The sequence below is a fragment of the Bradyrhizobium sp. CCGUVB14 genome (genome assembly GCF_024199935.1).
Taxonomy (GTDB): Bacteria; Pseudomonadota; Alphaproteobacteria; order Rhizobiales; family Xanthobacteraceae; genus Bradyrhizobium.
Map to the genome: position 1 here is coordinate 6,618,454 of NZ_JANADS010000001.1, position 115,343 is coordinate 6,733,796.

The 115,343-nt window shown below is 64.9% G+C and carries 98 protein-coding genes (2 of these 98 only partly in view); 39 read left to right on the forward strand and 59 right to left on the reverse strand.

What is annotated here, in order from left to right:
* The 7 genes from cckA to flgB all read right to left on the reverse strand — a co-directional run.
* Nucleotides 1-79, reverse strand: the 5' portion of a protein-coding gene (gene cckA / locus NLM32_RS31165; RefSeq protein ID WP_254132564.1) for a cell cycle histidine kinase CckA. It extends 2,504 nt beyond the left edge of the window; only the first 79 of its 2,583 coding nucleotides appear in the window; the start codon lies at nt 77-79; the stop codon falls past the left edge of the window.
* Nucleotides 80-233: 154 nt separating this feature from the next.
* Nucleotides 234-1,313 (reverse strand): flagellar biosynthesis protein FlhB, encoded by a 1,080-nt coding sequence (flhB, locus tag NLM32_RS31170; RefSeq protein WP_254132565.1) that lies wholly within the window; start codon nt 1,311-1,313, stop codon nt 234-236.
* Between the two features lie 9 nt (nt 1,314-1,322).
* The gene (gene fliR / locus NLM32_RS31175; protein WP_254132566.1) at nt 1,323-2,093 is read right to left on the reverse strand and encodes a flagellar biosynthetic protein FliR; all 771 of its coding nucleotides are present in this window, start codon (nt 2,091-2,093) and stop codon (nt 1,323-1,325) included.
* Nucleotides 2,094-2,110: 17 nt separating this feature from the next.
* Nucleotides 2,111-2,374 carry a flagellar biosynthesis protein FliQ gene (gene fliQ / locus NLM32_RS31180; protein WP_254132567.1) on the reverse strand — a complete coding sequence of 88 codons (264 nt, stop codon included), beginning with the start codon at nt 2,372-2,374 and terminating at the stop codon, nt 2,111-2,113.
* A 102-nt stretch (nt 2,375-2,476) separates the two neighbouring features.
* Nucleotides 2,477-2,785: a flagellar hook-basal body complex protein FliE gene (gene fliE / locus NLM32_RS31185; RefSeq protein ID WP_200473261.1), complete on the reverse strand. Its 309-nt coding sequence runs from the start codon at nt 2,783-2,785 to the stop codon at nt 2,477-2,479.
* 17 nt (nt 2,786-2,802) lie between these two features.
* Nucleotides 2,803-3,228 (reverse strand): flagellar basal body rod protein FlgC, encoded by a 426-nt coding sequence (gene flgC / locus NLM32_RS31190; RefSeq protein ID WP_254132568.1) that lies wholly within the window; start codon nt 3,226-3,228, stop codon nt 2,803-2,805.
* 18 nt (nt 3,229-3,246) lie between these two features.
* Entirely contained in the window at nt 3,247-3,651 is a 405-nt protein-coding gene (gene flgB / locus NLM32_RS31195) for a flagellar basal body rod protein FlgB (protein WP_254132569.1), read from the reverse strand.
* A 361-nt stretch (nt 3,652-4,012) separates the two neighbouring features.
* Here flgB and NLM32_RS31200 point away from each other — a divergent pair, with 361 nt between their 5' ends.
* Nucleotides 4,013-5,005 (forward strand): flagellar biosynthetic protein FliO, encoded by a 993-nt coding sequence (locus tag NLM32_RS31200; RefSeq protein ID WP_254132570.1) that lies wholly within the window; start codon nt 4,013-4,015, stop codon nt 5,003-5,005.
* Complete coding sequence (fliP, locus tag NLM32_RS31205) at nt 5,002-5,778, forward strand: flagellar type III secretion system pore protein FliP (RefSeq protein ID WP_148778219.1); 777 nt, start codon at nt 5,002-5,004, stop codon at nt 5,776-5,778. Before NLM32_RS31200 ends, fliP begins: the two co-directional genes overlap by 4 nt.
* Before the next feature lie 23 nt (nt 5,779-5,801).
* Here the strand turns inward: fliP and NLM32_RS31210 are convergent, their stop codons facing one another.
* The 4 genes from NLM32_RS31210 to NLM32_RS31225 all read right to left on the reverse strand — a co-directional run bounded on the left by NLM32_RS31210 (nt 5,802) and on the right by NLM32_RS31225 (nt 12,048).
* Entirely contained in the window at nt 5,802-6,035 is a 234-nt protein-coding gene (locus tag NLM32_RS31210; RefSeq protein ID WP_254132571.1) for a hypothetical protein, read from the reverse strand.
* A 188-nt stretch (nt 6,036-6,223) separates the two neighbouring features.
* Nucleotides 6,224-10,003 (reverse strand): tetratricopeptide repeat protein, encoded by a 3,780-nt coding sequence (locus tag NLM32_RS31215; RefSeq protein ID WP_254132572.1) that lies wholly within the window; start codon nt 10,001-10,003, stop codon nt 6,224-6,226.
* Nucleotides 10,004-10,485: 482 nt separating this feature from the next.
* Nucleotides 10,486-11,259, reverse strand: coding sequence for a tetratricopeptide repeat protein (locus NLM32_RS31220; RefSeq protein WP_254132573.1), 774 nt, complete (start codon nt 11,257-11,259; stop codon nt 10,486-10,488).
* Nucleotides 11,260-11,400: 141 nt separating this feature from the next.
* Complete coding sequence (locus NLM32_RS31225; protein WP_254132574.1) at nt 11,401-12,048, reverse strand: FecR domain-containing protein; 648 nt, start codon at nt 12,046-12,048, stop codon at nt 11,401-11,403.
* A 389-nt stretch (nt 12,049-12,437) separates the two neighbouring features.
* On the opposite strand from NLM32_RS31225, the gene NLM32_RS31230 reads away from it, so the two are divergent.
* Nucleotides 12,438-15,179, forward strand: a complete 2,742-nt coding sequence (locus NLM32_RS31230; RefSeq protein WP_254132575.1) for a VCBS domain-containing protein — start codon at nt 12,438-12,440, stop codon at nt 15,177-15,179.
* A 174-nt stretch (nt 15,180-15,353) separates the two neighbouring features.
* Here the strand turns inward: NLM32_RS31230 and NLM32_RS31235 are convergent, their stop codons facing one another.
* Genes NLM32_RS31235 through fliL form a run of 4 tightly spaced genes read right to left on the reverse strand, consistent with a single transcriptional unit; the run spans nt 15,354 to nt 18,297 of the window.
* Nucleotides 15,354-16,112, reverse strand: coding sequence for a MotE family protein (locus tag NLM32_RS31235; protein WP_254132576.1), 759 nt, complete (start codon nt 16,110-16,112; stop codon nt 15,354-15,356).
* A gap of 9 nt (nt 16,113-16,121) precedes the next feature.
* A complete protein-coding gene (locus tag NLM32_RS31240) occupies nt 16,122-16,568 on the reverse strand; it encodes a DUF6468 domain-containing protein (RefSeq protein WP_254132577.1) in 447 nt (148 codons plus the stop codon).
* A complete protein-coding gene (fliM, locus tag NLM32_RS31245) occupies nt 16,565-17,767 on the reverse strand; it encodes a flagellar motor switch protein FliM (RefSeq protein WP_027534776.1) in 1,203 nt (400 codons plus the stop codon). The genes NLM32_RS31240 and fliM overlap by 4 nt, the downstream gene beginning before the upstream one ends.
* Before the next feature lie 29 nt (nt 17,768-17,796).
* Nucleotides 17,797-18,297 carry a flagellar basal body-associated protein FliL gene (gene fliL, locus NLM32_RS31250; RefSeq protein WP_254132578.1) on the reverse strand — a complete coding sequence of 167 codons (501 nt, stop codon included), beginning with the start codon at nt 18,295-18,297 and terminating at the stop codon, nt 17,797-17,799.
* 384 nt (nt 18,298-18,681) lie between these two features.
* Between fliL and flgF the strand changes: the two genes are divergently transcribed.
* Genes flgF through flgH form a run of 4 tightly spaced genes read left to right on the forward strand, consistent with a single transcriptional unit; the run spans nt 18,682 to nt 22,172 of the window.
* Nucleotides 18,682-19,446: a flagellar basal-body rod protein FlgF gene (gene flgF, locus NLM32_RS31255; protein WP_254132579.1), complete on the forward strand. Its 765-nt coding sequence runs from the start codon at nt 18,682-18,684 to the stop codon at nt 19,444-19,446.
* Nucleotides 19,447-19,462: 16 nt separating this feature from the next.
* Nucleotides 19,463-20,251, forward strand: a complete 789-nt coding sequence (flgG, locus tag NLM32_RS31260; RefSeq protein WP_027534779.1) for a flagellar basal-body rod protein FlgG — start codon at nt 19,463-19,465, stop codon at nt 20,249-20,251.
* Nucleotides 20,252-20,261: 10 nt separating this feature from the next.
* Nucleotides 20,262-21,395 (forward strand): flagellar basal body P-ring formation chaperone FlgA, encoded by a 1,134-nt coding sequence (gene flgA, locus NLM32_RS31265; RefSeq protein ID WP_254132580.1) that lies wholly within the window; start codon nt 20,262-20,264, stop codon nt 21,393-21,395.
* Between the two features lie 9 nt (nt 21,396-21,404).
* The gene (flgH, locus tag NLM32_RS31270) at nt 21,405-22,172 is read left to right on the forward strand and encodes a flagellar basal body L-ring protein FlgH (RefSeq protein WP_254132581.1); all 768 of its coding nucleotides are present in this window, start codon (nt 21,405-21,407) and stop codon (nt 22,170-22,172) included.
* 148 nt (nt 22,173-22,320) lie between these two features.
* On the opposite strand, the gene NLM32_RS31275 is transcribed toward flgH, so the two are convergent.
* Together NLM32_RS31275 and NLM32_RS31280 are read right to left on the reverse strand one after the other, a co-directional pair.
* Entirely contained in the window at nt 22,321-23,100 is a 780-nt protein-coding gene (locus NLM32_RS31275; protein WP_254132582.1) for a 2-keto-4-pentenoate hydratase, read from the reverse strand.
* Between the two features lie 84 nt (nt 23,101-23,184).
* Complete coding sequence (locus tag NLM32_RS31280) at nt 23,185-24,213, reverse strand: aldehyde reductase (RefSeq protein WP_254132583.1); 1,029 nt, start codon at nt 24,211-24,213, stop codon at nt 23,185-23,187.
* Nucleotides 24,214-24,308: 95 nt separating this feature from the next.
* Between NLM32_RS31280 and NLM32_RS31285 the strand changes: the two genes are divergently transcribed.
* Nucleotides 24,309-24,707: a helix-turn-helix domain-containing protein gene (locus NLM32_RS31285; RefSeq protein WP_254132584.1), complete on the forward strand. Its 399-nt coding sequence runs from the start codon at nt 24,309-24,311 to the stop codon at nt 24,705-24,707.
* 240 nt (nt 24,708-24,947) lie between these two features.
* Here the strand turns inward: NLM32_RS31285 and NLM32_RS31290 are convergent, their stop codons facing one another.
* The 3 genes from NLM32_RS31290 to NLM32_RS31300 form a co-directional block, all read right to left on the reverse strand.
* A complete protein-coding gene (locus NLM32_RS31290) occupies nt 24,948-25,748 on the reverse strand; it encodes a phytanoyl-CoA dioxygenase (protein WP_254132585.1) in 801 nt (266 codons plus the stop codon).
* Between the two features lie 261 nt (nt 25,749-26,009).
* A complete protein-coding gene (dksA, locus tag NLM32_RS31295) occupies nt 26,010-26,375 on the reverse strand; it encodes an RNA polymerase-binding protein DksA (RefSeq protein WP_008142458.1) in 366 nt (121 codons plus the stop codon).
* 215 nt (nt 26,376-26,590) lie between these two features.
* Nucleotides 26,591-27,202: an NAD(P)-dependent oxidoreductase gene (locus NLM32_RS31300; RefSeq protein ID WP_254132586.1), complete on the reverse strand. Its 612-nt coding sequence runs from the start codon at nt 27,200-27,202 to the stop codon at nt 26,591-26,593.
* Nucleotides 27,203-27,335: 133 nt separating this feature from the next.
* Between NLM32_RS31300 and NLM32_RS31305 the strand changes: the two genes are divergently transcribed.
* Nucleotides 27,336-27,707, forward strand: a complete 372-nt coding sequence (locus tag NLM32_RS31305) for a helix-turn-helix domain-containing protein (RefSeq protein WP_254132587.1) — start codon at nt 27,336-27,338, stop codon at nt 27,705-27,707.
* 25 nt (nt 27,708-27,732) lie between these two features.
* On the opposite strand, the gene NLM32_RS31310 is transcribed toward NLM32_RS31305, so the two are convergent.
* Nucleotides 27,733-28,146: a flagellar assembly protein FliX gene (locus NLM32_RS31310; protein ID WP_254132588.1), complete on the reverse strand. Its 414-nt coding sequence runs from the start codon at nt 28,144-28,146 to the stop codon at nt 27,733-27,735.
* A 269-nt stretch (nt 28,147-28,415) separates the two neighbouring features.
* Here NLM32_RS31310 and NLM32_RS31315 point away from each other — a divergent pair, with 269 nt between their 5' ends.
* The 4 genes from NLM32_RS31315 to NLM32_RS31330 all read left to right on the forward strand — a co-directional run bounded on the left by NLM32_RS31315 (nt 28,416) and on the right by NLM32_RS31330 (nt 30,964).
* A complete protein-coding gene (locus tag NLM32_RS31315; protein ID WP_254132589.1) occupies nt 28,416-29,552 on the forward strand; it encodes a flagellar basal body P-ring protein FlgI in 1,137 nt (378 codons plus the stop codon).
* The gene (flgJ, locus tag NLM32_RS31320) at nt 29,552-29,935 is read left to right on the forward strand and encodes a flagellar assembly peptidoglycan hydrolase FlgJ (RefSeq protein ID WP_254132590.1); all 384 of its coding nucleotides are present in this window, start codon (nt 29,552-29,554) and stop codon (nt 29,933-29,935) included. Before NLM32_RS31315 ends, flgJ begins: the two co-directional genes overlap by 1 nt.
* Before the next feature lie 11 nt (nt 29,936-29,946).
* Nucleotides 29,947-30,444 carry a hypothetical protein gene (locus tag NLM32_RS31325; RefSeq protein WP_254132591.1) on the forward strand — a complete coding sequence of 166 codons (498 nt, stop codon included), beginning with the start codon at nt 29,947-29,949 and terminating at the stop codon, nt 30,442-30,444.
* 160 nt (nt 30,445-30,604) lie between these two features.
* Nucleotides 30,605-30,964, forward strand: a complete 360-nt coding sequence (locus NLM32_RS31330) for a flagellar protein FlaG (protein ID WP_148778243.1) — start codon at nt 30,605-30,607, stop codon at nt 30,962-30,964.
* A 14-nt stretch (nt 30,965-30,978) separates the two neighbouring features.
* On the opposite strand, the gene NLM32_RS31335 is transcribed toward NLM32_RS31330, so the two are convergent.
* The 6 genes from NLM32_RS31335 to NLM32_RS31360 all read right to left on the reverse strand — a co-directional run bounded on the left by NLM32_RS31335 (nt 30,979) and on the right by NLM32_RS31360 (nt 42,174).
* A complete protein-coding gene (locus tag NLM32_RS31335) occupies nt 30,979-31,347 on the reverse strand; it encodes a hypothetical protein (protein ID WP_254132592.1) in 369 nt (122 codons plus the stop codon).
* 12 nt (nt 31,348-31,359) lie between these two features.
* Entirely contained in the window at nt 31,360-31,728 is a 369-nt protein-coding gene (flaF, locus tag NLM32_RS31340; protein WP_027534793.1) for a flagellar biosynthesis regulator FlaF, read from the reverse strand.
* A gap of 292 nt (nt 31,729-32,020) precedes the next feature.
* Complete coding sequence (locus NLM32_RS31345) at nt 32,021-34,306, reverse strand: DUF1522 domain-containing protein (protein ID WP_254132593.1); 2,286 nt, start codon at nt 34,304-34,306, stop codon at nt 32,021-32,023.
* Between the two features lie 218 nt (nt 34,307-34,524).
* Nucleotides 34,525-36,816: a DUF1522 domain-containing protein gene (locus tag NLM32_RS31350; protein WP_254132594.1), complete on the reverse strand. Its 2,292-nt coding sequence runs from the start codon at nt 36,814-36,816 to the stop codon at nt 34,525-34,527.
* Nucleotides 36,817-37,140: 324 nt separating this feature from the next.
* Nucleotides 37,141-39,432 (reverse strand): DUF1522 domain-containing protein, encoded by a 2,292-nt coding sequence (locus NLM32_RS31355; protein ID WP_254132595.1) that lies wholly within the window; start codon nt 39,430-39,432, stop codon nt 37,141-37,143.
* A 450-nt stretch (nt 39,433-39,882) separates the two neighbouring features.
* Nucleotides 39,883-42,174 carry a DUF1522 domain-containing protein gene (locus NLM32_RS31360; RefSeq protein ID WP_254132596.1) on the reverse strand — a complete coding sequence of 764 codons (2,292 nt, stop codon included), beginning with the start codon at nt 42,172-42,174 and terminating at the stop codon, nt 39,883-39,885.
* A 323-nt stretch (nt 42,175-42,497) separates the two neighbouring features.
* Here NLM32_RS31360 and flbT point away from each other — a divergent pair, with 323 nt between their 5' ends.
* On the forward strand, nt 42,498-42,935 hold the full coding sequence (flbT, locus tag NLM32_RS31365) for a flagellar biosynthesis repressor FlbT (protein ID WP_254132597.1): 438 nt from the start codon (nt 42,498-42,500) through the stop codon (nt 42,933-42,935).
* 72 nt (nt 42,936-43,007) lie between these two features.
* On the opposite strand, the gene NLM32_RS31370 is transcribed toward flbT, so the two are convergent.
* From NLM32_RS31370 to NLM32_RS31410, 9 genes are all read right to left on the reverse strand, one after another.
* Entirely contained in the window at nt 43,008-44,504 is a 1,497-nt protein-coding gene (locus NLM32_RS31370) for an aspartate aminotransferase family protein (RefSeq protein WP_254132598.1), read from the reverse strand.
* Nucleotides 44,501-45,736 (reverse strand): RimK family alpha-L-glutamate ligase, encoded by a 1,236-nt coding sequence (locus NLM32_RS31375; protein ID WP_254132599.1) that lies wholly within the window; start codon nt 45,734-45,736, stop codon nt 44,501-44,503. The genes NLM32_RS31370 and NLM32_RS31375 overlap by 4 nt, the downstream gene beginning before the upstream one ends.
* A gap of 16 nt (nt 45,737-45,752) precedes the next feature.
* Complete coding sequence (locus tag NLM32_RS31380) at nt 45,753-47,357, reverse strand: hypothetical protein (protein ID WP_254132600.1); 1,605 nt, start codon at nt 47,355-47,357, stop codon at nt 45,753-45,755.
* A gap of 10 nt (nt 47,358-47,367) precedes the next feature.
* The gene (locus tag NLM32_RS31385; protein WP_254132601.1) at nt 47,368-48,150 is read right to left on the reverse strand and encodes a hypothetical protein; all 783 of its coding nucleotides are present in this window, start codon (nt 48,148-48,150) and stop codon (nt 47,368-47,370) included.
* A gap of 72 nt (nt 48,151-48,222) precedes the next feature.
* Nucleotides 48,223-50,616 (reverse strand): flagellar hook associated protein, encoded by a 2,394-nt coding sequence (locus NLM32_RS31390; protein WP_254132602.1) that lies wholly within the window; start codon nt 50,614-50,616, stop codon nt 48,223-48,225.
* An 18-nt stretch (nt 50,617-50,634) separates the two neighbouring features.
* A complete protein-coding gene (flgK, locus tag NLM32_RS31395) occupies nt 50,635-52,518 on the reverse strand; it encodes a flagellar hook-associated protein FlgK (RefSeq protein WP_254132603.1) in 1,884 nt (627 codons plus the stop codon).
* A gap of 34 nt (nt 52,519-52,552) precedes the next feature.
* Entirely contained in the window at nt 52,553-54,385 is a 1,833-nt protein-coding gene (locus tag NLM32_RS31400) for a flagellar hook protein FlgE (RefSeq protein WP_254132604.1), read from the reverse strand.
* A gap of 191 nt (nt 54,386-54,576) precedes the next feature.
* On the reverse strand, nt 54,577-55,089 hold the full coding sequence (gene msrB, locus NLM32_RS31405) for a peptide-methionine (R)-S-oxide reductase MsrB (RefSeq protein WP_254132605.1): 513 nt from the start codon (nt 55,087-55,089) through the stop codon (nt 54,577-54,579).
* An 86-nt stretch (nt 55,090-55,175) separates the two neighbouring features.
* Nucleotides 55,176-56,642, reverse strand: coding sequence for an FAD-binding oxidoreductase (locus NLM32_RS31410; RefSeq protein WP_254132606.1), 1,467 nt, complete (start codon nt 56,640-56,642; stop codon nt 55,176-55,178).
* Nucleotides 56,643-56,752: 110 nt separating this feature from the next.
* On the opposite strand from NLM32_RS31410, the gene NLM32_RS31415 reads away from it, so the two are divergent.
* The 3 genes from NLM32_RS31415 to NLM32_RS31425 all read left to right on the forward strand — a co-directional run bounded on the left by NLM32_RS31415 (nt 56,753) and on the right by NLM32_RS31425 (nt 58,232).
* Nucleotides 56,753-57,289, forward strand: coding sequence for a histidine phosphatase family protein (locus NLM32_RS31415; protein WP_254132607.1), 537 nt, complete (start codon nt 56,753-56,755; stop codon nt 57,287-57,289).
* Between the two features lie 56 nt (nt 57,290-57,345).
* Entirely contained in the window at nt 57,346-57,771 is a 426-nt protein-coding gene (locus tag NLM32_RS31420; RefSeq protein ID WP_234679478.1) for a universal stress protein, read from the forward strand.
* Between the two features lie 74 nt (nt 57,772-57,845).
* Entirely contained in the window at nt 57,846-58,232 is a 387-nt protein-coding gene (locus NLM32_RS31425) for a hypothetical protein (RefSeq protein ID WP_254132608.1), read from the forward strand.
* Nucleotides 58,233-58,367: 135 nt separating this feature from the next.
* Here NLM32_RS31425 and NLM32_RS31430 read toward each other — a convergent pair whose 3' ends face one another.
* Nucleotides 58,368-58,604, reverse strand: coding sequence for a DUF1127 domain-containing protein (locus NLM32_RS31430; protein WP_128958298.1), 237 nt, complete (start codon nt 58,602-58,604; stop codon nt 58,368-58,370).
* 186 nt (nt 58,605-58,790) lie between these two features.
* Between NLM32_RS31430 and NLM32_RS31435 the strand changes: the two genes are divergently transcribed.
* The gene (locus tag NLM32_RS31435) at nt 58,791-60,134 is read left to right on the forward strand and encodes a PLP-dependent aminotransferase family protein (protein WP_254132609.1); all 1,344 of its coding nucleotides are present in this window, start codon (nt 58,791-58,793) and stop codon (nt 60,132-60,134) included.
* 11 nt (nt 60,135-60,145) lie between these two features.
* On the opposite strand, the gene NLM32_RS31440 is transcribed toward NLM32_RS31435, so the two are convergent.
* Nucleotides 60,146-60,724 (reverse strand): YdcF family protein, encoded by a 579-nt coding sequence (locus NLM32_RS31440; RefSeq protein ID WP_254132610.1) that lies wholly within the window; start codon nt 60,722-60,724, stop codon nt 60,146-60,148.
* 86 nt (nt 60,725-60,810) lie between these two features.
* Nucleotides 60,811-61,398 carry a hypothetical protein gene (locus NLM32_RS31445; RefSeq protein WP_254132611.1) on the reverse strand — a complete coding sequence of 196 codons (588 nt, stop codon included), beginning with the start codon at nt 61,396-61,398 and terminating at the stop codon, nt 60,811-60,813.
* A gap of 60 nt (nt 61,399-61,458) precedes the next feature.
* Between NLM32_RS31445 and NLM32_RS31450 the strand changes: the two genes are divergently transcribed.
* Complete coding sequence (locus tag NLM32_RS31450; RefSeq protein ID WP_254132612.1) at nt 61,459-61,893, forward strand: hypothetical protein; 435 nt, start codon at nt 61,459-61,461, stop codon at nt 61,891-61,893.
* 6 nt (nt 61,894-61,899) lie between these two features.
* On the opposite strand, the gene NLM32_RS31455 is transcribed toward NLM32_RS31450, so the two are convergent.
* From NLM32_RS31455 to NLM32_RS31465, 3 genes are all read right to left on the reverse strand, one after another.
* On the reverse strand, nt 61,900-64,299 hold the full coding sequence (locus NLM32_RS31455; RefSeq protein WP_254132613.1) for an EAL domain-containing protein: 2,400 nt from the start codon (nt 64,297-64,299) through the stop codon (nt 61,900-61,902).
* A gap of 105 nt (nt 64,300-64,404) precedes the next feature.
* Entirely contained in the window at nt 64,405-65,820 is a 1,416-nt protein-coding gene (locus NLM32_RS31460; protein WP_254132614.1) for an MFS transporter, read from the reverse strand.
* Between the two features lie 132 nt (nt 65,821-65,952).
* On the reverse strand, nt 65,953-66,459 hold the full coding sequence (locus tag NLM32_RS31465) for a ferritin-like domain-containing protein (RefSeq protein WP_254132615.1): 507 nt from the start codon (nt 66,457-66,459) through the stop codon (nt 65,953-65,955).
* Between the two features lie 428 nt (nt 66,460-66,887).
* Here NLM32_RS31465 and NLM32_RS31470 point away from each other — a divergent pair, with 428 nt between their 5' ends.
* From NLM32_RS31470 to NLM32_RS31530, 13 genes are all read left to right on the forward strand, one after another.
* A complete protein-coding gene (locus tag NLM32_RS31470) occupies nt 66,888-67,970 on the forward strand; it encodes a YbhN family protein (RefSeq protein WP_254132616.1) in 1,083 nt (360 codons plus the stop codon).
* A gap of 97 nt (nt 67,971-68,067) precedes the next feature.
* A complete protein-coding gene (locus NLM32_RS31475; RefSeq protein ID WP_254132617.1) occupies nt 68,068-70,020 on the forward strand; it encodes a hypothetical protein in 1,953 nt (650 codons plus the stop codon).
* Nucleotides 70,021-70,186: 166 nt separating this feature from the next.
* Nucleotides 70,187-71,734, forward strand: a complete 1,548-nt coding sequence (locus NLM32_RS31480; protein WP_375143583.1) for a DUF1800 domain-containing protein — start codon at nt 70,187-70,189, stop codon at nt 71,732-71,734.
* Nucleotides 71,735-71,749: 15 nt separating this feature from the next.
* Nucleotides 71,750-72,943 (forward strand): DUF1501 domain-containing protein, encoded by a 1,194-nt coding sequence (locus NLM32_RS31485; protein WP_254132618.1) that lies wholly within the window; start codon nt 71,750-71,752, stop codon nt 72,941-72,943.
* Between the two features lie 201 nt (nt 72,944-73,144).
* Nucleotides 73,145-74,743 carry an alkaline phosphatase family protein gene (locus NLM32_RS31490; protein ID WP_254132619.1) on the forward strand — a complete coding sequence of 533 codons (1,599 nt, stop codon included), beginning with the start codon at nt 73,145-73,147 and terminating at the stop codon, nt 74,741-74,743.
* A gap of 247 nt (nt 74,744-74,990) precedes the next feature.
* A complete protein-coding gene (locus NLM32_RS31495) occupies nt 74,991-76,331 on the forward strand; it encodes an MFS transporter (RefSeq protein ID WP_254132620.1) in 1,341 nt (446 codons plus the stop codon).
* Nucleotides 76,332-76,458: 127 nt separating this feature from the next.
* Complete coding sequence (locus NLM32_RS31500; RefSeq protein WP_254132621.1) at nt 76,459-77,364, forward strand: LysR substrate-binding domain-containing protein; 906 nt, start codon at nt 76,459-76,461, stop codon at nt 77,362-77,364.
* Nucleotides 77,365-77,492: 128 nt separating this feature from the next.
* On the forward strand, nt 77,493-78,437 hold the full coding sequence (kdgD, locus tag NLM32_RS31505) for a 5-dehydro-4-deoxyglucarate dehydratase (RefSeq protein ID WP_254132622.1): 945 nt from the start codon (nt 77,493-77,495) through the stop codon (nt 78,435-78,437).
* Between the two features lie 26 nt (nt 78,438-78,463).
* Complete coding sequence (gene gudD, locus NLM32_RS31510; RefSeq protein WP_254132623.1) at nt 78,464-79,807, forward strand: glucarate dehydratase; 1,344 nt, start codon at nt 78,464-78,466, stop codon at nt 79,805-79,807.
* Between the two features lie 23 nt (nt 79,808-79,830).
* Nucleotides 79,831-81,279, forward strand: coding sequence for an aldehyde dehydrogenase family protein (locus NLM32_RS31515; protein ID WP_254132624.1), 1,449 nt, complete (start codon nt 79,831-79,833; stop codon nt 81,277-81,279).
* 117 nt (nt 81,280-81,396) lie between these two features.
* Nucleotides 81,397-82,938 carry a galactarate dehydratase gene (garD, locus tag NLM32_RS31520; RefSeq protein ID WP_254132625.1) on the forward strand — a complete coding sequence of 514 codons (1,542 nt, stop codon included), beginning with the start codon at nt 81,397-81,399 and terminating at the stop codon, nt 82,936-82,938.
* 40 nt (nt 82,939-82,978) lie between these two features.
* Nucleotides 82,979-84,184 (forward strand): mandelate racemase/muconate lactonizing enzyme family protein, encoded by a 1,206-nt coding sequence (locus NLM32_RS31525; RefSeq protein WP_254132626.1) that lies wholly within the window; start codon nt 82,979-82,981, stop codon nt 84,182-84,184.
* A 191-nt stretch (nt 84,185-84,375) separates the two neighbouring features.
* A complete protein-coding gene (locus NLM32_RS31530; protein WP_254132627.1) occupies nt 84,376-84,645 on the forward strand; it encodes a hypothetical protein in 270 nt (89 codons plus the stop codon).
* Nucleotides 84,646-84,716: 71 nt separating this feature from the next.
* Here NLM32_RS31530 and NLM32_RS31535 read toward each other — a convergent pair whose 3' ends face one another.
* The gene (locus NLM32_RS31535) at nt 84,717-85,424 is read right to left on the reverse strand and encodes an outer membrane protein (protein WP_254132628.1); all 708 of its coding nucleotides are present in this window, start codon (nt 85,422-85,424) and stop codon (nt 84,717-84,719) included.
* A gap of 22 nt (nt 85,425-85,446) precedes the next feature.
* A complete protein-coding gene (locus NLM32_RS31540) occupies nt 85,447-87,135 on the reverse strand; it encodes a hypothetical protein (protein WP_254132629.1) in 1,689 nt (562 codons plus the stop codon).
* Nucleotides 87,136-87,457: 322 nt separating this feature from the next.
* Between NLM32_RS31540 and NLM32_RS31545 the strand changes: the two genes are divergently transcribed.
* Nucleotides 87,458-88,366: an AraC family transcriptional regulator gene (locus tag NLM32_RS31545; protein WP_254132630.1), complete on the forward strand. Its 909-nt coding sequence runs from the start codon at nt 87,458-87,460 to the stop codon at nt 88,364-88,366.
* A gap of 20 nt (nt 88,367-88,386) precedes the next feature.
* Here NLM32_RS31545 and NLM32_RS31550 read toward each other — a convergent pair whose 3' ends face one another.
* Complete coding sequence (locus tag NLM32_RS31550; RefSeq protein WP_254132631.1) at nt 88,387-88,743, reverse strand: hypothetical protein; 357 nt, start codon at nt 88,741-88,743, stop codon at nt 88,387-88,389.
* Nucleotides 88,744-89,086: 343 nt separating this feature from the next.
* Between NLM32_RS31550 and NLM32_RS31555 the strand changes: the two genes are divergently transcribed.
* Nucleotides 89,087-90,229 (forward strand): hypothetical protein, encoded by a 1,143-nt coding sequence (locus NLM32_RS31555; protein ID WP_254132632.1) that lies wholly within the window; start codon nt 89,087-89,089, stop codon nt 90,227-90,229.
* Nucleotides 90,230-90,259: 30 nt separating this feature from the next.
* Here NLM32_RS31555 and NLM32_RS31560 read toward each other — a convergent pair whose 3' ends face one another.
* Both NLM32_RS31560 and NLM32_RS31565 read right to left on the reverse strand, forming a co-directional pair.
* Nucleotides 90,260-90,856, reverse strand: coding sequence for a DUF2147 domain-containing protein (locus tag NLM32_RS31560; protein ID WP_254132633.1), 597 nt, complete (start codon nt 90,854-90,856; stop codon nt 90,260-90,262).
* Between the two features lie 108 nt (nt 90,857-90,964).
* Nucleotides 90,965-91,993 carry an NAD(P)/FAD-dependent oxidoreductase gene (locus NLM32_RS31565; RefSeq protein ID WP_254132634.1) on the reverse strand — a complete coding sequence of 343 codons (1,029 nt, stop codon included), beginning with the start codon at nt 91,991-91,993 and terminating at the stop codon, nt 90,965-90,967.
* 182 nt (nt 91,994-92,175) lie between these two features.
* Between NLM32_RS31565 and NLM32_RS31570 the strand changes: the two genes are divergently transcribed.
* Nucleotides 92,176-92,643 carry a thioesterase family protein gene (locus NLM32_RS31570; protein WP_254132635.1) on the forward strand — a complete coding sequence of 156 codons (468 nt, stop codon included), beginning with the start codon at nt 92,176-92,178 and terminating at the stop codon, nt 92,641-92,643.
* A 64-nt stretch (nt 92,644-92,707) separates the two neighbouring features.
* On the opposite strand, the gene NLM32_RS31575 is transcribed toward NLM32_RS31570, so the two are convergent.
* On the reverse strand, nt 92,708-93,028 hold the full coding sequence (locus NLM32_RS31575) for a 2Fe-2S iron-sulfur cluster-binding protein (protein WP_148775221.1): 321 nt from the start codon (nt 93,026-93,028) through the stop codon (nt 92,708-92,710).
* Between the two features lie 175 nt (nt 93,029-93,203).
* Nucleotides 93,204-93,578, reverse strand: a complete 375-nt coding sequence (locus NLM32_RS31580) for an Hpt domain-containing protein (RefSeq protein ID WP_254132636.1) — start codon at nt 93,576-93,578, stop codon at nt 93,204-93,206.
* Between the two features lie 393 nt (nt 93,579-93,971).
* Between NLM32_RS31580 and NLM32_RS31585 the strand changes: the two genes are divergently transcribed.
* Nucleotides 93,972-99,695, forward strand: coding sequence for a negative regulator of septation ring formation (locus NLM32_RS31585; protein ID WP_254132637.1), 5,724 nt, complete (start codon nt 93,972-93,974; stop codon nt 99,693-99,695).
* Nucleotides 99,696-99,768: 73 nt separating this feature from the next.
* Here NLM32_RS31585 and NLM32_RS31590 read toward each other — a convergent pair whose 3' ends face one another.
* From NLM32_RS31590 to NLM32_RS31620, 7 genes are all read right to left on the reverse strand, one after another.
* The gene (locus NLM32_RS31590; RefSeq protein WP_254132638.1) at nt 99,769-100,422 is read right to left on the reverse strand and encodes a response regulator; all 654 of its coding nucleotides are present in this window, start codon (nt 100,420-100,422) and stop codon (nt 99,769-99,771) included.
* Nucleotides 100,419-103,982: a PAS domain-containing hybrid sensor histidine kinase/response regulator gene (locus NLM32_RS31595; RefSeq protein WP_254132639.1), complete on the reverse strand. Its 3,564-nt coding sequence runs from the start codon at nt 103,980-103,982 to the stop codon at nt 100,419-100,421. The genes NLM32_RS31590 and NLM32_RS31595 overlap by 4 nt, the downstream gene beginning before the upstream one ends.
* Nucleotides 103,983-104,178: 196 nt before the next feature.
* On the reverse strand, nt 104,179-105,669 hold the full coding sequence (gene mctP, locus NLM32_RS31600; RefSeq protein WP_254132640.1) for a monocarboxylate uptake permease MctP: 1,491 nt from the start codon (nt 105,667-105,669) through the stop codon (nt 104,179-104,181).
* The gene (locus tag NLM32_RS31605) at nt 105,659-105,835 is read right to left on the reverse strand and encodes a DUF3311 domain-containing protein (RefSeq protein WP_254132641.1); all 177 of its coding nucleotides are present in this window, start codon (nt 105,833-105,835) and stop codon (nt 105,659-105,661) included. Before NLM32_RS31605 ends, mctP begins: the two co-directional genes overlap by 11 nt.
* Before the next feature lie 470 nt (nt 105,836-106,305).
* Entirely contained in the window at nt 106,306-107,187 is an 882-nt protein-coding gene (locus NLM32_RS31610; protein ID WP_254132642.1) for an MlaD family protein, read from the reverse strand.
* A 16-nt stretch (nt 107,188-107,203) separates the two neighbouring features.
* Nucleotides 107,204-107,986 carry an ABC transporter ATP-binding protein gene (locus tag NLM32_RS31615; RefSeq protein ID WP_254132643.1) on the reverse strand — a complete coding sequence of 261 codons (783 nt, stop codon included), beginning with the start codon at nt 107,984-107,986 and terminating at the stop codon, nt 107,204-107,206.
* 2 nt (nt 107,987-107,988) lie between these two features.
* Complete coding sequence (locus tag NLM32_RS31620) at nt 107,989-109,122, reverse strand: ABC transporter permease (protein ID WP_254132644.1); 1,134 nt, start codon at nt 109,120-109,122, stop codon at nt 107,989-107,991.
* Nucleotides 109,123-109,256: 134 nt separating this feature from the next.
* Here NLM32_RS31620 and dgcA point away from each other — a divergent pair, with 134 nt between their 5' ends.
* Nucleotides 109,257-110,252, forward strand: coding sequence for an N-acetyl-D-Glu racemase DgcA (gene dgcA / locus NLM32_RS31625; RefSeq protein ID WP_254132645.1), 996 nt, complete (start codon nt 109,257-109,259; stop codon nt 110,250-110,252).
* Here the strand turns inward: dgcA and NLM32_RS31630 are convergent.
* Nucleotides 110,222-111,418: an MFS transporter gene (locus NLM32_RS31630; protein WP_254132646.1), complete on the reverse strand. Its 1,197-nt coding sequence runs from the start codon at nt 111,416-111,418 to the stop codon at nt 110,222-110,224. The two genes, dgcA and NLM32_RS31630, sit on opposite strands and share 31 nt — an antisense overlap.
* A 75-nt stretch (nt 111,419-111,493) precedes the next feature.
* On the opposite strand from NLM32_RS31630, the gene NLM32_RS31635 reads away from it, so the two are divergent.
* Nucleotides 111,494-112,825, forward strand: coding sequence for a hypothetical protein (locus tag NLM32_RS31635; protein ID WP_254132647.1), 1,332 nt, complete (start codon nt 111,494-111,496; stop codon nt 112,823-112,825).
* Between the two features lie 84 nt (nt 112,826-112,909).
* Here NLM32_RS31635 and NLM32_RS31640 read toward each other — a convergent pair whose 3' ends face one another.
* Nucleotides 112,910-114,115, reverse strand: coding sequence for an acyltransferase family protein (locus tag NLM32_RS31640; RefSeq protein WP_254132648.1), 1,206 nt, complete (start codon nt 114,113-114,115; stop codon nt 112,910-112,912).
* A 219-nt stretch (nt 114,116-114,334) separates the two neighbouring features.
* Nucleotides 114,335-114,529 (reverse strand): hypothetical protein, encoded by a 195-nt coding sequence (locus tag NLM32_RS31645; RefSeq protein WP_254132649.1) that lies wholly within the window; start codon nt 114,527-114,529, stop codon nt 114,335-114,337.
* Nucleotides 114,530-114,753: 224 nt separating this feature from the next.
* Here NLM32_RS31645 and NLM32_RS31650 point away from each other — a divergent pair, with 224 nt between their 5' ends.
* Nucleotides 114,754-115,343: the beginning of a caspase family protein gene (locus tag NLM32_RS31650; protein WP_254132650.1), read on the forward strand. Its footprint extends 1,219 nt past the window's final position; 590 of the gene's 1,809 nt are visible here — the first part of the coding sequence; the start codon lies at nt 114,754-114,756; its stop codon lies beyond the right edge, outside the window.

Consider the following 115,343-nt stretch of genomic DNA (forward strand, 5'->3'; position numbering starts at 1 on the left):
CAATGCTGCCCGAGCGCGGCGACGGCTCATGCGCCGCAACGGGCTCGCGTGACAGGTCGTGGTCGGTCTCGGCGGTCATTTCACGCTTGTGCAGCCTGTCGGCAGAGAATCAGCGCGCTACGCGGCGCGTGGGGTCCTCCCTGCCTGAATTGGACCCGCGGACGCAAGGGCGGCAGGGGCGAAACGTACGCTGATTCCCAGTTTACAGCCATTTCCGGTACTTTTCGGGGGTTTTATTGCCGCGCGGCGCTGAAACCGCGCTTCAGCCGGATGACGTAGCCGATGACTTCGGCGACCGCATGGTAGTGCTCGACAGGGATTTCCTTGTCGATTTCGGCGGTGGCGTACAGCGCGCGGGCCAGCGGCACGTTCTCGACGATCGGAATGTCGTGCTCGCGCGCGATCTCCCGGATCTTGAAAGCGAGATTGTCGACACCCTTGGCGACGCAGATCGGCGCCGACATGCCGCGCTCGTAGGACAGCGCCACCGAATAGTGGGTCGGGTTGGTGATGATCACGGAGGCCTTGGGAACCGCAGCCATCATGCGCTTCTTGGAGCGCTGCTGGCGCAACTGCCTGAGCTTGCCCTTGATGTGCGGGTCGCCTTCGGACTGCTTGAACTCTTCCTTGATCTCCTGGAGCGACATCTTCTGCCGCTGGAACCAGCTGCGATACTGGAAGAAATAGTCGCCGATGGCGATGATCGCGAGCGCTGCGACCACCGCGCCGAGCAGATGGACCGTCAGGCTGGTAATGGCGCCCATCATCGCGGCCGGATCAAGCTTGACCATCGCCTCCATGCGATGCCGCTCCGGCCACAGGATCGTGGTCATGACCACGCCGAGCACGATGAGCTTGCCGATGCCCTTGAGAAAATTGGCGCCCGCCTGCTTGCCGAAGATGCGCTTGAAGCCGGCGGCGGGCGAGAGCTTGCTGAATTTGGGCGTGAGGGATTCCGCCGACCATACCAGCCGGTGCTGCAGCATGTTGCCGGCAATGGCCGCGATCACCAGCATCAGGAGCGGCACGCCGACCGCCGCCAACACCGCGACCTCGATCTGCTGCATCAGCGCGAGCAGGTTCCCGCCGTCGGTCTTGATCATCCAGGAATTGGCGAGCAGGTTGCGCAACGGCATCAAGAGGCCGCTGCCGACCGAGCCGGAGAAGGTCGAAACCACGAGCGTGCCGCCCGCGATCATGAACCAGGTGTTGATCTCCTGGCTCTTGGCGACGTCGCCGCGTTCGAGCGCCTGTTCGAGGCGCTTTTGCGTCGGGTCTTCTGTTTGACTCTCTGGATCGTTGTCTTCCGCCATCGATCTCTCTTATTTCAACGGAAGCATCTGGTGCATGACACCGATGAAGTAGTCGAGATAGGTGCCCATCATCGCCGCAAGCACCAGGGCCAGCACCATGAAACCCACGAAGATCGACAGCGGCACGCCGACGAAATAGACCTGCATCTGCGGCATCAGCCGCGCCAGCACGCCGAGCCCGATATTGAAGACGAGGCCGAACACCAGGAACGGCCCCGACAACTGCAAGCCGAGCAGAAACGCGGCCGAGAAAGCCCGCGTGGCAAGCGAGGCGATGTCGCCGCTCGACACCGTCTCGCCCGGCGCGAAGATCGCGTAGCTGTCGTTCAACGCAGCGATCACCAGATGATGGCTGTCGGTGGCGAACAGCAACGTCACACCCAGCATGGTGAGGAAATTGCCGACTAGGACGCCCTGCTGCCCTTGCGTCGGATCGACCGAGGTCACGAAGCCCAACCCCATCTGCTGCGCGATCACGGCGCCTGCGACCTGGAGCGCCGACAGCGTCACGCGCGCGGTCGCGCCCAGCACGATGCCGATCACGATCTCATGCAGCATCAGCACCAGCATCGGCGCGAGCGAACCCATGTCGACCTGATAGGCGTTGCGATGCAGCGGCAGGATGATCAGCGTCAGCAGCAGCGCGATCGACAGCTTCACCCGCGTCGGGATGTTGGTCTCGCCGAGCCCCGGCAGCAGCATCACCATCGCGCCGACCCGGGCGAAGGCGAGCATGAAGGCCGCGGCAAGCGCCGGCAGCAGCGAGACGTCGATGCGCATGGTGGGCGCATTGTGCCTTACCCGCCGATGATTCGCGACGAGATCCGCATCATGTGGGAATGGAGCGCGTCGGCCATGAACGGCAGCGCCAGCAGCATTGTGGCGAAGATCGCCAGGATCTTCGGCACGTAGACCAGCGTCTGCTCCTGGATCTGGGTCAACGCCTGGAACAGCGACACGATGACGCCGACCACGAGGCCGACCACCATGGGCGGCGACGACACGATCACGATGGTCCAGAGCGCATCGCGCGCGACGTCGAGGGTCTCGGGTCCGGTCATTGCAGAATTCCGTTGTTGGTTGTCTTGATGGCTGCGAATGGTGAGTAGCGAATGGCGAATGGGAGCAACTCCCCACTCGCCATTCGCTACTCACCGCTCTCGTCAGATCGGCATCTTCATGATGTCTTCGTATGCCGCGATCACGCGATCGCGGACCGAGACCAGCGTGGACACCGCGACGTCGGTGTCGGCGACCGCCGTCACCACATCCATCACGTTGGCCTTGCCGGAGGCCATTGCGACGGTCTGCGCGTCCGATTTGCGGCCGGATTCCATGACGCTGCCAACCGCGTCTTTCAGCAGCGAAGCAAAGGACTGCCCGCTCGCCTCGCTGCCCTTGCCGGCGCCGGTGTTTTCCAGCACGCGGGCAAGGTTGGCATAAGCATTGGCCGCGATTGTCGGTGTTGCCATGGCCTAGGGTTTCCTGTTCAGCTCTTGAGGATGTCGAGCGTGCGCTGGATCATCCGGCGCGTTGCACTGATGATGTTGACATTGGCCTCGTAGGACCGCTGCGCGTCGCGCATGTCGGTCATCTCGACCACTGAATTCACGTTGGGATACTTGACGTTGCCGGTGGCATCCGCCGCCGGATTGCTTGGCTCGTATTTGACGCGGAAGTTGGACTGGTCGGGCTTGATCTTGCCGAGCGTCACGACCTGCGCGTCGAGCGCACGGTCGAGCGCCGAGGAGAACGTCGGCACCTTGCGCCGATAGGGATCGCCGCCTGCGATCGGCGCGGTCGAGTCGGCATTCGCGATGTTTTCCGAGATCACCCGCATGCGCCCGGCCTGCGCCCGCAACCCGGAGGTCGCGATCGCCATCGAGCGGGCAAAATCACTGCTGTCATTCGCCATGGTCTGCGTCCTCTAGCTCTAGCCCTTGCCGATCGCGGTCTTCAGAAGATGCAGGCTCTTCGAGTAGAGCGAGGTGACGGCCGCATAATCCATCTGGTTGTTGGCGGACTTCATCATCTCCTCCTCCAGATTGACGGCGTTGCCCGCCGGACGGGTCTCGAAGCCCGCGTTCTTGTTCTGGTCGAAGCTCGAGGCCGCGCCTGACGGCGTCATGTGCGAAGCGCTGGTGACGGCCATGGCGAGAGGCCCCATCGAGCCCGCCGGAGCGCCGGTCTTGTCGAATTTCGGCTCGACCAGCTCGCGCGGGCGGAAATTGGGGGTGTCGGAATTGGAGACGTTCTCGGACAGGACGCGCTGGCGTTCCTGGTGCCACTGCATCTTGGTGCGAAGCGCCGACAGCACCGGAAGATCGTTGATGGACATCGTTGCGGCTCCTTCCGCCTCTTGCGGGCCCCAAGTGCGGAGTGTGGCCCGAAGCTAGGCAGAATTTGCCGCGTGTATGGTTAACAGGTGGTTAAGGCGAGGCAGATGCGTGTTTCTGATTGAGACACGCATTGTGTCCCCCCGTGATTCTACGCATTCCAAAAGCCGTATTAACCCAACCGCTTGGCGGCCCACGCACAGGCCAAGAAGTCGTTTTGGATCGGGCGATTCATAGGTTATTAAGGGTTGGGGACGGCAAAACTTGCCGCGGAACGTTAAGAGATCGCAGTTTTTGGGGCATCGCACGCCGGTGGTTGGCTGACCATAGGCACGAGAGAAGCGCCATTTGCCGGGGACAGGTATGAACGGTAGCCCTATCACTTTCATCGTCGCGTTCATCGTCGTGCTGGCGTTGATCGGCGTCGCGGCGTGGCTGGTCCGCCGATTCGCGACCACCCGGCTCGGCGCCAACACCCAGCGCGGCAGGATGCCCCGGCTTGCGGTGATCGACGCGGCCGCCGTCGATGGCCGCCGGCGCCTGGTGCTGGTGCGCCGTGACAATGTCGAACATCTCCTGATGATCGGCGGTCCGACCGACATCGTCGTCGAACCGAATATCGTGCGCGCCGCAGCCGGCCGCGACCAGATTCCGCAGCGTTCCAGCGCCGCCGAGCCGCCGCGCCTCGCCCCGATGCCCGATGCCGGCAGCTGGGCCGACGAAGCGCCGCGCCCCGAAGTGCTCGACCATCCCGAGCCGCAAATGCCCGAGCCGCCGCCGCGGCCCGCACGTCCGTCCTTCGCCGACGAAGTCCGCCGGCCGGCGCCCGCTCTGGCCGAACGCCGCAGCGAACCGGCAATCGGCGGTTTCTCGCCGGAACCGATGCCGCCGCGTCCCGAGCGTGAGCCCCGCCCCGAGCCGATGCCGCCGCGCGTTGCGCGCAGCGAGCCGCCGTTGATGCCGCGCCCGCCGCGCGCGAGCGAGCCGGCCAAGGTGCCGCCGGTGCGTGCCGAGCGCGCGGCCGCGCCACCGCCTCCGCCGCCCGTGCCGCAGGCTCCGCCGGGACTACAGGCTCCGCCCGTTCCGCCGCCGGCCCCTGCCGCCGCGCCATCGAGTGCCGAGCAGAATCTCGCCGAGATGGCCCAGCGCCTCGAGGCGGCGCTCCGTCGTCCGGCCGGCGAGACCATCGCCCCGCCGGTTGCGCCGGAGCCGCCCGCCGCTCCGCCGCGCGCCGCCCGCGCCGAGCCGCCGGCCCCTCCCGCGCCGCCGGCCAGACCGGCTCCGGAAAAGACCAGCTTTGAGAATCTCGAAGACGAGATGGCCTCGCTGCTCGGCCGTCCGAAGCCGTCTTCGTGAGGCTGCCGTCCTTCCCGCGTAGAGTTCTTGTCCCTTCTGTTCTGATCGCCGCGGCCTTGCTCGCCACGGGTTTGCTTGCCTCGCCTGCGCATGCGCAGGACATCAGCATCAATCTCGGTGGCGGCGGTGCTGGTGGTGGCGGCGTCACCGAGCGCGCGATCCAGCTGATCGCGCTGCTCACGGTGCTGTCGATCGCGCCGTCGATCCTGATCATGATGACGTCGTTCACGCGCATCGTGGTCGTGCTGTCGCTGCTGCGGACCGCGATGGGCACGGCGACAGCGCCGCCCAACTCGGTGATCCTGGCGCTGGCGATGTTCCTCACCTTCTTCGTGATGGGGCCGGTGCTGCAGAAATCCTACGACGACGGCATCCGCCCGCTCGTCGCCAACCAGATCGGCGTCGAGGACGCGCTCCAGCGCGCCTCCGTGCCCTTGCGCGGCTTCATGCAGAAGAACGTGCGCGAGAAGGATCTGAAGCTGTTTCTCGATCTCTCCGGCGAGCCGCCGCCGGCAACGCCCGATGAGCTTGCGCTGCGCATCCTCGTCCCTGCCTTCATGATCTCCGAGCTGAAGCGCGCCTTCGAGATCGGTTTCCTGCTGTTCCTCCCCTTCCTGATCATCGACCTCGTCGTCGCCTCGGTGCTGATGTCGATGGGCATGATGATGCTGCCGCCAGCGACGATCTCGCTGCCGTTCAAGCTGATCTTCTTCGTGCTGGTCGACGGCTGGTCGCTGGTGGCGGGAAGCCTGGTGCAGAGTTACGGGGGGTAGTCGCCGCGATTTCCGCAGGCGCCTTACTTCACGTCATACTGCTTGCTGAGGTGATCGCCGATCTGCACCAGCATGGCGACGCTTTCGGGAAAGCCGGGCTTGTCGCGTGTCGCCTGGTCGGCATCGGCACGGAACTCCCAGCTGTCGCCGTCGCGGACGATCGAGATGGACATGCCCTCGGGGCCGTCGGTATGGACCTTCAACTCGGCGCGCGCCATGGCGATGAGTTCGGCTTCGGTCTTGGCAGGCTTGCTCATATCGTCGTTCTCCCGGCATGAAGGTGCACAGGTTGCCGTCTCGCCCGGCACCTGTCGAGAGGCCAGAAGTAGCAGGGTTCCTAAAGCGCGATACGCGCTTTAGGTTATTGTTTGAGCATGATCTCCGCGCAAACGCGTTCCGCGTTTGTCGCGAGGGAAAACCGCGGCGCACTTTTCCGGATCATGCTCTATCGCGTCATCTTGATCTGCCGCACGACCGGGATCGTCGGCAGCGAGCCGGTATGATCGGTCTCGTCCTTGGCCTGCGGGGCGGCCGGTGCGCGGGCGGTGGCGTCGGGGAAGCGCTGCTTCATCTCGCGGAGGAAGCCATCGAGCGTGTCGACGCTTGCGGCGAGTTTTGCAATGTCGGCGAATTCGGCGCTGGACGCCGCGGCCGGCTTGCTGGCGATGTCGAAGGCGAGCCGGTCCGCACTCTCGCTCATCAGGGGTGCGTATTTCTCGCGGAAGCGTGACAACCCGATCGAGTCGTCGGCAAGCGCATAGCCGACGGCGGCGCGGATGATGTCGCTCTTCTCCACCGCATTGAGCGGCTTGAAGTCGCGGAAACGGTCGCCGTAATAAAGCTCGATCTGCTCGGCGGATTCGCGCCAGCGACGACCTGCCCAGAAGATGTCAGACCGCAGCCGCAGCACCTCGCGGCCACTGACGTTGGAGACGATGTCGAGCGCGAGATCATGGCGGCCGACGTCGCTCTGCGCCCGCGCTTCCAGCAGCAGGCGCTGCTGCCGCAACTCGCCGGAGAGATCGCTGATGCGGCTCGCGCGCAGCGCCGTGATCGCCATGTCGGGCTTGCGGTTGGCGAGGTAGATCATGGCAAGGCGCGCGGCGACCTGCGCGCGCGCGGCACCTTCGAGGCGGTGGTCAACCTGGTATTGCAGCAGCTCGGCGGCCTGGTCGAGCAGATCGATCGAGGCGAGACGATCGGCCAGGCGGCGGATCAGCTCGTCACCGCGGCGGCCGATCGGCGTCAGCTCGCGGAACTCATAGAACATCCCCAGCGCCTCGACCGGCGGCAGCTCGTCGCCCTTCGGCCCCAGGAAGATCTGCGTAAACAGATCCGACGCCAGATCCTGCGCCTGGCGCGAGGCTTCCGCATTCGGCTGCAGCTTGGTCGCGGTCCGCGCCGCGGTGAGCGCGTCGCGATAGCGCCCATTCTCGGAATAGAGCTGCGACAGCATCTGCAGCGTCTTGACCTCGATCGCGTCGCCGCGCCACGTCATCGACAGCGTCTCGAGCTCCTTCAGCGCATCTTCCTTGCTGATCTCGTCACGTTTCTGCCGCAGCGCGACCTCGAGCTGCTTGGCTTCCGCCGCTGCTTGCCGATCATTCGAGGCGACCGCGAATTTGTAGTCGTCGAGCGCGTCCTTGTCGTGACCAAGCGCCTCGGCGAGCCGGCCGCGCAACACGGCAAAGCCGGGCGCAGCTTCCGGCGACACGCCGACCACCTCGATCTCGCCGCGGCGCTTGGAGGCGCCGGCATAGTCCTTCACCTCGAGCGAGGCGCGCATCGCATCCATCGTCACGATGCGCTGGATGTCGAGCGGCAGCGAGGCGATGGCGAATTCGACATTCTTGAACTTCTCGCGGGCATCCGCCCATTTGCCCTGGCGCGCATAGGCGAGCGCCTTCCAGAGCTGCGAGTCGTGGCTGTTGCCGATCACGGGATTGGCGAGATCCTTCAGGCCTAATGCAGGCCGTCCGATCAGGATGCTCGAGATCGCATGCACGATCAACGCGCCGCTCTCCTCCTTGTTGAGGGGATCGCTCAGCATCAATTCGGTCACGGACTTGGCTTCGTGATACATCGCGCGCGACATGTAGAACTGCGCGAGGTCGAGCCGCGGCAGCGAACGCTGTGCCGGCTCGACGGCGGAGATCGCCGCAATCAGTTCGCTCTGGCGCGTCCAGAACTCTTCCGACTGGCCCTTGCGCCAGCCCTCGGGATTGAAGACCGGCCGCACCGCAGTCGGTGCGCGCTCGGCCGAAACGTCGACCGGCGACAGCGTCAGGCCGCCCTTCTTGCCGAGGATGACCTTGTCCGATCCGACCTCGACGCCGACCTCGTCGGAGTTCGGCCGGATCGCGATGCCGTGGGCGGATTCCAGCAGCGAGAGATCGACGAGATCCTGCCGCTTGATGAAGCCGCGGACCGGCCGCTGCGCGGTGACGACATAGAGCATGTCGCCGGCGTCGGGATCGGTGAGCTTGTGCATCAGGCCCGGATTGGCGAAGGGGATCGCGATGTTGGCGAGCGCGGGATCGGTGATGTTGCGCGACATCATCAGCGGCAGCGGCGTTGCCTGGATCTTGTCGGCGAGCGTGAGCAGCCAGTTGGTCTCCTTGCCGACCTCCTCGCTGGTCAGCGAATAGACCAGCGGACGGGTGAGACGGATGCGCACCGCCTGCCCCTTCTCGAGCGGCATGCGGCTGACCTCGCCGATCATGGCACCGCCTTTGGTGCGGATCGCTTCGACGTCGACCGGCTTTGGCGAGTCGAACACCAGCCACACCGTGTCGCCGCGGCGGAACGCGGCGGCGGGCGTTGAGACCTGAAGCGGGAACGTCACGCGCAGGCCGTCGCTGTCGCGCCGCGCATCGACACTCGCCGCCGCGGGCGGTGGCGAAGCTTGGGCTTCGACGGGCGCAGCCTTGGCCGTTTCTTTGGGTGCTTCTTTCGGCGTCTCCTTGGCAGCTTCCTTGGGCTCTTCCTTGATCGGTTCCTTCGCGGCTTCCTTCACGACCTCTTTGGGCGCTTCGGTCATCACGGGCTTGGCAGGAGCGGCAGGCACGGCGGCTTCCGTCGCGGGTGGCGCGGGCTTGGGCGCTTCGGTGACGCGCGGAGCTTCGGTCGAATTTATTGCCGCTGCCGGCTTCGGCGCCTCGGCGGGCGGCATCGCCGCGGGCGTTTCCGGCTTCACCTCGGGCTTCACGTCAATTTTGGCTTCGCGCGCGATCGTCTCCGAGGTCGGCGGCTTGATCTCGCCATGGGCGTCCTTCGGCTTTGCGGCCGCCGGCTTTTCAGTGGCCGGCGCCGGCCCGTGACCGCCGGCTTCGGCCTTCGCGATCGCCGCTTCAGGTGTTGCCGCCGTCTTGCCCTTGTCGGGCTGGAAGGCGATGTCGACGACGTAGTTCTTGTCGTCGCGGAAGGAGTGCACGTCGGAATCGCCGATCAGCGCAATCTCGACGCTGGTCTGGTCGATATCGGACTTCTGCTTGATCGACGCGACGTTCGGCGGCGCGGCGACGACGGCATCTGCAAGGTCGAAGCTGAGATTGGCGTTGAAGGCGAGCGTCAGCTTCTGCTCGTTGAGCACGGAAGAGACACCGACGCCGTCGGGCATCTCGAACACGAAGCGCACGAAGGTCGGCTGCATCGAGGCGCGCACGCGGATCGGCGGACGCTTCTTGCCTTCGGCCGCGGCGCGCTGGGCGCGCAGCGCGCGTTCGGCAGCCCGCGCGCGCTCGGCGAGTTCCTTGACCACCTCCTGAGGCAGGCTGGGCGGCGGCCCCTTCCAACCTTCCGGCATCAGATCGACGAAGGTGCGCTCGCCGGCATTCATGGTGTTGACGGTGACGCGCCGCGCCAGCGACAGCCTGATCGCGCTGCCGTCGGGATCGCGCCGGGCCGAATTGACGTAGTCGGGCGCGGCTTCCGGCACCCGGTCGACGGGAACGTCGACGGGACGATCGAAGCGGATGATGAGGATGGAGCCGGCGGTCGTCACCTCGGAGGGCACGTCTTCGCCGAGCTTGATCACGAGACGGGCAAAACCGCCGCCGGCTGAAAAGCTCGCCTCGCCCCGAACCGTATCGGCCGCTCGGGCACTATTATGAAAGCCGATCAGCAGGCAGGCTGCGAGCAGTGGTGCCGTGCGAATATGACGAGACAACGCCTGCGCCAAAGCGCGGGCTCGCGACACAAATCCAGCGGCAGCCTTCTGCGCCATTGGCGGCATTTCTTCCGGTTCGGCGGGTCATGCCGGCACTGGCGCCGGCCCGTGCCGTCGACTGTAGGTTTTGCCAATTAAGGACTTGTTAATGCTGTAATGAGGACTTGATCCGGCACAGGGTGACGCGACGCCTTGCTCGTGGACCGAGACGTTCGCGCGCGGAATCTGGGGAAGCAAAGGGTTAAGGAGGTGTTAACACCCCGTCGTCGCGCGCACCGTCATCGGCCGCGTGGGCGCAAAAAGACGGCCAATCAAGCACCGCCATCGGCCGGCAAGAAACTTATCTCGCCTCGCGCTTCGCGAACTGACTGCATAGTCGATCGCTCTTCCGAGATTCGACTCTCGATGTACTCACGCTCGAGATCCGTCAGCTGCGTGTTCAACAACCGCTGATAGCGGCGAATGCTGTCGTGAGCTCGAATGAGCGCGAACCTTGCATCCATATTCACCTCCGATTCGCTCCGCGTGACCAGGCCAACTCAGTCGGAGGCGACGCCAAAACGTGTGAACTCGTCGCCGATGTTCCCCTGAATTGTCTTGGCTGCCGAAATGTCGGCATCCCCGCCAATCCCGTCACCTTGCTTCAGTTTGGCAAGCCCGCGGCCAAAAAGCGCGCTGGCCAATGCCGGGGCAGCTCGCAGGGCAGAATTGTAGTCGTCGATCGCGGCGCCGAATTCACCCATCTTCAGGTGGATCAGTCCGCGCGAATCGTACACGGCAGCGCTGGTCGATCCCGATTGAAGCGCTCTGTCGCAATCCTCCAGCGCCGCCTGCCAGGCGCCGAGAACCGCCCGGGTCCAGCATCGTCCGCTCCATGCGGACTGCAGGTCGGGCTGGAGACGAATTGCCTCGTCGTAGTCGCGCGCCGCGCGCTGGTGGTCCTTCTTCTTCAGATAGGCTCCGGCGCGGTTGACGAAGGCAGCGCCGTAGCCGGGATCGAGCTTGATCGCACCATCAAAGGCTTCGATCGCGAGTTCAAATTCGCCTTGCCTCAGATGAGCCACGCCGCGGTTGTTGAAAGCCTTCGCGTATGTCGGATTGAGTGTGATCGACTGATCGAAATCGCGGAGCGCCCTGTCGTAGTCGCCCCTTGCGGTGTAGGCGTTGCCGCGATTGTTATAGGCGATGGCCAGAGCTGTGGTCGGACCTTGACGCGCCTCTATGAAAGCCGTGCAGGCGTCGATCCGGGCATCGAGCGGGGTGGCACCGGTCCCGTTGCATAATTCGATCTTGCTGAGATAGCTGTCCTTCACCTTGGCGTTCTGGGCTGCGACCGGCAAGCCGACCAACAGCAAGACGACAAGCGCGATTCCGCCTTCAGCCATAGAGAACCTTGCTTCCATGTCAGGCTCCCGATCTTCTGAGATCTGGCGATGGCACGGTTAGCACCAATTCTAGCAGCCGCGGCAAATGTTCAGATTGAGCCTGTGCTCGACCCTTTGCTCGGCTTTGGGCGCCCCCGCTGCGCCGGACTTCTTCGTATACTTGTTCTTGCCCTCTTCGATGAGAGTGGAGAATCTGGTGGTTCCGTCGTCCGAGATTTCGACGTGAGGTGTGGTGCCTCGAATGCCCATCGTGGCAACCGGCGTTTCGATCCTCATGTCGCCGGTCTTCGCAACCTGGCCGGCAACAAAAACGAACGTCCCCCGGGTCAGATTGAAAACCGTCGAATTGGACTTCCCGGTCGGGTCGTAGACATATTCGTCCATCGTCATGTGCGCGTTGCTCGACAGGTTGAACGAAGTTCCATCGACAAAGTTGATGCCGACCCGTCCGTCGGCACCGGTTCGGACCACATCGCCCGAATAGACGGGATCTCCGATCTTCGTCTGGATGGCGTCGCCCGCGACGTTTGCCTGGACGATGGCGGCACCCGCATGCTCGATGATGACCGAGCCATCGGCCGCCACAACTTTCCCGATTGGCGTTGACGCCGAGTCCAGCACGGCACGACGCGGAGAATCGCTCTGCGCCTGGACTGCGCAGGCGGCCTGCGCGAGGACGAGACCTGCCACGAGAATAATCGTTGCACGAGTGCCCATGGCTTCCTCCTCTAGAAGATATCGTCCTTGAGCATCCGAACGGCTCGGACAGCGTCGGTGAAGCCATCCCGCATCATGGCAGACCCGTCACAACAAGCCACGACAGGCAAAATGGTTATTCCGGCTTAATCCGAATGGCTGATCGCGGTGCCCAAAAGAGCCACTATCCGCGCCCGGCAATTTCAAACAGCTTTTCTCAAAGCCGTGGCATCCGGCAAACGACAGCAGTTCTGCCGTGATCCGCCTGGGCGGAATTCTCGGAGACCACGGCCTTTAGCGGGCCTGACTGACGTTGCCGGCACAAAACTGTTCCCGATCGCGTGACGCGGCAAGCCGGCCAAGGTACGGCGACGGCTGAGGCCGACTGTTTGGGCAATCGGGGTTGAACAATGTTCGGCACGTCCACTGCAAGGCACGGGGACGAGCGCGAAGCCGCCGCGGCCCCGCACCGCCAAGTGAGGACCGCGACGAGCGGCGCTCTTGATGCGCCCGCTACCCAGATTCGTGAGCGGGCCTCTGCCGGGGGCTTCGGGATGCTGTCGCTCACGGCATTGCTCCTCTCGATGATCAAAGAGGTCGAGGCGGCAGACCCGAACGTAACGTTCCTCGACGACGATACGATTGCGTACAAGGACCTTGCGCACGGCACGTTCGAGCTCACCACCAAGGAGGCCATCCCGCGGCACATCATCGTCGAGGATCCCGGGCAAACGGTCGTGCTGAGTAAGGTCGGCTCCGGGGTTTCCGTGAACCAGCTCGACAACAGCGCGACGCGCATGGAGGAGCTGCGGGCGGTCCAGCAGGAGGCGCTCGAAAATTTCGCGAAGGGATATGGCACGCACGGGTCCGGCACCCCTCCGTTCGTCAAATCCCTGCCGCTGGAGCCGATCCATTTCATAGCGCCCGACGCACCCGCGACGCCGAACACACTGCCAGCGGTGCCCGTCATCATGATGCCCGAGATCATGATCGTGAAGACGCCGCCGACCTTGAATGCTCAGGCGCCCCCGCTTGAACTCGACACGGCCGTGTTTGACGTCTTCACCGCAACGAGGGGAACGTTCAGCGCCAGCAGTTCCAGCTCCAACGCCGCGCTGACTTTCGCCATCAGCGGAGGCGCTACGGGCAATACCGTGCTGGATGGAGCAACCTACGACGTATCGAAGACCAGCGCTTTTGGCACGCTTTATCTGAACAGCACGACTGGCGCCTATGCCTTCGTTCCCGACAATGACGCGATCAACGCGCTGAAGACGTCGACCACCGATAGCTTTGTGATCGCCGTGTCAGACGGGTCGCTTTCGGCCCAGCAGGTCTTCACGATCAACATCAATGGGGTCGACGACGCGGCGATCATCTCCGGCATGACGACCGGCACATCGATCGAATCCGGCGGCGTCGCCAATGCCTCGTCCGGATCATCCGTCACGACCGGCAAGCTCTCGGATGTCGATGTCGACGACCCCGCCAACACTTTCACGGCCGTCAATTCGCCGACGCCGAGTACACACGGCTACGGCACTTTCACGATGACCGCCGATGGCGTCTGGGCCTACACGCTCGATCAATCCAACAGCGCAGTACAGGCGTTGAACATTGGCCAGACGCTGACCGACACTTTTACGGTGACGAGCATCGGCGGGACCCCGCAGTTGATTACCATCACGATCAACGGCTCCAACGATGCTGCCATCATCTCCGGGACGGCGACCGGCACCGTAACGGAAGCCGCGTATGGGACGCGCGGGACACCGACCGCAACCGGCAGGCTCACCGATACGGATGTCGACAATACTCCCGACAGCTTCACGCCGGTGACCTCGCCAAAGGTGAGCGACCACGGTTATGGCAGCTTCCAGATGACGGCAGACGGTGTCTGGACCTACCTGCTCGACAACGCAAATTGCGCCGTCCAGGCGCTGAACGCCTGCGATACCCTGACGGACACCTTCACGGTGACCACCATCGACGGCACCGCGCAGGTGGTGACGATCACCATCCACGGCACGAACGATCCCGCCATCATCCGCGGCTGCACCACAGGCTCGGTGACCGAGCCCGACTGCGAGGAACGAGGCAAGCCGACGGCGAGCGGCAGACTGACCGACACCGACGTCGACAACCCGCCCAACACATTCACGCCGGTCACTTGTGCGACGCGGAGCGCGGGCGGCTACGGCACCTTCACGATGACCGCCGCCGGCGTGTGGACCTACACGCTCGATACCACCAACTGCGCCGTAAAGGCGCTTTCTTCCTGTGACACATTGACCGACACCTTCACGGTCACCACCATCGATGGCACGGAACAGACGATAGCGATCACAATCCACGGTGCCGACGATCGCGACCATTTCGGTCACGCGGCAGCTCACGATGCCGCCGCCCCGTCCCATCCTGCCGCGATCCCCGAAGACAATACGGCTGCAGATGGTTTGGCCGCCGTTCAGACGGTGGCTGCGAGCACCCACGACGCGCGCACCGGTGACACCGCTGCCTCCGGCGAAAGTCCGGATGATGGCAAGATCAGTTCACAGGACAGTTGCGATGCCCATTCTGGCGAACACGAGCGGAATCTTCTTGCCAGTAGTTCCAGAGACGACCATTTCGTCTTTGCCTCGACATCAAATCCCGGTGCGGCGCGCCCTGATATCGTCTCTGCATTCAAGATAGACTCTGAGCGCATCGACCTGACGGCTCTCGGCGTCGACCGCAGCATCCACTCCGGCACAGGTCCCATCGAGACGTCACACCATGAAAATCAGTTGCTCGAGCAACATCCCCGGGACCCGACAGGCGAGAACGACCTTCCTCGTGTTGCCTGGGTTCGCCTCGGGGACTCATTTCATTTCAAGCAGCCAGCCCCAGACGGTTCGGGTGTCCTTGCGCCCGAGCCGAGGCACGCGGCGGCCGAACCTTACGCCACCAAGGGTGGCGCTTTGCATGACCACCGCTCGGGCTCCGGCGCAGGATTGGATGATCCCTCGGACCCGTCCGGTCATCACGAACATGCCGGCGTAGTCCATGGATTCGGGGCGGCGCCGATGCCTGAACTGTCCCCGCTGCACATTGATCCAGCTCACGGGCCAGGCTCAACTCACGCCCTCGTACCGCACGATCTGATCGTGTGATGCCCGCAGGGCGACGGGGTCTTCAATGTCGCCTTCTCGCGCAATCCGACGCGGAGAGAGACCGCTGAGCTCGACCGGTCGCGAACTAGACGCGCAGGACGTCCAGCCGCCTGCAGGCCGAACGACCGCGCGATGGCGCGCAGGTTGCCGCCGCGCGCCGCGCCTCTCGAGCCCTCAATTCGGCTTTTGCGTCGGCTTGCCGTCGATCTTGGGAAGATCACTGGCGGAGGCAGCCTGATCCCCGCCCCCATTGGCACGGCGGGCCATTTCGACGGTCAACCGCTCGGCCGCTTCCGACGACATCAGTCCCAGGATGTCGGACATCTTGCGCGGGGCGATCGCCGAGGCGATCTCGATCAGCACCCCCATTTCCAACCGGTCGAACACCCGCGCCGCGTCCTTGGGCTTCATGCCCTCATACATGGTCACGAGGCCCTTCAAGCGCTGGGCCTCGGCGGCCTTCTGCTCGGCCTGGGTCGCGGTGATGCGGGATTCCACCGCCTTCATCTCCTCGACCTTGTCCTCGATGCGCTTCTCGGCCGACTTCAAAAGGCTCTCGCGGATATCGATCTCGCGCTGACGGGACTCGATCTCCTGGCGGCGCGCCTGCAACCGTTCCAGGATCGCGCGCTCCGAGGCCGAGACCTGCGGCTGGGCCTCGTCCATCTTGACCGGGGTACCCTCCATCTTGGTCTCGGGCGCGGCCGGCTTGGGTGCTTCCTTCGGCGCGCCATGCGTGGACCCGGTGATGTCAGGGTCCTCGCCCCCGGGGAAATTCAGATTCTCCTGCGCCCAGGACTTTTTCACCTGCTTCGGCTGGTAGTCGAAGACATAGCCGCCATTGATCACGAGCCCCGCCACTTTCAGTGTGGCGAGACCTGCGACCGCAACCAGGACGACCGGAATGACGCGGATGTTACGAAAGGACTTCATACCCTGACTTTATGCGGCGAGACCGTTGGACCTTCGGCGCTCGGAGAACGCTTCAGCGGCAGCGGCCACCGCCTTCGCCGCCGACGGCTTGGCGGCCGGGGCGGCCGCGGCTTCCGGATTGGTGACGGGGCGCGCCGCGATCGCGATCTTGGAGAGGCGACGCACCACGTTGTCGGCTTCGCCGAGCTGCTTGTGGAGCTGGTCGGACATCTGCGTGGCGGCGGCAAGCTGGCTGCCGAGATTCTCGTTGACGTCGCGCACCGCGAGCTTGAGCCCGCCGATCGCGCGCTCAGCGATCTCGGTCGCGGTGATGAGCTCGCCGATCACAGCCTTCAGCGAATGCTCGTCCGCCTTCAGCCGCGTCAGCCGCTTGTTGAGCAGGATGCAGTAGCCGATCGTGAGCATCAGCAGGATAGCCACCAACGTCTCGATCGCCATTCCCAGAGAGTGGTTCATGGGGCCTCCATCAGCTTGTTCTGTTCGTCCACCTTCTCGAACATCGCAAGTGTCGTACTTGGCTTGCGCAAGGGTTTCGTCACGCGGATCGCAACGCGTTCCCCGACCCGGCCCATGCGTCCTTCGGTGATCGTGACGTCGCCGCAGCGCACGGTGACATTGGCATCGGCGCGCATGTCGAGCGGCAGCGTGTCGCCGACCTTCAGCCGCATCAGCTGCTTGAGCGGAATGTCGGCCTCGTAGAGCACGGCGTCGACGGAAATCTCGGCCTGCACGATCTCGGTGGCGAAATGGCCTTCCCAGATCGGGTCACGGCCGAACTTTTCGCCCATGAACATCTGGAGCAGGACGGCCCGGATCGGTTCGATGGTCGCGTAAGGCAGCAGCAGTTCGATGTTGCCGCCGCGATCTTCCATGTCGATGCGCAGGCGCACCAGGATCGCGGCGTTGGCGGGACGGCTGATCGCGGCGAAGCGCGGATTGGTCTCGAGCCGGTCGATCGTGAAGGTCACCGGCGACAGCGGCCGGAACGCCTGCTCGGCATCGGCCAGCACCACCTCGACCAAGCGCTTGACCAGCTCGGTCTCGATCGTGGTATAGGGCCGGCCCTCGATGCGGAGCTGGCTCGAGCCGCGGCGGCCGCCGAGCAGCACGTCGATCATCGAGTAGATCAGGCTGGAATCAACCGTCGCCATGCCGAAATTGTCCCACTCCTCGGCCTTGAAGACCGAGAGCACGGCGGGCAGCGGGATCGAGTTCATGTAGTCGCCGAAACGCACCGAGGTGATGCGGTCGAGCGAGACTTCGACGTTGTCGGAGGTGAAATTGCGCAAGGAGGTCGTCAGCAACCGCACCAGGCGGTCGAAGACGATTTCGAGCATCGGCAGACGCTCGTAGGAGACCATCGCCGAATCGATGATCGCGCGGATGCCGGAATGGTCGTCGAGCGTGACGTCACCGACGGTGAAGCCGAGGAGATTGTCGATCTCCTCCTGCGACAGCACCCGCTCGCCCGAGTTCTTGCCGTTGCCGAGATCGCGGCTGCCGTCCTCGACCATGGCCGCCCATTGCAGGGCCATGGTCTCCGAGAGTTCGTTTTCGGCAGCAGCCTTCGCGGCCTCTGCGGGATCCTCGGAATCGAGCGACGCCTCCCATTGGGCGGCAATCGCATCCTGGTCCATCTGCTCGTTGCCGGCCATGACGCTAGCCCGTTACCTTCTCTGAACCGTCACTGGAGCACGACTTCCTTGAACAGCACCGCGCTGACCTGGATCGGCGCGACTGCGGCGTTGACGCGCTTGGTCAGCTCTTCCTTGAGGCGGAAGACGCCGGCGGAGCCGTTGAGGTCGGAGGAGCGGAGCTCGCGCACATAGGTCTGGAAGATGTCGGTGACCCGCGGCATCGACGGCTTGATCGCCTCGATCTGCTTCTCTTCCTTCAGCTCGAGCACGATCTTGAGCTTGAGATATTGCACGCGCTCGCCGGGCGCACCGGCGAGGTTGACCATCATGTCGGGCACTTCGACGAAGGCCGGCGGCTTCGGCGGGGGAGCGACCTCGGCATGATGCTCGTCTTCGCCATGACGGAAGAACAGGAACCAGGTTGCGGCACCGCCGCCGAGCACGACCAGCGCGCCGACGATGATCAGGATCAGCTTGAACTTGCTTTTGGGGGCAGCGGCTTCCGCGCCTTCGGCGGCTCCGCCGCCTTCCGCTTCATTCTCTGCCATGATCGTCCGGGCTCGCTCATCTCAAAAGGATCGAAAGAGCGAAGCCTCCTGGCAGACAGTGACGCGATACAAATGCCCCAGCGCAAAGCGCTCCTCTTACAAGCAAACGCTACGGTAATAATGGTTAACGGAACCTTTCGATTGGGCCTCCGCTAGGAAAAATCTGCCGGGCAAACATGGCTAACAGAACCTTTCTGCCTCCCGCCCGCGCCGCCGAAAAATCGACAACCCATTGTAACAACACATCATTTCAAGTTGGCACGGCTTTCGCTGAGAGAGGGGCGAGACCGAACGGTTTGGGAGAACCCGACGGTCTCGTTCACGGGATCGGCCAAGGCGCTTGGGAGAGCGAAATGGCAGATCTCACGCAGGGGAGATCTACCGATGCAGAATGCGCTTCTGATCGGCTTGTCACGGCAGATGACGTTGGAACGGCAGATGGATGTCATCGCCAACAACGTCGCCAATGCCAACACCAACGGCTTCAAGGCCGACCATTCGCTGTTCGAGGAGTACCTCAACTCGAACGCGCATGAGGACAATTTCGTCGGCTCCGACCGCCGGGTCTCCTATGTGCAGGACCGCGGCACCTACCGCGACGTCGGCCAGGGGCCGATGGAGGCGACCAACAACCCGCTCGACATGGCGATCAGCGGCAACGCGTTCTTCGCCGTGCAGGCCAATGGCGCCGAGCGCTACACCCGCGACGGCAAGTTCGCGCTCAGCAGCACCGGCCAGCTCATGACCTCCGACGGCAATCTCGTGCTCGGCACCGGCGGCCCGATCGTCTTCCAGCCGACCGACCACGACATCAACGTCGCCGCCGACGGCACCGTGACCGTGCTCGAAGGCACGGCCAAGACCGACTCGATCCGCGGCAAGATCCGCATGGTGGAGTTCGACGATCCGGCCAAGCTGACCAAGCTCGGCGCCAATCTCTACGGCGCCGGCTCCGCCAACCAGCAGCAGACCACGTCCAAGTCCACCCTGCAGCAGGGCTACATCGAGAAGTCGAACGTGAATTCGGTCGGCGAGATGAGCCGCATGGTCGAGGTCATGCGCAGCTACACCGCGATCGCCAACCTGCTCCAGCAGCAGAGCGACCTCCACAAATCGGCGATCGAAAAGCTCGCCGACGTTCCGGCCTGATTAGGGGACCACTGACATGCAAGCGCTCCACACCGCTGCGACCGGAATGGCGGCACAGGAACTGAACGTTCAGGTGATCTCCAACAACATCGCCAACCTGCGCACCACCGGCTTCAAGAAGCAGACCGCGGCGTTCCAGGACCTGATCTACGAACACGTCCGCCGCGTCGGCGCGCAGGCCTCGGACCAGGGCACCATCCTGCCGGTCGGCGTCGATATCGGCGGCGGCGTCAAGACCGTCGGCACCCCCCGCAGCATGACGCAGGGCACGCTGTCGCAGACCGGCAACGACCTCGACCTCGCGATGTCCGGCGAAGGCTTCTTCAAGATCCTGATGCCTGACGGCACCTACCAGTACACCCGCGACGGCACGTTCCAGATGGACAACCAGGGCCGCGTCGTCACCGCGCAGGGCAACCCGGTGCAGCCGACCATCACGATCCCGAACAACGCCTCGGGCATCACCGTCAACGAGCAGGGCCAGGTGTCGGTGACGCTGCCGGGCTCGTCGAGCAACACCATTCTCGGCCAGATCGGCGTGACCCGCTTCATCAACAAGGCGGGCCTGCAGCCGGTCGGCAGCAACCAGTTCACCGAGACGACCTCATCCGGCGCGCCGCAGGACGGCACCGCGAACTCCGAAGGCTACGGCAAGATCACGCAAGGCAGCCTCGAACAGGCCAACGTCGACGTCGTGTCGGAGATGAGCGACCTGATCGCCGCGCAGCGCGCCTACGAGATGAACGCCAAGGTGATCAGCGCCGCCGACCAGATGATGCAATCGACCACGGCGCTGTTCCGCTGAGGTGATGACCATGATCCGCTCCACGCTTGCCACTCTCTCCGCCCTGCTCGTGCTGGCGCTGCCGGCGCAGGCCGCCGACGACGGCATCGCCGTGCCGATGCTGCGCGCCAGCGTCACCGTCACCTCCGACGTGGTGCGGGTCGGCGACCTCATCGAGAACGCCGGCTCGGCCGCGCTGATCGCGGTCTATCGCTCGCCCGATCTCGGCACCACCGGCGCGCTGCCGGTTGCCCAGGTCCTGAGCGTGCTTCGCGCCAAGCAGGTGATCGGCGTGATGACCGGCGACATCAAGGAAGTCCAGGTCACGCGGCTCGCCCGCACCTTCGCCAACAAGGATCTCGAAAACGCGGTCGCCTCCGCGCTCGAACGCCGCTTCGGCCTTGGCGACGCAGCCAACATCACCGTGACCTTCGACCGCGGCGTTTCCGACATGCGGCTCGATGCCTCCAACACTGGCGCGCTGCAGCCGGTCGCGACGCGCTACGACGCCCGCAGCGGCCGCTTCGACCTCGCCTTCGAGATCAACAACGACAACACCCCGACGCCGACCAAGCTGCGCTTGACCGGTACTGCGATCGAGACCGTGGAAGTCGCCGTCCTGACCCGCGACGTCGAACGCACCGAGACGCTGAAATCCTCCGACGTCGCGCAGGAGCGACGGCCCAAGGCGGAAGTGCCGGGCGAGGCCGCCACGCGCGACCGCACCGTCGGCATGCAGCTCCGCCGGCCGATGCGCGCCGGCACGCCGATCCGCGTCGCCGACATCGCCAAGCCCGAATACGTGTCGCGCGACCAGAGCGTCACCGTCATCTACCAGGTCCCCGGGATTTATCTCACCACCCGCGGCAAGGCGATCGAGAGTGGCGCCGAGGGCGACACCGTGAGCGTCCTCAATTTGCAGACCAAGCGCACGCTGACCGGCATCGTCACCGCCCGCGGCCAGGTGACCGTGCAGGGCGCCAGCCAGTCCGCGCCGATGGAGGCTGCGGTCGAGCAGACCTCCTCGCTTAGGCGTGACGAGGCGCCCGCCCCCGTCGACACCGCAGCCCTCCTCCGGAACCTGGTCCAGTCCCCCGCGTCGCCGGCCCAGATCGCAGAAGCCCAGATCCCGCAAGCTCGCGTCTCGCAAGCTCAAGCAAAGTAAGAGTTCGTCATGTCCGCTTTCAGTTCGGCTTACCGTCTTCGTCGCGTCGTGATCTCGGCCCTGCTGCTCGCCACTTGCGCGCTCGCAAGCGGCTGCTCCTCGATCGACCGCCTGTCGCAGATCGGCGAGCAACCGAAACTGTCCGCGATCGACAATCCGACGACGCAGCCCGGCTACAAGCCGGTGCAGATGCCGATGCCGAAGCCGGAAGTCGCCTCCTACAATCCGAACTCGCTGTGGCGGAACGGCAGCCGAGCCTTCTTCAAGGATCAGCGCGCGACCCATGTCGGCGACCTCCTGACCGTGACCGTGAACATCACCGACAAGGCCAACCTCTCCAACGAGACCCAGCGCAGCCGCACCAATTCGGAAGATTCGGGCATCACCGATTTCATCGGCTCGAAGACGCTCGGCGTCCAGGCCCAGAAGGTGCTGCCCGGCCGCATCCTCACGGCCGACTCCACCGCCTCCAGCGACGGCAAGGGCTCGGTCAATCGCACGGAAGCCCTGCAGACCAACGTCGCGGCGGTCGTGACCCAGGTGCTGCCGAACGGCAATCTCGTCGTCGAAGGCAAGCAGGAGATCCGCGTCAACTTCGAGATCCGCGAACTCGTGGTCGCCGGCATCGTCCGGCCTGAGGACATCCAGAGCGACAACACCATCGATTCCAGCAAGATCGCGCAGGCCCGCATCGCCTATGGCGGCCGCGGCCAGATCACGGACGTGCAGCAGCCGCGCTACGGCCAGCAAGTCATGGACGTGCTGCTGCCCTTCTAAGTCTCTCCCGAGCTCCCACATCGTGTTCGCGAACCTAGGCGCGAACGACGATGTACTACGCGGCCCTCGCTAGCTCCCCTGGCGAGGGCCGCATGTATTTTGGCGGTGATGGCGCTTCACACTCGGCCATTGCAAGCGGAGAGAGCGTTCACGTGAACTCCGCCTCCACCGTGCCCAGCCCGTCCAGCTCCATCCGCACCTTGTCGCCGGCTTTCAGCCATAGCGTCTTCACCAGGCTGCCGGTCAGCACCAGCTGTCCCGCATGCAACCCCTTGCCTTCGGCGGCGAGATGGTTGGCGAGCCAGGCGAGTGCGTTGTGGGGATGGCCGAGCACGTCGGCGCCGGTGCCGTGGCTGACCTCCTCGCCATTGACGAGGGCGCGGCCCTTGACCGCCTTCAGGTCCGGGACCGACGAGCGTGGAACGGAGGCGCCCAGCACGCAGCCGGCGGCGAAGAAATCATCCGCAATCAGCGTCGGTGCACCCATCGTCTCCCACTTCACGTAGCGGTCGTCGACGATCTCGATCGCGGGATGATAGGCCTCGACGGCCTCACCGACCCATTCGGCGGTGAACGGCGCCTCGCCGGCGGCGAGGTTCCGCTTCAGGCGCACCGCGATCTCGCACTCGACGCCGACACGGACATAGTCGGAGGCCGCGAGCTTGACGCCGCTGTCGTGCACGCCCTTCTGGAACACGCCGCCGCCGCAGGGGTGCGGGATGCCGATATAGTCCTGCATCACCTGGCTGGTGCAGCCGATCTTGTAGCCGACCAGCGGTCCGACATTCTTCAGCAGAAGATCATGCAGCGCACGCTGAACCTCATAGCCCTCGGCTTCATCGGCCGGGGGAACTTCAAGTGCCGCGAGCGGCGCATGGTTGCGGCGCGCCAGTGCGATCGCCTTTGCGGCTTCGAGAATTTTGTCCATCGGCGCCGGCTCCCACGCTACGCACTTGAGAGCCGCACTTCAGCATCCCCGCCCGGGCATGACAAGCGCGGGCGGCATATGCCGTCACGCCTTGACCAGGCCGAGCCGGATCAGGCTCTCGGCCGTGGCGAGGATTGCCTCGTCGTTGGAACGGGGCTGCCAGCCCAGCATCGACCTCGCCTTGGCGCTGGTGGAATGCCTGACGCGGCCGAGCATCGGCACGACCGCCTGCAGCAGGGGAATCCGGCTCGCGGCGAGCCGCACCAGCCAGTCCGGGGCCTGGAGCCGCGGAACCCGGCGCGCCCGCGATCCCAGTTCCCGCCGCAGCACCTTGCCGATGTCGAGGATCGACATCGTCTCGCCGGAGACCGCGATGAAGCGCTCGCCTTTCGCCTCCGGCGCGGTCATCGCCCGCAAATGCAGGTCGGCGACATCGCGCACGTCGACCACGCCGAAATAGACCCGCGGCACCGCCGGCATGGCGCCGTCGAGCAGCGATTTGACGATCTCGATCGAGCCGGAGAAATCCGGCCCGAGCACCGGACCGAAAATCCCGGCGGGATTGATCACCGACAATTCGAGCCCGCCGCCTTCGCGCGCGATGAAATCCCAGGCCGCCCGCTCGGCCAGCGTCTTGGACTTGATATACGGCTGCACGTCGCTGCCGGCGAGATTGGTCCACTCGGTCTCGTCGAACGGCTTCTCCCGCGGCGGATGGCCGTAGCCGATCGCGCCCAGCGACGAGGTGATGACGACCCGTCTGACGCCGGCATCGCGCGAGGCGCGCAGCACCCGCAGCGTGCCGTCGCGGGCCGGGACGATCATCTCGTTCTCGTCCTTGGGCACGCTGGTCGATAGCGGCGAGGCGACGTGGAGCACGTAGTCGCAGCCCGTCACCGCCGCCTGCCAGCCCGCGTCCGCCGTGAGGTCGGCGGTGAAGAAGGACAGATTCTCCGGCGACGCCGCCCCGCCCTCGCGCAGCATGGCCAGCACATCGGTTTGCCGGTCCGGCCGCCGCACCGTCGTTCGCACCACATGACCGGCGGCCAGAAGCTGCAGGACGACATGGATACCGACGAAGCCGGATCCGCCGGTGACCAGAACGATGCTCATTGCCAAATTCCCCTTAATCGCTCCGGGTGGCTAAATTGGTTCCGCCACCCTGCTCAGAGCCGCATCTGGTCACTATCTCCGGGGGAACAAGTAGAATGGATTTCGAGACCGGTATGGAAAACCTGACCAGCGTTTGCGACGGCGACTGCGATTGCAGCCCGGACCCTACCCTGCTCGCCGATTTCAAGCGCGCGATCCATGCGCTCGGCGGCAAGTGGAAACTGGAGATCCTGTTCGCGCTGATGAACGGTGCGGTTCGTTTCGGCGCGTTGCGGCGGTCGATCGGCGGCATCACCCAGCACGTGCTGACCACGCAGCTGCGGGAGCTCGAGCAGGACGGCTTGGTGTCGCGCACTGCTTTCGCGGAGAAGCCGTTGCGGGTCGAGTACGAGCTGACGGACGCGGCTTACGGCCTGCTGCCGGCGCTTAAGGAAATATTGAGCTGGTCCAGGGTTTATGGGGATGCAAGCCTTGCTGCATCGCATGAAGCCTGATTGCGGCGATGTGTGAAGCTGCTGGATCAGGCCCTCAGCATCCGAGACGATCTCGTTGATGCGACTCGCAAAACCTCCCGCACGTGAAGTGAAAGCTGTTTCTCATGTGAACTCACGTGAGCTTGCAGGAATCGACTCCAGGTCCTTGATCCTGATTCACTTTCCACCATCGCGACGATCAGCGCGATGTCGTGGTGCCCGAACCGGCACCACGACATGACGAGATCGAAGCTCCGCGTCTCAGGCGTAGCCGAGCGCGAGCCGGATTGCGGTCTCGACCGGCGAGTAGACGCCATCGGGCCGCTCCAGCCTGTACGGCTCGGCGAGAGGAAGCGACGGCTGTGCCATGAAGCGCGGCCGCGTCCCCTGGTGCCTCTGCGCGGCATGAACCAGGAAGGGATGGCAGAGATAGACGGTGCCGGCAGCGCCGGTCGCCAGCGCAATCGGACAATCGGCTCCCATCTCGTCCAGCACCATGCGCGCCCTGCCCGCCTCACCCGCCGGCGCCAGATAGCGCGCCATCGGAACATGCGAGCCGACCCGGATGCGTGTCGGCGCATCGTCCTCGCCAACGTCGGAGAACAGGAACAGGAGCAACAGCGCCCGTCCGCGCGAGGTGATGTTGACGCGCCAGGCCGAGAAGTCGCGCGTCTCGTTCGGGTCGCAATCCGCGCCGGGAAAGCTGAGATCGACGTGCCAGCCGGCGTCGCCCGGATCGTCCGGATGCGGAAAGCGCACTGGAATCGTGCCGATGTCGCGACGCGGGCGCCAGCGTCCAGATCCGACGATCTGGTCGAATGCCGCATGGAGGACGGCCGTGTTGATGGCGTCCCGGAACGGAGGATCGCCATAGCCCGGCAACCGGATCACCGGCCGCGTCCAGGTCGACGGGTCATCCTCCCTGCACGGCAGGTCGCGCCACATGATGGCACGCGCGACCTCGGCGAGATCACGGGGAAAGGCATTGTCGATCCGGACGAAGCCTTCGCGAATGAATTGGTCGATTTGCGCCTCGTCGAGCGCGCAGGAATTGGCAGTCATGCTGTCTCTCAATTGCTCGCCAGCCTTCGTCGTCCGCGCGTTGCGGAACCGGCCGGCTCAATCGGTTGGGAATCCGCGAGTGGAACTCGCGGGACGCGATGCCTCCGCGACGGAGGCGCCTGCGCTCAGCCCAGGAAGAAAACCGAAGCGATATTGAGAGTGCAAATCATCATGGCGGCGCAAATTTACGCGCCAAACCAGCGGCGCTCAAGCGGCACCGTAAGCTCAAAAATAAAGAGCCGCATCGCTGCGGCTCGGACTCTATTCGTCGCGATAGACCTTCTCGCGTTTCTCGTGGCGCTCCTGCGCTTCCACCGAGAGCGTCGCGATGGGCCGGGCCTCGAGCCGTTTCAACGAGATCGGCTCGCCGGTATCCTCGCAATACCCGTAGGTGTTGTCCTCGATGCGCTGGAGCGCGGCGTCGATCTTGGCGATCAACTTGCGCTGGCGGTCGCGGGCGCGGAGTTCGATGGCGCGGTCGGTTTCGGACGATGCCCGATCGGCGAGATCGGGGTGGTTCACGTTCTCCTCCTGCAGAGCCTGCAGGGTGAGCTTGGACTCTTTGAGGATCTCATCCTTCCAGGCGAGGAGCTTCATACGGAAGTACTCCTTCTGCCGGTCGTTCATGAAAGGCTCTTTTTCGGTCGGTCGGTAGTTTTTCAACTTTTCCAAGGGCGGCCTATCTTCTTAAGCAACGACTCGTGAACGGAACGAAGTCCGTTGAGCCGGGGCTTATATAGCTACCCCATGTGACAGACAATATTTCCTTAATAGCGCGGTTACCGCCCCCAAGCCCTTGCACAGGAAGGTTTATCCGTAAGGACCCGGGGGCGGCCAAAAGCCTAGTAACCGACCGTGAAACGCTGCCTCAGATGGGCCGGCTTCTCGATCTCGTCGGCGAGCGCGATGGCGTAGTCGGCGAAGCTGATCCAGCTCTTGCCGTTCGCATCTGCGAGAAGCTGATCGGTGCCGAGACGGAACTTGCCGGTGCGTTCGCCCTCAATGAACAGTGCCGACGGCGAGAGGAAGGTCCAGTTCAGCTCCTTTTCCTGCCGTAGCAGGTCGAGGAAAGCGCCACCCGCCTCCGCCTCGGCTTTGTATTGGGCCGGAAAACCGGGGGTTGTGACCAGTTTGACGCCGGGAGCGACCTCCAGGCTGCCGGCGCCCCCGACAACCAGGTAACGACCGATCTTGGAGTCCTTGGCAGCAGCAATCAGCTTGTGCGGGTCGCTCGCCAGGAAGTGGACGGAACTCACCGCAACATCATGCCCGGCCCAGAGTTTGGTCAGGCCGGCCTGATCGAGCACATCGCCTTTGGTCGGCGTGACGTTCGGCAGGCCTGCGATCTTCTCCGGGTTCCGTGCGATGGCGGTAACGCCGTGGCCACGGCGGGACAGTTCCTTGGTGATCTCCGAACCGGCCCGGCCCGAGGCGCCGGCAACTGCGATTTTCATGGAAGGCTCCTTCGCATCTATAGTAACCAATGGTGACTAGATATCGCAAAGAATGCTGGTGTTAAGAGAGCACTTTGTGCTTACCTGCTTACGCAGGAGTAACCGGCAAGCCGAAGCAAGCGCGAGGATTGAGATGAAACCCAATGTCTATGCCGCCGAGTGCCCGACACGCCAAATTCTCGATCGCGTCGGCGACAAATGGGCCGTGCTGATCCTGTTGCTGCTGCGCGAGGAACCGATGCGCTTCAATCAGTTACGCCGCACCATTGAAGGCATCTCGCAGAAGATGCTGAGCCAGGTTCTCAAGTCACTCGAACGCGACGGCCTGATCAAGCGCCGCGCCATCGCGACCGTGCCGGTGACGGTTGAATATTCGATCACGCAGCTCGGCGTGACACTCGCTGCTGCGGTGGATCCGTTGCGCGATTGGGCCGAGGAGAATCTGAAAGACGTGCTCGCCGCCCAGCGCCGCTACGATTCGCAGCAGAAGGAGGAAGCGGCGTAAAGCCGTTGTTCTCGCGGGATCGCGGTCAGCCCCGCCCGGCCTTCGCCAGCTCGACCTCGACGCGCAGCTCGATCTCGGACAGCACGGAATCGAGACCGGGATCGCCGGAGGACGATTTCAGGTTTGCGGCCGCGTCGCGCAGCCGCATCACCGTCGAGGCGTCGAGATTGCCGGACAAGAGTCCCATCTTGAGATCGTCGAGCACGTCGAGCGCGGTCTTGCCGCGGGCGACCGAGCGCTTGCGGCGCTCGACCGGATCTTCCTCGATGCCTTGCAGCGCGAGCAGCGCGTCGATGTTGGCGGAAGCTTTCGGTGCGGCTGCGGCGCGCGTCTCTTGCGCCGACGAGGTGTCGGGCAGCACGAAGGTGCCGGAGCTCGTTCGCCTGGCCTGGCTGGCCGGCGTTCCAAGCGTGGTGCCATTCGGTCCGTAGATGCGCATCGGAGCAATCCGGGTGATCGATGCGCCACATTCGCCGCTTTATGGTTAACGGGGCGTAAACGGCCCGGCAAAATCTGCCGACAGGCGGCAGTTTCGCTCCTCAAGGCGAATGCCTGCTGGCGCCGATCCGAAGAGATTTATTCAACCTATTCAATCGACTATCCCCTCTGCCCCGTGTTGGCACAGCGCTCGCAAGGAAAGCGTCGGACCAGCTCGTCATGGGAGTGTCGCAGATGGTCCGAGATGTGAGGAGCCTCGGGGAGCAGAGGATGCCAGGCGTTCGTTGGGTAAGGATTCTGAGTGGGGTTTTTGGGGTGGCCTGTGCCGCGCTGTCAGCGCTGGCGCTCTCGGCGGCCTCTGCAAACGCGACCTCGCGTATCAAGGATCTCGCCAATATCGAAGGCGTGCGGCAGAACCAGCTTATCGGCTACGGCCTCGTCGTCGGCCTCAACGGCACCGGCGACACCCTCAACAACATCCCCTTCACCAAGCAGTCGCTGCAAGCGATGCTCGAGCGCATGGGCGTCAACATCCGCGGCGCCACCATCCGTACCGGTAACGTCGCCGCCGTGATGGTGACCGGCAACCTGCCGGCTTTCTCCACGCAGGGCACGCGCATGGACGTCACCGTCTCCGCGCTCGGCGACGCCAAGGATCTGCGCGGCGGCACCCTGCTCGTCACCCCGCTTCTCGGCGCCGACGGCAACGTCTATGCGGTCGCGCAGGGCTCGCTCGCGATCTCCGGTTTCCAGGCCGAGGGCGAAGCGGCGAAAATCGTGCGCGGCGTTCCGACCGTAGGCCGGATCGCCAACGGCGCCATCATCGAGCGCGAGATCGAGTTCGCGCTGAACCGGCTGCCGAACGTGCGACTGGCGCTCCGGAACGCAGATTTCACCACGGCCAAGCGCATCGCGGCTGCGATCAACGATTATCTCGGCGTCAAGAGCGCCGAGCCGATCGATCCCTCGACGGTGCAGCTGACCATCCCGCCGGAGTTCAAGGGCAACGTGGTCGCCTTCCTGACCGAGATCGAACAGCTCCAGGTCGATCCGGATCTCGCCGCCAAGATCATCATCGACGAGCGCTCCGGCATCATCGTGATGGGCCGCGACGTCCGCGTCGCCACCGTCGCGGTTGCACAGGGCAACCTCACGGTCACGATCTCCGAGAGTCCGCAGGTGAGCCAGCCCAACCCGCTGTCGCGGGGCCGGACCGTGGTCACGCCGCGATCGAGCGTCGGCGTCACCGAGGACGGCAAGAAGTTCGCCGTCGTCAAGGACGGCGTCTCGCTGCAGCAGCTCGTCGATGGCCTCAACGGCCTCGGCATCGGCCCGCGCGACCTCATCAGCATCCTCCAGGCGATCAAGGCCGCGGGTGCGATCGAAGCCGACATCGAGGTGATGTGATGCAAACCGGCATGCTCAACACCGCGCACGTCGTCACCGCCGCGCTCTCGAACCCTGCCTTCTCGGTTGAGAGTCGCAACAACCGGCCCGACTTCGAGCTCGCCGCCGCGCTTCAGAAGGTCTCGCCGCAACAGCAGGCCAAGGCGCAGAAGACCGCGACGGACTTCGAGGGCATGTTCCTCAACAGCATGTTCGCGCAGATGACGTCGGGCTTGAAGGGTGAAGGCCCGTTCGGCGACACGCCGGGCACCGGCGTCTGGCGCTCGATGCTGACCGAGCAATATTCCAAGAACTTCGCCAATGCCGGCGGCATCGGCGTCGCCCGCGACGTCTACCGTACCCTGATCATGCAGCAGGCCAAAACCACTCTTCGTACGGCATAAGGTCAAACGAGATGAACCACTTCAGCCCGTCACGTCAGCCGATGCCAGCGCAGCGCCCGAACAGCACGCCCGAGAGCGCCGCGGCGCGCAAGCTCGCAGAGGACCTGATGGACGCGATGAGCGCCCTGCTCGGCCTGATCGAGCGCGAGACTGAGCTGGTTCGTGCCGGCAAGGTCCGCGAGGCGATGACGATGGAGAGCCAGAAGCAGGAGCTGTCGCGGCGCTACGTCGGCGCCGTCGGTCAGTTGAAGGCGAACCAGGCCCAGCTCTCGAAATCCGCGCCCGAGCTGCTCTCGACGCTGCACCGTCACCACGACGCCTTCCGCGCCATGCTTCAGGTCAATCTCACGGTGCTCGCGACCGCTCATGCGGTCTCCGAGAGCGTCGTGCGCGGCGTCAACGCCGAGATCCAGAAGCGCAACGTGCCGAACACCTATACGGCCGCGGGACGCCGCGCCACGCCTGGTCCGCGTCACATCACGCCGCTCGCGGTCAGCCGCACGCTCTGAACGCAGACAAGAAACTCGATCCAATTTTACGAAAAACCGCGCGGCGATAGCGTCGCGCGGTTAGTCACGTTTGCTTACCGGGTGTTCAATCCTGGTGTTCCATGGTTGCGCATTGAGAGGGGTTGGGATTTGACTCACACAAGGCAACCAGGAGGCTGCCATGAGTACAGATTTCAGCATCAGGCCGGTGGGGATACCGGCCCCCGTACAGATCGTCACGACGTCGAATTCGGCGGCGAACGATGCCGTGCAAACCGATTTACCGGTGAGCCAGACGGTCGCCGCGAGCGATACGAGCGCGGCTGCGAGCAATGATCTGCAGAGCAATGCGAACATCTCGCGCCAGGTCGTGTTCGACCAGGCGTCCGCATCGATGGTCTTCCAGGTCGTCAACGACCGGACCGATGCCGTGGTCAATCAGTTCCCCGACGAGGCGATGCTGCGCCGGCGAGCCTATTTCCACGCACTGGATTTGAAGTCGGAGCCCTCGCGTCCGCTCAATACGGACCTCAGCGCTTAAAGAGCGCCCGCCGATCAGCTGTCGAGCGTGGCCTGGGCGGTGTCGAGATAGCTCGAGCCGGTCGCCGGGTCCGTGACGACGTTCTTGATCTGCGCCGTGCCGGTGTCGGTCAGCGTGAACTTCGTGTTGCCGAAGCGGAACGACGAATCCTTGATCAGCACCTGCTGGTATTGCGAGGTCCCCTCGCTCTGATAGTGGATCTGCGCGCGGAAGCCGTTGACCTGCGAGATGTTGAGCGAAAACTTCTTGCCGTCGGCGTAGGTGCCCGTCCAGTTGCCCTGGTACAGCGACGAATCGACCGCAACGTATTTGGACGAGCCTGTCGTGCTCGAAAGCGTATTCGCCTTATACGCGGTCGACAGGATGCTCATGATGTCGGACATCACGAGTCTCCGTCAGGGCCGGCCGGACAGACCGGCAGCAATGTTGCGGTTGATCTCGATCAGCGGGCGGAAGTGATCGAACTGCGGGCTCATCTGCAGCGCCGCGGTCTGGCTCAGCACGAACACGCTGATGTTGGCGATCTTCTGCCGGACGTCGAGCGGCTGCGGGTTGTTCTCGCGCATCGCTTCGCTGAGGAAGATGGTCCAGAGCTTGCGGTTGAACATCAGCGCCTGCGTGGTCTGCTCGCTGAAGGGGTCAGCGGCATTGATCGCGTCCTGGAGCTTGTTGGCCGCCTTCAGCAAGGTCTGCGCCTCGACATCTCGAGGAGATGCGGTGGTCGTTGCAACACGCGCGTAGGCCGAGGCAGCGGAATTCGACATCAATCACACCTTGGAAGCTTCCTAGCCCGTTGAACGGACTTAAGGATTTCTTTCCCAACCCTATGCAGTAGCGCTTAAGATTTGCTTACATGTGCGCCTCGAAGCACTCCGGATTATTACGGGTCGCGGAGTCCTCGTAGGCGTGAGGCTAGATGCGCAAACGCAGGCTGTAAACTTGCACTGCATCATGCCCATCGATCTCAGCTAATCTTGTCTTAGCGAACTCCCTCAAAAGAACGGCGGAGCTTTAGCCCCGCCGCGCTGTCTCAAGATTCGATTCTGCGTTTGCGACTTAGCGGAGCAGCTGCAGCACGCTCTGCTGCGACTGGTTGGCCAGCGACAGTGCGGAGACTGCGATCGACTGGCGGGTCGACAGCGCCTGGCTGTTGGCCGCTTCCTCGTTGGTATCCGCAAGCGTCAGGTTGGACGAGCCGGTCTGCAGCACGTTGATCAGGTTCTTGGAGAAGTCCTGGCGGACTTGCACGATCGACAGGTTCGAACCGAGCGAAGAACCTTCCGAGCGCAGCGTGCTCGAAGCAGCGTTCAGGCTCTGGAGGACCTTGTTGGTCGCGCCATTGTCGATGAAGTCGGTGCCGGGGACGAGATTGCTGAGACCAAGACCGGCCGCGTTGAACACCACGCCGTTGATGCCGAGCGTGGAGCTGCCGGTCTCGTTGAACACCAGCTTCAGCGTATCGCCGTTGAGGAGATTGACGCCGTTGAAGGAGGAGTCCTGCGAAGTCGTGTCGATCTGCGCCAGGATGTTGTTGAACTGGCTGACCAGGCTCGAACGCGCGGTCTGCGCCACGGGATCCTGAACCGGGGGCTGCGCGGTGGTGAAGGCGAGCACGCTGGTGAGCGTACCGCCGACTGCGCCGCCTGCGGTCGACGAACCGAGGGTCGACGATGCGTATTCGTTGACGGTGGTGACCGTCAGCACGCCGTTGGCGTCGATCGTCGCGGTCAGGTGGTTGGCCTGAAGCTGGACGTTGAGCTGGTCGAGCGTCTTGACCGTGCCGTTGGTGCCGTCGCCGAAAGTGACGGAAACCGGCGTGCCGCCGTTGAACGAGGAGAACGTGAGGGTTTTGCCACTGACGCCGCCCACACCAGACTTGCGGTCCGCGCTGAACGCGGTCGCCGTTCCAGTATTGCCGCTGAGGCCGAAGGCGTTCAGCGCGTTGCCCGTGCCGGTGATCGAGAGGTCGGCGTTGATGCCGGTCGAGATCGACAGCTGGCCGCTCGAGTTCACCGACGACGGGATCTGGCCCGAGGTGGTGCTGAGCGTGGCAGCACCGTTGAAGAGGCTGGCGGTCTTGACGCCGGTCGCCAGGTCGATCGAATTGAGCAGGTCGGTCAGGTTCGCGCTCTGCAGATAGACCGTCGAGTTGCCGTTGCCGTCGGTCACGACGTTGCCGTTGACGCCGTAGCCGGTGGGCACGCTCGCTGCCGATTGCGGAGTCTGCGCGTTCTTGAAGGTGATGGTGTGGCCGTCGACGTTCAGCGTCGAGCCGTCCTGGACCAGCGAGCCCAGCGAACCAGCGGTCGTCGACCGGTTTGCGCTCACGCTGGCATTGCCCGCGCCGGTCGCGGCCGTCAGGCCGAGGGCGTGGAGGAAGTCGGCATTGCCCGTCACGCTCAAGTCTGAGCCGGTCGAGCTCTTCAGCGTGACCACGCCGGCCGCGATGGAGGACGGCGTCTGCACCGTACCGACAGTCGCGCCGCTGGTCGCGATCGTGGCCGCGCCTGCGCTGATGGTCGCGGTCTTGACGCCGCTCGCGAGATCGATCGCGCTGAGGACGTCGTTGACCGTCGCCTTGGGCGCGGCCGCCGTTCCCTCATAAACGATCGAGTTGCCGTTGCCGTCGGTGGCGATGCTTCCGCTGGCATTGAGGCCCCAGCCGGTCGGCTGCGTCGCCGGAGCGGGGCCGGTGCGGAAGGTAACGGTCTTGCCGTTCACCGTGATGGTGTCGCCGTCCGCGGGCGGCGTGCTGAACGTGGAGGACGTCGTGGTGCCGAGCAGCGTGTCGGTGCCGATCAGCGCAGTGCTGTTGTCGGCGGCATTCACCGCACTACCGGTCAATGTGCCGGCGCTCGAACCGAGCGAAGCACCGAGGGCGGCCGCTGCCGTCACCGGCGTGACACCGCCGGGCGCACCGGTATAGAGCACGTTGCTGTTGGCGGTCGCGCTGGCATAGGAGGTCGTGCCGCGCAGATCCGCCGGCGTCGCACCCGGGATCGTGGTCGAGACGTTGGACTTGGTGGAGTAGCCGACCGTGGTCTGCAGCGCCTGGTTCGCGATCGATTTGGCCGAATCGATCAGCTTCTGCAGCGAGGTGATGCCGGTATTGGCCGCCTGCAGCACCTGCACACCGTTGTTGATGCCGTCGAGCAGGTTGCTGATGTCGCTCGCCCGGTTGTCCAGCCCCTGCGCCGTGAAGAAGTTGGTGGGATTGTCGAGAGCCGTGTTGACCTTCTTGCCGGTCGACAGCCGTTCCTGCGTCGTGGCGAGCAAGTCGGCCGTGGACTGCAGCGACAACAGGTTCTGGCGAACGGACGCCGAGAGAACGATGTTGGACATTGGCAGGTCTTCCTCTTGAACCGGATACGAATCGGCCGCGCGGGTCTGGAAGCGGGCTTTTGTCCAGTTTTAGGACCTGTCCTTTAAAGTATGGTTAACGCCGGTTTAAGGGATAGGGTTAATGGCTGGTGTACGCCCTTCCCGGCCTCAAAACGCAAAAAAGAGCGGCGGGGCAAAAGCCCCACCACCCAATTTTATTTAGTAATTTCAGCTGCTTATTAGCGAAGCAGCTGGAGCACGCTCTGCTGCGAGGTGTTGGCCAGCGACAGCGCGGAGACCGCGATCGACTGGCGGGTCGACAGCGCCTGGCTGTTCGCCGCTTCAACGTTGGTGTCGGCCAGCGTCAGGTTGGACGAGCCGGTCTGCAGCACGTTGATCAGGTTCTTGTTGAAGTCCTGACGCACCTGCACCACCGAGAGGTTCGAACCGAGTGCGGAAGCCTCGGACCGCAGCGTGCTCGACGCAGCGTTCAGATTGGTCAGCACCTTGTTCGACGCGGCGTTGTCGATGAAGTCGACGCCGACGGTCAGCGCAGCAAGGCCCAGACCCTTCGAGTTGTAGGTCACGCCGGTGATGTTCAGGCTCGACTTGCCGGTCTCGTCGAACACCAGCTTGAGCTGGTCGCCGTTCAACAGGTTGACGCCGTTGAACGAGGAGTCCTGCGAGGTCGTGTCGATCTGGTTCAGGATGTTGTTGTACTGCGACACCAGATTGGCACGAGCGGTCTGCGCCACCGCATCCTGGACGGGAGTCGATGCCGTCGAGAAAGTCAGCGCGGTGGTGAGCGTCCCGCCGATCGCACCGCCCGCAGTGGTCGAGCCAATCGTCGAGGACGCGTAGTCGTTGGATGCCGTAATGGTCAGCTGACCGTTGGCGTCGATCGTCGCGGCCAGGTTGTTGGCCTGGAGCTGCGTGTTGAGCTGATCGAGCGTCTTGACCGTGCCGTTGGTGCCATCGCCGAAGGTGACGTTGACCGCCGTGCCACCGTTGAAGGAGGCGAAGGTCAAGGTCTTGCCGGCAATGCCGCCGATACCCGAGGTGCGGGCCGCGGTGAACGCGGTCGCCGTCCCGGTGTTGCCGGCAAGGCCAAGTGCGTTCAGCGCATTGCCCGACCCAGTAATCGTGAGATCTGCATTGATGCCGGTTGCAAGCCGGAGCTGGCCAGAGCTGTTGATCGACGAGTTGGACTGGCCGGTGGCGGTCTTCAGCGTCGCAGCGCCTGCGGCGTTGATGGTCGCGGTCTGCACGCCGGTGGCGAGGTCGATCGCGTTCAGCACATCGGAGACCGTGCCGGACGACAGATAGACCGTCGAGTTGCCGTTGCCGTCGGTGAGGACGTTGCCGCTGACGCCGGAGCCGCTCGGGATCGCCGGAGCACCCGTGGAGCCCGGAACGGCGCCGTTCTTGAAGGTGATGACATGGCCGTCGACATTCAGCGTCGAGCCGTCCTGGATCTGCTGACCCAGCGAGCCGGAGCTGGTGGTGCGGTTCACGTTCACCGTCGCGTTGCCGCCGCCGGTGGCGGTGGACAGGCCGAGGGCCTTCAGCAGGTCGGCCTTGCCGGTGATGCTGAGATCGGCACCGCTCGAGCTATGCAGCGTGAGCTTGCTGGCCGTCGTGACACCGACGTCCGAAACGGCGGTCGCATTGGCGCTCTGGGAGATCGTCGCCGAACCGGCGGTGATCGAGGCAACCTTCACGCCGCTGGCGAGGTCGATCGCGGTGGTGAGATCACCGACCGTCCCCTTCGGCGTCGTGGTGTCACCCAGATAGATGGTCGAGTTGCCCGCGCCGTCGGTGGTGATGTTGCCGCTGGCGCCAAGGCCGCTCGCAACCGTGGCGGAGGTCGGCGCCACGCCGGAGCGGAAGGTGATCGTGTGACCGTTGACGGTCAGCGTGTCGCCGTCCGAGGGCTGGGCGTTGCCGACCAGGCCAGTCGCGGTCGCGGCACCGGTGCCGAGCAGCGTGATCGCCGCCGTAATGGCCGTCGAGCCGTCGCCGGCGGTTGCCGCCGCACCGGTGAGAACGCCCTGGGTCGCACCGAGGGTCGTGGTGCCGCTCGCAGCGTGGATGCCGCCGGCGGTGCCGTCATAGAGCACGTTGCTGGAAGCAGAAGCACTGGCGAAGCTGGTCGTGCCGCGCAGGTCCGCCGCCGTCGCACCCGCGATCGTGGTGGAGACGTTGGACTTGGTGGAATAGCCGACGGTTGTCTGCAGCGCCTGGTTGGCGATCGACTTCGCGCTATCGATCAGCTTCTGCAGCGAGGTCAGGCCGGTGTTGGCAGCCTGCAGCACCTGCACGCCGTTGGCGATGCCATCGAGCAGGTTGTTGATGTCGCTGGCGCGATTGTCGAGCGACTGGGCGGTGAAGAAGTTGGTGGGATTGTCCAGAGCCGAATTGACGCTCTTGCCGGTCGACAGACGGTTCTGTGTGGTGGCGAGAAGATCGGCGGTGGACTGGAGAGAGAGCAGGTTCTGACGAACCGACGCAGAGAGAACAATACCGGACATGACTCTTACCCTTCTGGCTTACGCGTCTTCGTTCGATCGCTTCTGGATCGAGTGACGGCCACAGGGTGCGCTGACATGGCTAACAAAGGGTGAAACGCGTCTCACTGTCATAAGCGCCGGTTCACCATAAACCATTGTGACGCGTTGCCAGGCCTCGCAATCGGCCTGAAATCATTGGCGATTCTGCGCGCTTACTCTCCATTAACCATAACCGCTGGTTACTTTTTCGATCGCTCCCGCCTCCTCGAATGCCGATGGCGAACGAAAAAAGCGGCGGGGCCGAAGCCCCGCCGCCTGGATCTTGCTTGCGATGTCGTCCGCTTATTAGCGGAGCAGCTGCAGCACGCTCTGCTGCGACTGGTTGGCCAGCGACAGCGCCGAGACCGCGATCGACTGACGGGTCGACAGCGCCTGGCTGTTGGCCGCTTCGACGTTGGTGTCGGCCAACGTCAGGTTCGACGAGCCGGTCTGCAGCACGTTGATCAGGTTCTTGTTGAAGTCCTGACGAACCTGGACGATCGTCAGGTTCGAACCCAAGGCGGAGGCTTCCGAACGCAGCGTGCTCGACGCGGAGTTCAGGTTGGTCAGCACCTTGTTGGTCGCGGCGTTGTCGATGAAGTCGACACCGCCGGTCAGTGCGGCGAGGCCGAGACCCTTCGAGTTGTAGGTCACGCCGGTGATGTTGAGGTTTGACTTTCCGGTTTCATCGAACACCAGCTTGAGCTGATCGCCGTTCAAGAGATTGACACCGTTGAAGGACGAGTCGAGCGAGGTCGAGTCGATCTGCTGGAGGATGTTGTTGTACTGGCTGACCAGATTGGTACGGGCCGTCTGGGCAACAGTATCCTGCGTGGGCGTAGACGCCGTCGAGAACGTCAGCGCAGTGGTGAGCGTACCACCGATGACGCCGCCCGCGGCACTCGAACCGATGGTCGAGGACGCGTAGTCATTGGTGCTCGAGACCGTCAGCAGGCCGTTGGCGTCGATCGTCGCGGTCAGGTTGTTGGCCTGAAGCTGCGAGTTGAGCTGATCGAGCGTCTTGACTGTGCCGTTGGTGCCGTCGCCGAAGGTGACGTTGACCGCCGTGCCACCGTTGAAGGAGGAGAAGGTCAAGGTCTTGCCGGTGATGCCGCCGATGCCCGAGGTGCGGGCCGCGGTGAACGCGGTCCCAGTGCCGGTGTTGCCGGCGAAGCCGAGCACGTTCAGCGCATTGCCCGTGCCGGTGATCGACAGGTCGGCATTCACGCCGGTCGAGACCTTGAGCTGGCCCGAGGCGTTGATCGACGAGTTGGTCTGGCCGGTCGCGGTCTTCAGCGTCGCCGTGCCGTTGGCCGCGATGGTCGCGGTCTGCACGCCGGAGGCAAGGTCGATCGCGTTCAGCACGTCGGAGATCGTGCCGGACGACAGATAGACCGTCGAGTTGCCGGCACCGTCGGTGAGGACGTTGCCGCTGACGCCGGAGCCGCTCGGGATCGCCGGAGCACCCGTGGAGCCCGGAACGGCGCCGTTCTTGAAGGTGATGACATGGCCGTCGACATTCAGCGTCGAGCCGTCCTGGATCTGCTGACCCAGCGAGCCGGAGCTGGTGGTGCGGTTCACGTTCACCGTCGCGTTGCCGCCGCCGGTGGCGGTCGACAGGCCGAGGGCCTTCAGCAGGTCGGCCTTGCCGGTGATGCTCAGATCGGCACCGCTCGAGCTGTGCAGCGTGAGCTTGCTGGCCGTCGTGACACCGACGTCCGAAACGGCGGTCGCATTGGCGCTCTGGGAGATCGTCGCCGCACCGGCGGTGATCGAGGCAACCTTCACGCCGCTGGCAAGGTCGATCGCGGTGACGAGGTCACCGACCGTACCCTTCTGGGTCGTGGTGTCACCCAGATAGATGGTCGAGTTGCCCGCGCCGTCGGTGGTGATGTTGCCGCTGGCGCCAAGGCCGCTCGCAACGGTCGAGGAGGTCGGGGCCACGCCGGAGCGGAAGGTGATCGTGTGACCGTTGACGGTCAGCGTGTCGCCGTCCGAGGGCTGGGCGTTGCCGACCAGGCCGGTCGCGGTCGCAGCACCGGTGCCGAGCAGCGTGATCGCCGCCGTAATGGCCGTCGAGCCGTCGCCGGCGGTTGCCGCCGCACCGGTGAGAACGCCCTGGGTCGCGCCGAGGGTCGTGGTGCCGCTCGCAGCGTGCGTGCCGCCGGCGGTGCCGTCGAACAGGACGTTGCTGCTCGCAACCGTGCTCGCATAGGAGGTCGTGCCACGCAGGTCGGCGGCCGTCGCACCGGAGATCGTGGTGGAGACGTTCGACTTGGTGGAGTAGCCGACAGTGGTCTGCAGCGCCTGGTTGGCGATCGACTTCGCGCTATCGATCAGCTTCTGCAGCGAGGTGATGCCGGTGTTGGCAGCCTGCAGCACCTGCACGCCGTTGGCGATGCCATCGAGCAGGTTGTTGATGTCGCTGGCGCGATTGTCGAGCGACTGGGCCGTGAAGAAGTTGGTGGGATTGTCCAGAGCCGAGTTCACGCTCTTGCCCGTCGACAGACGGCTCTGCGTGGTGGCGAGAAGATCAGCGGTGGACTGGAGGGAGAGCAGGTTCTGACGAACCGATGAGGAGAGAACAATACCGGACATTGAGTGTTACCCTTCTGGTACGCAACGCAACAAACTTCGATTAGGATTAATCGATGCCGGGACGGTGAACGTTGAGGGCTAACAAAGCATGAAGCGTGTCGCGCGAGTCCTTGCTTGGATTCACCATATGCGCGCTTCGCACCGCATCGCGCCCGCTTCTATCGTCATGATCGAATGATGCTTTTCGATGCAGCGGCGGCGCGTTTGCCACTTGTCAACCATAACTCAGAGTGAGCAATTCGCTGCATTCAATTGCATTGTCTACATCTAAGCGCGTTGGTGCAGCGGCAGGACATTTGCCATTTGTCAACCATAACGCGCAGCACACAAACTGCTTGCCTTCGAAGGCATCGTCTTTATCCGAGGCAGCGGCACCGTAATGCCACGCAAAAAGAAGGCGGCGGGGCCGAAGCCCCGCCGCCGGATCTTGCTTGCGATGTCGTCCGCTTGTTAGCGGAGCAGCTGCAGCACGCTCTGCTGCGACTGGTTGGCCAGCGACAGCGCCGAGACCGCGATCGACTGACGGGTCGACAGCGCCTGGCTGTTCGCCGCTTCGACGTTGGTGTCGGCCAGCGTCAGGTTCGACGAGCCGGTCTGCAGCACGTTGATCAGGTTCTTGTTGAAGTCCTGACGAACCTGCACCACCGAGAGGTTCGAACCGAGGGTCGACGCTTCCGAGCGCAGCGTGCTCGACGCGGCGTTCAGGTTGGTCAGCACCTTGTTGGTCGCAGCGTTGTCGATGAAGTCGACACCGTTGGTCAACGAGGCAAGACCCAGGCCCTTCGAGTTGTACGTCACACCCGTGATGTTCAGGCTCGACTTGCCGGTCTCGTCGAAGGTCAGCTTGAGCTGGTCGCCGTTCAACAGGTTGACGCCGTTGAACGAGGAGTCCTGCGAGGTCGAGTCGATCTGGCTCAGGATGTTGTTGTACTGAGACACCAGGTTGGCGCGAGCCGTCTGGGCAACCGTGTCCTGGACGGGGCTGGAAGCCGTCGAGAACGTCAGCGCCGAGGTCAGCGTACCACCGATGACGCCGCCCGCGGCGCTCGAACCGATGGTCGAGGACGCGTAGTCATTGGTGCTCGAGACCGTCAGCAGGCCGTTGGCGTCGATCGTCGCAGACAGGTTGTTGGCCTGAAGCTGCGAGTTGAGCTGATCGAGCGTCTTGACCGTGCCGTTGGTGCCGTCGCCGAAGGTGACGTTGACCGCCGTGCCGCCGTTGAAGGAGGAGAAGGTCAAGGTCTTGCCGGCAATGCCGCCGATGCCCGAGGTACGGGCCGCGGTGAACGCGGTCCCGGTGCCGGTGTTGCCGGCGAAGCCGAGCACGTTCAGCGCATTGCCCGTGCCGGTGATCGACAGGTCGGCATTCACGCCGGTCGAGACCTTGAGCTGGCCCGAGGCGTTGATCGACGAGTTGGTCTGGCCGGTCGCGGTCTTCAGCGTCGCCGTGCCGTTGGCCGCGATGGTCGCGGTCTGCACGCCGGAGGCAAGGTCGATCGCGTTCAGCACGTCGGAGATCGTGCCGGACGACAGATAGACCGTCGAGTTGCCGGCACCGTCGGTGAGGACGTTGCCGCTGACGCCGGAGCCGCTCGGGATCGCCGGAGCACCCGTGGAGCCCGGAACGGCGCCGTTCTTGAAGGTGATGACATGGCCGTCGACATTCAGCGTCGAGCCGTCCTGGATCTGCTGACCCAGCGAGCCGGAGCTGGTGGTGCGGTTCACGTTCACCGTCGCGTTGCCGCCGCCGGTGGCGGTCGACAGGCCGAGGGCCTTCAGCAGGTCGGCCTTGCCGGTGATGCTCAGATCGGCACCGCTCGAGCTGTGCAGCGTGAGCTTGCTGGCCGTCGTGACACCGACGTCCGAAACGGCGGTCGCATTGGCGCTCTGGGAGATCGTCGCCGCACCGGCGGTGATCGAGGCAACCTTCACGCCGCTGGCAAGGTCGATCGCGGTGACGAGGTCACCGACCGTACCCTTCTGGGTCGTGGTGTCACCCAGATAGATGGTCGAGTTGCCCGCGCCGTCGGTGGTGATGTTGCCGCTGGCGCCAAGGCCGCTCGCAACGGTCGAGGAGGTCGGGGCCACGCCGGAGCGGAAGGTGATCGTGTGACCGTTGACGGTCAGCGTGTCGCCGTCCGAGGGCTGGGCGTTGCCGACCAGGCCGGTCGCGGTCGCAGCACCGGTGCCGAGCAGCGTGATCGCCGCCGTAATGGCCGTCGAGCCGTCGCCGGCGGTTGCCGCCGCACCGGTGAGAACGCCCTGGGTCGCGCCGAGGGTCGTGGTGCCGCTCGCAGCGTGCGTGCCGCCGGCGGTGCCGTCGAACAGGACGTTGCTGCTCGCAACCGTGCTCGCAAACGAGGTGGTGCCACGCAGGTCGGCGGCCGTCGCACCGGAGATCGTGGTGGAGACGTTGGACTTGGTGGAGTAACCGACGGTGGTCTGCAGCGCCTGGTTGGCGATCGACTTGGCGGAGTCGACGAGCTTCTGCAGCGAGGTGATGCCGGTGTTGGCAGCCTGCAGCACCTGCACGCCGTTGCCGATGTTGTCGAGGAGGTTGTTGATGTCGCTGGCGCGGTTGTCGAGCGACTGTGCCGTGAAGAAGTTGGTCGGATTGTCCAGGGCCGAGTTCACGCTCTTGCCCGTCGACAGACGGTTCTGCGTGGTGGCGAGAAGATCAGCGGTGGACTGGAGGGAGAGGAGGTTCTGACGAACCGATGCCGAGAGGACGATACCGGACATGACTCTGTTACCTTTCTGGTAAACGACGCTACTGTTACGCGTCTGCATGGATCTTGATTGATCCAGCGACCGGCGGACCGTGGCGCCGAGAATCTAACGAAGCATGAAATGAAATCGCCGCTTTCGCTGAGTCGCGGCGTGATTCGGGCAATCAGTGCCGACGTGACGCTGCGCCGCCGGGCAATTTCAACATTGATATGATTGAGCTTTTCCGTGGCGCTGGCCCGGATTCACAACTCGTTAACTAATGTTGAGGGAGTATTGCACCCTGATACGCCGCAACACGCGCTTCGGTTACGAAAGCGTTGATGGAGAACAGGCAAATGGCCCTCAAGGTCGAGCTCAGGCCGCACGAACGCATCATTGTCGGGAACTGCGTCATCACCAACACCGACCAGCGCGCCCGCCTTCTGATCGACGGCGAGAACGTGCCGATCCTGCGCGAGCGCGACATTCTCACGCCCGAGACCGCGGATACGCCGGCCAAGCTCGTCTATCTGGCGGTCCAGCTCATGTACATCTCGCCGGACCCGCAGGGCCAGCACGGCACCTATTTCAACCTGGTGCGCGACATCGTCACCGCCGTGCCAAGCGCCTGGCCGATCATCGAAGAGATCAACAACCACATCATGAGCGGCGATCTCTACCGGGCCCTGAAGGATGCCCGCAAGCTGATCGCCTATGAAGACAAGCTGCGTGAGCAGTTCGAGGCCACCCACCCAAAGGATGGCATCAAGGGTGACGTCAGCTCGGCCGCCTGAGCGCTTCGCACATCTGAAACGAAGCCGCCCCGGACCATGTCCGGGGCGGCTTTATTTTGACGCTCTCTGATATCACTGCGCCGCGAGCGGCGGCGCATCGACCTCGATCAATCCGCCGGTCCGCTGCGTACCGAACTTGATCACGGCCGACACCAGTGCGTCGATATCCGTCTCGGCGGTACGATGATTGACGATCGCCGCGCGGATCGCGAACTTGCCGTCCAGCATCGTGCTTGACGGTGCGGCAATGCCGGACTCCTGGACATCGGCGACAATCTCCCGATTGATCGCATCGTCGGCGCGATAACGGAAGCAGACGATGTTGAGATTGACCGGCGCGAGCAATTCGAGCCTGGGCTCGGCTAGCACGCGCGTCTCGAGATATCGCGCGAGCGCGCAGCTGCGTGCGATCACCTCACCCAGCCGGTCGGTGCCGAATGTCTTCAGCGTGAACCACGTCTTCAGCGCACGAAAACCGCGCGACAGATCCGGACCGAGATCGCACGGCCAGACAGCACCGGCGGCTAGCCCCCTCGCCTCGCGGCTCAGATAGGCCGCCGGCTGCGCAAAGGCCTGCCGATGCCGCTCACCGTCACGCACCAGCAGGAAGCCGGCGTCATAAGGCACCTGCCCCCATTTGTGGAAGTCGAGCGCAATCGAATCCGCAAGCTCGATGCCATCGAGCAGCGGCGCAAGCTCCGGCGAGAGGATCGCAAGCGCACCGAAGGCACCATCGACGTGAAACCAGATGCCCTCTTCGCGGCACAGGTCTGCGATCGCCTTGAGATCGTCGATCGCGCCGATGTCGACCGTGCCGGCCGATGCCGTGACCAAGAAGGGCTTGAAGCCGACCTCGCGATCGATCGCGATCTGCGCGCGCAGCGCGGCGACATCGATGCGATGATCGGTGTCGACACCAATCTTGCGCAGCGCGTCGGTGCCGAAGCCCGCGATGTCCATCGCGCGGGAGATACAGCCATGCGCGGCCTTCGACGCATAGGCCGTGAGCAACGTTCCGTCATTGCCGATGCCGTGTTGCCGCGCCAGCGTACCGAGCGCGCTGGTACGCGCCACCAACACCGCCATCAGATTGGCCATCGACGTACCGGTGACGAAAATGCCGCTCGCACCTTCCGGAAAGCCGAACAAGCCGCGCATCCACGCGACGATCTGACGCTCGACCTCGATCGGCATGTGATCGCGTCCGCCGAGATTGGCATTGAGGCCTGCTGCGAGCATCTCCGCGACCATGCCGACGGCGGTGCCGCCGCCATGCACCCAGCCCATGAAGCCGGGATGAACATTGCCGGTCGCGTAAGGCGCAACATGCTCGGAGAATTCGCGATAGACGTCGGCGAGAGACGTCGCTTCGCGCGGCACGTCGGTCCGGACTGCCGCGCGAACCTCGTCGGGGATCGGCTGCCAGACCGGCCGCGCGCGGACATTGGCGATGCCGTCGATCGCCTCGTCCAGCATGCGATGGGCGAGTGCACGAAACTCGCTCCAGTCCTGCGGATCGAGCGATCCGTTCGTGACAGATGCCAGCGCGTTGCGGATGATCTCGTTCATGCTGCACTCCCCACGCCGGCTTTGGCATGCCGCGACAGCATCGCGGCGAACGCGGCAAAGATCTTGCGCATCTGCGGCGGCTTGTACGGAAACACCACTGGCGAATCCATGTTGTGCACGACGGCCGTGTTGTCGGCCTCGAACACCAAGAGCTCGCCGTTCTGGTTCTCGGCGCAATCGACGATGAAATAATCGAGACCGACGCGCCGGCTCATTTCGTCGAGCGCATTCTTGTGACGTGCTGCGAAGGCGCGATCGAAGTCTTGCATGAAGATGGCTTCTTCGGCGCGCTTCTCTTCGCTGAACGCCATGTAGGCGTTGAGATACCAGATGTCCCAGCGATCGGCGATCGCCATGTGGCAGGCATAAGGCTTGCCGTCGACCATGGTGAGCCGGATCTTGCGGAAGAGTCCGTCGGGGCTCGCGTAGTTGACGAAACGCGCCACGAAGAAATCCTGCTCCTGCCGTTCGGCAAGATAGGCCGCGAGCGCCGTAGCATCGTCAACCTTCGCAAGCCCGACGCCGGCATGCGTGCCGCGCGGCCGTGCGATCATCGGAAAGTGCAATTCGCCCGAGATCTCCGCGCAAGCGATCCGCCCTTCGGAGAGAGCCGTCAATTGCGCACGCGTTGCGTTGGCGGTCACGGGAATGTCGAGACCGGGGATATCAGCCAGCAACCGGTAGAGCTTGTCGCGATCGAGATTGCCGATCAACTCGGGGCGATTGAGCAGCGGTCGCGGCCAGCGCGGCGCGGCTTTCTCGATCATCGCCAGCGCCTCGCGGCATTCCTCGGAGTCGGATGCGACCACGATGGCAACGTCGTGCTCAGGCAGCGATTCCGGCAGGCCCTTGTCTTTGGTCACATAGAGCGTCAGGAGCTCGATATCGGAGCCTTCGAGCAAAAATTCGATCGGCGTGTTGCCGCCCATGTCGATGTCGGCCGCAAGCGCAAGCACGCGCAAGCCGGGCTTCGGCGCCGCAGACGGCGTCCGAAACAATTGATGGAAGGAGAGCACCTCGGACTGGATCACGAGGCCTGCTTCCTTCTCGCCCATCAGCTGGGCGATCAGCGACAGATCCAATCCCTCGCCAGCCTGCGCCGTCCCCTCCGCGATCCGCGCCAGCAACCGCTCGCGCAACGGGTGCAGATCGATGCCCTCGAAGGCCTGGCGGGTCAAATGCGCAAAGCCGATACGATCGGCAAAGTTCGGCGCGGCAAGCGGATGCAACATCTCACACCTATGAGGGCTACGCCGGCACAGCGGCGGTATGGTCAAGCAGCAGCTCGGTCTTCACCAGGACGTGGGCGATGCGATCGAGGATATGCTGCACATTGTGTTGCGCTTGCGCGCCGTCCGCCGACCAGGCGTCGGTGACGAGCCGCGCGCCGATGCAAAGGCGCAACGCAGCCTGCGGCGCGCCGTCCGGTTGCTCCAACCGCACCGGCTGGCCGACAAGACAGCGTTGTGCGGCAACCTGCCGGTCCGCCGCGCTCCCGACGATGTCGTCGTTCATGTCCCGCGCCAGAGCGCGATGAACGGCGCTGGTATCGGCGATGGATACCGGCTTGCCGTTGCGAAGCAGCGTGAATGGAAAGATCGTAGGCCGCGCGAATTCCTCGTCGTCCACGCCCGCCTCGTCGAAGGCTGCCGGTACGGCGCGCAGCGACGGCGACAGCGCGATCATGCTGCCGATGCCGGCTGCGAGCTCGGCGACCGCCTTGGCACGGAACGCCCCCGGCACGGCGTAGTAGTTGCCGATCTCGGCCAGCGCCGCTTCCCAGCGCAGCCACTGGCCGAAATTCGGACGGCGTTCGAAGCGCGAGCGCAGCGCCGTCCACATCATCGGCCAGTCGCAGCGGCCGGCATAATCGAAGAAGCCCGGCGCGATCCCTTCAATCCGGTCGAGCGCGCGCGACAGTCCTTTCGGCACCAGCAGTGCACCGCTGAAGGCAGGACCGCCGAAGAACTTCGAGCCGGTGATCAGCACCATGTAACCGCGATCGAGATAGGAGCGCAGCCGGCGACGGCCAAGCCGCGCCTGACAGGCATCGACGACGACCTGAACCTTGCGCGGCCAGCGCCGCGCGATCTCATCGAGACAGGCGGCGCTCGGCGCACGCCAGCCGAGCTTTGACGAATCCATAATGTGCAACAAAACGCGCCGGCCTTGCGCGAGGCTGTCCTCGATTGCACGCATGACCTCGGCATCCGCGTCGGTGCGCATCGCGAGGTCGGACGTGGCGTCGAGCAGCGGTACCGCGATGCTGTCGCCGGAAAGACCCGCGATCGCAGCGTCCTTGCGCACGGCAACGCCGCTCGCCGTCATCGTGCTGAAATGGTGCCCGCGTGCGGTATGAGCCGTTCCGCTGCCGGTCTGGTCGGCCCCGACCACGATGGACACCGGCGGTCCGCCAAGCACCGCGTGCGCCAGGAACAAGGCATGGAGCTGGGAATCGGTACCCGATGGCGAGAACACGACATCGACGCGCGGCGAGAGCTGAAAGTGTCCGCGCAGTTCGTCGCGCAGGTCCTCGCAGCGCCGGTCGAAGGCGATCTCGACTTCGTCGAACAGCGATTTGTGGACCAGCTCCTCGCGCGCCAGCGCGGCCCGGTCATAGCCTGCTTGCGAGATCGTCGATGCGGTCGATGAGGCGAAATTCCAGATCTCGGGTTCGGGTGACGGCGCGCAGCCATAGGCATTGACGCGCTCCCTCGGGTCGAGCGCCAGCCGCTGGTCGCCGCCGGAGACCAGCAGCGTATCCAGCGGCGTGAAGAGATCACGCAAGCGATAGCGCGAGCCGCCCTCGGACGCTCGCTCGATATCTGCGAGGTGGGATGCGCCGATGCTCATCCCGACAGGCTCACGCCGCGTCAGCCGCCGCCGCAGGGGCTGGCGCGAATTGCGAGGCGATGTCGCCATGGAACACCGAAGGACCGACGTGGTCGAGCGAGCTCTGGATGTCGGCCCAGATCTCGCCGCCGATATCGGTCCAGCGCTTGCAGAAGGCGAAGTCTTCCGAGAGATATGTGCCGGTCGCCGGATCGATCATGCATTCGAACAGCGCGAACCGGTTCTGGCTCGCGACCAGCGAGTCATGCGAATGCTCGCGGAAGAATTGCAGATTGGCGTAGTCCGGATGGCGGCACATCGCCTCCAGCGCCTGGCGCCGGATCATCAGGAAACCGGTGCCGGCATAGCGCACGCGGGTAAAGCCGTTGACCACCACGATGCGGTCGGGATCCTCGATCTCGAGCACGTAGTCGAGCGAGGCCGCCGTGACGTCGGTCCGTCCCGCCTTGATCGCGCGCGTTGCCTTGTCCCAATTGACCCGCTTGATCGGATAGCAGCCGGCGACAACGTCGGCGCCGGATTCGATCAACCGGAAGACCTGCTCCGGCTTGAAGCCGATATCGGCGTCGATGAACAGGAAATGCGTCGCGTCCGGGTCGTCCAGGAACATCGCGACCAGATTGGCCCGCGCGCGCGTGATCAGCGCGTCGCCGTCGCGCAAGTGCACCTTGAGCCCGAGATTGGACATGCCGTGCACGGCGCGCTGCAGCGCGAAGATCGAGCTCGCGTAAATGCTCGACACCTGCCCGCCGAAGCATGGCGTAGCCACCACCAGTTGCATCTTGTCCGACATTGACGGCTCCGCCCCCGCTCAAATCCTCACCAAGAGGTAAACAGGCATGGTTAACGGCGCCTTAATGCGCCCTTACAGGTACTTGACCAACGAGAGCTGCGCGAGGTTGGCGGTAGTCTGGTAAGACGCCTGCAGCGCGTTCTGAAGCGACAGGATTTCGCTCGCCACCTGGTCGGGCGAGGCCGACTCCGCCTGATCGACGATGTTCTGCAGCTGCGCCTTGGCCTGGGTCTGGCGCGTAGTCGCGTCCTTCATGGTGTTCTGGGCCATCGCGATGTCGGTCTGGATGTCCTCGATTTTCTGCTGGCCCGCCTGCGGGGTCAGCGCCTGGGTGGTACGCAGGCTCAGGGCTGCGACCGCCGCACCCGAATATTGCCCGGTCGGCGAGGTCGAGAACGTGCCGTACACGGCGACCGCCTGCAGCTGCTTGCGGATCGCGTCCTCGTCGGCCTGGGCGCCATATTGCACCGTGACGGAATCATCGACCCGCGCCACCGCGGTCGAGCGCGCCGACCCCGGACCGTCATTGCCGGTGTACCATTTCACGGTCGTGGCCGAGCCGTCCACCAAGGTCGTCGCCGAGCCCGCAGGCGAGGAGCCGACGCGCAGCGGAGCCTTTGCCGCCGTGACAGGGGACGTCGTAAAGCCGAGCGCCGCGAACGCCGTGCTGTTCGAGCTCGTGATGTTGAGGCTGCCGGGATCGTCCGTGTTGATCGTGATCACGCCACCATGGATGGTCGATGGTTTCGAGGTGCCAGTGAGCTGATCGATCTTGCTAAGCAGAGTTGAGACGTTGTCGGTAACGTTGATCTGGTTCGGGCCGGTGGCGCCCGAGGCGACAAAGGTCAGCGTCTGACCGTTCACCGTAATCGTATCGGGGCTAACGGCAGGCGGACCCGCCGATCCCGCCTGGAACGCCGTCGAGAGGACTGAGGGGCCGCCCGTGGTCGCAGTGCCGCTCAGCACGGTTGAACCTGTGATCGGAGCCGTCGACGGCACGCTGCCGCGCATCACGCTGCCGAGACCGAGCGCCGAGGCCGCCGCACCGCCGGTGACCGCCACGTCTGTGCCGGTGCCAGTGGCGATCTGGATATTGCCGCTGGCGCTCAGGGTCACGTTGGCGGAGGGGACGCCTGCGGCTGTCGCGATCGCATTCAAGATGTCAGACACCTTCGCGGTGCTCCCCGACGCCAATCCGATCGTGCTGTTGCCGCTGGCCGTCGTGACCGTGGTGGCGGTAGGGTCGAAGGTGATCGTGTGGGCGCCGTTCGCGCCGGTGATGGTCAGGGTGGTCCCGGTCGGAGCGTTGGCGAGCGCGTTGAGAACGGTACCGTTGAGATGGGGTGTCGCCGAAGGATCGAGCGACGTGGTCGTAGACGCAGCCGCCGCTGCGGTGTCCTGCAACGCGACCGAGCCCGTCCCGGTCGTCGAAGTATAGGAGCTCAGATTGCCGATGGCCGCCGCATTCGCGGTGGCTGATCCCACGGTATTGAAGAAATTATCGCCGGCGGTCACGGCCGATGCTGCCACCAGCGAGGTGTTGGCGAGCTTCGTGATCGCGGTGTTCAGCGCGGTGTTGAGGTTCGACGAGGTAATGGCTGGGTTGGGTGGTACCGCCGGAATGACATTGGGGTTGCCGGGATCGATCGCAAAGCTGCCGACCGGCGTCGGCGTAGCGCTGGACGCCGTCAGGTCGATCTGCTCGGTCGAACCATCCGGCAGCGTGAACTGTACGCTGAGCTTGTCGCCGTTCTTCGGATTGACGCCGTTGAGATTGACCGAGAACGACACCGGCGAGCCGCTTGGGCCGGTCACGGTCGCACCCGTTAGTGTCGAGGAGACCGCCGCGATCTTGAGCCCGAACGGCGACGTCGCCGAATCCTCCTGCACCTGGATCGCGCCCGAGGGCAGCGTCGACTGCACAAGCCGCCCCATGCCATTGGTGCCGAGGTCAGCCGCCTGGCGCTCCGCCATGACTTGCTTCAGGCCGGCCTGCGTCGTCGTGCCGTTGATGATGTCGCCGGCGTTGGCGACCGATTGCGTGTTGGAGGCGGTGCCGGAGAACAGGTAGCGGTTGCCGGACTGCGTGTTGAGAACGCCGACCATCGAGCCGAACTGCGCGGCGGCGGTGTTCTGCGCCACCGTCTGGCCGTTGACGTTGAGATCCTGCGACGAGGTGGCCGAGCCCGTCTGCACAGTGTTGCGGATCGTGGTCAGTGACTGCAGCGCGGTGTTGGCGAGGTTGATGTTGACGTTGACGTTGGTGATCGTGTCGGTATAGGCGGCGATGTTCGAAAGCTGCGCGCGCGAGGCGATCGCAAAGCCTTCGTTGGTGCCCATGCCTGAATAATTCTGCGACAGCTTGCCGGTCGAGAGCTGCGTCGACAGGTCGGTGAGCTGCTGGTTGATGTTGCGGATCTGCGCGCCGAGGACTGACGAGCCGTAATTGATGCTGCTGATCGACATGTTTCAGAGCCCTACTGATTACCCTTGAGCCTGGATCAACGTATTCATCATGCTCTGCACCACCGACATGACGTGGGCGTTGGCGGCATAGGCATTTTGAAGCTGGATCAGGTTCGACATCTCCGAGTCCAGGTTGACGCTGGAGGTCGAGTTGAACTTGGCCTGGAGCGTCGAAACCACGACGCTCTGGCCCTGCTGGAGCGCGGTCGCCTGGGTCGAGGCGTTGGCCTGCACGCTCAGGAACTGCTGCAGATAGTTCGAGACGCTGCCGGTGAACGGCTGGCTCGCCGAGCCGAGACCGGTCTGCGGTGAATAGGAAAACACCGTGTTGGTGAGCTGCGAATAGAGATAGTCCGAGCGCGTGGTGTCGCCCGTGGGCGTCACCGGCGAGGTGCTGTAGATCGACAGCCTTGTCGGATCGGTGACCAGTGACGGGTTGACCGAAATGCGGCCGGCAAGGCCGGTCATCTGCGAACCCGACGCCGTGATCGCACCGGTGTAGAGCGCCGTGCTGCCGTCGGTGAACAGCGGCAGTTGCGGGCTGCCCGACGTCAGCGACGAGATCGTCTTGGTGGCGGCCGACGAATTGACCTTGGCGAGACCGGTGCCGTCATCGGTGATCCGCAACGTCGTGGCGGTAGCCGGCGACGGGGCGGCGGAAAACGACAGATGCGCACCGGAAAGCGTGGCACTGAGCGCCGACGCGATCGCGCCCATGCCGGCGGAGAAATTGACTCCAACTTGCATCGGATTAGCGTTAGCAGCGTTCTGAAGCGGCAAAGCCGCCGGATCGGTGACGTTGACCAGCGTGATCTGGCGCTGCGTGTTGGTCGTTGTATCCGTGTAGGTAATGTTGACGGTGTTGCCGGGCGCCGCACCCGCGAGGTCGACGTCGAAGCCGGCCGGCGGGCCCGCAACCGCGCTGCCTGCCGTGGTCTTGTCGGACAGTGCGCTCGACATCGTCGCGGCGAGCTGGTCGACCTGGTTCTGCGCCTGCACCAGCGTCTGGTCGCGCAGCTTGAGATCGGCTGCGATCTGGCCGGAGGAGACAACGTTGTTGGCGACGACGTCGAGCGATGATCCGTTTGGCAGCTTGATGGTCAACGCCCCCACACCGGACTTGGTCGGATCGACGTTGTAGAGCGAGGTCGCCGAAAGCGTGCCGGTAGATGCGAAGGAGAACTGCGAGGCCAGTCCCGCGCCGACAAGCTGAATGCCGGTGGTGGTATAGATGTTGGTCTGGTTTGATCCGTCGGTGGTGACACGAACGTCGACGAATTTCGACAGCGTGTTGATGGCCTGGTCGCGCTGGTCCATCAAAGATGCGGCGGATGGATCGCTCGGAGCCAACCCCTGGAGCTTGGTGTTGATGTCGGCGATCTGGCTCATCGCCGCGTTGGCCTGCTGCGATGAGGTGCCGAGATCCTGCTCGACATTGGAGCGCAGCGACTGGATGCCCTTGGTGGTGACGTTGAGCTGCGTCGCCAGCGACTGCGCGGCACCGAGCGCGACCGTTTGCGCCGACGACGAGCCCGCACTGGTCGAGAGCGCCTGGAGCGAAGAGGTGAAATTGTTCAGCGCGTTTTCGAGCGTGCCGCTGTTGCCGGGCGTGCCATAGACATTCTGAAGCTGCTTCAGAATGTTGGCCATCTGGTCGGCATACCCGCTGCCGCCGGTCTCGGTGCGCAGCTGGTTCTGCACATAGCTGTCGATGTCGCGGCTGACGCCGGTCGTCTTCGCGGTCGAGCCGAAGTCACCCGTGGTGACTTCGATCTGGTTCGGCGTCTGGGCGACGTAACCCGGCGTCTGCGAGTTTGCGACGTTCGACGAGACGATCGACAGCGCGGCCTGGTTGGCACGCAGACCGCTCATCGCACTGGCAAGGGCTGAACTCAAACCCATCTTACTTGCCGCCTTTGGTTACGTTACGCGCTGATCAGCGCAACACGTTGAGGAGGTCCTGGACCATCGAATTCGCCGTCGTGATCACCTTGGTGTTGGCCGAATAGGCCTGCTGGGTCACGATCAGCTTGGTGAATTCGTCGGCGATGTCGGTGTTGGATCCCTCCAGGGACGAGCCGCTGATGGTGCCCGAGGCGCCGTCGATCGCCGGACCAGACTGATCGGTGACGGCATAGGCGCCGCCATCCAGCGCCTTGAGGTAGTTGGTGCCATTGAAGTGCGACAGCGACACCTGAGCGAGGTCGAGGTTTTGGCCGTTGGAGAAGGTGCCGACTACGAGGCCGTTGTTGTTGACGGCGACCGAACGGAGCTGGCCGGCGGCGTAGCCGTTCTGCGTGATGGTGTTGATGGTGACGGCACCGCTGGTGCTGGCATATTGCGTCAACCCACCCGAAGAGATGTTGAAAGCGACCGAGCCGAGTGATTGGCCGCTGACGCTGACGTTGTTGATGGTGATGCCCGAGCCGGTCGGCGTCGACAGCGAACCGTCGCTGGCAAAGGTGAAGGTCTGGCCGCTATTGACCCAGCCGACCGTCGTACCGGTCGCGTTCGGGTCGGTCTGATAAAACAAGTTCCAGCTGTCGGTATGTCCTGTGCCCAGTGCCGCGCTGTCGGTCTTGGCCCAGCGCAATTGCATGTTCACGGGCGTGCCGGCCGCGTTGTAGGCCGTCACGGCACCGCCGCTGATGGATTCCTTGGTGAAGGTCGCGATGTCGTTGCCGATCACCGTCCCAGTGCCGGCCGTGCCGCCGCCGTTGCGCGCCTTGGTCACCGGGCTCGTGAATCCGAGCGCTGAGAACGCGGGCGCGGTGCTCGTGATGCTGAGATCCTGCGCCGTGCCTGTGTGGAAGGTGATGGCGCCGGTCGAGGCGTTGATGGTCGGCTGCACGCCCGTGGCGGTCCCGATCGCCGTGAGCAGGTCACCGACTGTATCGTCGGCGCGGACGTGGGTTGCGTCCTGCGCGCCGGTGCCTGCTGCAGTGATAGTGATGGTAGTCGCGGGCGAGGTGCCCACGACGATGGTGTTGCCGGCGACGAAGTTCGACGTCAGCGAGTCGCTCGGCGCGGTGCCCGACAGCTTTGTTGCAGTGGTGATCGGCACTGGCGTCGTATTCTCGTTGTGGACGGACGTGCCGGTGATCGAGGCATCCGAATAGGGCGTCGCCGGCGTGCCGATCGGCAGCGGGTTCGCCGCAAAGTCGGACGGATTAAGACCACCATTGGCCAAGAGCGAACCGCTGGCCGCCGTCGAACTTGCCACCGTGTTCGGCTGAGTCGGAAGGTTCGCCGCATACTGAATCGCGGTGGTCGCCTGGGCCGGAACGAAGTTGTTCTGGAATTGCAGCACCGTCGGCACGTTGCCGGTCGGGTTGCCGGTCTTTGGATCGACCGCGACGCCCATCAAATAGTAGCCGGCACCGTTGACGAGGTTGCCGTTGGCGTTGACCTGGAAGTCGCCGCGGCGGGTGTAATTCGTGACGCCGTTGAATACCGGCACGTTGTCGACGACGCCGGTCGCCTTCTGCACCGAGAAGAAGCCGTCGCCGGTGATCGCCATGTTGGTGGCGACGGTGGAGGACGAGATCGTGCCCTGGGTGGTGATGGTCGCCTGCGCATGCGCAGTGACGCCGCCGGCGACCTGCTTGCTCGGTACGGAGGCGTCGGGGATGAGATCCTCGAATGAGGTCCCGATGCCCTTGTAACCGGTGGTGGACGAGTTCGCGATGTTGCCCGAGATGTTCTGAAGCGCGTAGGACTGCGCCTGCAGGCCACCCACCGAGGTGTTCATTGCATCGAAGATACCCATAACTTTGTCTCCAAATCCGATCTCGGCGGCCGGCAGACCCGTGGCCGCAGTCGGAGGAGACGTCGCAAGGCCTATGCCAATGCGGGTATTCTCAGGAAATCAATGACTTAAATAGACATGCCCCGGTCGGATGACCGGGGCATAATTGCCGGACCGGCAACAATTGCCGGGGAGACACTTCATATAACGCCCTACGTCGCCGACGGCGCCGCGGGATGAAACACCAGCCCGAAACCGTCGATGCAGTAGCGCAATCCGGTCGGCTTCGGACCGTCGTCGAAGACGTGGCCGAGATGGCCGCCGCAGCGCCGGCAGTGCACCTCGGTGCGCACCATGCCGAAGGTGCGGTCTTCGGTCTTGCCCACATTGCCCTCGATCGGCTGGTAGAAGCTCGGCCACCCCGTGCCGCTCTCGAACTTGGTCTCCGAGGCGAACAGCGGCAGATCGCAGCCGGCGCAGGCGAAGGTACCCTTGCGATGCTCCTTCAGCAGCGGGCTGGAGCCTGGCCGTTCGGTACCTTCCTTGCGGAGGATCTCATATTGCTGCGGGGTGAGCTGGGCCCGCCACTCAGCGTCGGTCTTCTCGATCTCGAACTTTTGCGCGGCCTTCTCTCCAGCCTCGGCGGGCGTTGCCCTCAACCAGCGGAAGGCCGAAAGGCCAAACAGGCCGGCGACGGTCGTCAACAGGATGCGGCGGTCAAACATGTCATTCTCCGTGCGCAGGAAGTCCACGCCCTGAGATACGGGTTCTAACGGCGGACGTTACACTTCCAGGCGGGATTTTTCTCAACTTATTGCGAGACGCCCTGCTCCTGGGCGGCCGGTTCCGCCTGCTCCGTCGCTGGCGGCTGCGGTGCCGGAGCCGGAGCCGGCCGCGGCCGAACCCCGGGCGGCGGACGGCGCGGACCCGTGCCGGCAGCCCGATTGGCCTCGGCCAGCCGCGCCTCGCGTTCCCTGTCCTTGACCCGGGCCCGTTCGCGATAGCGGGCGAGCGACCCCGCGGCGGCGGAACTTGCCCTGCCCCAAACTCCGACCAGTTGGCCTGCGACCCGTCCGGTGGTGCCGCCGGCCCAGACCAGCTCGAACGGTGAGAACAGCTTCCAGCGCTCGTCGCCCCACAGGATGCTGCGTGCGATCAACTGTCCGGCCATGGCGGAGGTGTTCATGCCCTGGCGGCCGAACCCGCTCGCCACCCACAGGCCTTTGCGCAGCTGGCCGATCTGCGGCATGCCGTGCACGGTCTGGCCGGTGGCACCGCCGAAGGTGTCGGTGATCTCGACATTGCCGAGCTGGGGAAAGATCGTGCGGATCCGCCGCTTGACGGCGCCGGCAAATCGCTGCGGCCGCGCCGCCCAGGTCGTCTCCGGGCTCTCCCACATCAGGCGATCGCCATCGACGATGCGGAAATGATCGACGCCATCGGAATCCATCACGGATCCCTTGAAGCCGATGATCTCGTGCACGCGCTCGCCGAGCGGCGCGGTGATACCGGCGTAGCGCCAGACCGGTAGCAGCGTCTCCGACAGGCGCCGCAAGGGCGCGCCGAGATGAATGTTGCCGGCGAGCACGATGTGCGTGGCGCGCAGCCGCGCCGACGGCGTGACGATGCGCTTGCGGATACCGGAATGATCGATGCTGACGACCGGCGTATCCTCAAAGATGCGGGCACCGGCGCGCCGCGCCAGCACGGCAAGGCCATGCACATATTTGCGGCCGTCGACCTGGAATGCTTTGGGATAGTAGATGCCGTGGAAGTAACGATCGGTCTTGAGCGCCTCGCGAACGCGATCGACCTGCCAGCCCTCGACCTCGGTGTCGAAATCCTCGTTCAGCATCTGGAGCCGGCTGATCAGCCGGTCGCCGGCATCGACGTTGGAGACTTCCAGAACGCCGTCGGTGAGGCCGATGCCCGGCATGTTCTCTTCAGTGGCATTGGCGCGGACGAACTCGGCACCCTCCTTCGAGAGCGTCCACAATTCGCTGGCGTCCTCGAAGCCGATGCGCTCGATCAGATCCGTGAGCGGCAGCGCGAAGCCCGGCGTCACGGTGCCGAGCTGGTTGCCGGAGGCGTTCCAGCCGATATGGCGGCCCTCGAGCACCGCGACGCTGGCCCCGAGCCGGGCCGCCTCCAGCGCAATGGAGAGGCCGGCAAGCCCCGCCCCGATCACGCAAATGTCGGCGTCGAGATCAAACGACAGCCGCGCACGTTCACGAAAGCCGGCTTCTTCCTGGGACACGCTTGTGAAAGTCTCGCTCATGTCGTTTTGTCAACGGAGCAATCTTCTTAAAGGACCAATCGGGCGCTTGTCACCTTGTCCTCAACCGGCGCCTGTAGATTATTCTGGACGTGGAACGATTCGAGAATGCCATGCGCCGTTTGATGCTGCTGCGTCACGCCAAGACCGAGACCGACGCGCCGAGCGGCCGCGACCAGGACCGCCGGCTCGACGCCCGCGGTCAGCGGGACGCCGCCGAGATGGGCGACTGGATCGCCGGTCACCCGCCCGTGCCCGAACTCGTGCTGGTGTCGCACGCCGTCCGTGCCCGGCAGACCTGGGATATTGCCTGGCAGGCGATGAAGGACCGCATCGCAGCACCGCAGGTCGAGATCCTGCCGGAACTCTACGGTGCCGATCCCGCGCAGATCCTTGAAACCATTCGCACTGCAACGATTCCGGTCAATCCCAGGCAGTTGCTGCTGGTCGGGCATAATCCGGGCATGCACGAGGCCGGCCTGATGCTGATGGGCAGCGGCGATCCGGCCGGCGCCAAGGCGCTTGCCGGCAATCTGCCCACGGCGGGGCTTGCGGTCCTCGACTTTGACGTCAAGGATTGGGGGGACGTGGCCTACCGCCGCGGCAAACTGGTGCTGTTCGTCAGCCCCAAGTTGCTTCGACTGGGATGAGACGCGCGGGCGCCGTCTCGACCGGTTGATGCAGCTTGGTCACTAGGGAGGCGCAGATGTTCAAGTCCATTCTCGTGCCCATCGACCTCGCCGACACCGACCTCGCAAAGCCTGCGATCGCGACCGCGACGACGCTGTCGCAGAACTGGAGCGGATCGGTCCGGCTGCTCAACGTGCTGCCGATGACGCCGGTGATGCTCGCCGAATACGTCCCGGCCGACTTCGACGAACAGCAGCGCCAGACCTCGGAAGAGGCGCTCGCCATCGTCGCCCGCGAATCCGGGATCGAGGCATCGCACATCTCAAGCGTGGTGCGCCAGGGTGGCATCTATCACGAGATCCTGGAGGAAGCCGCGCACATGAAGGCCGACCTGATCGTCATGACCTCGCATCGGCCTGCGATGCGGACCTATTTCCTCGGCTCCAACGCCGGGCATGTCGTGCGCTACGCGAAATGCTCGGTGCTGGTGGTGAGGCACTGAACTCGGAGCAATGTCGTGAAGCAATGGTGGCGGAGATGGACCTACGAGGTCCCGCTCGCAATCGGCGATGCACTGTGCAACTGGCCGCGCTGCTGGACAGGCTGACGGTGCGGAAGGTCATCGCCTTCATCCCCGTCGTCATCCTGATAGGCGCCTACTACCACAGCATCCCGATTCCGCCGGAACTGATGCTGATCGGCGACTTCCTCGCCTATATCGACATCTTCTCAGTGCTGTTCCTGATCGGGGTGCTCAGCCGCGTCACGACGATCTTGTTCGTCGTCAAACAGGCGGCGGCACGCGTCGCGATGCTCGCAGGCCATGTCGCCGCGCAGTTGCAGCGGCTCGATGTCCGGCATCGGCGCACGCGCAGCGCTCCGGCGCGGCCTCGCCGCAAGCCTGATCGGTCCGAGGACGATCGAGCCTATGGCGGCGTGTGGGGCCAGGTCGCGCTGGCTTGATTACGGTCCGGATTATCCGCTGCGCTCGCAATGACGATGCGGCGGCTGTTGCGGGCTAAAACTCCGCTCTCGTCTCCCGGCTCTGCGCCGCAACACCAAGGCGTTGCAGCGCGTCCGGGGCGAGAGCGAAGGCACTCACAGATACCGCGTCAGCTCGGCCTTGAACTGGCCGTAGACGGCGTCTTCGATCTGGCTGCGGTTGATCCCGATGTCGCGCAAAGCGCGGTCGTCGAGCTCGTTCAGCGTCTTGACGGCGGAGCGGCGCTCCAGGCGGTCGAACAGGGCATAGGCGGCGTTGACGAGCGTGGCAAAAAATCCGCTCGACGAGGATGGGCGTAAACTCCGCCCGGCAGTTTGCGAGATCGTGGTCATGTTTCTTCTCCGGCCTTTGGTCCTGCGCGGCGAAGCGGATGCCGTTGGCGCAAATGCCTTAAGCATCTGCACCTCATTTGCCATCGGATTGCTCTCGCTTTCCTCGGCTCAATCGCGGACCTTGATGGAACTTAAATGCTCCAGTACATTGCTCGGAGCAAGGAAAACATTGCTCTCGGTGCAATAATGTCCAAGTTCGAGTACGTGAAGCTTGCGGATGCCATTGCCGCAGATATCTCTAAAGGCACGTTAAGACCCGGCGACCGGCTGCCGCCGCAGCGCAACTTTGCCTATGACCGTGGCATAGCGGTCTCGACCGCGAGCCGTGTTTATACGGAGCTGCTGCGCCGCGGGCTCGTGGTCGGCGAAGTCGGGCGCGGCACCTTCATCTCCGGCGACATCAGGCGCGAGGTCGAGACCGTCACCGAACCGCGTGATGCGCGCATCGATTTCGAGGTCAATTATCCGTTATTGCCGCAGCAATGGGCAATGATCGCCAAGAGCCTCGCCGGGCTCGAGCGCGTCGACGCTTTGGAAGCCGTGCTGCGCTCGTCGACCAGCACCGGCACCAAGAGCGCACGCAATGCGGCTGCCGCCTATCTCGCGCGCAAGGATTTCACGCCGCAGGCCGAGCAGATTCTATTCACCGCCAACGGCAAGCAATCGCTCGCGGCCGCGCTCGCAGCGCTCGTGCCGACCGGCGGCCGTTGCGGCGTCGAGGCGCTCACCTACCCCTACGTCAAGAGCATCGCCGCGCGGCTCGGCATTACGCTGGTGCCGATCCCGATGGACGAATTCGGCGCGCGGCCCGACGCGATCCAGAAGGCGCATCGCGAAGCGCATCTGTCGGCGCTGTATCTCCAGCCCATCATCCAGAATCCGCTCGGCGTCACCATGAACGCGACACGGCGCGCCGACATCATGCGCGTTGCCGAGAAGCTCGACCTCACCATCATCGAGGACACCGTCTACGGTTTCCTCGCCGACGACACGCCGCTGGCGGCGCTGGGGCCGGACCGCTGCATCGTGCTCGACAGCCTCTCGAAGAAGGTCGCGCCGGGTCTTGCGCTCGGCATCCTCGTCGCGCCGCCTCACTTGCGCGAGAGCGTGATGAGCGCAGTCCGCACCGGCGGCTGGATCGCCTCGGGCCACGCGCTCGCATCCGGTCAGCGATTGATGGCCGACGGCACCGTCGCTGAGCTGACACGGCTCAAGCGCATCGACGCCGCACGTCGCCAGCAGACCGCGGCACGACTGCTCGCCGGTTACCAGATCGCCGCCGATGCGCGTTCCTATCATCTCTGGCTGACGCTGCCGCCGCACTGGCGCTCGCAGACATTCGTTGCCGCGGCGGCCCGGCGCGGCATCGCGCTGACGCCGTCCTCGACCTTCGCGGTCGCGCATGGCCATGCCCCGAACGCCGTGCGGCTGGCGCTCGCCCCGCCCTCGTTCGAGCAACTCGATTCCGGCCTGCGCACGATCGTGTCGCTGCTCGGCACCAAGGAGGAGGATTTCGACTCGACGGAGTAGCCCCTCGCCGGTCAGCGCTCCGGCCATTCCGCAATAAAACCCTTTGCCTTGTACGGCCCGATCTTGTCCCATTCATGCAGGACACGACGACGAAATTCATCGTCGGTATGCCAGAGCGTGCGTGGCGTCGCAAAACTGTCGACGGTGAGCAGCAGCTTCGTCACCTCGGGCCAATGCCGGTGCAATGTCATCGGATAGCGCCGCGCGGTCCAGGTGTTGCCGAGGCAGATCACGCTGCGGATATTGTGCAGTCCCAGCGCCGCATCGATGATCGGCAGCGAGAAGATCACGTTCTCGCCGGTGTTCATCGCGCGATGCTCCTCGAGAATCCGATCCCCCGGAATGCCCGCATCGACCATGGCCGCCTTGATGATCATGCACTCGGATTGCTCCGAGCCGGGCGTTACGCCGCCGCTGACAATCGACCAGCGGAAAGAGCCCTCGCGCCAGAGCCGCGCGGCGGTTTCGGCGCGCAGCACCACGTCCTCGCGGGTGCCGAACAGAAACAGCAAGTCGGCCGGCTGAAGCGGCGTATCGATCAGATGGGTGCGATTGATCTCGGCGATCTCGTCCGCCGTCGGCAGGCGCATACTGCGATTCCCAACTGTCATCGCGGCACGATGCGGGACCGGCGCGCGGCTGCGAAGTCAATTTTGATTGCGGCCGGTTACGAGCGCTAGGGCAGCAGGCCAGCCGGCAGCCGATCAAAACTGTAGCTGCGCGGCTGGTTGCGCCGGACGAAGCCGCCGACTTGCCAGGCGAACAGCGCGGCAAAGCCGAGGATGAACAGGAGACCGGCGACTTCGCCGATCATCAGCGCGCGGATCAACAGCCCGGCCATCGCCACGGCCAGCACCGCGAGGAACGCCAGCACCGCCGCATAGGTCTTGCGGCCGAGGCCTGCGGTCAGCGCGGCGTGGCTACCGGCGTTCGCCATCCGCGCGTGCAGCTCGACGAGAAAATCGCGAAACCCGCGGTCCTGCGGCGCCATCAGCGCCGCGGTCTGCCAGCTCGTCGACAGGATCGCGATGCGGCCGCCGCTGGTACGGCAGACATCGGCGCGAAAGCGGTGCTGCTGCATCGAAACCGGTCGGAACGACAGCCGGATTGCACTGATCTCATCATAGCGCCAGACGCCCGAGCGGCCGGCGATGTGCCAGGACAATCCCTCATCGGTCAGCTCGAAGCGATGTGCCGAGCCGATCAGCGACGCCTTGTAGGCGTAGCTCGTGACCGACCGCCCCTTCCCGTCCGAAACCTGCATCACTCAATCCCGTCCGCGATCCGCTTGCGCGACCGCCCTCCCCCATCCTACAAGCAGGGCATGGCTGAGACGACCTATTTCCCGCGCCACCTGATTCTCGGGGCCGCCATGATCTCGGGCGTGCTGCTCGCGCTCGCGGTGCACATGTTGGGTGCACGCTACGGGCTCGACCTCGGCGGTCTCTGGCGCTCGGACACGCATGAGTTCATGCCGACCGGAGCTGCGATCGCCTGGTGGCTGATTGCGACCGTCGGATTCTCCGGCGGTTATTTCACGGCGTCGTTGATGCAAAGCGCCGTCTCCGGCCAGATCCCGCAGCGGATGCGTCAGTTCCTGATCGCGGTCGGCGTGCTCCTGCTCGCCGGCGCCGGACAGGCGGCCTCGGCGCCGAGCCCGATCCCGACCATTTCCGGCGTGCTCGCAGGCCTCGCGGCGCTGTGTCTCGGCGCCGTGATGGCATTCTGCGGCGCGCATTTCGCGCTTCGCCGCGGCTAGGCCTTTTCAGGCCGAAGCGCGCAGCCGCGGCCGTTCCAGCATCATCGCGACCTCGGAAGCGGGCCGCGGCATGCTGAACAGATAGCCCTGCGCCTGGGTGCAGCCTTCGCGCCGGAGCAGCTCGAGCTGCGCATCATTCTCGACGCCCTCCGCCGTGGTGACGATGCCGAGGCTGCGGCCAAGACCGGTCACGGCGCGGATGATCGCGACCGAATCCTCGCGCGTGGCGAGCTCGGAGACGAACGAACGATCGATCTTGATCTTGTCGAACGGAAAGCTGCGCAAGTAGCTCAGCGAGGAATAGCCGGTGCCGAAATCGTCGAGCGAGATACGCACGCCCATGGCGCGCAGATCGTGCAGCGTGGTCAGCGTCGCCTCGCTGTTCTGGAGCAGTACGGATTCGGTGATCTCGAGCTCGAGGCGGCTCGCCGCGAGCCCCGATTTCTCCAGCGCCTCGGTCACCGATGCAATCAGGTTCGGATTCTTGAACTGCACCGGCGAGAGGTTGACGGCGACGCCGACGTCATCCGGCCAGGTCGCAGCATCTGCGCAGGCACTGCGCAACACCAGCTCACCGAGCTGGATGATCAGGCCAGTTTCCTCGGCGAGGGGAATGAAGTTGAGGGGCGAGATCAGGCCGCGCTGCGGATGGTTCCAGCGCATCAGCGCTTCGAATGCCACCACGCGATCGCTGGCGACGTCGCGGATGGGCTGATAATACGGCTGGAATTCATCGCGCTGTAGCGCCGCCCGCATATCCATTTCCAGCAGGCGCCGCGCCTGCGCGCGCGCGTCCATGCCGGTCTCGAAGAAGCGATAGGTGCCGCGGCCGTCCGCCTTGGCGCGGTACAGAGCGAGATCGGCGTTCTTCAGCAGCTCGTCGGGATTGCTGCCGTCCTGTGGCGACAGCGAGATGCCGATCGAGACGCCGATCACGATCTGATGGTCGTCGATCGCGTAAGGCGCGGAGATCACCTCGACCAGACGGCCGGCGAGCGCCCGCGCGGCAGCCTCTTCCGAGCGACCGATCTGGACCACGGCGAACTCGTCGCCGCCGAGGCGGGCGACGGTGTCGTGTTCGCCCACGGTGGCCTTGAGCCTGCGTCCGACTTCCTTCAACAGCGCGTCGCCAATGGGATGGCCGAGCGAGTCGTTGATGTCCTTGAAATGGTCGAGGTCGAGGCAGAGCACCGCGAGCTGGTCGTTCGCGCCCGCCCGACGCAGCCCCTGTTCGAGCTGCTCGTGGAACAGGACGCGGTTCGGCAGATTGGTCAGCGCATCATGGCGCGCCATGTGCGAGATCTTGGCCTGCGCCTCCAGCCATTCGGTGATGTCCTCGAAGGTGGCGACCCAGCCGCCGCCCTGCATCGGCTGATTGACGACACGGATCGAGCGATCGAACCGGGTCACGACCTGGCTGGTCGTGCGGCCCTCCCGCGCGTCGGCGACGAGCCGCGCGAAGAATTCGTTTGCATCGCCCTGCCACTGGCCTTTGGCCTGCTCTTCCCGCAACACGTCGACGAGCAGCCGGCCGGTGAGCGGAATGTTGGTGCGACCGAGCATCGCGGCGTAGCGCTCGTTGAACAGCTGGATCTTGCCCTCCGCATCGAACATGCACAGCCCCTGCGACATGTTTTCAAGAGCGGTATCCAACACGACCTGCTGGCGTCCGATCTCGCCCTTGGCGCGACGGTCGAGTACGGCGGCCGCGAGCGCGATGACGAGAATGGCAGCGGCCGCGCTGGCGGTCAGGATGGACAACGACGCCGGCGGGATCGAAAGACCACTGATCACGAGCGTCGGATCGGGCGTCAATTCCAGTGCGCCCATCGCGGTGAAATGGTGAGAGACGATGGCAACCGTCAACAGGATCGTCGCGGCAATCGCGTCGGACAGGCTATCGCCTCGTCCCGCGACGTGCAGGGCGAACGATCCAAACAGGATGCCGAGCACGATCGAGATCGTCACGGTTCCGGTGGCCCAGCCGACATGGGCGGGAATCTCGAACGCCATCATGCCGGTGTAATGCATCGCGGCCACGCCTGCGCCAACGACGGCGCCGCCGACAGCGACCAGCCCCCTATGCGTGGACGAAACCGAGATGCTGAGACCGATGAAGGTGACTGCGATCGCAAAGAGCAACGACAGGATCGTCACGGGAATGTTGTAGGCGCCACCGGCGCCCGGCCCGTAGGCCTGCATCGCGATGAAATGGGTTGCCCAGATACCGCAGCCGGCCACCATGGCATCGAGCGTGATCCACACCAGACGCGCCGACCCGCCCGCCGCACGCGCGCGGTGAAACAGGCTGATTGCCGCCGCGCTGGCGAGCAGACATACCACCCCGCCGAGTGCGACCAGGCGCAAATCATGCTGGTCCGTGAGACAAAACAGAACTTGATACATTGCCGGCCCCTATTCCACCGGGCACTAGAACCGGCAGAAATGGACAGTCGGTAACCGGCTATGCGCCGGTTACCGGAATGGTGAACAGGGAATGTGTGCGCTTACTCACATTTGTTCGCCGCCCGCCTTTGCGCCGAAGCCGATCACGCCGGCCGCCAGCAGCAGCACGGCCGCCGATATGATTAGCGACTGGTGAAGGCCGATCATGAACGCGCTGTCGGAGGCCACCAGCGAACCGAACAGTGCAACGCCGAGGACGCTGCCGGTCTGTCGCGTCGCGTTGAGCACACCCGCAGCGATGCCGGAGCGCGCCTTCTCGACGCTGCCGAGCAAGGTGGAGGTGAGAGGCGGCACCAGGAGGCCAAGTCCGCCGCTGATCGCGATCATCTGCGCGAAGATCGCCCAGTAGCTCGTCTCCGGCTCGATCCAGAGCAGACCAAGACAGCCAAGCGCCGAGATACAGGCGCCGACAACGATGGTCGGGCACGGGCCGATGCGCTCGGCAAGGCGCGGCGCCAGCAGATTGACCGGCAACACCGCGCCCATCATCGGTACGAAGGCGAGCCCGGTCCACCAGGCCGACAGGCCGTTGATCCGCTGGAAGTAGAGACTGAGCACGAAGATCAGGCCGTAGATCGCGATATTGACGAGCAGGCCGACGACCGTGGTCAGGGTAAACAGCCGATGACCGAACAAGGACAGCGGAAGCATCGGTTGCTCCGTGCGGCTCTCGCGCCAGACGAACAGCGTCGCGAAGACGGCGGCCGCCGCGAAGGCCGAAAGCACGAGCGGATGCTCCCAGCCTAGCCCGCCGCCCTCGATGATCGCGCCGGCGAGCGCCCCCAGCGCGCCGATCGCGGCGAACTGGCCAGGCAGATCGATCTCGCGCGAACGCGCCCGCGTGGTTTCTGCCGCATAGCGCCAGCTCAGCCACAGACCGGCGAGGCCGATCGGCAGATTGACGAGGAAGATCGCGCGCCAGCCGACCAGCGTGATCAGCGCGCCGCCGACGAAGGGACTGGCGGTCAGCGCCAGGCTTGCGCCCGCCGCCCAGACCGCGACGGCACGGCCGCGCGCGCGGTCGTCCGTATAGGCATGATTGAGCAACGCCAGCGAATTCGGCACCAGGATCGCCGCCGCCAGCCCCTGGACCAGCCGCGCGCCGATCAGCACGACGGCGTTGGGCGACAGCGCGCAGGCGAGCGAAGCCGCGGTGAAGATCGCGAACCCCGCCATGAAGATGCGCTTGGCGCCGATCCGGTCGCCGAGTGCGCCGGCCGTGAGGATGAAGGCGGCAAAGGCGATGGTGTATGCGCTCACCACCCATTGCAGTTCGGCGACGCCGCCGCCGAGCGTTTTGCTCATCGCATCGAGCGCGGTGTTGACGATGGTGACGTCGAGCTGCACCACGCCGTAGCCGAGGCTCATCGCCGCCAGCGTCAGCGAGGTCGCAAGGCGCGAAGCGGTGCGCGTGACATCCTTCGCGCCGAAGGTTTCATATTTGACGGTGTTGGCTCGCATGCTGCCACCTCGATTGCAGCCCCATGCGACATATACGCGCCCGGCCCGCCGTCATGTTTCGACAATGACCGAATGATGGATGCGCGAGCGCCGCGCGGACGACCGCGCGGCGCTTTTGCGACTAGGCCGGCGTTAGCTCGCCGCCCGCAGGTTCACCTTGCTCTCGGCAAGCGTCGTCAGTTTCTTGTCGGTCGCCTTCTCTTCCTCGAGCGTTTTGGCCAGCACGGCTGCACAGTCGCTGCGGCCGAGCTGCTTGGCCCAGGCGATCAGGCTGCCGTAACGGACGATCTCGTAATGCTCAGCGGCCTGCGCCGCGTTGATCAGCGCGGCGTCGAGCACCGCTTTGTCCGCGACCTCGCCGGCGGTCTCGTCGGCCTCCTCGATGATGCCGTCGATCGCCGGGCAGTCGACCGCCTTCACCTGGGCACCATGCATCTTGAACACTTCCTCAAGCCGGGTGACGTGCTGCCTGGTTTCTTCGAGGTGCGTCAAAAAGCCCTGCTTCAGCTGCGGATCGGTCGCCTTATCCGCCATTTTCGGCAGCGCCTTGGTGAGCTGCTGCTCGGCGTAATAGATATCCTGTAGCTGATGCACGAACAGGTCGTTCATGGTCTTGATGTCTTTTGTGAACAGTCCCATCGTTCCGATCCTCGCAGGTTTCGGGAACATGGCAGCACCGGCCCGCACGAGAAGCCTGTGTTTTGCCGTGTTCGATTGCTGATGGGGCGCTAACCGGTCCGCAGCAGCGTCGTTCCAAAAAATGCCCGGATCGTTTGCTTCGGAACAACGCTTGCGACCGCAGGATTTGAAACCATCTGAACATGCGGGTGCACGATGCAGGGTCGCTCCCTCGACTCATATGCTTAACGCGCGCGCCATGTGAACCACTTATGACAAAAACAGCCGGTCCGGCGTAGAACCAGTCGTTGTCAAGGGCTGCACAAGTCGCTGTTTTTGCCTTAAATGAGCTACATCATGCCTAGCGATCGACGCCCATTTCGGGCAGTGATCGCAACCGACCGGCCAATGTCTGGCCCGGTCGGTCTTGCCCCCCGCCGGGAGGATGAATGCACGGACTGCTGCCCGCGCTGAAACGCGGCTTCAAGAAATGGATCGGCTGGCGACGGCTCGGTATTGCCGCAAGCGTGATGATCATCGCCTTCGCGGTCACCACGCTGCTGCGGACCCTCAAGGGCATCGATACCGGCGTCATCCTGACCGCTTTGACCGATATTCCGCGCGGACATATCGGTCTGGCCGCGATCTGCGTGTTCTTCGCGTTCTGTACGCTGACATTCTACGACTTTTTTGCACTGCGAACGATCGGCAAGAAGCACGTGCCCTACCGCATCGCAGCGCTGTCGAGCTTCACGTCCTATTCGATCGGCCACAACATCGGCGCCACCGTGTTCACGGGCGGCGCGATCCGTTTCCGGATTTACTCGGACTACGGGCTGAATGCGATCGACGTCGCCAAGATCTGTTTCCTCTCCGGCCTGACCTTCTGGCTCGGTAACATCTTCGTGCTCTCGATCGGCATGACCATCCACCCGGATGCGGCCTCCTACATGGATCAGCTGCCGTCGTCGATCAATCGGCTGATCGCGCTCGGCGGCCTCGCCTCCATCGCCGCCTATCTGGTCTGGCTGTGCATGGGCGACAAGCGCCGCGAGCTCGGCCAGAAGGGCTGGAAGGTCGTGCTGCCGTCGGCGCCGCTGACGCTGGTCCAGATCCTGATCGGTGTGGTCGATCTCGGCTTCTGCGCGCTGGCGATGTACCTGCTGATGCCGGCCAATCCGCCGATCGACTTCCTGTCGCTCGCCGTGGTGTTCATCCTGGCGACGCTGCTGGGCTTTGCCAGCCATGCCCCGGGCTCGATCGGCGTGTTCGACGCCGCCATGCTGGTGGCACTGCCCGAATTCGGCCGCGAGCAACTGCTGGCAACCCTGCTCGTGTTCCGCATCCTCTATTTCGTGATCCCGTTCGGCCTCGCCATCTCCATTATGGGCACCCGCGAGCTCTGGATGAACGTCGTCCGTCCCTGGCAGGAGCGGCGGCGGCTGGCGGAAGCCTGCGCGCAGGCCAACCTGCCCAAGCAGGTGACGCCGATGGAGCGCGAGCGATTGGTGCGCCAGGCCAGCAAGCGATAAGGCTGCCCGAGCCCGTAAGAGCCTCAGACAAAGGTTGCGGGGCGGAGAGCAATGCTCTCTTATTTCCGCCTCAACTTTGCCGTTGAAGACGCGGGCCATGATCCCTGTTTCCCTACGCCGTTTGCTCTCGAGCGCCCTGCTGCTGGCCGGGCTCCTCACCGTTTTGCCGCTTCCGCGCGCCGTCGCGCAGGATGCCGGCGCCATGCAGATCAATTGGGAGGTCCGCAACCGCTTCCGCCTGTTCCGCGAGGAGCGCGACTTCCTGCTGCATGTCGAGAATGCGCGTAACCGCAGCATCCTCGCCGCCGAGCAGTCGCTGGAGCTGCAGAGCGAGGGCCGCGGCTGGGCCCGCAACATGGTCAACCGCCTCTGCATCGATCTCCAGGGCCGGGTCAACCAGCCCTGCACGCGCGACAACGTCAAAGAGAACTACATCACCCCGATCGACCACCCCATCACCGTGCGCCTGACCGGCGCGGTGCCGGTCGGCGCCACCTGCGCGTGGACGTTCGACGACGGCGACGGACCGCAGACCTCGACCTTCGACTGCGCCGAACCGGTCAATCTGCGGGTCCGCTATGGCAAGCAGACGGTTGCGAGCGTCGACGTCTCCTCCGGCTCCGATCCGAGCCAGCGCATCCAGACCGAGATCCAGGTCCGCGACATCTTCATCGCCGGCCTTGGCGACAGCATTGCCTCCGGCGAGGGCAATCCGGACCGTCCGCTGGCGCTCTCGGACGAGGGCTTTTGCTTCCGCTCCTATCTCGGCACCGCCGGCGGACAGTATTACCGGCCGAGCCGCGCCGGCTACAAGGGCGGTCGCGCCTGCGAGGCGCCGGATACGCTTGCCAATTGGCAGCACTACAGCGCGCTCTGGCTCAACTCGCCCTGCCACCGCTCGCTCTACAGCTACCAGACCCGCACCGCGCTCGCGCTCGCGGTGCGCTACACCCATATCGCCGTCACCTATCTGCCGCTCGCCTGCACCGGCGCCAGCATCAGCGACGGGCTGCTCGGCTCGCAGCGTGCCCGCGAATGCCCGCCCGGCAAGTCCGGCGTCTGCAACACCAGCGTCAATGCCCAGGTCGCGGAGTTGCGCGAGGCGGTCACCGCGGCCAAGAAACGCCAGCCGGATCGCAATCTCGATCTGATGCTGCTCTCGATCGGCGCCAACGACGTCTACTTCTCCGGCCTCGTCGCCGACGTCATCGTCGATACCGCGACCGAACGCGCGCTGTTTCGCCGCTCCGGCGTGATGGCGAGCGTCGACGATTCACGCGATGCGCTCCAGCGCGAGCTGCCGAAGAATTTCGTCAAGCTGCGCGAGGAGCTGAAGCCGCTGCTCGGCGGCGACCTCTCGCACGTGGTCTACGTCTCCTACGCCAATCCGGCGCTCGCTGATGGCGGCGTGCCCTGCCGCGGCGGCCGCGGCGGCTTCGACGTTCATCCCGCCTTCAATGCCGATCCCCAACGTCTCGCCCGCGTCTCGACCTTCGTCGACACCGAGTTCCTGCCGCAACTGAAGGGGCTCGCAACCTGCACGCAGGGCGCGCTGTGCCGCGATCCCGAGGCTGACCGGATGACCTTCGTCGACACGCACCAGGCTGCGTTCGCAGATCACGGCTTTTGCGCTCATTCCGGCAATGATCCCGAATTCGATCGCACCTGCTTCGCCGAGAACGGCCAGAGCTTCAATCCGGACATCGTCAGCGCGGCGAGCCAGCCGATGCTGTGCGGCCGGGGCGCCTCGGAATATCGCGCCTATCTGCCGCGCGCGCGCTGGATCCGCGATGCCAATGACAGCTATTTTGCCGCGATGACCTATCCGCAAGGATTGCCGGCGGCGAGCCAGCCGAACGACATCCACGACGCGACCTGGGGCGTGCTGTCGGCCGTCTATGGCGGCGCCGTGCATCCGAGCGCCGAAGGCCACGCGGCGATGGCGGACGCCACACTGCCGGCCGCGAGCGCGGTGCTGGGCCTGGATGCCGTGCCGCCAGGCGTCACGCGCGGACTATTGGCCCCACTCCTGCCGGCCGCTCGGCAATAGCGGAATTGGGGGCAACGGAACCACCGTTGCCGCTCGCTAGAAATTGATGCGCTGTCGTCAATTGAGTCCATTCCATTCAGGGCAGGTTCAGCCGGCCGGCGCATGATGACGCACGCGTCATGGCATGTGGGCGTCCTCATGCAGTCCGAACCCGTCGGGACCGATCGTGGATAGCAGAAGCGGATGTCGTCGGCTGCACTGGTCGCGCGTTGCGGCGTTCGTGGCGCTGGCTGCGGGCCTGCAAGCGAACACGACCCGCGCCGACGACCTCAATCCGCATGATCTCGCTCTGCTCGATCGGCTGACCTTTGGCGTCAGTACCGCGAGTGCCGCGCACATGCACGACCTTGGTGCCGAACGCTGGCTGCAGGAGCAGTTGCATCCGGCCGGCAATCCGGTTTTGCCCGACGCGGCCAAAGCGCAGATCGACGCGATGCCCGACGTCCACAGCTTCCCGTTCGACATTGCGGTTGCCTTCGAGCAGCAATCCAAGAGCGCCAATCAGGTCGCCGATCCCGAGCAGAAGAAAGCCGCGCAGCAGGTCTTTCAGCAGGCGATGAACGATCGCGCCAAGCAGGCCGCGACCCGTACCATCCTGCGCGCGCTCTATGCGCCCGACCAGCTGCGCGAGCGCATGGTCTGGTTCTGGTTCAATCATTTCAATGTCCACCAGTACAAATCGAATCTGCGCGTTCTGGTCGGCGACTACGTCGATCACGCCCTTCGCCCGAACTCGCTCGGCAAGTTTCGCGACCTGCTCGCGGCGACCGTTCGTCATCCCGCGATGCTGCGCTATCTCGACAACGCCGACAACGCGGCAGGCCATCTGAACGAGAACTACGCCCGCGAGATCATGGAGCTGCACACCATGGGCGTCGGCTCCGGCTACACGCAGGCCGACGTCGAGGCGCTCGCGAAGATCCTCACCGGGGTCGGCATCGACACCAAGCCGGAAGACCCGAAGCTCAAGCCGGAATTGCAGTCCCAGCTCGTGCGCGAGGGCGCCTTCGAGTTCAATCCGTCCCGTCACGACTACAGCGACAAGACCTTTCTCGGCCACACCATCAAGGGCCGTGGACTTGCCGAGGTCGACGAGGCCATCGACATTCTGGTCCGCCATCCGGCGACCGCGAGCCATGTCTCGCGCAAGATCGCGACCTATTTCGTCTCGGACAATCCGCCGGAGACGCTGGTGCAGCGGATGGCGCAGAGCTTCAAATCCACCGACGGCGACATTGCGTCGGTCCTCGCAACGATGATCCATTCGAGCGAATTCGAAGCCGCGCTGAAACCGGGCACGCGCTTCAAGGATCCCGTGCAATACGTGCTGTCGGCCGTCCGCCTCGCCTATGACGACCGCGTCATCCTGAACACGGCGCCGATCCAGGGCTGGATCAACCGCCTCGGCGAGGGCCTGTTCAACCACGAGACGCCGGACGGCTACGCGCTGACCTCGGCATCGTGGAACGGCCCTGGACAGATGATGGTGCGCTTCGAGATCGCGCGCCAGATCGGATCGGGCTCGTCCGGCCTGTTCAAATCCGACGGACCGAACCCGGTCGAGCAGCCGGCGTTCCCGCTTCTCCAGAATGCACTCTACTTCAACGGCCTTCGCAAGACGCTGGGCCCCGCGACGCTGGCATCGCTCGACCGGGCGATTTCACCGCAGGACTGGAACACGCTGTTTCTGTCGTCACCGGAATTCATGCACTGAGCTACGGAGATCACCATGAACCGTCGCGAGCTGATCAAGACCTTTGCCGCACTCGCGCCGCTCACGGTGGCAGGCCGCGTCTGGGCCGCGCCGGCAACCGATGCCCGTATGCTCGTGGTGTTCCTGCGCGGCGCCTATGACGCGGCGAATGTCGTGGTGCCGGTCTCCAGCGAATTCTATCGGGCATCGCGACCGACGCTCGCCATTGCCAAGCCCGATGTCGGCAATCCCAACGCCGCGCTTTCGCTCGACGCCGATTGGGGGCTGCATCCGGCCCTGCGCGACAGCATCTATCCGCTCTGGGCCAAGCGCGAGATCGCCTTCATTCCCTTCGCCGGCACCAGCGACGACCTGACCCGGAGCCATTTCGAGACCCAGGACACGATCGAGCTCGGCCAGTCGGCCGGCGGCTCGCGCGACTATCGTTCGGGCTTCATGAGCCGGCTCGCCACCGAGCTGACGCGGGTCAAGCCGATCGCGTTCACCGACCAGCTCCCGCTGATCTTCCGCGGCAAATCGCAGGTGCCGAACACCGGCATCAACAACGTCGCCAAACCCGGCGTCGACGACCGTCAGGCCGATCTGATCAAGAAGATGTATGCCCAATCCAACCTGGCGTCCTCGGTATCGGAAGGCTTTCGCGTGCGCGACGACGTCTACCGCTCGGTCTCCGAGGAGATGAATGCCGCCAATCGCGGCGCCGTCTCGCCGCGCGGCTTCGAATTGTCGGCCCGCCGGATCGGCCGATTGATGCGCGAGCAGTTCAACCTCGGCTTCGTCGACGTCGGCGGTTGGGACACCCATGTCAACCAGGGCGCCGCCAACGGCTATCTCGCCGACCGGCTCGGCGAGCTCGGGCGCGCCCTCGTCGGCTTCTCCGAGGAAGTCGGGCCGGCCGCGTGGCGCGATACGGTGGTGGTCGTGATCTCGGAATTCGGCCGCACCTTCCGCGAGAACGGCGACCGCGGCACCGATCACGGCCATGGCAGCGTCTATTGGGTGCTCGGCGGCGGCATCAATGGCGGCCGCATTCTCGGCGAGCAGGTCAAGGTCGAACAGCCGCATCTGTTCCAGAACCGCGACTATCCCGTGCTGACCGATTATCGCGCGCTGTTTGCCGATCTGTTCGGCCACGTCTTCGGCCTCGGCAACGACAGCATCCAGCGCATCTTCACCGGCGTGCGCCCGACAAACCTGGCATTAGTTTGAGTTGACGATCGCGCGCACAGAAAAATTTTCGCGCGCCACGTAGTCGCGACGTCATCCAACGGTCATCGCCGTTACCTAGTTTTCCCAACGCTACAATTTGACGCAGGTGTTGACGCACGTGGCGGGAGCGCAGGCTCACCGCTGCGCGTGGTCGTTCGCCTGCACGTCAATCCGCAACAGACATCATTGGGGAGCTCAATCATGACGATCGAAAAGCGGCCGCGCGCGGCCGTCGCAATCGCTTTTGCCTCGACCCTTGGTCTTTCGCTGCTGGCCCCTTCGTTCGCCCGCGCGGACGATAAGGACAAGGGCGACATCAAGCATGTGCTGCTGATCAGCGTCGACGGCATGCATGAGGTCGATCTGCAGCGCTATGTCGGCTCTCACCCTTCGTCGAGCTTGGCCAGGCTGCTCGCGCATGGCGTCCATTTCGCCGATGCGCACACCTCTCGCCCCTCGGACTCCTTCCCTGGTCTCCTTGCATTCATGACCGGAGGGACGCCGAAAACCCATGGCGTGTTCTATGACGATTCCTACGACCGCACGCTGTTCGCGCCCGGCAGCAACTGCCAGGGCAGCCCCGGAACCGAGACGCTGTTCGATGAATCGATCGACTACGACTTGACCAAGCTCGACGGCGGCGGCCCTGCCGGCTCCAATCATATCGATCCGACACATCTGCCGATGCGCCTGACGAACGGCAAATGCGAACCGGTCTATCCGCATCAGTTCCAGAGGCTCAACACCATCATGGAAGTGATCCACGAGGCCGGTCGGCGCACGGCCTGGTCGGACAAGCATCCCGCTTACGAGATCATCAGCGGTCCGTCCGGCAAGGGCCTCGACGAGCTCTATGCGCCCGAGATCAACTCGACCTCGGTGCCGGGGCAACCCGGCGCGGACTGGACCACCGACCCGAGCTTCACGCGCACCTACGACCAGCTCAAGGTCACGGCCGTGCTCAACTGGATCAAGGGCTTTGATCACACCGGCAAGACCAAGACCGGCGTTCCCGCAATCTTCGGCATGAACTTCCAGGCTGTCAGCGTCGGCCAGAAAGTGACCGCCGACGGATATCTTGACGCCGCGGCAACGCCGAGCCCGCAACTCCAGGCCTCGCTCGACTTCGTCGACGCCTCGCTTGGCCAGATGCTCGATGCGCTGGCGGACCAGCACCTCGCGCGCGACACCCTGGTGATCGTCGGCGCCAAGCACGGCCAGTCGCCGATCGACGTCAACAAGCTGCACATGCTGACCGGCAGCACCAATCCGAAGCTGGGCGGCGGCGCGCGCGCCGACGTGACCGATCCGGCCGATTTGTTGACCAATGGAGGCGTCGCGCTGGCCCAGGAAACCGCCGATGACGTTGCGCTGATCTGGCTGAAGAACCAGGGTGATGCCGAGAAGGCCGTCGCAATCCTCGAAGCCGACCGCAAAGGCAGCAACAAGGCTCACATCGAGAAAATCTATGCCGGCGAGGAGCTGGTCGATCGGTTCGGCGATCCGGCCGGCGGCCGTACGCCTGACATCATCATCCAGCCGATCGCCGGCACGATCTACAGCAAGAGCAAGGCCAAGATCGCCGAACATGGCGGTTTCGCCGAGGACGACACGCATGTCCTGCTCGTCGTCTCCAATCCAAAGCTCGCGCCCACGGTCGTTCGCGAGCGCGTCGCGAACCGGCAGGTGGCGCCCACCATCCTGAAAGCGCTCGGCCTCGAGCCGGACGATCTCGAGGCGGTGCGCGGCGAGGACCATACGCGCCTGCTGCCGGGCGTGCGGCTGCGCGACAGGGACTGACCCTTCACAGAAGCGCGGGAGGACCACAGTCCTCCCGCCACATTCACATCGTCGCCCGCCTTTGTGCGCAATTGCGCACTGAAACGGGCGACGCCTTCTCCGGGCGGTCACACTACGTTCCGGCCCTCTGCCGTTCCATCAATTCAAAAACGGCATCAATCGATACTCCCTTGAACTTGGACACTTTCCCGCGTGCGCCTCTAGGAGTCGCACCGAGGAAACATTTCAAGTTCTAAGGAGGCGCCAGATGAGCGCAGTGGTGTCCGCAACGGACGTGAGGAGGTCTCGCGTCAGGCTGTTCATCGTGACCATGCTGTTCCTGGTCACGACAGTGAACTACGCCGACCGCGCCACGCTCTCGATCGCAGGCGCCGCGCTCTCCAAGGAACTGCATCTCGATCCCGTCGCCATGGGCTGGATCTTCTCGGCCTTCGGCTGGTCCTATGTAGCCGCACAAGTGCCGGGCGGCTGGCTGCTCGACCGCTACGGCTCGCGCCTCGTCTATGCCTTCAGCATCATCGTCTGGTCGCTGTTCACGATGATGCAGGGCTGGGTCGGCTTCTTCAGCGCCGGTACTGCCGTCGCCGTGCTGTTCGCGCTGCGCCTCCTGGTCGGCGTTGCGGAAGCACCGTCCTTCCCCGCCAATGCCCGCATCGTCGCGGCTTGGTTTCCCGGAAATGAGCGCGGCACCGCATCGGCCTTCTTCAATTCCGGGCAATATTTCGCCACCGTGATCTTCGCGCCGCTGATGGGCTGGATCGCCCATGATTACGGCTGGCGCTACGTGTTCTTCGTCATGGGCGGGCTCGGCGTCATCATGGGCCTCGTCTGGGTCAAGACCGTTTACGGGCCGAAGGAGCATCCCGGCGTCAACGAGGCCGAGTTCGACTACATCAAGGACGGCGGCGCGCTGGTCGATCTCGACGCACCCAAGGACGAGCGTGCGCCGGACTCGGGTCCGAAATGGGACCATATCCGCCAGCTGCTTTCCAACCGCATGATGCTCGGCGTCTATCTCGGCCAGTACTGCATCAACACGCTCACCTATTTCTTCCTGACCTGGTTCCCGGTCTACCTCGTCAAGGAGCGTGGCCTGTCGATCCTGCAAGCCGGCTTCGTCGCGACGCTGCCCGCGCTGTGCGGCTTCATCGGCGGCGTGCTCGGCGGCGTCATCTCCGACGCCATCCTGCGCAAGACCGGTTCGCTGACCATGGCGCGCAAGATCCCGATCGTCGGCGGCATGCTGCTGTCGATGTCGATCATCGCCTGCAACTATGTCGACGGCCAGGCGCTGGTGGTCGGCTTCATGGCGCTCGCCTTCTTCGGCAAGGGCATCGGCGCGCTCGGCTGGGCGGTCGTCTCCGACACCTCGCCCAAGGAAGCCGGCGGCGTCTCCGGCGGCCTGTTCAACTCCTTCGGCAACCTCTCCTCGATCACCACGCCTATCGTGATCGGCTACATCGTGGCCGCGACCGGCTCCTTCAACGGTGCCCTGGTGTTCGTCGGCATCAACGCGCTGGTGGCCGCGGTCGCCTACCTCGTCGTGGTCGGCAAGATCGAGCGGGTGGTGCTCAAACGTTCCTCCTGAGCGCTCCGAGTGATCGGAGCGGGACAGGCAACTCAACGGCGGCCCTCAAAAGCCGCCGTCTTTGTTTTGGGGATGATCGATGCTAGAAGTGCCGGGGAAACGCCTTATTCATCTAAGGCATGTATCGATGTTCGACCTCAACCAGCTCCGCTGTTTCGTCACGGTGGCGGAGGAACTGCACTTCGGCCGCGCCGCCGCGCGGCTGAACATGACCCAGCCGCCGCTGTCCCGGCAGATCCAGGTGCTGGAGCACATCATCGACGCACCGCTGCTGGAGCGCACCAGCCGCTCGGTGCGCCTGACGCCGGCCGGGCGCAGCTTCCTGCCCGAGGCCCGCCGCATCCTGAAGCTCGCGGAGAGCGCCTCGCAGGTCGCCCGCCGCATCGCGCTCGGCAAGACCGGCTCGCTGAAGATCGGCTTTACGGCCGCGGCCGCCTACGGCTTTCTGCCCGAGCTGGTCGCGGCCTGCCGCGCCAAGCTCCCGGAGGTCGATTTCTCGCTGAAGGAGATGGTCTCGGGCGATCAGTTCGAGGCGCTGACTTCGGGCCAGATCGATGCCGGCCTGCTGCGGCCGCCGATCGCGCGGCCCGAGCTGACCAGCCGCCGCGTCGTCGCCGAGCCCCTGCTCGCCGCGATCCCGAAAAAGCATCCGCTGGCCAATGCCGACAGCATCACCATCAAGGATTTCGACGACCAGCCCTTCGTGATGTATTCGCCCTATGAGAGCCGCTACTTCCACGATCTCCTCGTGGCGCTGTTCACCCGCGCCGACATCCTGCCGCGCTACGTCCAGCACCTGAGCCAGATCCACTCGATCCTGGCGATGGTGCGCGCAGGCCTTGGCCTCGCCATCGTGCCGGCCGCGGCCGCGGGCCTGAAAATCTCCGACGTTCGGCTGCGCCCCCTGAAGCTGCGCAACCGTGTTCCGGTCGAGCTCTTCATGGTCTGGCGCCGCGACGACGAGAATCCGCTGCTGTCCGCGCTGGTCAAAATCGCCAGCGAACTATCCTCCGCCGAGGTGGTGGAAGATTGATGCTCAATCCGCATCGGTCGATATAGGCTTTGGCTTGGACGCGCATCGAACGGTTGCCTAAACAGCAGCCCATGGACGCGCGCCTCAGGTTGCGTCCCCGATAAACACGAGAGCAGGGAGCAGCGCCCATGAGCAAGATGACCCCGCAGGAAATGGCCCAGAAGATCGGATCCGGCCTCCTGTCCTTCCCCGTCACGCCGTTCAAGGCGGACTATTCCTTCGACGAGGCGACCTACCGCGCCAACATGGATTGGCTGTGCGGCTATGATGTCGCAGGTCTGTTCGCCGCCGGCGGCACCGGCGAGTTCTTTTCGCTGACCCCGACCGAAGTTCCGCAGGTGGTCAAGGTCGCCGTCGAGGAGACCAAGGGCCGCGTGCCCGTGCTCGCCGGCACCGGCTACGGCACGGCGATCGCCCGCGAGATCGCTGTTGGCGCCGAGAAGGCCGGCGCTGACGGCCTGCTGCTGCTGCCGCCCTACCTCACCCATTCCGAACAGGAAGGCCTCGCCGCTCACGTCGAGGCCGTCTGCGCCGCCGTCAAGATCGGCGTCATCGTCTACAACCGCGACAACGCCATCCTCCAGCCCGACACGGTCGCCCGCCTCGCCGAGCGCTGCCCGAATCTCGTCGGCTACAAGGACGGCATCGGCGACATCGAGCTGATGACCCGCGTCTACACCAAGCTCGGCGACCGCCTGACCTATGTCGGTGGCCTGCCGACCGCCGAGACGTTCGCGCTGCCCTATCTCGACATGGGCGTAACGACCTATTCCTCGGCCGTGTTCAACTTCGTGCCGGAATTCGCCACCAACTTCTACGCCGCGGTGCGCAAGCGCGACCATGCGACCATCCACGCCGGCCTGAGGGATTTCATCCTGCCGCTGATCGCGATCCGCAACCGCAAGAAGGGTTATGCGGTCTCGATCATCAAGGCCGGCATGAAGGTGATCGGCCGCGATTCCGGCCCGGTCCGGCCGCCGCTGACCGATCTCACCGAGCAGGAGATTGCGGAACTGACCGCGCTGGTGAAGAATCTGCCCGCCGCAGGATCGACACAACAGGCGGCAGAATAAAGCAACACAACAGGGAGGAGCGTGCGATGGCCCAGACTGATATTTCTGGCGCACCGGTCGTCACAACGATGCAGGTGATTCCGGTCGCGGGCCGCGACAGCATGCTCCTCAATCTGAGCGGCGCGCATGCGCCGTTCTTCACCCGCAACATCGTCATCCTCACCGACAATGCCGGTCACACCGGCGTCGGCGAGGTGCCGGGCGGACAGAAGATCTGGCAGACGCTCCAGGACGCCCGCGATCTCGTGATCGGCAAGACCGTCGGCGCGATGAACAACATCCTCGCCGACATCCGCACCACCTTCGCCGACCGCGACGCCGGCGGCCGCGGCAAGCAGACGTTTGACCTTCGCGTGATGATTCATGCGGTCACGGCAATCGAATCCGCCCTGCTCGACCTGCTCGGCCAGCACCTCAATCTTCCCGTCGCGGCGCTGCTCGGCGAAGGCCAGCAGCGCAAGAGCGTCGAGACGCTCGGCTACCTCTTCTTCGTCGGCGACCGGCGCAAGAGCAAGCTCGACTACGTCAAGGGCGAGACCGGCAAGCCCGACTGGTTCAACCTCCGCCATCAGGAAGCGATGACGCCTGAGACGGTGGTGCGGCTCGCGGAAGCCACCCAGGACCACTACGGCTTCGCCGACTTCAAGCTGAAAGGCGGCGTGCTCCGCGGCGAGCAGGAGATCGAGGCCGTCACGGCCATCGCCAAGCGCTTTCCCGATGCGCGCGTTACGCTCGATCCGAACGGCGCCTGGTCGCTCGACGAGGCCATCGGCCTCTGCAAGAACATGCACGGCATCCTCGCCTATGCCGAGGATCCCTGCGGCGCCGAGGCCGGCTTCTCCGGCCGCGAGATCATGGCCGAGTTCCGCCGCGCCACGGGCTTGCCGACCGCAACCAATATGATCGCGACCGACTGGCGCCAGCTTAGCCACGCGCTGCGCCTGGGTGCGGTGGACATTCCGCTCGCCGACCCCCATTTCTGGACCATGCAGGGCTCGGTGCGCGTCGCCCAGACCTGCCGTGACAACGGCCTGACCTGGGGCTCGCACTCCAACAACCATTTTGACATTTCGCTCGCGATGTTCACCCATGTCGGCGCCGCGGCCCCCGGCAAGGTCACCGCGATCGACACCCACTGGATCTGGCAGGATGGCCAGGCGCTCACCAAGGAGCCGCTGCAGATCAAGGGCGGCAAGATCGCGGTCCCGGATCGCCCAGGCCTCGGCATCGAGATTGACCGTGCGGCCATCGAGGCCGCACATGAACTTTACAAGCAGCATGGACTCGGCGCCCGAGATGACGCTATGGCCATGCAGGACCTGATCCCCGGCTGGACCTTCGACGACAAGCGTCCTTGCCTCGTGCGTTAGAAAACTTTCCCTGGAGGAACGAGATGACTGCGATCCTGAAGAACTTCATCGGCGGTGAATGGGTCGACGGCTCCGGCGTCACCAAGAACATCAACCCCTCCAACACCAACGATCTGGTCGGCGAATACGCCAAGGCCGACAAGGCGCAGACTGAGAAGGCGATCGCGGCCGCGAAAGCCGCCTTCCCCGCCTGGGCCCAGTCGACGCCTCAGGTGCGCTACGACGCGCTGAACAAGATTTCCCTCGAGATCCTCGCCCGCAAGGAAGAACTCGGCCGTCTGCTTGCCCGCGAGGAAGGCAAGACGCTCCCCGAGGGTATCGGCGAGGTCGCCCGCGCCGGCCAGATCTTTGCGTTCTTCGCCGGAGAGGCGCTGCGCCTGATCGGCGAAAAGGGCGCCTCGGTGCGTCCCGGCCTCGACGTCGAGCTCACCCGCGAGCCCGTCGGCGTCGTCGGCATGATCACGCCCTGGAATTTCCCGATCGCGATCCCGGCCTGGAAGATCGCGCCCGCGCTCTGCTACGGCAACACCGTGGTGTTCAAGCCGGCCGAACTGGTGCCCGGCTCGGCGCATGCGCTGTCCGAGATCATCACGCGCTCCGGCATTCCGGCAGGCGTCTTCAACCTCGTGGTCGGCTCCGGCTCCGTGGTCGGCCAGACCCTGCTCGACCACCCTGACGTGGCGGCGATCTCCTTCACCGGCTCGGTGCAGACCGGCCGCAAGATCGCGCAGGCCTGCGTGCTCTCGAACCCGATGAAGAAGTTCCAGCTCGAGATGGGCGGCAAGAACCCGCTGGTCGTGCTCGACGACGCCGATCTCAAGACCGCCGTCGAGGTCGCCGTCAACGGCGCCTATTTCTCGACCGGCCAGCGCTGCACGGCGTCGTCCCGCCTGATCGTCACCGAAGGCATCCACGACCGCTTCGTCGCGGCGGTGGCCGAGCGCCTCAACAGCCTGTCGGTCGACGACGCGCTCAAGGCCGGCGTCCATATCGGCCCGGTGGTCGACCAGAGCCAGCTCGACCAAGACCTCCGCTATATCAAGATCGGCCAGGACGAAGGCGCCAAGCTCGCCTTCGGCGGCGAGCTGCTCAAGCGCGAGACGCCCGGCCACTATCTCGCGCCGGCGCTATTCACCGAAGCCAACAACAACATGCGCATCGCGCGTGAAGAGATCTTCGGGCCCGTTGCGGCCGTCATCCGCGCCAAGAACTACGACGAGGCGCTGGCGATCTCCAACGACACCGAGTTCGGCCTCGCCTCCGGCATCTGCACCACCAGCCTGAAATACGCCTCGCACTACAAGCGCAACAGCGAGTCCGGCATGGTGATGGTCAATCTGCCGACCGCCGGCGTCGACTATCACGTGCCGTTCGGCGGCCGGAAGGGCTCGAGCTACGGCGCCCGCGAGCAGGGCTCCTATGCGCGCGAGTTCTACACAACGGTGAAGACGGCCTATACCTATCCGGGTTGATCGGTCGATATCGTAGGGTGGGCAAAGCGAAGCGTGCCCACCGCTTATGTTCGGCGTGAAGCATGGTGGGCACGGCGCGTTGCGCCTTTGCCCACCCTACACTTTCGGAGTCCGACCATGGACCAGGACGTCGCAGCGAAAGAACAGCCCCGCTACATCAAGCTCAACGCGCGCGACAACGTCGCGATCGTCGTGAATGATTTCGGGCTTCCCGCCGGCTCTCGCTTCGCCTGCGGACTGACGCTGCGCGCCTTCGTCCCGCAGGGACACAAGACGGCGCTGGTCGACATCGCCGAAGGCGCGCCGATCATCCGCTATGGCGAGGTGATCGGCTACGCACTCGCGCCGATCCTGGCCGGCGAATGGGTGGACGAGGCGCGCATCCGCATGCCGGAGGCCCCGGCCCTCGACAAGCTCGAAATCTCCACCGCCGTGCCTGCGCCGCTGCCGCCGCTCGAAGGCTTCACCTTCGAAGGCTTTCGTAATCCCGACGGCTCGGTCGGCACCAAGAACATCCTCGGCATCTCCTCCTCCGTGCAATGCGTCAAGGGCACGATGGAATATGCGGTGAAGCGCATCCGCGCCGAGCTGTTGCCGAAATACCCGAACGTCGATGACGTCGTGCCGCTGACACACGCTTATGGCTGCGGCGTTGCTATCACAGCGCCCGATGCGGTGGTGCCGATCCGCACGCTGCAGAACCTCGCGCTCAACCCGAATTTCGGCGGCGAGATCCTGGTCATCAGTCTCGGCTGCGAGAAGCTTGCGCCCGAGCGGCTGGTGCCCGAAGGCATCAGCGACGCCATCGTGCGCATGCAGGACGAAGCCTTCGACGGCTTTGGCGCGATCGTCGATGCGATCATGACGCAAGCGGAAGCCCGCCTGAAGATCCTCAACAAGCGTACCCGCGAGACCTGCCCGGCTGCCGATCTCGTGATCGGCCTGCAATGCGGCGGCAGTGACGCATTCTCCGGCGTCACGGCGAACCCCGCCCTCGGCTTCGCCGCCGACCTTCTGGTGCGCGCCGGCGCCACCGTGATGTTCTCGGAAGTCACCGAGGTGCGCGACGCCATCCAGCTTCTCACCCGCCGCGCCATCAACGAGGACGTCGGCCGCGCGCTGGTGCGCGAGATGGCCTGGTACGACTCTTATCTCGCCCGCGGCGGTGCCGATCGCAGCGCCAACACCACCCCCGGCAACAAGAAGGGCGGCCTCGCCAACATCGTCGAAAAATCATTGGGCTCGATCGTCAAGTCCGGCTCGTCAGCCATCACCGGCGTGCTCTCGCCCGGTCAGAAGGCGACGCAGAAGGGCATGCTGTTCGCGGCGACGCCGGCTTCCGATTTCATCTGCGGCACGCTCCAGCTTGCCTCCGGCATGACCTTGCAGGTGTTCACCACCGGCCGCGGCACGCCTTACGGCCTCGCGGCGGCGCCCGTGATCAAGGTCGCGACCCGCACAGAGCTGGCGCGACGCTGGAAGGACCTGATCGATTTCGACGCGGGCGGCATCGCGACCGGCGAGAAGACGATCGAGGAAACCGGCTGGGACCTGTTCCGCCTGATCCTCGATGTCGCCTCCGGCCGTACCAAGCCGTGGTCGGATCACTGGGGCATTCACAACGACCTCACGCTGTTCAATCCGGCACCGGTGACCTGAGCACCGGCAACTCGTCCAAGAGGACTCCAAGAGGACCTCGATGTCCCGCGTCACGACCCTGCGCACGATCCGCATCGACGAGCGGCCGAACCTGATCTGGGTCGAGATCGAAACCGACGAGGGACTGAGCGGCCTCGGCGAAAGCTTTCGCGGCGCGCAAGCGGTCGAGGCGGCCGTGCACGAACTCGCGGCGCCGCTGGTGCTCGGCCAGGACTCCCGCCGCATCGAGGCGATCTCGCGCCAGTTGCTGACGCCCTATCTCGGCTTTCACAGCGTCAGCGCCGAGGTGCGCGCGGCCAGCGCCATCGACATCGCGCTGTGGGACCTCAAGGGCCAGCGTCACGGCATTCCCGTGCACGAGGCTCTCGGCGGCGCCAGCCGGCTCGAGATCCGCGCCTACAACACCTGCGCCGGCTATGCCTACAACACCAAGAGCTCCAGGCGCCGCGAGATCGGCGCGGACGATGCCGCGCTCGGCCCCTACGACGATCAGATCGCCTTCATGCGCGATGCCGGGACGCTTGCCGAAAGCCTTCTGAGCGAAGGCTACGGCGCCATGAAGATCTGGCCGTTCGATCCGTTTGCCGCGAATGGCGGCCATGCGATCTCGCTCACAGACCTCAAGACCGGACTGGAGCCGTTCCGCAAAATCCGCGACGCCGTCGGCGACCGCATCGAGATCATGTGCGAGCTGCACAGCCTGTGGGGCATGCACACCGCCGAACGCATCTGCCGCGCGCTCGAAGATTACGGCGTGTTCTGGGTCGAGGATCCCCTCAACAAGATGGACGACGTGCAGGGCCTTGCCGATCTCAGGCGGCGCGTGAAGACACCGATCTGCGGCAGCGAGACGCTAGCGGGCGCAGCGAGCTTCCGCAATCTGCTCGCGGCCGATGCGGTCGACGTCGTGATGCTCGACATCGCCTGGTGCGGCGGCCTGAGCGAGGCGCGCAAGATCGCGGCGTTGAGCGAGGCCTACAACAAGCCGCTTGCGCCGCATGACTGCACCGGACCCGTGGCGCTGATGGCGGGGCTGCATCTGGCGCTGCATGCGCCGACGGCGATCTTCCAGGAGGTCGTGCGCGCGACGCTGTCGACCTGGTACCGCGATCTCGTCACGGCGCTGCCTGTCGTGACCAACGGCATCGTATCGGCACCGACGCCCCCCGGTCTCGGGCTCGCGCTCAATCCGGATTTGTGCCGCCGCGCCGACGCGGTGGTACGAGAAACCAAACTCGGCGCGTAAAGCACGATCGTCCGTCTGTCGCGAAACCTTGCTGAAACATTGGCGCGGAAAACTTCTTCCTCGTTTCGTCCTGCCGTCGCACGCAACCAAATTGACCCGCCCGCGGAAGACGAATGTTCGCACACAAGCGAACCTGCTGCGGCACTGCCGCGACCAAACCTCCGATTGATATCTTCAACGGAGATTTTGAAATGCGTATTCTCTCGATGATTGCCGTTGCCGGCGCAATGATTGCAAGCACAGCCAGCGCATTTGCCGGCGAGCTCCCCTCTTACGAAGCGAAGTCGTTTCCGATCTCGACGGTGCAGGTTCAGGTGCTCGGCGGCGCCGGCGTCGAGGAGCAATCGACTGCCCCCACGATGATCGTCGCCGGCATGCCGGCCTCGCCCGCGCAGATGTCGGTGCTGTCGCCGCGCGTCAAGCGGCTCGCCAGCGTGAGCTCCGACAGCGAAGCGCGCTAGATCCATCCAGTCACGACAAATGCCGGAAGCAGAACGCCGCTTCCGGCATTTCGTATGCGTGCGCTCGCCCGTCAATATCGCGCCGTCACCGGCGCGTCCGCGAAGTGGTAGTTGACGCCGAACCGCACCAGGCTGACGTTGCGTTCGGTCACCTTGCCGGCCAGATCCGACGGCGTCGCCGTTCCGAACGATGGGATGAAGAGATATTCCGCCTTTGCCGACCATTGCGGCAGGAACATCCATTCCACGCCACCACCGACGACCCCGCCCCACATCCCATTCGGCTGCGAGTTCTCGGTGTTGAAGTTGGTGGCCTTGAGCCCGGCGAAAGCAACGCCGCCGGTGATGTAGGGCATGAACTGCCCGAACGTCACGCCCACGCGACCGCGACCGGTGTGCAGCCAGGTGATCTTGGTACGGCAGGGAACGACGCCGGCGCAGCCGCCATTCGACGTGTTACCGTCGATATCGGCCGCGGAGAGATCGCCCTCGACACCGACGGCGAACATGCCGAACTGCCAGTCGTAGCCGACCGTGGCACCCGCGATCCACCCCGCCTGAGCAAAATCCCCGGAATCACCGACGCCGGCGAACGGGCTACCGGTCTGGTCCTGGCGCGAGCTTCCGCGCCCCCAGCCGCCGGCGACGCCGACATGGAATCCGGTCCACGGAGCAACCGTCGCGACCTGCGCATAAGGCACCGCCGCAAGATCCGCCGCCGCGGCTTGGCCGGCGAGCAGGCCCAGGAAAGAAGCGAGGGCAATTGCGTGCTTGATCATTGGTCTCATCCTCGCGTTTCGCTTAGTTGCCCGGCAGCGCGTAGCGCAGCTCGGTGAAGAACAGGTGCGTGTGCGCATCGGGCGGCGCGCCGGCCGCCACGAACCAGGGCTCACGCCGCAGATACGAGTATTGTGCAAGGCCCGAGATGGCGCCGTATTGCGGGTCGGCCCAGAACGTATGCTTGAGGTCGAGCGTCCACTGCTCGATCTGCTTGTTGGCGGAGTTCGACGAGAACGGGCCGCCAAAGCCGGCATAGCGGTTGGGCGTCGGGTTGGTGGGGTCGAGGAAGTAATTGTTCTCGAAGAACGCCTGACCGTAATAGGCCGACAGCACCGTCGGCTGGAGCACACGCCACTCGAAGCCGGCGAGGTAACCGTGCGAGCGAACCGTCGAGAGCGCGATGTCATACGCGCCCGTACTGCCGGTCACCGTGGGCACGACATCAGGACCGAGCGCCCCGAGATAGCGGCCGCCGCCATCGCTCCAGAACGCATTGCCGACGAGCGTGAAGGTCTTGAAGAATTCGAGGTTCGCTCCGACTGTCGTCGCCCATCCGCTGGCATCATGCCAGACGAAATTGCCGCCGATGAACTGCTGCAGGTTGGTGGACCGGAATTGCTGCCACATGCCGGCCGCCTCGAGATGCAGCCGCGTTCCCGACCACACCTCGCTGTCATAGGCGGCCTTGGCGACCACATCGGGCATCCGGTTCGGCGTGCCGGGAAGGGCTCCGGTGTCGAACTGCGGTCCGAGTTGCGCGTTGAAGGCGAATGGGTAGGTCACCTCGCCGGCACCGACATATTGCTGCGGGTTTTCGACGCCGGCGCCGATGGTGAAATTCGGCGTTGCGTGCCAGGCGAAATGCGCCGCCGCTTGCCGCGCCCAGGGCAGGCCGACCTGGAAGCTCTGGTCGATATTGTTGGTGAGGAAAACGTCCGAGGGATCGGGCCCCATGCCATAGCGGTTCGGCGTCAGCCAGCTATAGGTCTGGCCGAAGGTCGTCTCGAACTGGCCGGCCCTCACGTCAGCGTAAGCGAGCCGCATGCGGAAGGTGTGGCTGTTCGAATTGACATAGGCGTTGGCGGGATCGTTGCCGTTGAAATCGCCCTCGAAATAGCCGGTGAGATCGACGCCCCTGACGTTGCCGTGCGCGCGCAGGCCGAGCACCGAATTCTGCGCCGACATGCGCGTCTCGGTCATCTGGCCCTGGATGGTGTTGGAGAACGGGATCGTACCGAAATTGGTCGTGGTCGCATTTCCGGTGTTGGTGTTGCGGCTCACACCCGTCAGTGCGAGGTAGCCGACCGGCGCAATCTCGAAGCCGCCGACCTCGATGGAAGCCGCCTTGCGCGGCATGGGTGCAGCGCCGCTTGACGGAGTCACCGGCGGCACCACGACGGACGCCGGGGCTGGTCTGGCGTCCGTCGCGGCCACGCTCGCCGGCTGCGACTTCGATTTCAGCGCCTGTATGTCGCCGTCGGCAAGCACGCCCTTCCTGCGGAGGATCGCGACAAGGCGATCGCCCTGCTCGGCCGGTGGCGCGGAGGTAACCGCCCGGGCCTCGTTCGACGAGATCACGCCCTTGCTGGCAAGCAGCGAAAGCAGAGCCTCGGTATCACCGGCCATGACGGATGTGTCGCCACATGCAGCAAACGCAACGACCGCAGTCGTCGTGAGCCACGCCTTGCGAAGCCCGAGCCCCAACCTCATTCCAACTCCTCCAGAATCAGCTTCGACCACACCAAATTCGGCGCGAGAACGAACACCTAGCCGCGGCGGATCGCGACCGCTCAGACTGGGGAGAACTGGATGGGACTGGAGCGAACTTGCCTGTCACTTTGCGGGAGACGATGTATTGCGGCCACACTGACCATCGCGGTTGAAATCGCGACGGGATGCTTTATCAACACGAGAGAGAGCCATCGAACCACCGAGCGATGGATTGCGACAATCCAGCATGACATCGCTTGCCCCGTCCTTCGCTCCCGTCCAAACATCGACTGACGCATTTCCAAGCCACCGGCGTCTCGCCATGTGGCGGGAGGTCTACGGTCGCAACATCGCCAGCGTCGACATCGAGACGATCGGCGACGGGCCGTTTCATGCCAGTGTGACATTCCAGGGCCTGCCCGGCGTCGGGCTGGTCTCGGGATCGCGATCGCCTGCGCATTATCACTCCACGCGGCAACATCTTGCCGGCGCCAGAGACGCCTTTGGATTGTCGATGCTGATGAGTGGAGCCGCCACCACGCGACAACTTGGCCGCGAGATCGTCTGCCGCCCCGGCACCGCCTCGGTGATATCGGGCACTGATCCGTCCGTGAGCACGATGCACAGCCTCGGCAGCTTCATCACCATCGTGCTGCCGCGTCCGGCGGTCTCCGCCCTCGTTCCCGATCTGGGCGCGGCCTATGCGCGACAGATCCCCGCCGAGAGCGGCGCGTTGCAGCTCCTGATCCGCTACGTGCAGACGCTGCATGAGAGCGACCCGCTCGATGCCGGGCTGGCGAAAGCAGCCGCAAACCACATCGTGGATCTTGCGGCACTTGCGATCGGCGCCAATGCTGACGCGACGCATGAGGCACGGCATCGCGGCGTCGCGGCCGCACGGCTTCAATCGATCAAGGCGGAAATCCGCGAGCGTCTCGGCGCCGGCGATCTCTCGGCCTTGACGGTCGCTTTGCGGCACGGCGTGACTCCGCGCTACGTCCAGAAGCTGTTCGAGCGGGAGGGCACGACGTTCTCGGAATTCGTGCTCGCTCGCCGGCTCGAGCGCGCCATGAACATGCTGCGGGATGCCGACTTTGCGGCACTCACGATCAGCGCAATCGCCTTCGAATGCGGCTTCGCCGAACTGTCCTATTTCAACCGCACATTCCGGCGCGCCTATGACGCGACACCATCGGACATCCGTCTCGCGGTTACTCTACGCCAGCGCTAGATCCTCGAGATATCACGCCTCTACGTCATGCTGCCCGGCATGAAGCAGCGCACGCGCGGGTGGCCGTCGATATAGTGCTTCCACACCATGGTGCGGCCGATCTTGTTCGGCTCGGTGATCACGGCACCGTCGGGCACGACGACCCACTCCTCGTCGAGAAGCACACGATAGTGTCCCTTGTCGGACTCCCAGTCGACATCGGCGACGACATAGCCGTCGGCATCCGAACAGCACTGTCCGTACTGGCTGCGCAGGCTCTCGAACCAGGGTTTTAACGGCGAGTTGGCATAGCGCCCGTCGTCACGCGCCAACGCCGATGTCGCCAGCAGCATTGTCAGTCCCAGCAACGTCGCCGCACACGGTCTTGCGAGTTTCATAACGTCATCTCACGGATCGAAGTTGGCGCCGCGAGGAACAGGCGACGTCGCTCGCGCCCTCGAACAGGCACGGCAGCGGCGACTCGCTCCTCCGGCGGATTTGCCGATAGCTATGCAAATCCAGCGCCACCGCGCATTCCGGGGAACTACTGGCGCGGCCGCCTTCCTCGATCCGACTGCATGTGTGATGTGCCGACGCTCCGCCGCGCCTCACTTCGGAGGCTTTCCTTGTCGTGTCAGGACGTGTACGAAGCGGGCGCGGACGCGCCCGCCATCCGCTTAACCGACTGTTTTGAATGGAAGAATTGGGTATCGGCGTGACAGGCCTTGGACCGTCAGCGCTATGAGTGACTCGAGGGACCTGCTTCCCGGTCAACAGGACCCGACCGATTTGCCCGCAAACCAGGTGCAGTTTGCGCTGGTGATTTCGCGCATGCTCGAGACGGTGAAAGACGACGCCGAAGCCCGGCGGCAGATGGTCTACGATCTCGCCCGCTACAAGCTCCAGGAGCAGTTCACCTACGCCGACGCGAAAAACATCGAGCAGATGAAGCAGGCCCTCGAGGTCGCGATCGATGAGGTCGAGAAGTTTTCGCGCGAACAGGCGCCGCTGGAGCGCTTGCCGCCGCAGCAACTCACGTCATCCAGGGTCACCGAAGCAGGCACTCTTCTGGTCTCCGGCGATACAACGGTTTTGCCTTCGGGGATCAAGTCCCGCAGCAAGCTGCCAGTGGTCTCTGGTCCGCTCTGGCCTGTGATCAAGCGGACGGCGGCCATCCTGCTCGTCGTTGGCGCAACCGTCGTGATCGTCTCGCAGCGAGACCGGATCGCCGCGCTGCGCCGGCAGATGTCGTCGCAGACGCCGGAGATCGCACAGGTCGCGCCAAAACCCGAGACGACGATCACGGTGGCCAAGCCGGAAATGGTGCCCTCTCCGCCGCCTCCACCCACGCGCGTGCTTCCCAGCGATTACGGCATCTATGCCTTGATCGACGACAAGTCGCTGGCTGAGCTGAACGCGACCGGCGTGATGGCGCCGGACATGCGCATTGCGATTTCACCGGAATTCAAGAAGCCCGATCGGCCGCATCTGCCGAACGGCCACGTCAAGTTCATCGTGTTCCGCCGGGATATTGCAAATGTGATCCCCGAGCGCGTCGAGGTCCGCGTTGTCGCGAAGGTCAAGGAGTTTTCGACCGACGCTGCAGGCAAGACGACGAGTGGCGGAGACGACGTCGGCGTGATCCGGAACTTCTCTTACCCGTTCCGGATCTCGCCGATTCCGGGGAAAGCCGAAATGTACGAGCTGCACGCCAGTGATGTGGAGCTCGAGCTTCCGCCGGGACATTACGTCCTGAGCCTGGGACCGCAGGCCTATTATTTTCAGGTCGACGGCGAGATCACCGATCCCCGGCAATGCCTCGAGCGCGTCGTTGCCGGCAACGGCACGTTCTACGCGCCTTGCAAGAAGGCGCGGACGTATTGATGTCCGTCGCCCGGGCGGCGTGAAAGCCGTCTACTTCTTCGCCGCCGGCGCCATCATCATCGCGCCACCTTTTTTGGTCGCGGGCACTGGCGCCGGCTTGGTCGCGGCGGCCTGCGCGGGGAGATATTTGGCGATGATGGCGGGATCGACTTCGGCCATACTTGTATCCGGCAAACGCTGCCAGGTCTCGTCCTTGCCGAACAGGGAAATGCCGAGGAAGCCGCGCATGGTCAGGACCTGACCATCCGGGCTCACCGTCATCTTGGCCTTCCAGATGTTGCCGTCACGCGGATTGACGACGTTGCCGCCCTCATACTTCAACCCGTCACGCTTCATGTCGCGGATGAAGGAGAGGCCGAGCACCGGCTGGTTCTTGCGATCGTCCGTGCATTTCGTGCAGGCTTCGTTCGGATCGTCGCCGGGGCGCGGAAACGTCTTGGCGATGACGCCTTCGAAGATGCCGTTGTGGTCGATGAAGAGGAACCAGCCCACCGTCTTGCCGTCCTCGACCTTCTGCCAGAGACCCGCAGCGGTTGGCTGCTGCGCTTGTGCCGCAGTCGGGCTCGCCGCGCCGAGCGACAGCGCGAGGAACGCGATCAGCCCAAAGCTGGAAAAGAGTTTCCGCATTATGATCACCTTGCTAAGCCGCCACTGCAATGGCCGCAGACTACGGCGATTTCGCGAACGATTCCAGCACCAGGAACATGGGGCATCGCTCGTCCGCTCCCGTCGCGATCAGTTGACACCGAGCTTCTTTTGCAGGCTGGAGGACGAGGTCGTGTACTGGAACACGAGCCGCTTCTCCGGATACACGTAGCGGTGGGCTTTTTGCGACATCAGTGCGCCCTCGTGGAAGCCGCACAGGATCAGCTTGATCTTGCCGGGATAGGTGTTGATGTCGCCGATGGCGAAGATGCCCGATACGTTGGTTTCGAACGCAGAGGTCTCGACCGGCACCAGATTGTTCTCCAGCGCAATGCCCCAGTTCGCGACGGGGCCGAGCTTCATGGTCAGGCCGAAGAACGGCAGCATGGTGTCGCAGGCGATATCGCTGACATTGTTGTCGTTGCCCTTGACGGTGGCACCGGTCAGCTGGCCATCGGCGCCCGAGAGCGCGGTGACCTGGCCGAGCCGCAAGTCCATCTTGCCACTGGCGACCAGCGCGCGCATCTGCTCGACGCTGTGGGGCGCGGCACGAAAATCGTCGCGCCGGTGCAGCAGCGTGATGCGCTTCGCCAACGGATGCAGATTGAGCGTCCAGTCGAGCGCGGAATCGCCGCCGCCGACGATCAGCACATTCTTGTCGCGGAACGTTTCCATCTTGCGCACGGCGTAGTGCACCGAGGTGCCTTCGTACGCTTCGATCCCCGGCACCGGCGGACGCTTGGGCTGGAACGAGCCGCCACCGGCCGCGATCACCACCACCTTGCACTCGAACACCTTGCCGGCGTCGGTGGTGCAGCGAAACGCGGGATCGCCGATCTTCTCCACGGTCTCGATCATCTCGCCGAGATGGAAGGTCGGATGGAACGGCCTGATCTGCTCCATCAGCGCCTCGGTGAGGCCCTGCCCCGACACTTGCGGGATGCCGGGAATGTCGTAGATCGGCTTTTCCGGATAGAGCTCGGCGCACTGGCCGCCGACCTTGTCGAGGATGTCGACGAAATGCGCCTTCATGTCGAGAAGGCCAAGCTCGAAGGCGGCGAACAGACCGCAAGGGCCAGCGCCAATAATCAGCACATCGGTTTTGATCACGTCGCTCATGTCGTCTCTTTATCGGTCGTTATCGGTTGGACGGCGCCCGGCGGGCAGAGGTGACCCTGCCTGTCTAGCCAACGGGGATGGATCAGGGAAGGCATAAAAGCGGGAGGGCCCCGCAGCCGCGCCCACTTGCCGGGTCAAAATAACTGGGCTGTAACGAGGCTGGATATGACGGAGATCAATCGGTGAACGCACCAAGCCGCCTCGATACGACGCCGCGCCTGGAGGACTTCCCTTTTCGCCTCAGTGACAACGTCCGCTTCGGCGATCTCGACCCGAACCAGCACGTCAACAACGCGGTCTACGCCACCTATTTCGAGACCGGCCGCGTCACGCTGATGAAGAGCCCGCAATACGGGCTGACACCGCCGGGGCTCGCCTGGATCATGGTGCGGCTCGACATCCATTTCCGCGCCGAGCTGCACTGGCCGAACACGATCGAACTCGGCCTCGGCGTGGTCAAGCTCGGGCGCACGTCGGTGACCTTCGAGCAGGTCGTGTTTTCGAACGGGACGTGCATCGCGTCAGCGACGTCCGTCGGCGTCTTGCTCGACGAGGCGACGCGCCGGCCGGCACCGCTGACCGCAGAGGTGATCGAGAAATTCAGACCCTGGCACAAGCGCGGCATCGAGGTCACGCCGCCGAGCACTTAAGTGCATGATCCGGAAAAGTGTGTAGCGGTTTTCCGGAAAGATCATGCTCTCTTGGAGGGACGCATCAGGCCTGACGTTCCGGCGTCGACACCACGAGCCCGTCGAGCTCGTCGGCGACCTTGATCTGGCAGGACAGGCGCGAGTTCGGGCGCACGTCGAAGCCGAAGTCGAGCATGTCCTCTTCCATCGGCGTCGGGCTGCCAACCTTCTCGCGCCAGGCTTCGTCGACATAGACATGACAGGTCGCGCAGGCGCAGGCGCCGCCGCATTCGGCTTCGATGCCGGGAATGCTGTTGCGGATGGCGGCTTCCATCACGGTCGCGCCGTTCTCGACATCCACCGTGCGGGTTTCGCCCTTGTGGTCGACAAAGTGAATTTTGGCCATGGGTGCTCGTGCTGCCGCGATCTGGGGAAAAAGGAGGGTCCGGGCTGTCCTATAACGGGTCGGTCAGGGCAGCGCCATAGCGTTTTCAAGCGAAGTGGATACCGGTTCGCGGGAAGAAAACGCGTCAAAACAAAAGACTAATGCGCCAGTCCCCGACTTCCAAGGGGGCGCCGGCCTAGTGCTTGAGGATGCTCGCAATGGCCGCACGAACCTCGGCGACCGCCTCCTTCAGCGCGGCGAAGGCGTGGGGCTGGTTGTGGCCGATCCGGATCGCGGTTTCCAGGCTGGCGGCGGCATCCGCCACCGCAAAGGCGCCGATCCCACGCGCCGAGCCCTTGAGCTTGTGCGCGAGCGCGCCGGTCTCGGCCGGCAGCGCCGTCATCGCCGCGATCAGCCGGACGGCCTGCTCGGCGAACATCGCAAGCACTTCCTGCTCCAGCTCGGCATCGCCGAGCGTCATCCGCGCGAGGTGGTCGAGGTCGAGGGGGCTGTCGATGGGCGCAAGCGGGGGCGAGGGCATCCAGTCCATCCGTTGCAGTTCAGGCATCATGGCGCAGGCCCCGGCATCGCGCGACGGTCCGCCGGTCCGGCGGTTCGCCCCCACCGAAGCATGGAAATGGTTAACGAAGTGTTTGCACGGTTTTACCCAAATCCGCCCGTTTATTGACGAAAAGTTGCCGCAATTGACCGAGTTCCGTGGAGAATTTCATTTAGGCCTAAGGTGTTACGGCGCGATCCTGTTAACGATGATTAAGATTGTATTAATCGCGGGCATTTCATTCGCGACGCTCTGCCAATAGGATGTTGCGGAAATTGGCGGACAAGCCGTCCGGGTGGGGACGGCTCGGAGATCCGCGCAAGCGGCATGATCCGGTCTGTGGGCTTGCGCAGCGCGCAGGGCTCGCGGGGGGACGCGTACAAGTAACGAGGGCTCGGACTGAACATGGCCAACACTCCCAAGAAGGTCAAAGACCCCACAGAAGTTGCGCTTTCTGCGATCCAGGAAGCCCTCAACATCAGCGACACGGCTGCCGACACCAGCCGCAACGCATCGATGCGCAACGAAACGGCGCCGCAGGTGGCGCCGCCGACACCTCCCGCGTTCGACGAGCCGACATTCGAGCCGCGGCCGGCCGCCAACGAGCGCGCCGTGTTCGATCCGATCGAGGAACCGCGCTCCTCGCGCCGCGCCGCCAATGACGACCGCGAGACCATCGGCCAGTTGCTCCAGTCGCTGCAGACTGGCCGCCCTGCCCGCAACATCTACACCGGCGCGACCATCTTCACCGTCGTCTGGCTTGCGGCCTGCGCCGCGCTGACGGTCGGCTTCCTGCCCTCGATCCGGGCGGCCATGGGCGAGAGCGGCGGCGTGCTGGCGATCGCCGGCCTCGCCACGATGTTCTTTGCGCCGATCATGCTGTTCTACTTCCTCGCCAGCCTGGTCTGGCGCGGCCAGCAGATGAGCCAGGTCGCGCAGGCGATGGCGCAGGTCGCGATCCGCTTCTCCGAGCCGGAAGGCTCGGCGTCCGATTCCATGGTCACCGTGGGTCAGGCCATCCGCCGCGAGGTCGCGGCGATGGGCGACGGCATCGAGCGTGCGATCGCGCGTGCCGGCGAGCTCGAGACGCTGGTCGCCAACGAGGTCGCCGCGCTCGAGCGCGCCTATTCCGACAACGAAGTGCGCATCCGCGCCCTGCTCCAGGACATCGCGCACCAGCGCGACAACCTGGTCGGCCAGGCCGAGCAGGTCCGCAGCGCCATTTCCGGCGTGCAGATCGACCTCCGCCACGACATCGCGCTGATCTCGGACGCGATCGCCTCGCGCGTCGACGAGGTCGCGAAATCCATCACCGGCGCGCTGGAAGAGCGCGGCGCCCACATCACCGGTGCGCTGAGCCACGCCGGCGACAACATGATCCTGGCGCTCGGCGAGCGCGGCGGCGACCTGCTCGACCGCCTCGAGGAAGCCAGCGCCGAGACCACCCGCGCGGTGCTCGACGCCAGCGAGCGGCTGACCACCAGCCTCAACTTCAAGACCGGCCACGTCCACGACGAGTTCGTCGACCTCGCCGACCGCGTCCACGAGATGCTGAACGAGCGCATCGACCGCATCACCGGCGAGTTCGAGCAGCGTTCGGCCGCGATCGTCGACGGCATCTCCGAACGCACCGAGCAGGTGCATGACTCCTTGAAGAATTCGTCGGACTCGCTGCTGCTCGAGCTCGAGCTGCGCTCCAACGACCTCTCCGCCAAGATCGACGACGCCGGCAACCGCCTCGCCGGCCAGATCATGACCTCGGGCGACAAGGCGAGCGAAGCGCTCGACGCCACGGTCAACACCCTCGTCGCCAAGGTCGTCAGCCAGACCGAGACCGCGCACGACTCGCTGTCGCTGCAGATGAGCGCGTTCGACGAGCTGGTGAAGAACCAGGGTTCCGAGCTGGTCGAGAAGTTCGCCCGCGATTCCGGCACGCTGGGTGCCCTGATCACGCGCCACATCTCCGAGTTCGACCGCACCGTGAAGACCTTCGGCGGCGAGATCGTCGAACGCATGGGCCAGCGCACCCACGACATCCATGAGTCGCTGAAGACCTATGTCGAGAACTTCGACACCCGCTTCACCTCCAACGGCGGTGCGATCACGGCCGTGCTCGACCAGCGCCTGGTGCAGTTCGAGACCACGATCGGCGAACGCGTCACCAATCTCGACGCCTCGCTCAACGGCAAGATCACGAGCCTCGACGGCACGATCGAAGGCCACATCAGGACTTTCGACGAACAGCTCATCGGCCGCGTGGCCGCGCTCGAGGAGTCGTTCGACACCCGCGCCAAGTCCGTCACCGAAACCATCGACGGGCGTCTCAACACGCTCGCGATGTCGCTGACCGATGGTGCCGCCCAGGCGATCCAGTCGGTCGACACGCGCCTGACGCACCTCACGACGACACTCACGGGTGGCGCATCGCAGGCGCTCGAGTCCATCGACGCCCGCCTCACCCACCTCACGTCGACGCTGACCGACGGCGCCTCGCAGTCAATCCAGGCGATCGATACGCGGCTGACGCACCTCACGACGACGTTCAACAGCGGCGCATCGCAGGCGCTGGAGTCCGTCGACAGCCGCCTCACCTATCTGACGACCGCTTTGACCAACGGCGCCTCGCAGGCCGTGCAGTCGATCGACACCCGCCTGACCTTGCTGACCTCGACGCTCACGGACGGCACGGCGCAGGCGATCGAGGCGGTCGACCGCCGCATCACCGGCGTCGCCGACCTCATCGACGGCCGCAGCATGCACCTGACCGACACGGTCACGGCGCGCTTCCAGGACATCCACCAGGCGATCGAGACCAAGGTCGGTTCGGTTGCCAACGACATCGACGTCCGCGTGGCGCAGTTCGAAGACCTGCTCGGCTCGCGTGTCGAGGCCGTTGCCGGCCGCATCGAGAGCAGCGGCCGCCAGGCCAGCGAGGACATGATGTCCCGCGCCGAGATGATCTCGACCGCGATCCGCTCGCATGTCGAGGACGCCGAGCGCTCGCTCACCAACCTGGTCGTCAACACCAGCGAGACGATCCAGACCGGTGCGCGCACCGCCCAGCAGTCGCTGATGACGGTCTCCTCCGACGTCAACGCCCAGCTCAAGATGACCTCCGCCGAGGTCGAGCGCGCGCTGACCGCGGTCGGCACCGGCGCTGCGAACTCGATCCTGACCAGCGCCCGCGAGGCGCAATCCTCCCTGGTCGCGGCCTCGGGCGATGCCTCCAACCAGATCAAGGGGCTCGCCGCCGACGTCGAACGCACGCTGTCCGCAGCCGGCTCGGCCACCGCGGCCTCGATCCTGGCCGGCGCCCGCGAGGTGCAGACCACGCTCGTCACCGCCTCGTCGGACGCCGCCAACCAGGTCAAGACGCTCACCGCCGACGTGCAGCGCTCGCTGTCGCTCGCCGGCACCAGCACGGCTGAATCGATCACGGCCGGCGCCCGCGATGCGCAGGGCGCGCTGATCGCGGCCTCGACCGAGACCGCCAACCAGATCAAGGCGCTGTCCTCCGACGTCCAGCGCTCGCTCTCGATGGCGGGCACCTCGACGGCCGAGAGCATCATGACCGGCGCGCGCGAAGCCCAGAGCACGCTGGTCAACGCGTCCTCGGATGCTGCGAGCCAGGTCAAGTCGCTCGCGGCCGAAGTGCATCGCTCGCTCTCGCAGGTCGGCCAGTCCACCGCCGAGACGATCACGGCGAGCGCCCGCGACGCCCAGAGCACCCTTCTTGCTGTCTCGGCAGAACAAACCGGCCAGGTCCGTTCGCTCGCAGCCGAGATGCAGCGCGCGCTGGCGACCGCCGGCGGCGCCACCATCGAGGCACTCACCAGCGGCGTGCGCGAGGCCCAGGGCACGCTGATCACCGCGTCGACCGATGCAGCGACCCAGATCAAGTCGCTGACGACCGACATCGAGCGCACGCTGACCGCGGTCGGCGCCGACACCGCCTCGACCATCCTCAGCAGCGCACGCGAGGCCCAGACCTCGCTGACCTCGACCTCGGCGGATGCCGCAAGCCAGATCCGCACGATCTCGACCGAGATCGAGCGCGCGCTGAGCACGGCGACCGCGAACGCGACCAACGACATCCAGACCAGCGCCCTCAACGCCCAGAATGCGCTGATCAACGCCTCCAACGAGGCGAGCTCGCGGGTCAAGTCGAGCTCGGCCGACGTCGAGCGCTCGGTGCTCTCCGCCTCGAGCAGCTTCGGCCAGGCCATGACCGGCAAGACCGACGAGATCGTCACCTACGTGCAGCAGCAGGCCGACCGCCTCTCGAACATGATCGACGCCAAGCGCGGCTCGCTCGTGGATGCGATCGGCTCGAAGACCAGCCAGCTCACACTCGACATCGACCGCGTCACCTCCGACGCGCTGAAGTCGATCGAGACGCGCGGCACGGCATTCTCGCAGACCATGATGGGCAACGGCAACGAAGTCGCGCGCACCATCAACGCGGCGAGCGAGATCGCGACCAGCGCGGTCGGCCGGTCGCTGAAGGACCTCGAGACGGCCTCGCGTGCGGCGATCGACCAGTCGCGCCAGGTGTCGATTGCGGCCGTCACCGAGATGCAGGAGACCAGCAAGATCCTGCGCACCGACACGGTCGCCCTGTTCGAGCGTCTGCGCGAAGGCAACATCCTCCTCCAGGAGGTGCTGACCGGTGCGCACGACAACCTCAACTCGCTCGAGCGGGCGCTGGTGACGCGCGTCGCCGACTTCGTCTCGGCGATGAACGACGTCACCTCGCGCAACGGCGCGGCGACCCAGAACCTCGAAGACCAGCTCAACGTCTTCAACACGAAGACGACGCGGGCGCTGCAGGATCTCGGCGAGCTGTCGACCCAGTTCGACGCGCACGGCAAGGCGCTCGTCGATGCCGCGCAGGTCGTCGAGCAGAGCAACAAGAACACCACCGCCTCGCTTGCCGAACGCAAGGCGGCGCTGGAATCGCTGGTCACCACCATCGACCTGCGCACCGCCGATCTCGACCAGCGCCTGTCGCGCTTCACCGGGCTGCTCGATGAGTCGCTCGCTGCAGCCGAAGAGCGTGCCCGCGACATCGCCCGCGTGGTCGCGGAGACCGCCGGCGCAGGTTCGGCCGCGATCACCCGCCAGTTCGAGGCGGTGCGGTCGGCGTCCGAAGAAGAGCACCGCCAGACCATCGAGGCCATGCACGACATCTACCGCACGACCACCGACGAAGCGGATGCGATGTTCAAGCAGTCGACCGAAAAGTTCGGCAACCTCGTCTCCAGCATGAAGCAGATGGCGTTCGAGATGCACAACGAGCTCGAGGCCACCCGCAACGAGCTGCGCCGTGGCGTCCTCGAGATGCCGCAGGAGGCCGCCGAGAGCACGGCGCAGATGCGCAAGGTGATCGTCGACCAGATCGAGGCGCTGGCCGAGCTCAACCGCATCGTCGCCCAGCATGGCCGCGGCCTCGACGTCACCACGGCGGGCCGCGCTTCCGTCGCCGTCCAGCGCCAGGAAGAGCCGGTGATGGCAAGCACGGGCGGTCGTGGCACCGAGACGCGCATGCGCGACACCGGCAGCGCCTCGACGCTGCCGCCGCCGGACCTCGGCATGCCGGCCTCCTCGCGTCGCACCGAGGCTCCGTCGGTTGCCCCCGGCAGCAACGGCAACGACCCGGGCCGCGACGGCTGGCTGTCGGACCTGTTGAATCGCACCGACGCCAATCAGCCTGCTCCGGCCGGTCGTGAGGCCCCGCGCGGCCGCCAGACTGCTGCACCCGCTCCGCAGCCGCAGGCCCCGCAGAGCAACGGCAATCCGCTGGAATCGCTGTCGCTCGACATCGGCCGGCTGATGGACCGCAACCTCGCCTCCGAGATGTGGGATCGCTACCAGCGCGGCGAGAACAAGGCCTTCACCAAGCGCCTGTACACGCCCGCCGGCCAGAAGGCATTCGACGAGGTCGCCCGCAAGTATCGCGCCGACCGCAACTTCAAGGGCACGGTCGACCGCTATATCAGCGAGTTCGAACGCCTGCTCGACGAAGTCGCCCGCGACGGCCGCGGCCCGCAGGAGCTGCGCAGCCACCTGACCTCGGAGACGGGCCTGGTGTACACGCTGCTGGCCCACGCGGCGGGCCGGCTGGGGTAAGGCGCGTCACGACAGCGCACAGGAATGAAAACGGAGGCCTCACGGCCTCCGTTTTGTTTTTGACCTGGAGACGTCAGGTTCCCCCGGGCTGCCCGAACGACAGCCGCTCGGCCAGGACAGCGGCCTGGGTCCGCGAGCCGACACCGAGCTTGCGCAGGATCGTCGAGACATGCCCTTTCACGGTCTGCTCGGCGATGTCGAGCTCGCCGGCGATCTGCTTGTTGAGCTTGCCCTCGACAATCATCGCGAGAATGCGCAGCTGCTGCGCCGACAGCGAGGCCATGCGTGCGGCAAGCTCGACATCGGCGCTCTGGATCGAGCCACGGCCGCCGGCATTCGGCGGCATCCAGATTTCGCCGGCGAGGATCTTCGTGATCGCATCCGCCATCTCGGGAAGGCCGAGCGATTTCGGGATGTAGCCGGATGCGCCATAGGCGATGGCGCGGCGGATCGTGGCGGCGTCCTGCCGGGCCGAGATGATCGCAACCGGCACCGTCGGGAACTGCGCCGACAGAATGAACAGCGCGGCAAATCCCTGGATCCCCGGCATCGTCAGGTCCCACAGGATGAGGTCGATCTCGTCCGACTGGGCCGAGAGCACGCCCACCGCCTCGTCAAGCGACTGGCAGGCGATGATGTCGAGATCGGGCAGCACGGTCGACAGCGCGCTGCGCAAGGCGGCCTGCACCAGCGGATGATCATCGCCGATAAGGATGCGCATGGTCACGCCGAGGCGACTCCCTGTTTCGTCCCGAACTGCCGGCTCAGGGCTTCGTTGCCGAGGAAGCGCCGCAACGCCGCCGGCTTGACCGGCTTCGACAGGACCTCGCAGCCGCGCGCCCTCGCCGCTGCGCGCACGGCCTCGCTGCGATCTCCGGTGACGACGAGCGCGCAGATGCCGCGTCCCGACTTCTGCCCGAGATCGTCGAGAAAGTCCAAGCCGGTGCGCTCCCCGTCGAGATGATAGTCGACCAGCACGACGTCGGGCGGGCTTGCCGCAGCCACAGCCATCGCGCTGGCGGCATTGGTGGCGACCAGCACGCGATGGCCCCAGCCGCCGAGCAGCGCCGTCAGGCCGTCGAGGATCGTCGCATCATTGTCGAGACACAGGATCGTCAGCGGCCGCTCCGCCACCGCTGGTGCCGCTGTCGCCGCCTTGCGCTGGAGCGGCGTTCCCGGTCCAGGCGCCAGCGGCACCGTGACGGCAAAGCATGAGCCCTGTCCCGGGCGCGAACGGACATCGACACGATGCGCCAGCAGCCGCGAAACGCGATCGACGATCGCGAGCCCCAGGCCCAGCCCCTTCTCCGATCCGGGCGCCAGGCGCTGGAACTCCTCGAAGATGCGCTTCTGATCCGCTACGGCGATGCCTATGCCGGTATCCCAGACCTCGATGCGCAGATCGCCGCCGCGGCGCCGGCAACCGAGCAGGATGCGTCCCTTGGATGTCTCCTTGGGCGTGTAGCGCAGCGCATTCGACAGCAAGTTCTGCAATATCCGCCGCAGGAGATGCGGATCGCTGCGCACCGCGCGGTGACAATCGACGACGCGGAAGACCAACCCGCGCTCGCGCGCCATCGCGGAAAATTCCACGTTCAACTGCACGAGGAGATCCGCGATCGGAAAGTCGAACGGCTCGGCGCGGACGGCGCCGGCATCATAGGAGGAGATGTCGAGCAGCCTGTCCAGCACGTGCTCGGTCGAGCGTAGCGCCGTGATGGCGCTGCCTGCCAGGGTGCGCTCCTTCTCGGCCGCGCCGGCTTGCGAGGACGCATGCAGGCTCTCGTCGAGCGCCGACAGGAACAGGCGCGCCGCGTTCAGCGGCTGCAGCAGATCGTGGCTCGCCGCCGCCAGGAAGCGGGTCTTGCCGAGATTGGCCTGCTCGGCCTCCGCCTTCGCCTGCTCGAGTGCCTCGGTCCGCTCACGGACGCGCAGCTCGAGGTCCTCGTTGGCGTGCCGCAGGGCTTCCGCGGCGCGGTGACGCTCGGTCACGTCGGTGTAGGTCGAGACGTAGCCGCCCTCGGCAGCGCGATCGTAGACGATCTCGAGCACGGTGCCGTCCGGCCGCTTGCGCTCGTAAAGATAAGGCCAGCTCTGCGTGGCGACGTCACGATTGACCAGGAGCGCGGCGAATTCGGACGCGGCGTATTCGCCGCGCTCGACGTTGAAAGCAATGAGCTCCGCGAGCGAAAGGCCGACGCGCACGAAATCCGGTGGCAGGTCGAGCAGCGCGATGAACCGCCCGTTCCACGCCGTGATGTTGAAATCGGCGTCGAAGGCGCAGATGCCCTGCGGCACGCTCTCGAGCGTGCTCTGCAGCAGGCTGCGGTTGAAGCGCAGGGCCTCCGAGGCCTCGTCCAGCATCGCCATCGCCGCCCGGCGCGACAGCGAATGCCCCTCCAGCGAGGCCGCGATCACCACGCGCGCCGAGGCCGCGCCGATCGCCCCGGCGAGAAGATTCTCGGTGAATCGGATCGAGTCGAGATCGACCAGGCCCGATGGATCGAGGCGCGGCCCCGTGCCCGAGACGCGCGCCGCGAGATAGCCGTCGAAGGCTGCCGCGCCGCGCTCGGCACCGACGAAGCGCCGCGCGAGCGCACGAAGATCGTCGAGCCGGATCACCACGCGTGAGGACAGTTTTGGCACCGTCTCGCGGACGACACCATCGGCAAACGCCGCGGCCTGGTTGCGCTCGACGGTGGTTTGCCGCCCCAGCACCGAGAACACCAGGAAGCAGACGAGGTTGGCGGCCAGGCTCCACAGCGTCGCATGCGAGATCGGATCGAGCCCTTCGAGGCCGAACAGCGCGTTCGGCTTGAGGAACGCGAGCTGCCACGGGCCGGCGCGAACGACCTCCTCAAAGGCGGGCCATAGCGGTGCGGCCGAGGGAAGCAGCAGCGTATAGGCCCAGATGAAAAATCCGGCCGCGATCCCGACCGAGGCGCCGATCTTGTTGGCACGCTGCCAGAACAGGCCTCCGACGAACGCCGGACCGAATTGCGCAACCGCAACGAACGACAGCAGGCCGATCACGGTGAGCGGATAGGCCTGGTTGACCAGGCGGTGCATCAGATAGGCCAGCAGCAGGATGCCGAGGATCGAAAGCCTGCGCACCGTCATCAGCACCGAGGTCACCGGCCGGCTTTGCGCGCGCAGACCGAAAAAGCGCGAGCGCAGCAGCAGCGGCATGATGACGTCGTTGCAGAGCATGGTGCTCAGCGCGACGGAGGTCATGATGACCATGCCGGTGGCAGCCGACAGTCCGCCCAGAAAGGCGATCAGGCTGACGGTGCCGGCATTCGCGGCAATCGGCAGCGAGATGACGTAGGTGTCGGGGTCCATCATCGCACCAAACCTCGTCAATCCGGCGGCGGCGATCGGCAGGATCAGCAGGCTGAACAGCGCGAGATAGGTCGGGTAGAGCCACGCTGCGGTGCGCGTGTGGCCCGGGCTCTCGTTCTCGACAACGGCGACGTGGAACGCCTGCGGCAGGCACAGGAAGGCGATCGCCGAGATGGTGATCGTGGTGGGCCAGACCGGCTGCGCGGGATCGAAGGTCAGGATATTGGCCAATTGCGGATCCGAGGCGAACTGCGACACCAGCGCGACCGGTCCTCCGGACAGACCGAACAGCACGAACAGCGCGACAACGAGGAATGCGACCAGCTTGACCACGCTCTCGAAGGCGATCGCGAGCATCAACCCGCGATGATGCTCGCTGGCGTGGACATGCCGGACGCCGAACACGATCGCGAAGAGCGCCATCGACGCGGCGACGCCGAATGCGGAGTCCTGCCAGAACCGCAGCGCCTCGCCGCCCGCGCGCTCGGGCTGGAGAATCAGGTAGTCGAAACTCTTGCCGACGGCCTTGAGCTGAAGCGCGATATAGGGAAGCACGCCAAGCAGCGAAGCGAGCGTCACGAAAGCCGCAAGCACCTGGCTCTTGCCATAGCGCGCGGCGATGAAGTCCGCGATCGAGGTGACGTTCTGGGCTTTCGCGATCGCGATCACCTTGGACAGCAGCGGCTGGCCGAACAGCAGCACGAGTGTCGGGCCGATATAGATGGTGGCGAAGTCCAGCCCGCTCGTGGCGGCACGGCCGACCGATCCGTAGAAGCTCCACGAGGTGTTGTAGACCGCAAGCGTCAGGCAGTAGCTGACGGCCGCCGCCCCGGATCTTGGCGAAACCAGCGGTCCGTCCACGCTCCGCCGATCGCCCCACCAGGCAATCAGGAACAGCGTGGTCACGTAGCCAGCCGCGACCGCGAGAACGAACCACGCCTGCAAGACATCCTCACTCGAGATCGATCCGCGCGCCCGTGGACGGGTCCGGAACGTGGGCGGATACTAGAGCGTTTTCCAGCGAAGTGGACACCGGTGCGCGTAAAGAAAACGCGTCAAAACAACAATCTGGAGCTTTCAATCCCGGAGGGCACGCTTGGGATTGGCGGCCGGATGTCCGGCCGCCAATCAAGGCCTGCGGTCAGGCCGCCTCGCGCGACACCCGGGCCTGCGGCAGGCCCTTGAGCACGAGGTTGACCACGACGGCGACCACGATGTTGAGCGCGAGCGCCAGCACCCCGGTGTAGATCGCGACCTTGCCGGCACCGAAGTCGATGCCGTGCAACGGCTTCAGCCCGTCCGACCAGGCCAGCCACGATCCGCCTGCGAGGCCGACGGCCCAGCCGGCCAGCAGCGCGGTGCTCGAGAACCAGTTCAGATAGAGGCCGAACACCAGCGCCGGAAGCGTCTGCAGGATCCAGAGGCCCCCGAGCAGCTGCAGGTCGAGCGCGAACTGGGTCGGCATCAGCAGGATGGCGAGCAGCGCGCCGACCTTCACCAGCATGGAGGTGATCTTGGCGACCTTGGCCTCGCCTGCCGGCGTCACCTTCGGATCGATCCACACCTTCCAGAAATTGCGGGTGAACAGATTGGCCGCACCGATGCTCATGACCGCCGCCGGCACCAGCGCGCCGATCGCGATCGCTGCGAACGCAAAGCCTGCGAACCAGCTCGGGAACAGCGTCTTGAACAGCTCCGGCACGACGTCGTTGTTGCTCGCGAGCTTGAGCCCCGCCGCATGGCCCATGTAGCCCAGCAGCGCGAGCAGGCCGAGCAGCAGCGTGTAGGCCGGCAGCAGCATCGCATTCTTGCGAATGGTGTTGCCGCCGGAGGACGCGAAGATGCCGGTCAGCGTGTGCGGATACATGAAGGCGGCGAGCGCCGAGCCCAGCGCCAGCGTTGCGTAGGGCACGATCTGCGCCGGCGCCAGCAGGATGCCGCCCGAGCCTTTCGCCGCGAATGCGGCATCGGCCGCCGTGAAGATCGCGCCGTAGCCGCCGAGCTTGGACGGCACGATCGCGATCGCGGCGATCACCACGATGTAGATCATGATGTCCTTGACGAAGGCGATCAGCGCCGGCGCGCGCAGGCCCGACGAATAGGTGTAGAGCGCCAGCACCAGGAACGCGAGAACGAGCGGTACCTCGCCGGTCAGCCCCAGCGCCTTGATCGCCACTTCCATGCCGATCAGCTGAAGCGCGATGTAGGGCATCGTCGCCAGCACGCCGGTTGCGGCAACGGCAAGCTCGAGCCCACGTGAACCGTAAGCGCCGCGCACGACGTCGCCTGCGGTAACATAGCCGCGCTCCTTGGCGACCTTCCACAACACCGGCATCACCGCGAACACGAAGGGATAGACGATGATGGTGTAGGGCAGCGCGAAGAATCCGTAGGCGCCGACGGCGTAGACCAGCGCCGGCACCGCGATCACGGTGTAGGCGGTGTAGAAGTCGCCGCCGACCAGGAACCAGGTGATCCAGGTCCCGAACTTGCGGCCGCCGAGGCCCCACTCGTCGAGATGAGCGAGCGTCTCCGGCTTGCGCCAGCGCGAGGCGACGAAGCCCATGCCGGTGACGAGGATGAACAGGGCGAGGAATACGGCAAAGGCCGCGCTATCGACATTAGTCAGCACGGCGCACGCTCCTGTAGACGATGTAGGTGAGCAGCGAGGTCAACGGCACCCAGGCGAGCTGGTACCAGTAGAAAAATGGGAAGCCGAACAGAAGCGGCTCCCGGACGTTGTAGAACGGCACGATCATCAGGCCGATGAACGGCAACAACAGCAACAGACGTATCACGCTCTCTCCTCCCCTGTGAGTGAAGTCGACGCGCTTTTCGTGAAGCGCACCTTGAGCGCGATATAGCTGACATCGCCCGCCAGCCCCTCCCCCTACCTTGGCTCGGCCGGACCCCCATACTTTCGTATCGCTGCCCGGGTTGGAGCGGAGATCGCGAATAGCGAGTGGCGAATGGAGACGGAGGCCTTGCGGTCTCAGCCTTTGTTCGAGCTTGTCATTGCGAGGAACAATCGTAGCTCGCATGGAGCGGAATGCTGGAAAGGTCTCGGATTGTGCTCCGCTCCAATCTCTCACCGTCACCCTGAGGTGCGCGCTCAGCGGCGCAACCGCGCCGCTGAGTAAGCCTCGAAGGGCGACGGCCCGGCTGCATCGGGGCCGCGCATCCTTCGAGGCTCGCTACGCTCGCACCTCAGGATGACGGGACCATTAGCGAAGTCGACACGACGAGGAGTGGCCCGTGGACCACACGCCTACTGCCGCCTGCCGCTCGCGGCCGGTGCCGGCTTCGGCGCCTCGGCCGGCGGGGGCGCTGCTGCCGGTGCGCTGTTGCTGGCGCCGAACAGCACCCGGGTCGGGTTGCGGTCAAAATTGTTCACCGCGCGGCTGATGTCGCCGAGCGTGCGGCGGCCGTCGGTCATCAGTGCACCGGAGCGCTTGTCGAAATCCTCGGCGAGCTCGCGGATCGACTTGACGGTCAGGAACAGCTCGCCGCCGTCCTTGCCGCCGGCGAGCGTGTTGAGACCGAGCATGAGGTTGTCGGCCTTCAGCATCACGCCATCGACCTTGGCCATCACGCCGTCGATCTTCTCGGAGTTGCGGGCGAGCGAGTTGGTGAAGGTCTCGAGGTTCTTCAGCGAGTTCTTCACCGACTCCTGGTTGTCGGCGACGATCTTGTTGATGTTCTGCAGCGTGCCGCGGATCGCCTCGGTGACGTCCTGGAGCTTGTTGGGATCGGCCGTCAGCGTCGGGATGCCGTCTTCGTCGAGCGGCGGCGGCGGCGCCGCATCCTCGCCGCCCTTGAGCGAGATCGCGGCAACGCCGGTCAGGCCCTGGAATTCGAGGCCCACGAGGGTGTCCTTGCGAAGCGGCGTGTTGTTCTCGATCATGGCGAGTGCGACAACCCGCCTCGGATTGTCGAGCTTCACCGAGACCACTTCACCTACCCGGATACCGTTGAAATTGACGCTGCCGCCGTTGCGCAGGCCCGCGGCCGGGCCCTCGAACACGACGCGGAAGGGGCTGCGCTGCTTGGTGGTGTGCAGCGACTGGAACCACAGCACGAAGCCGATCGCAGCCGCGAGCACCGCCAGCGTGAAGGATCCGATCAATACGTAGTTCGCCCGCGTTTCCATCAGCTGCTCCGGCACCTCAAGTCACGACCGCGCGGGCGCGCTTGCCATGGAAATACTGCCTCAGCCAGGGATGCTGCGAGGCCTGCATGTCGGCGATCGACCCTGCAGCAATGATCTTACCGTTCCCTAAAACGGCGATCCGATCGCAAGCCGTGTAAAGGCTGTCGAGATCGTGGGTTACCATGAAAACGGTCAGCCCCAAAGTCCGCTGCAGCGTCCTGACCAGATCGTCGAAATCACCGGCGCCGATCGGATCGAGGCCCGAGGTCGGCTCGTCCAGGAACACGAGATCGGGATCGAGCGACAGCGCGCGGGCCAGTGCGACGCGCTTGATCATGCCGCCGGACAGCTCCGAGGGAAAGCGCTCGGCCACTTCCGGCTTGAGACCGACCATGGCGAGCTTGGCCATGGTGATCTCGTCCATCAGCCGCTGCGACACGCGAAGATATTCGCGCATCGGAAACTGGATGTTCTGCCGCACCGTGAGCGAGGAAAACAGCGCGCCCTGCTGGAACAGCACGCCCCAGCGCCGCTCGACGTTACGGCGCTGCGACGTGTTTGAGGAATCGAGGTCGACGCCGAACACTTCGATGGAGCCCGCGACCTTCGGGACGAGGCCGATGATGGTCCGCGTCAGCACCGATTTGCCCGCGCCCGACGGGCCGACAAATCCCAAAATCTCGCCGCGCTTGACGTCGAGGTTGAGGCCGTCGAGCACCCGCGTCGCGCCGAACTGCACGGTGATGTCGCGGACGCGGATGATGGGGTCTTGAATCGCGTTTTGAGTTTCTTGCGCCATCGTCACATTCCGATCGAGGCGAAGAAGATGGCGAACACGCCGTCCATCACGATGACGAAGAAGATGCCCTTCACCACCGAGGCGGTCGTGTGCTGTCCGAGTGATTCCGCGCTGCCCTGCACGGCGAGGCCCTCGACGCAGGCGACGATGCCGATCACCGCGGCCATGACGGGCGCTTTCACGATGCCGACGATGAAATGATCGATCGAGATGGCGTCGCGCAGTCGCAAAAGAAACGCCTCCGGATCGACGCCGCCATAGAGCCAGGCGACGAGCCCGCCGCCATAGAGCGCAGCCATGGCGCCGAGGAAGGCGAGGATCGGCAGCGCCAGCACCAGCGCCAGCATGCGCGGCAGCACCAGCACCTCGATCGGGTCGAACCCCATGGTGCGCAGCGCGTCGATCTCCTCGCGCATCTTCATCGAGCCGAGCTCGGCGGTGTAGGCACTGCCCGAGCGGCCGGCGACCATGATCGCGACCAGCAGCACGCCGATCTCGCGCAACACCAGCACGCCGAGCATGTCGACGACGAAGATGTCGGCGCCGAAGCGGCGGAAATGGAAAATGCCCTGCTGGGCGATGATGCAGCCGATCAGGAACGTGATCAGCACGATGATCGGCACCGCACGCCAGCAGACCTGCTCCATGTGATGCACGGTCGAGGTCAGGCGAAACGAGCGCGGATGAATGAGCACATGCGCGACCGCGGCGAGCACCGCGCCGAGCATGTCGATCAGGCTCGCGATGGTGCCGCCGACGCCGGCGACGGCGCGGCCGATCTGCTCCAGCATGCCCGAGATCGTGATCGTGCTGCTGTCGACCACCGGGGTCGCGCGGACCCGGCGCACCTCGTCCACGAGGCTCGAATAATTCGCCGACAGCCCGGCGATCTGCGCCTCAACGGCGCCTTGGGTCAGGCTGCGGCGCAGCCGCTCGATCAGCCACGCACCGAAGGTGTCGAGCTTGGCGACCTCGGAGACGTCAATGAAGATGCTTTGGGAGCTGCCGGCGAGCTTCTCGGCGTCGGCCACCATCCGCTCCAGCACCGGCGCGAAGCTCGCGGTCCAGGTTCCGGTGGCGCAGAGGGCCAGCGCGTTGCCTTTGGCTATCCGTTCCAGCTTCGGATCGCCGTTCAAGATATCCGCTCCCGTGCCGGGGCGGAGGAAATCAGATAGTTGCGCACGCGCCCTTACCCAGAAAAGGTATCCCCAACTGGTTAACGTTAGTTGCTAGAGGTAACCAGCAGGTTCAGATTTCGCCAGAGTTCAAAATGACTTCCAGCAAAGTTCCAGCCCTCGCCGCACGAATCGAGCGGTTTCCCATCGCCGGCAGTTTCACGATCAGCCGGGGCGCCAAGACGGAAGCGGTGACAGTTGTGGCCGAAGTGAGCCGAAACGGCCTGATCGGCCGTGGCGAGTGCGTGCCCTATCCCCGCTATGGCGAAACGCCCGAGGCCACGCTGGCCGCGGTCGAGGCCATGCAAGCGGCCGTGGCGGGCGGCCTGACGCGGCAGGCCCTCCAGGCCGCCATGCCGCCAGGAGCTGCCCGCAATGCGCTGGATTGCGCCCTGATCGACCTGGAGGCCAAGGCGGCGGGCCTGCGGGCCTGGAACCTGCTGGACCGCCCGATCCCGGGCGAGCGCACCACGGCCTACACGATCTCGCTCGGCACGCCCGAGGCCATGGCGGCGGCGACTGCGAAAGCGGCGCGCCGGCCGCTACTCAAGATCAAGCTCGGCGGCGACGGCGACCCGGAACGGATCGCGGCCGTGCGCAGGGCTGCCCCCGAGTCCGAGCTGATCGTGGACGCCAACGAATCCTGGACCGAGGCCAATCTGGAAGCCAACCTCGCCGCCTGCGACGCCGTCGGCGTCACCCTGGTCGAGCAGCCGCTGCCGGCCGGCAAGGATGACGCGCTGGCGCGGATCAAGCGGCCGCTCGCGGTCTGTGCCGACGAGAGCGTGCATGATCGTGGTTCGCTGGCGCCCCTGCGCACGCGCTACGACGCGGTGAACATCAAGCTCGACAAGACCGGTGGTCTCACCGAGGCGCTCGCCATGGCCGATGCAGCGCAGGCACTCGGCTTCGAGATCATGATCGGCTGCATGGTCGCGACCTCGCTGTCGATGGCGCCCGCCATGCTGGTGACGCCGCAGGCGCGCTTCGTCGATCTCGACGGACCTCTGTTGCTCGCGCGCGATCGCGATCACGCCCTGCGCTACGACGAGAGCCTGGTCTATCCGCCGGACGCTTCGCTCTGGGGCTGAGCGATGAGCCGACGCCGCGCCGCCCAGATCAGAAGCGCGCCGGCGGCTGCCATCGCCGCCATGACGTAATAGAGGCTGTCGCCGATGTGGGCGTAGATCGCGCCTGAGGCGATCGAGCTTGTCGCGCCCACCACTCCGCTGCACGCGGCATAGTAACCCTGCCCCCGCGCAATCTGATGCGACGGCACGCGCTGCACCAGCAAATTCATGGTGCCGACGATGGTCATGCCGAACGTGAGGCCGTGTGCGAGCTGCGCGATCGTGAGCAGCGCCAGCGGCGGCTCCTGCGCCGTGACGATCCAGCGCAGCACCGCGCTGACGCCGCCGATCGCCATCAGCGATGACGGATGCAGCGAGAAGCGCGGCGACAGCGCGAACACGACGATCTCGGCGATCACGCCCAGCGTCCAGAGTCCCGCGATGGTGAACCCGCCGAGCCCGTGGGCCTGCCAGCTGATCGCCGAAAATGAGTAATAGGCGGCATGACTGCCCTGGATCAGCGCGGCCGAGATGATGACCAGCCAGAAGCCGGCATCGCGCAGCAGGGCATTGCCGCCATGCTTTTCCGCGGTCCTTCGCCTGACATCGTCGAGCGGCTGGAGCAACAGGCCTGTGATGGCCGCAACCAGAGCCCATGCGACGATGATCCAGATCAGCTCGCGCGTGGCGATGCTGTCCACGAGATAGCCGCAGGCGAGTGCGCCGGCGGCGAAGGCTGCCGAGCCCCACAGCCGAACTGGCCCATAGTCGAAGCCGTAGCGAATGACGCCGCGCAACGCGTACGCATCCGTCAGCGGGACGACCGGCGTCCACACGATGCAGGTCAGCGTATAGAGCAGGAGCAGTGCCAGCGGCTGGTCCTGCAGGCCGACCAGCGCAAATCCCGCCGCCGTCGCGACGACCGAGACCATCATGCCGGCTCGAATCGCATGGCGCTTTTCAGCAAAGGCGGTTGCGTAGGGCAGCGTGGTGAAACGCGTGATCCCCGGCAGCGCGTTGATGATCCCGATCCAGGCCGCATCGACGCCGACCGCCTTGAGCCAGACCGGAAAGAACGGCAGATGCGTGCCCGACACCGCGAACACGGCCGAGTAGAACAGCGCGAGACGCACGGCGAATCGCCGCTTGACGGATGTCGCGATGGGGATTTGTGATTCGCCTGCCATCAAACCAATTGCGATTCGGTCGATATCGTGGTGATCGTTACAGTAACGCGCACTGATTTGCGCGACGAGATTGTCATGGCCAACGAAGCATTCGCCCTCTCGCCCATGTCTGCCCGCGCGGCCGAGCCGAACGAGCAGGATTACGACGCGATCCGCGAAGCTTTCATGGAGACCGCGCGCGGCCGCTGGTTCCTCGGCGAATACGCCAAGCGCAACCGCAATGCCGACACGCGCATGGTGCTCGACGCGGTCGCCAAAATCGAAGAAACCCTTGCAGCACAGCGACAACCCGTCGTCGAGGACCGCCTCCCCGAAGCGCTGGTCGCGATCCGCCGTGCCATTGACGACGCAGAAAGCGCCGCCGCCAAGGCGTGCGATCCGACGGCGCTCGAGGCAAGCCTCGCACCGATCCCCCGCGGCGTGCGCATCATCAAGGAGATCTCCTGGCGCTGGCGCGAGATCGGCGCCGACGGGCGAATCTGCGACTTGATTGATTCGCAGCTCGCCTCGATCGAGGCGGCCTGCGCGCAGATTTCGACCATCGACCCGCGCGGCGACCTCAAGGCCGCCTTCGATCTGCTCAAGGACCGGGTCGAGCAAACCGACGCTGACGGCGACGCAGCGCCGCAGGCCGCGGTGCGGCCGGCACCTGCGCAGGCCACACCGCCGGTGGCCGAAGCGCCCGCCGCGATGGCGAGCGAAGCACCCGTGGGTTCTACGGAGACGCCACAGGACATCGCGGCCGAGGCCGTCGATGACGCGAGCGGCATTGCCGAGAACGCGACGATGGACGTCGCGATCGGACCCGAGATCGCCGAAGGCCACGTCGCCGTCGAAGCCAGCCTTGCTACGGTCGAGGACGGCCTCGCCGATCCCGCGTCTGTCGCAGAGATCACGGACGAGTTCTCGCTCGATGCCGCGGCGGAAGCCGAGGATGAAGCGATACTCGACGCCATCGCGCTGGAGATGGCCGCGCCCGATCCGGAGTTCGACGCGATCGTCGAGCCCATGGAGATGGAAGCGGCTGCGCCTGTGCCGATGGTCGCGGAGGTCGCCGAGCCGGTCGTCATGGAGGCGCCGATCGCGCCACATGTCGAGGAGCCGGTCGTCGAGGCGCCGGTTGCCGAAGCACCGATCGCGATGGAATCGCTCGCGCGCCTCACCGATGCCATTGCGGAAGCCGCGGCTGAAGTGATGGAGCAGCCGGCCCCCGCCATGGCGGCCGCGGCGACATCCGGCGCAGCACCGACCGCGTCGCTTCCGATGCCGTCCCCCCTGCCCGAACCCTCGCTCGGCGCCACCATTCTCGCCAGCGGCATCGTGCAAAAGCCCCGCGCTGCGGCCAACGACGCGCTCGCACCGATCCGCCGCATGACCCAGGCCGAGAAGATCGCGTTCTTCTCGTAAGCCTCTCGCACTCCCTCCATCGTCCTCGTGAGCGCAGCGAAGCGGTCTCGCTTTCGCGGTCCCATCAGGCCGGAAGAGAGCTGATCAATACCCTTGTTTGCCCAATGCTTCTTCGCGGCGAAGCGGGGAATGGATCCCGGCAGCCAGATTGGTCGATGCGGCGTCGATGGCGCCGCTGTCGGGTTTGACCAAATCGTCGGCCGTCGAAGCAGGTGCGGCGTTCCGCCTATCGACGAGTTGCTTGCCATATCTTCGCAGCGGCGTCTCAAAATATCGGAACGACAGATCGCTGAGCAATGCGAGCAGCCCGACAATGGCAAGGACGATCACGGCCTTCATCGTGGCATCCGGCAGCTGTCCAGGATGGGCGCGTTCCCAGGTCTCGCGCACGAAGGCAATGACAGGATTGTGCATGAGGTAGAGCCCGAACGACCTCGCCCCGATCCAGACCAGGATTGATCTGAGCAATCCGGGTGCAAGCAGGTATCCACCGTTGAAGGACGCGATATAGACCAGGGCGCCGCAGATCAGCGTCACGATCACCGGGAAGAACGTGACCAGGCCGGGGCCGCCGCCCACCGCCGCAAGCGCAAACAGCAGGATGACAAGAAGCGGCCATCGCACAAAACGGTTTTGCAGGAAGTACGGCGTGAAGGCCACGTCGGCGGCGCTCTGCTTGAACAGCGCGATCAGCACGCCGAGCGAGATCGCATCGAAGCGGGTCATCCAGGTCAGGGATGTCCGGTCTCGCATCGCCATCCAGGCGACAATCCCGGCCAGTACCACCGCCATGGCGCGCCGAGGAAGCAGAACGAGCAGCGGAAAGGCCAGATAAAATTGCTCTTCCAGACTGAGGGACCAGTAGACGCCGGAGGACCCGCACCAGAGGTTCGGCGAGGCGGTACAGTACGCGTAGTGAAAATTATAGACGTTGAGGGCGGCGGCAAGAAAATCGCCGACATTGCCGAAGAAGGAAAAGTAAGCCCCGGATCGATTGTAGACGAGCGACATCACGATCGGAATGAGCAGCCACAACCATGCCAAAGGCATGATGCGAAAGGCGCGGCGGATCCAGAAATCGGTTACGACGCGCCAATAGGCGGGCGCCCCCTTGCCGGCAGCCAGGACGAAATCCCGATAGAATGCACGCGTGATCACGAATCCGGAGACGCAGAAGAACAGGTCGACGCCGAAGGCGAAGTTCAGGTAACTCTCCAACGTCGGCGGGAGCCACCACATCGCCGTACGATGGTGAGCAATCAGGACGAATAGGATCGCAATCGCGCGCAACACCTCGATTTCCGGCAGGATCCGATGGCTCGCACCACCTTGCGAATGGCGGCCATCCCCCTGTTTGCCGTGCATGCTATCCACTCGATCTCTGCTTCTTGGCGGCACCGTTCTTGCCGTGCCGCAATTAGAGCGCCCGTAGCAGCCTGAATACCACCTCCCACCCTGGTTAAGTCAATCCTGCGAGGTCACTAGGGGGCCCGGGGCCAGCGCAAGGCGTCACGCCACACGCTTCGTCTCTGCGATGACCACGCCGGCTGCCTCCGAAGCCGGGTCCGGGCCCGACTGGATCATGCCGTCACCGCGAACGCGCAGGTCTGCGTGAGGATCGATGGCAAGCCGCTCGAACAGGGCTTGCAATTCCGGCCTGAGGCCGTCGCCGCGAAGCGCGGCGATGGCATGAAGCTTGTGCATGTCACGCTCCTTCGTGTTTGTCGCACGATAGGACCCGGCACAGGTCGATCCACCCGATTTCGGATGTGCAACACCCTTGGGGATCGGAACGCACCATAGGCTCCGACGTGATCTACATCACGCACGGGACAACGGGTGATCGCGATCACGGACCGTGGGTTCGAACGCGTCCTAGCTTCCTCGCAACCAATCTCGCATCGAGATGAGCCCCGAGGGAGCACGCCATGTTCCGCCTGAAATCCGCCCTGATGACCGCCGGCCTGCTGGGAAGCCTGTTCGGCTTCGCCTGCGGCCCTGTTGCCGCGCAAGTCGCCCCTGTCGAGCCGGCCGCGCCTGCCGCCCTGCAAGGCCCGGAGCAGCGGGTGGCGCTGGTGATCGGCAATTCGAACTACCGGAACGCGCCGCAGCTCGCCAATCCCGACAATGACGCACAGTCGATGGCGCAGTTCCTCAACTCCGCCGGCTTCGAGGTGATCTCGGCGACCGACCTCGGCCAGAACGACATGCTGCGCGTGGTGCAGGATTTCTCCGCAAAAGTGTCCGCGCGCGGCCCGAACACGGTGGCGATGGTCTATTACGCCGGTCACGGCGTGCAGCTCGCCGGCGAGAACTATCTCGTCCCTGTCGACGCGAAGGTGTCGAACCCGACCGAGCTCGTCAACGACTCGGTCCGCCTGGTCGACGTGATGTCGACGCTGGAGACGATCCCGAGCCGGATGCGCATCGTCATCCTCGACGCCTGCCGCAACAACCCGTTCCCCAACGTCAGCGACGCTGGCCGGGGCCTTGCCATCGTCGATGCGCCGAACGGCTC

What these genes read in the sequence shown, in the direction of transcription:
- NLM32_RS31465 (WP_254132615.1), bottom strand. Translation starts at nt 66,459, where the DNA reads ATGGGACTGTTCACAAAAGACATCAAGACCATGAACGACCTGTTCGTG.
- NLM32_RS31330 (WP_148778243.1), top strand. Translation starts at nt 30,605, where the DNA reads ATGAGTACAGATTTCAGCATCAGGCCGGTGGGGATACCGGCCCCCGTA.
- NLM32_RS31345 (WP_254132593.1), bottom strand. Translation starts at nt 34,306, where the DNA reads ATGTCCAACATCGTTCTCTCGGCGTCCGTTCGCCAGAACCTGTTGTCG.
- NLM32_RS31285 (WP_254132584.1), top strand. Translation starts at nt 24,309, where the DNA reads ATGGATTTCGAGACCGGTATGGAAAACCTGACCAGCGTTTGCGACGGC.
- NLM32_RS31495 (WP_254132620.1), top strand. Translation starts at nt 74,991, where the DNA reads ATGAGCGCAGTGGTGTCCGCAACGGACGTGAGGAGGTCTCGCGTCAGG.
- NLM32_RS31450 (WP_254132612.1), top strand. Translation starts at nt 61,459, where the DNA reads ATGGCTGAGACGACCTATTTCCCGCGCCACCTGATTCTCGGGGCCGCC.
- NLM32_RS31455 (WP_254132613.1), bottom strand. Translation starts at nt 64,299, where the DNA reads ATGTATCAAGTTCTGTTTTGTCTCACGGACCAGCATGATTTGCGCCTG.
- fliM (WP_027534776.1), bottom strand. Translation starts at nt 17,767, where the DNA reads ATGGCCGGCAACGAGCAGATGGACCAGGATGCGATTGCCGCCCAATGG.
- flgK (WP_254132603.1), bottom strand. Translation starts at nt 52,518, where the DNA reads ATGGGTTTGAGTTCAGCCCTTGCCAGTGCGATGAGCGGTCTGCGTGCC.
- NLM32_RS31420 (WP_234679478.1), top strand. Translation starts at nt 57,346, where the DNA reads ATGTTCAAGTCCATTCTCGTGCCCATCGACCTCGCCGACACCGACCTC.
- NLM32_RS31370 (WP_254132598.1), bottom strand. Translation starts at nt 44,504, where the DNA reads ATGAACGAGATCATCCGCAACGCGCTGGCATCTGTCACGAACGGATCG.
- NLM32_RS31280 (WP_254132583.1), bottom strand. Translation starts at nt 24,213, where the DNA reads ATGAGCATCGTTCTGGTCACCGGCGGATCCGGCTTCGTCGGTATCCAT.
- NLM32_RS31635 (WP_254132647.1), top strand. Translation starts at nt 111,494, where the DNA reads ATGGCCAACGAAGCATTCGCCCTCTCGCCCATGTCTGCCCGCGCGGCC.
- fliE (WP_200473261.1), bottom strand. Translation starts at nt 2,785, where the DNA reads ATGGCAACACCGACAATCGCGGCCAATGCTTATGCCAACCTTGCCCGC.
- NLM32_RS31565 (WP_254132634.1), bottom strand. Translation starts at nt 91,993, where the DNA reads ATGAGCGACGTGATCAAAACCGATGTGCTGATTATTGGCGCTGGCCCT.
- NLM32_RS31525 (WP_254132626.1), top strand. Translation starts at nt 82,979, where the DNA reads ATGTCCCGCGTCACGACCCTGCGCACGATCCGCATCGACGAGCGGCCG.
- NLM32_RS31445 (WP_254132611.1), bottom strand. Translation starts at nt 61,398, where the DNA reads ATGCAGGTTTCGGACGGGAAGGGGCGGTCGGTCACGAGCTACGCCTAC.
- NLM32_RS31400 (WP_254132604.1), bottom strand. Translation starts at nt 54,385, where the DNA reads ATGGGTATCTTCGATGCAATGAACACCTCGGTGGGTGGCCTGCAGGCG.
- NLM32_RS31390 (WP_254132602.1), bottom strand. Translation starts at nt 50,616, where the DNA reads ATGTCGATCAGCAGCATCAATTACGGCTCGTCAGTCCTCGGCGCGCAG.
- flgC (WP_254132568.1), bottom strand. Translation starts at nt 3,228, where the DNA reads ATGGCGAATGACAGCAGTGATTTTGCCCGCTCGATGGCGATCGCGACC.
- NLM32_RS31515 (WP_254132624.1), top strand. Translation starts at nt 79,831, where the DNA reads ATGACTGCGATCCTGAAGAACTTCATCGGCGGTGAATGGGTCGACGGC.
- NLM32_RS31575 (WP_148775221.1), bottom strand. Translation starts at nt 93,028, where the DNA reads ATGGCCAAAATTCACTTTGTCGACCACAAGGGCGAAACCCGCACGGTG.
- NLM32_RS31440 (WP_254132610.1), bottom strand. Translation starts at nt 60,724, where the DNA reads ATGCGCCTGCCGACGGCGGACGAGATCGCCGAGATCAATCGCACCCAT.
- NLM32_RS31240 (WP_254132577.1), bottom strand. Translation starts at nt 16,568, where the DNA reads ATGAACCACTCTCTGGGAATGGCGATCGAGACGTTGGTGGCTATCCTG.
- fliQ (WP_254132567.1), bottom strand. Translation starts at nt 2,374, where the DNA reads ATGACCGGACCCGAGACCCTCGACGTCGCGCGCGATGCGCTCTGGACC.
- NLM32_RS31355 (WP_254132595.1), bottom strand. Translation starts at nt 39,432, where the DNA reads ATGTCCGGTATTGTTCTCTCCTCATCGGTTCGTCAGAACCTGCTCTCC.
- NLM32_RS31305 (WP_254132587.1), top strand. Translation starts at nt 27,336, where the DNA reads ATGAAACCCAATGTCTATGCCGCCGAGTGCCCGACACGCCAAATTCTC.
- garD (WP_254132625.1), top strand. Translation starts at nt 81,397, where the DNA reads ATGGACCAGGACGTCGCAGCGAAAGAACAGCCCCGCTACATCAAGCTC.
- NLM32_RS31385 (WP_254132601.1), bottom strand. Translation starts at nt 48,150, where the DNA reads ATGTCGGACAAGATGCAACTGGTGGTGGCTACGCCATGCTTCGGCGGG.
- NLM32_RS31580 (WP_254132636.1), bottom strand. Translation starts at nt 93,578, where the DNA reads ATGATGCCTGAACTGCAACGGATGGACTGGATGCCCTCGCCCCCGCTT.
- NLM32_RS31470 (WP_254132616.1), top strand. Translation starts at nt 66,888, where the DNA reads ATGCACGGACTGCTGCCCGCGCTGAAACGCGGCTTCAAGAAATGGATC.
- flgH (WP_254132581.1), top strand. Translation starts at nt 21,405, where the DNA reads ATGTCCGCTTTCAGTTCGGCTTACCGTCTTCGTCGCGTCGTGATCTCG.
- fliR (WP_254132566.1), bottom strand. Translation starts at nt 2,093, where the DNA reads ATGCGCATCGACGTCTCGCTGCTGCCGGCGCTTGCCGCGGCCTTCATG.
- flgG (WP_027534779.1), top strand. Translation starts at nt 19,463, where the DNA reads ATGCAAGCGCTCCACACCGCTGCGACCGGAATGGCGGCACAGGAACTG.
- fliL (WP_254132578.1), bottom strand. Translation starts at nt 18,297, where the DNA reads ATGGCAGAGAATGAAGCGGAAGGCGGCGGAGCCGCCGAAGGCGCGGAA.
- NLM32_RS31555 (WP_254132632.1), top strand. Translation starts at nt 89,087, where the DNA reads ATGAGTGACTCGAGGGACCTGCTTCCCGGTCAACAGGACCCGACCGAT.
- NLM32_RS31215 (WP_254132572.1), bottom strand. Translation starts at nt 10,003, where the DNA reads ATGGCGCAGAAGGCTGCCGCTGGATTTGTGTCGCGAGCCCGCGCTTTG.
- NLM32_RS31645 (WP_254132649.1), bottom strand. Translation starts at nt 114,529, where the DNA reads ATGCACAAGCTTCATGCCATCGCCGCGCTTCGCGGCGACGGCCTCAGG.
- dksA (WP_008142458.1), bottom strand. Translation starts at nt 26,375, where the DNA reads ATGAACGACCGGCAGAAGGAGTACTTCCGTATGAAGCTCCTCGCCTGG.
- NLM32_RS31335 (WP_254132592.1), bottom strand. Translation starts at nt 31,347, where the DNA reads ATGTCCGACATCATGAGCATCCTGTCGACCGCGTATAAGGCGAATACG.
- flhB (WP_254132565.1), bottom strand. Translation starts at nt 1,313, where the DNA reads ATGGCGGAAGACAACGATCCAGAGAGTCAAACAGAAGACCCGACGCAA.
- NLM32_RS31410 (WP_254132606.1), bottom strand. Translation starts at nt 56,642, where the DNA reads ATGAGCGAGACTTTCACAAGCGTGTCCCAGGAAGAAGCCGGCTTTCGT.
- NLM32_RS31435 (WP_254132609.1), top strand. Translation starts at nt 58,791, where the DNA reads ATGTCCAAGTTCGAGTACGTGAAGCTTGCGGATGCCATTGCCGCAGAT.
- NLM32_RS31350 (WP_254132594.1), bottom strand. Translation starts at nt 36,816, where the DNA reads ATGTCCGGTATTGTTCTCTCTGCGTCGGTTCGTCAGAACCTGCTCTCT.
- NLM32_RS31430 (WP_128958298.1), bottom strand. Translation starts at nt 58,604, where the DNA reads ATGACCACGATCTCGCAAACTGCCGGGCGGAGTTTACGCCCATCCTCG.
- flbT (WP_254132597.1), top strand. Translation starts at nt 42,498, where the DNA reads ATGGCCCTCAAGGTCGAGCTCAGGCCGCACGAACGCATCATTGTCGGG.
- NLM32_RS31490 (WP_254132619.1), top strand. Translation starts at nt 73,145, where the DNA reads ATGACGATCGAAAAGCGGCCGCGCGCGGCCGTCGCAATCGCTTTTGCC.
- NLM32_RS31500 (WP_254132621.1), top strand. Translation starts at nt 76,459, where the DNA reads ATGTTCGACCTCAACCAGCTCCGCTGTTTCGTCACGGTGGCGGAGGAA.
- kdgD (WP_254132622.1), top strand. Translation starts at nt 77,493, where the DNA reads ATGAGCAAGATGACCCCGCAGGAAATGGCCCAGAAGATCGGATCCGGC.
- NLM32_RS31460 (WP_254132614.1), bottom strand. Translation starts at nt 65,820, where the DNA reads ATGCGAGCCAACACCGTCAAATATGAAACCTTCGGCGCGAAGGATGTC.
- msrB (WP_254132605.1), bottom strand. Translation starts at nt 55,089, where the DNA reads ATGTTTGACCGCCGCATCCTGTTGACGACCGTCGCCGGCCTGTTTGGC.
- NLM32_RS31200 (WP_254132570.1), top strand. Translation starts at nt 4,013, where the DNA reads ATGAACGGTAGCCCTATCACTTTCATCGTCGCGTTCATCGTCGTGCTG.
- NLM32_RS31310 (WP_254132588.1), bottom strand. Translation starts at nt 28,146, where the DNA reads ATGCGCATCTACGGACCGAATGGCACCACGCTTGGAACGCCGGCCAGC.
- NLM32_RS31540 (WP_254132629.1), bottom strand. Translation starts at nt 87,135, where the DNA reads ATGAGGTTGGGGCTCGGGCTTCGCAAGGCGTGGCTCACGACGACTGCG.
- flgB (WP_254132569.1), bottom strand. Translation starts at nt 3,651, where the DNA reads ATGTCCATCAACGATCTTCCGGTGCTGTCGGCGCTTCGCACCAAGATG.
- flgF (WP_254132579.1), top strand. Translation starts at nt 18,682, where the DNA reads ATGCAGAATGCGCTTCTGATCGGCTTGTCACGGCAGATGACGTTGGAA.
- NLM32_RS31485 (WP_254132618.1), top strand. Translation starts at nt 71,750, where the DNA reads ATGAACCGTCGCGAGCTGATCAAGACCTTTGCCGCACTCGCGCCGCTC.
- NLM32_RS31300 (WP_254132586.1), bottom strand. Translation starts at nt 27,202, where the DNA reads ATGAAAATCGCAGTTGCCGGCGCCTCGGGCCGGGCCGGTTCGGAGATC.
- NLM32_RS31360 (WP_254132596.1), bottom strand. Translation starts at nt 42,174, where the DNA reads ATGTCCGGTATCGTCCTCTCGGCATCGGTTCGTCAGAACCTCCTCTCC.
- NLM32_RS31325 (WP_254132591.1), top strand. Translation starts at nt 29,947, where the DNA reads ATGAACCACTTCAGCCCGTCACGTCAGCCGATGCCAGCGCAGCGCCCG.
- NLM32_RS31235 (WP_254132576.1), bottom strand. Translation starts at nt 16,112, where the DNA reads ATGAAGTCCTTTCGTAACATCCGCGTCATTCCGGTCGTCCTGGTTGCG.
- flgA (WP_254132580.1), top strand. Translation starts at nt 20,262, where the DNA reads ATGATCCGCTCCACGCTTGCCACTCTCTCCGCCCTGCTCGTGCTGGCG.
- NLM32_RS31585 (WP_254132637.1), top strand. Translation starts at nt 93,972, where the DNA reads ATGGCCAACACTCCCAAGAAGGTCAAAGACCCCACAGAAGTTGCGCTT.
- gudD (WP_254132623.1), top strand. Translation starts at nt 78,464, where the DNA reads ATGGCCCAGACTGATATTTCTGGCGCACCGGTCGTCACAACGATGCAG.
- NLM32_RS31415 (WP_254132607.1), top strand. Translation starts at nt 56,753, where the DNA reads ATGCGCCGTTTGATGCTGCTGCGTCACGCCAAGACCGAGACCGACGCG.
- NLM32_RS31610 (WP_254132642.1), bottom strand. Translation starts at nt 107,187, where the DNA reads ATGGAAACGCGGGCGAACTACGTATTGATCGGATCCTTCACGCTGGCG.
- NLM32_RS31560 (WP_254132633.1), bottom strand. Translation starts at nt 90,856, where the DNA reads ATGCGGAAACTCTTTTCCAGCTTTGGGCTGATCGCGTTCCTCGCGCTG.
- NLM32_RS31210 (WP_254132571.1), bottom strand. Translation starts at nt 6,035, where the DNA reads ATGAGCAAGCCTGCCAAGACCGAAGCCGAACTCATCGCCATGGCGCGC.
- dgcA (WP_254132645.1), top strand. Translation starts at nt 109,257, where the DNA reads ATGACTTCCAGCAAAGTTCCAGCCCTCGCCGCACGAATCGAGCGGTTT.
- NLM32_RS31290 (WP_254132585.1), bottom strand. Translation starts at nt 25,748, where the DNA reads ATGACTGCCAATTCCTGCGCGCTCGACGAGGCGCAAATCGACCAATTC.
- NLM32_RS31275 (WP_254132582.1), bottom strand. Translation starts at nt 23,100, where the DNA reads ATGGACAAAATTCTCGAAGCCGCAAAGGCGATCGCACTGGCGCGCCGC.
- NLM32_RS31380 (WP_254132600.1), bottom strand. Translation starts at nt 47,357, where the DNA reads ATGAGCATCGGCGCATCCCACCTCGCAGATATCGAGCGAGCGTCCGAG.
- NLM32_RS31315 (WP_254132589.1), top strand. Translation starts at nt 28,416, where the DNA reads ATGCCAGGCGTTCGTTGGGTAAGGATTCTGAGTGGGGTTTTTGGGGTG.
- NLM32_RS31550 (WP_254132631.1), bottom strand. Translation starts at nt 88,743, where the DNA reads ATGAAACTCGCAAGACCGTGTGCGGCGACGTTGCTGGGACTGACAATG.
- flaF (WP_027534793.1), bottom strand. Translation starts at nt 31,728, where the DNA reads ATGTCGAATTCCGCTGCCTCGGCCTACGCGCGTGTTGCAACGACCACC.
- NLM32_RS31230 (WP_254132575.1), top strand. Translation starts at nt 12,438, where the DNA reads ATGTTCGGCACGTCCACTGCAAGGCACGGGGACGAGCGCGAAGCCGCC.
- flgJ (WP_254132590.1), top strand. Translation starts at nt 29,552, where the DNA reads ATGCAAACCGGCATGCTCAACACCGCGCACGTCGTCACCGCCGCGCTC.
- NLM32_RS31475 (WP_254132617.1), top strand. Translation starts at nt 68,068, where the DNA reads ATGATCCCTGTTTCCCTACGCCGTTTGCTCTCGAGCGCCCTGCTGCTG.
- NLM32_RS31535 (WP_254132628.1), bottom strand. Translation starts at nt 85,424, where the DNA reads ATGATCAAGCACGCAATTGCCCTCGCTTCTTTCCTGGGCCTGCTCGCC.
- NLM32_RS31530 (WP_254132627.1), top strand. Translation starts at nt 84,376, where the DNA reads ATGCGTATTCTCTCGATGATTGCCGTTGCCGGCGCAATGATTGCAAGC.
- NLM32_RS31615 (WP_254132643.1), bottom strand. Translation starts at nt 107,986, where the DNA reads ATGGCGCAAGAAACTCAAAACGCGATTCAAGACCCCATCATCCGCGTC.
- NLM32_RS31545 (WP_254132630.1), top strand. Translation starts at nt 87,458, where the DNA reads ATGTGGCGGGAGGTCTACGGTCGCAACATCGCCAGCGTCGACATCGAG.
- NLM32_RS31225 (WP_254132574.1), bottom strand. Translation starts at nt 12,048, where the DNA reads ATGGGCACTCGTGCAACGATTATTCTCGTGGCAGGTCTCGTCCTCGCG.
- NLM32_RS31630 (WP_254132646.1), bottom strand. Translation starts at nt 111,418, where the DNA reads ATGGCAGGCGAATCACAAATCCCCATCGCGACATCCGTCAAGCGGCGA.
- NLM32_RS31375 (WP_254132599.1), bottom strand. Translation starts at nt 45,736, where the DNA reads ATGTTGCATCCGCTTGCCGCGCCGAACTTTGCCGATCGTATCGGCTTT.